The 115,343-nt window shown below is 40.1% G+C and carries 100 protein-coding genes, 2 tRNA genes, 1 pseudogene and 1 riboswitch (2 of these 104 cut by a window edge); of the genes and pseudogenes, 46 read left to right on the top strand and 57 right to left on the bottom strand.

Annotation, left to right across the window (positions count from 1 at the left end):
• From MMY79_RS17620 to MMY79_RS17550, 15 genes are all read right to left on the bottom strand, one after another.
• Window positions 1-268 carry the 5' portion of a Na+/H+ antiporter subunit G gene (locus tag MMY79_RS17620; RefSeq protein WP_005301841.1) on the bottom strand. The gene continues 137 nt to the left of window position 1, outside the view, so the window shows 268 of its 405 coding nt (coding positions 1-268); the start codon lies at window positions 266-268; its stop codon lies off the left edge, out of view.
• A gap of 12 nt (window positions 269-280) precedes the next feature.
• Window positions 281-556 (bottom strand): monovalent cation/H+ antiporter subunit F, encoded by a 276-nt coding sequence (locus tag MMY79_RS17615; RefSeq protein WP_004795001.1) that lies wholly within the window; start codon window positions 554-556, stop codon window positions 281-283.
• Window positions 553-1,080, bottom strand: coding sequence for a Na+/H+ antiporter subunit E (locus MMY79_RS17610; protein WP_174758948.1), 528 nt, complete (start codon window positions 1,078-1,080; stop codon window positions 553-555). Before MMY79_RS17610 ends, MMY79_RS17615 begins: the two co-directional genes overlap by 4 nt.
• Before the next feature lie 2 nt (window positions 1,081-1,082).
• Window positions 1,083-2,894 (bottom strand): monovalent cation/H+ antiporter subunit D, encoded by a 1,812-nt coding sequence (locus tag MMY79_RS17605; protein ID WP_252610614.1) that lies wholly within the window; start codon window positions 2,892-2,894, stop codon window positions 1,083-1,085.
• Complete coding sequence (locus MMY79_RS17600) at window positions 2,894-3,262, bottom strand: Na+/H+ antiporter subunit C (RefSeq protein ID WP_003654595.1); 369 nt, start codon at window positions 3,260-3,262, stop codon at window positions 2,894-2,896. Before MMY79_RS17600 ends, MMY79_RS17605 begins: the two co-directional genes overlap by 1 nt.
• On the bottom strand, window positions 3,259-6,111 hold the full coding sequence (locus MMY79_RS17595) for a monovalent cation/H+ antiporter subunit A (protein WP_252610612.1): 2,853 nt from the start codon (window positions 6,109-6,111) through the stop codon (window positions 3,259-3,261). Before MMY79_RS17595 ends, MMY79_RS17600 begins: the two co-directional genes overlap by 4 nt.
• 316 nt (window positions 6,112-6,427) lie before the next feature.
• The gene (locus MMY79_RS17590) at window positions 6,428-7,819 is read right to left on the bottom strand and encodes an AAA family ATPase (RefSeq protein WP_252610610.1); all 1,392 of its coding nucleotides are present in this window, start codon (window positions 7,817-7,819) and stop codon (window positions 6,428-6,430) included.
• A gap of 23 nt (window positions 7,820-7,842) precedes the next feature.
• Window positions 7,843-9,345, bottom strand: a complete 1,503-nt coding sequence (locus MMY79_RS17585) for a UvrD-helicase domain-containing protein (protein ID WP_005301860.1) — start codon at window positions 9,343-9,345, stop codon at window positions 7,843-7,845.
• A 9-nt stretch (window positions 9,346-9,354) separates the two neighbouring features.
• The gene (gene hisIE / locus MMY79_RS17580) at window positions 9,355-10,128 is read right to left on the bottom strand and encodes a bifunctional phosphoribosyl-AMP cyclohydrolase/phosphoribosyl-ATP diphosphatase HisIE (RefSeq protein ID WP_252610608.1); all 774 of its coding nucleotides are present in this window, start codon (window positions 10,126-10,128) and stop codon (window positions 9,355-9,357) included.
• A gap of 174 nt (window positions 10,129-10,302) precedes the next feature.
• The gene (locus MMY79_RS17575; RefSeq protein WP_252610606.1) at window positions 10,303-10,689 is read right to left on the bottom strand and encodes a VOC family protein; all 387 of its coding nucleotides are present in this window, start codon (window positions 10,687-10,689) and stop codon (window positions 10,303-10,305) included.
• Between the two features lie 26 nt (window positions 10,690-10,715).
• Window positions 10,716-12,029, bottom strand: a complete 1,314-nt coding sequence (locus MMY79_RS17570; RefSeq protein WP_252610604.1) for an NAD(P)/FAD-dependent oxidoreductase — start codon at window positions 12,027-12,029, stop codon at window positions 10,716-10,718.
• A 124-nt stretch (window positions 12,030-12,153) separates the two neighbouring features.
• Window positions 12,154-13,773: an AarF/UbiB family protein gene (locus tag MMY79_RS17565; RefSeq protein WP_004794982.1), complete on the bottom strand. Its 1,620-nt coding sequence runs from the start codon at window positions 13,771-13,773 to the stop codon at window positions 12,154-12,156.
• A 12-nt stretch (window positions 13,774-13,785) separates the two neighbouring features.
• Window positions 13,786-14,454: a hypothetical protein gene (locus MMY79_RS17560; RefSeq protein ID WP_252610602.1), complete on the bottom strand. Its 669-nt coding sequence runs from the start codon at window positions 14,452-14,454 to the stop codon at window positions 13,786-13,788.
• Between the two features lie 11 nt (window positions 14,455-14,465).
• Window positions 14,466-15,413, bottom strand: a complete 948-nt coding sequence (gene ubiE, locus MMY79_RS17555; RefSeq protein ID WP_016139421.1) for a bifunctional demethylmenaquinone methyltransferase/2-methoxy-6-polyprenyl-1,4-benzoquinol methylase UbiE — start codon at window positions 15,411-15,413, stop codon at window positions 14,466-14,468.
• A 147-nt stretch (window positions 15,414-15,560) separates the two neighbouring features.
• Window positions 15,561-16,268, bottom strand: a complete 708-nt coding sequence (locus tag MMY79_RS17550) for a hypothetical protein (RefSeq protein WP_252610601.1) — start codon at window positions 16,266-16,268, stop codon at window positions 15,561-15,563.
• 209 nt (window positions 16,269-16,477) lie between these two features.
• On the opposite strand from MMY79_RS17550, the gene MMY79_RS17545 reads away from it, so the two are divergent.
• Window positions 16,478-17,896, top strand: a complete 1,419-nt coding sequence (locus tag MMY79_RS17545; protein ID WP_252610598.1) for a phosphate--AMP phosphotransferase — start codon at window positions 16,478-16,480, stop codon at window positions 17,894-17,896.
• A 22-nt stretch (window positions 17,897-17,918) separates the two neighbouring features.
• Here the strand turns inward: MMY79_RS17545 and MMY79_RS17540 are convergent, their stop codons facing one another.
• Window positions 17,919-18,425, bottom strand: coding sequence for a hypothetical protein (locus MMY79_RS17540; RefSeq protein ID WP_252610596.1), 507 nt, complete (start codon window positions 18,423-18,425; stop codon window positions 17,919-17,921).
• Between the two features lie 169 nt (window positions 18,426-18,594).
• On the opposite strand from MMY79_RS17540, the gene MMY79_RS17535 reads away from it, so the two are divergent.
• The 3 genes from MMY79_RS17535 to recD all read left to right on the top strand — a co-directional run bounded on the left by MMY79_RS17535 (window position 18,595) and on the right by recD (window position 27,792).
• On the top strand, window positions 18,595-22,230 hold the full coding sequence (locus MMY79_RS17535) for an exodeoxyribonuclease V subunit gamma (protein ID WP_252610594.1): 3,636 nt from the start codon (window positions 18,595-18,597) through the stop codon (window positions 22,228-22,230).
• A 3-nt stretch (window positions 22,231-22,233) separates the two neighbouring features.
• Window positions 22,234-25,932: a UvrD-helicase domain-containing protein gene (locus tag MMY79_RS17530; protein ID WP_252610591.1), complete on the top strand. Its 3,699-nt coding sequence runs from the start codon at window positions 22,234-22,236 to the stop codon at window positions 25,930-25,932.
• A gap of 108 nt (window positions 25,933-26,040) precedes the next feature.
• Window positions 26,041-27,792 carry an exodeoxyribonuclease V subunit alpha gene (gene recD, locus MMY79_RS17525; protein WP_252610589.1) on the top strand — a complete coding sequence of 584 codons (1,752 nt, stop codon included), beginning with the start codon at window positions 26,041-26,043 and terminating at the stop codon, window positions 27,790-27,792.
• Window positions 27,793-28,492: 700 nt separating this feature from the next.
• Here the strand turns inward: recD and MMY79_RS17520 are convergent.
• Complete coding sequence (locus tag MMY79_RS17520; protein ID WP_252610587.1) at window positions 28,493-29,791, bottom strand: serine hydrolase domain-containing protein; 1,299 nt, start codon at window positions 29,789-29,791, stop codon at window positions 28,493-28,495.
• A gap of 210 nt (window positions 29,792-30,001) precedes the next feature.
• Between MMY79_RS17520 and rpsO the strand changes: the two genes are divergently transcribed.
• The 3 genes from rpsO to MMY79_RS17505 all read left to right on the top strand — a co-directional run bounded on the left by rpsO (window position 30,002) and on the right by MMY79_RS17505 (window position 33,914).
• The gene (rpsO, locus tag MMY79_RS17515) at window positions 30,002-30,271 is read left to right on the top strand and encodes a 30S ribosomal protein S15 (protein WP_002114951.1); all 270 of its coding nucleotides are present in this window, start codon (window positions 30,002-30,004) and stop codon (window positions 30,269-30,271) included.
• 258 nt (window positions 30,272-30,529) lie between these two features.
• Window positions 30,530-32,617, top strand: a complete 2,088-nt coding sequence (gene pnp, locus MMY79_RS17510; RefSeq protein ID WP_252613563.1) for a polyribonucleotide nucleotidyltransferase — start codon at window positions 30,530-30,532, stop codon at window positions 32,615-32,617.
• A gap of 85 nt (window positions 32,618-32,702) precedes the next feature.
• Window positions 32,703-33,914 (top strand): magnesium transporter CorA family protein, encoded by a 1,212-nt coding sequence (locus MMY79_RS17505; RefSeq protein WP_252610585.1) that lies wholly within the window; start codon window positions 32,703-32,705, stop codon window positions 33,912-33,914.
• Window positions 33,915-34,139: 225 nt separating this feature from the next.
• Here MMY79_RS17505 and MMY79_RS17500 read toward each other — a convergent pair whose 3' ends face one another.
• From MMY79_RS17500 to MMY79_RS17475, 6 genes are all read right to left on the bottom strand, one after another.
• Window positions 34,140-34,469, bottom strand: coding sequence for a chaperone modulator CbpM (locus tag MMY79_RS17500; protein WP_016139411.1), 330 nt, complete (start codon window positions 34,467-34,469; stop codon window positions 34,140-34,142).
• Window positions 34,470-34,480: 11 nt separating this feature from the next.
• Window positions 34,481-35,437, bottom strand: a complete 957-nt coding sequence (locus MMY79_RS17495) for a DnaJ C-terminal domain-containing protein (RefSeq protein WP_252610583.1) — start codon at window positions 35,435-35,437, stop codon at window positions 34,481-34,483.
• A gap of 147 nt (window positions 35,438-35,584) precedes the next feature.
• The gene (locus MMY79_RS17490) at window positions 35,585-36,196 is read right to left on the bottom strand and encodes a LysE family translocator (RefSeq protein WP_004794957.1); all 612 of its coding nucleotides are present in this window, start codon (window positions 36,194-36,196) and stop codon (window positions 35,585-35,587) included.
• A 137-nt stretch (window positions 36,197-36,333) separates the two neighbouring features.
• Window positions 36,334-37,209, bottom strand: coding sequence for an Hsp33 family molecular chaperone HslO (locus MMY79_RS17485; RefSeq protein WP_252610581.1), 876 nt, complete (start codon window positions 37,207-37,209; stop codon window positions 36,334-36,336).
• A gap of 166 nt (window positions 37,210-37,375) precedes the next feature.
• Complete coding sequence (locus tag MMY79_RS17480) at window positions 37,376-39,220, bottom strand: monovalent cation:proton antiporter-2 (CPA2) family protein (protein ID WP_252610579.1); 1,845 nt, start codon at window positions 39,218-39,220, stop codon at window positions 37,376-37,378.
• Between the two features lie 76 nt (window positions 39,221-39,296).
• The gene (locus MMY79_RS17475) at window positions 39,297-41,525 is read right to left on the bottom strand and encodes a primosomal protein N' (RefSeq protein ID WP_252610577.1); all 2,229 of its coding nucleotides are present in this window, start codon (window positions 41,523-41,525) and stop codon (window positions 39,297-39,299) included.
• A gap of 148 nt (window positions 41,526-41,673) precedes the next feature.
• Between MMY79_RS17475 and gspF the strand changes: the two genes are divergently transcribed.
• The 3 genes from gspF to MMY79_RS17460 all read left to right on the top strand — a co-directional run bounded on the left by gspF (window position 41,674) and on the right by MMY79_RS17460 (window position 44,033).
• Window positions 41,674-42,879 (top strand): type II secretion system inner membrane protein GspF, encoded by a 1,206-nt coding sequence (gene gspF / locus MMY79_RS17470; protein ID WP_252610575.1) that lies wholly within the window; start codon window positions 41,674-41,676, stop codon window positions 42,877-42,879.
• Between the two features lie 23 nt (window positions 42,880-42,902).
• The gene (gene gspG / locus MMY79_RS17465) at window positions 42,903-43,418 is read left to right on the top strand and encodes a type II secretion system major pseudopilin GspG (protein WP_252613561.1); all 516 of its coding nucleotides are present in this window, start codon (window positions 42,903-42,905) and stop codon (window positions 43,416-43,418) included.
• A 270-nt stretch (window positions 43,419-43,688) separates the two neighbouring features.
• A complete protein-coding gene (locus MMY79_RS17460) occupies window positions 43,689-44,033 on the top strand; it encodes a hypothetical protein (RefSeq protein WP_252610572.1) in 345 nt (114 codons plus the stop codon).
• A 64-nt stretch (window positions 44,034-44,097) separates the two neighbouring features.
• Here MMY79_RS17460 and MMY79_RS17455 read toward each other — a convergent pair whose 3' ends face one another.
• A complete protein-coding gene (locus MMY79_RS17455; protein WP_252610570.1) occupies window positions 44,098-44,358 on the bottom strand; it encodes a DUF2798 domain-containing protein in 261 nt (86 codons plus the stop codon).
• A gap of 243 nt (window positions 44,359-44,601) precedes the next feature.
• Between MMY79_RS17455 and MMY79_RS17450 the strand changes: the two genes are divergently transcribed.
• Window positions 44,602-44,940 (top strand): tRNA-binding protein, encoded by a 339-nt coding sequence (locus tag MMY79_RS17450; protein ID WP_174746156.1) that lies wholly within the window; start codon window positions 44,602-44,604, stop codon window positions 44,938-44,940.
• Window position 44,941: 1 nt separating this feature from the next.
• Here MMY79_RS17450 and lnt read toward each other — a convergent pair whose 3' ends face one another.
• Window positions 44,942-46,501 (bottom strand): apolipoprotein N-acyltransferase, encoded by a 1,560-nt coding sequence (gene lnt / locus MMY79_RS17445; RefSeq protein ID WP_252610568.1) that lies wholly within the window; start codon window positions 46,499-46,501, stop codon window positions 44,942-44,944.
• Window positions 46,498-47,337: a CBS domain-containing protein gene (locus MMY79_RS17440; RefSeq protein ID WP_004794939.1), complete on the bottom strand. Its 840-nt coding sequence runs from the start codon at window positions 47,335-47,337 to the stop codon at window positions 46,498-46,500. The genes lnt and MMY79_RS17440 overlap by 4 nt, the downstream gene beginning before the upstream one ends.
• Before the next feature lie 185 nt (window positions 47,338-47,522).
• Here MMY79_RS17440 and tusA point away from each other — a divergent pair, with 185 nt between their 5' ends.
• Window positions 47,523-47,780, top strand: coding sequence for a sulfurtransferase TusA (gene tusA / locus MMY79_RS17435; protein WP_252610566.1), 258 nt, complete (start codon window positions 47,523-47,525; stop codon window positions 47,778-47,780).
• Between the two features lie 132 nt (window positions 47,781-47,912).
• Window positions 47,913-48,293, top strand: coding sequence for a hypothetical protein (locus MMY79_RS17430; protein WP_252610564.1), 381 nt, complete (start codon window positions 47,913-47,915; stop codon window positions 48,291-48,293).
• 101 nt (window positions 48,294-48,394) lie between these two features.
• Here the strand turns inward: MMY79_RS17430 and MMY79_RS17425 are convergent, their stop codons facing one another.
• Window positions 48,395-50,107, bottom strand: a complete 1,713-nt coding sequence (locus MMY79_RS17425) for an electron transfer flavoprotein-ubiquinone oxidoreductase (RefSeq protein ID WP_252610562.1) — start codon at window positions 50,105-50,107, stop codon at window positions 48,395-48,397.
• A 186-nt stretch (window positions 50,108-50,293) separates the two neighbouring features.
• Here MMY79_RS17425 and MMY79_RS17420 point away from each other — a divergent pair, with 186 nt between their 5' ends.
• The 5 genes from MMY79_RS17420 (at window position 50,294) to MMY79_RS17400 (ending at window position 54,699) form a co-directional block, all read left to right on the top strand.
• On the top strand, window positions 50,294-50,905 hold the full coding sequence (locus MMY79_RS17420) for a DUF1285 domain-containing protein (protein WP_252610560.1): 612 nt from the start codon (window positions 50,294-50,296) through the stop codon (window positions 50,903-50,905).
• Between the two features lie 46 nt (window positions 50,906-50,951).
• Window positions 50,952-51,818 (top strand): glutamate racemase, encoded by an 867-nt coding sequence (gene murI / locus MMY79_RS17415; protein WP_252610558.1) that lies wholly within the window; start codon window positions 50,952-50,954, stop codon window positions 51,816-51,818.
• A gap of 118 nt (window positions 51,819-51,936) precedes the next feature.
• Window positions 51,937-52,941 (top strand): DUF4062 domain-containing protein, encoded by a 1,005-nt coding sequence (locus tag MMY79_RS17410; RefSeq protein WP_252610556.1) that lies wholly within the window; start codon window positions 51,937-51,939, stop codon window positions 52,939-52,941.
• A gap of 73 nt (window positions 52,942-53,014) precedes the next feature.
• A complete protein-coding gene (gene hemH, locus MMY79_RS17405) occupies window positions 53,015-54,031 on the top strand; it encodes a ferrochelatase (protein WP_252610553.1) in 1,017 nt (338 codons plus the stop codon).
• 23 nt (window positions 54,032-54,054) lie between these two features.
• Window positions 54,055-54,699 (top strand): MBL fold metallo-hydrolase, encoded by a 645-nt coding sequence (locus MMY79_RS17400; protein WP_252610551.1) that lies wholly within the window; start codon window positions 54,055-54,057, stop codon window positions 54,697-54,699.
• On the opposite strand, the gene MMY79_RS17395 is transcribed toward MMY79_RS17400, so the two are convergent.
• On the bottom strand, window positions 54,696-54,890 hold the full coding sequence (locus MMY79_RS17395) for a DNA gyrase inhibitor YacG (RefSeq protein ID WP_004794921.1): 195 nt from the start codon (window positions 54,888-54,890) through the stop codon (window positions 54,696-54,698). The genes MMY79_RS17400 and MMY79_RS17395 overlap by 4 nt on opposite strands.
• An 87-nt stretch (window positions 54,891-54,977) precedes the next feature.
• Between MMY79_RS17395 and MMY79_RS17390 the strand changes: the two genes are divergently transcribed.
• From MMY79_RS17390 to MMY79_RS17370, 5 genes and pseudogenes are all read left to right on the top strand, one after another.
• Entirely contained in the window at window positions 54,978-55,616 is a 639-nt protein-coding gene (locus MMY79_RS17390) for a tRNA (guanine-N(7)-)-methyltransferase (protein WP_252610550.1), read from the top strand.
• The gene (locus tag MMY79_RS17385) at window positions 55,606-56,802 is read left to right on the top strand and encodes a TIGR03862 family flavoprotein (RefSeq protein WP_252610547.1); all 1,197 of its coding nucleotides are present in this window, start codon (window positions 55,606-55,608) and stop codon (window positions 56,800-56,802) included. The genes MMY79_RS17390 and MMY79_RS17385 overlap by 11 nt, the downstream gene beginning before the upstream one ends.
• A 77-nt stretch (window positions 56,803-56,879) precedes the next feature.
• Window positions 56,880-57,290 (top strand): GFA family protein, encoded by a 411-nt coding sequence (locus tag MMY79_RS17380; protein WP_252610545.1) that lies wholly within the window; start codon window positions 56,880-56,882, stop codon window positions 57,288-57,290.
• A 45-nt stretch (window positions 57,291-57,335) separates the two neighbouring features.
• Window positions 57,336-57,402: riboswitch (Fluoride riboswitch) on the top strand.
• Window positions 57,403-57,526: 124 nt separating this feature from the next.
• Window positions 57,527-57,907, top strand: a complete 381-nt coding sequence (crcB, locus tag MMY79_RS17375) for a fluoride efflux transporter CrcB (RefSeq protein WP_252610543.1) — start codon at window positions 57,527-57,529, stop codon at window positions 57,905-57,907.
• 164 nt (window positions 57,908-58,071) lie between these two features.
• A pseudogene (locus tag MMY79_RS17370) lies at window positions 58,072-58,198 on the top strand (hypothetical protein).
• 161 nt (window positions 58,199-58,359) lie between these two features.
• On the opposite strand, the gene MMY79_RS17365 reads toward MMY79_RS17370, so the two are convergent.
• From MMY79_RS17365 to MMY79_RS17355, 3 genes are all read right to left on the bottom strand, one after another.
• A complete protein-coding gene (locus MMY79_RS17365) occupies window positions 58,360-58,692 on the bottom strand; it encodes a HopJ type III effector protein (RefSeq protein ID WP_252610541.1) in 333 nt (110 codons plus the stop codon).
• Window positions 58,693-58,944: 252 nt separating this feature from the next.
• Window positions 58,945-59,199, bottom strand: a complete 255-nt coding sequence (locus tag MMY79_RS17360; RefSeq protein ID WP_252610539.1) for a type B 50S ribosomal protein L31 — start codon at window positions 59,197-59,199, stop codon at window positions 58,945-58,947.
• Window positions 59,200-59,298: 99 nt separating this feature from the next.
• A complete protein-coding gene (locus MMY79_RS17355) occupies window positions 59,299-60,597 on the bottom strand; it encodes an AarF/ABC1/UbiB kinase family protein (protein ID WP_252610538.1) in 1,299 nt (432 codons plus the stop codon).
• Window positions 60,598-60,853: 256 nt separating this feature from the next.
• Here MMY79_RS17355 and MMY79_RS17350 point away from each other — a divergent pair, with 256 nt between their 5' ends.
• Both MMY79_RS17350 and MMY79_RS17345 read left to right on the top strand, forming a co-directional pair.
• Window positions 60,854-62,101 (top strand): SfnB family sulfur acquisition oxidoreductase, encoded by a 1,248-nt coding sequence (locus MMY79_RS17350; protein WP_151747387.1) that lies wholly within the window; start codon window positions 60,854-60,856, stop codon window positions 62,099-62,101.
• Between the two features lie 32 nt (window positions 62,102-62,133).
• Complete coding sequence (locus MMY79_RS17345) at window positions 62,134-63,384, top strand: acyl-CoA dehydrogenase family protein (RefSeq protein WP_005301987.1); 1,251 nt, start codon at window positions 62,134-62,136, stop codon at window positions 63,382-63,384.
• 33 nt (window positions 63,385-63,417) lie between these two features.
• On the opposite strand, the gene abeM is transcribed toward MMY79_RS17345, so the two are convergent.
• Window positions 63,418-64,764 (bottom strand): multidrug efflux MATE transporter AbeM, encoded by a 1,347-nt coding sequence (gene abeM / locus MMY79_RS17340; RefSeq protein ID WP_252610537.1) that lies wholly within the window; start codon window positions 64,762-64,764, stop codon window positions 63,418-63,420.
• A 32-nt stretch (window positions 64,765-64,796) separates the two neighbouring features.
• Window positions 64,797-65,258 carry a DMT family transporter gene (locus MMY79_RS17335; RefSeq protein ID WP_004794898.1) on the bottom strand — a complete coding sequence of 154 codons (462 nt, stop codon included), beginning with the start codon at window positions 65,256-65,258 and terminating at the stop codon, window positions 64,797-64,799.
• Window positions 65,259-65,374: 116 nt separating this feature from the next.
• On the opposite strand from MMY79_RS17335, the gene hemW reads away from it, so the two are divergent.
• Window positions 65,375-66,529: a radical SAM family heme chaperone HemW gene (gene hemW / locus MMY79_RS17330; RefSeq protein WP_252610536.1), complete on the top strand. Its 1,155-nt coding sequence runs from the start codon at window positions 65,375-65,377 to the stop codon at window positions 66,527-66,529.
• A 44-nt stretch (window positions 66,530-66,573) separates the two neighbouring features.
• Here hemW and MMY79_RS17325 read toward each other — a convergent pair whose 3' ends face one another.
• Window positions 66,574-67,329 (bottom strand): SDR family oxidoreductase, encoded by a 756-nt coding sequence (locus MMY79_RS17325; RefSeq protein ID WP_252610535.1) that lies wholly within the window; start codon window positions 67,327-67,329, stop codon window positions 66,574-66,576.
• Window positions 67,330-67,441: 112 nt separating this feature from the next.
• Here MMY79_RS17325 and MMY79_RS17320 point away from each other — a divergent pair, with 112 nt between their 5' ends.
• Window positions 67,442-68,338 (top strand): LysR family transcriptional regulator, encoded by an 897-nt coding sequence (locus MMY79_RS17320; RefSeq protein WP_252610534.1) that lies wholly within the window; start codon window positions 67,442-67,444, stop codon window positions 68,336-68,338.
• Between the two features lie 63 nt (window positions 68,339-68,401).
• Here the strand turns inward: MMY79_RS17320 and MMY79_RS17315 are convergent.
• The 4 genes from MMY79_RS17315 to MMY79_RS17300 all read right to left on the bottom strand — a co-directional run bounded on the left by MMY79_RS17315 (window position 68,402) and on the right by MMY79_RS17300 (window position 74,060).
• Window positions 68,402-68,477: transfer RNA gene (locus MMY79_RS17315), tRNA-Lys, on the bottom strand.
• 21 nt (window positions 68,478-68,498) lie between these two features.
• Window positions 68,499-68,574: transfer RNA gene (locus tag MMY79_RS17310), tRNA-Lys, on the bottom strand.
• 120 nt (window positions 68,575-68,694) lie between these two features.
• Window positions 68,695-70,536, bottom strand: a complete 1,842-nt coding sequence (locus MMY79_RS17305; protein ID WP_252610532.1) for a long-chain-acyl-CoA synthetase — start codon at window positions 70,534-70,536, stop codon at window positions 68,695-68,697.
• Window positions 70,537-70,727: 191 nt separating this feature from the next.
• Window positions 70,728-74,060: an Rne/Rng family ribonuclease gene (locus MMY79_RS17300; protein WP_252610530.1), complete on the bottom strand. Its 3,333-nt coding sequence runs from the start codon at window positions 74,058-74,060 to the stop codon at window positions 70,728-70,730.
• Window positions 74,061-74,781: 721 nt separating this feature from the next.
• Here MMY79_RS17300 and MMY79_RS17295 point away from each other — a divergent pair.
• The 4 genes from MMY79_RS17295 to MMY79_RS17280 all read left to right on the top strand — a co-directional run bounded on the left by MMY79_RS17295 (window position 74,782) and on the right by MMY79_RS17280 (window position 77,799).
• Entirely contained in the window at window positions 74,782-75,714 is a 933-nt protein-coding gene (locus tag MMY79_RS17295) for an RluA family pseudouridine synthase (protein ID WP_252610528.1), read from the top strand.
• Window positions 75,711-76,385, top strand: coding sequence for an HAD-IA family hydrolase (locus MMY79_RS17290; RefSeq protein WP_252610526.1), 675 nt, complete (start codon window positions 75,711-75,713; stop codon window positions 76,383-76,385). Before MMY79_RS17295 ends, MMY79_RS17290 begins: the two co-directional genes overlap by 4 nt.
• 66 nt (window positions 76,386-76,451) lie before the next feature.
• Entirely contained in the window at window positions 76,452-77,144 is a 693-nt protein-coding gene (locus MMY79_RS17285) for a YafY family protein (RefSeq protein WP_252610524.1), read from the top strand.
• A gap of 49 nt (window positions 77,145-77,193) precedes the next feature.
• Window positions 77,194-77,799, top strand: a complete 606-nt coding sequence (locus MMY79_RS17280) for a glutathione S-transferase family protein (protein ID WP_252610521.1) — start codon at window positions 77,194-77,196, stop codon at window positions 77,797-77,799.
• A gap of 59 nt (window positions 77,800-77,858) precedes the next feature.
• Here the strand turns inward: MMY79_RS17280 and MMY79_RS17275 are convergent, their stop codons facing one another.
• Both MMY79_RS17275 and hcaR read right to left on the bottom strand, forming a co-directional pair.
• Complete coding sequence (locus MMY79_RS17275) at window positions 77,859-78,536, bottom strand: DUF1345 domain-containing protein (RefSeq protein WP_252610519.1); 678 nt, start codon at window positions 78,534-78,536, stop codon at window positions 77,859-77,861.
• A 265-nt stretch (window positions 78,537-78,801) separates the two neighbouring features.
• Window positions 78,802-79,707, bottom strand: a complete 906-nt coding sequence (gene hcaR / locus MMY79_RS17270; protein ID WP_252610518.1) for a DNA-binding transcriptional regulator HcaR — start codon at window positions 79,705-79,707, stop codon at window positions 78,802-78,804.
• A 658-nt stretch (window positions 79,708-80,365) separates the two neighbouring features.
• Here hcaR and MMY79_RS17265 point away from each other — a divergent pair.
• The gene (locus MMY79_RS17265; RefSeq protein WP_252610517.1) at window positions 80,366-81,418 is read left to right on the top strand and encodes an MBL fold metallo-hydrolase; all 1,053 of its coding nucleotides are present in this window, start codon (window positions 80,366-80,368) and stop codon (window positions 81,416-81,418) included.
• A gap of 71 nt (window positions 81,419-81,489) precedes the next feature.
• Here the strand turns inward: MMY79_RS17265 and katG are convergent, their stop codons facing one another.
• From katG to MMY79_RS17250, 3 genes are all read right to left on the bottom strand, one after another.
• Window positions 81,490-83,643 (bottom strand): catalase/peroxidase HPI, encoded by a 2,154-nt coding sequence (katG, locus tag MMY79_RS17260; RefSeq protein ID WP_252610516.1) that lies wholly within the window; start codon window positions 83,641-83,643, stop codon window positions 81,490-81,492.
• Between the two features lie 516 nt (window positions 83,644-84,159).
• On the bottom strand, window positions 84,160-86,454 hold the full coding sequence (gene ptsP, locus MMY79_RS17255; RefSeq protein WP_252610515.1) for a phosphoenolpyruvate--protein phosphotransferase: 2,295 nt from the start codon (window positions 86,452-86,454) through the stop codon (window positions 84,160-84,162).
• Between the two features lie 85 nt (window positions 86,455-86,539).
• The gene (locus MMY79_RS17250) at window positions 86,540-87,025 is read right to left on the bottom strand and encodes an RNA pyrophosphohydrolase (RefSeq protein WP_004794866.1); all 486 of its coding nucleotides are present in this window, start codon (window positions 87,023-87,025) and stop codon (window positions 86,540-86,542) included.
• Between the two features lie 182 nt (window positions 87,026-87,207).
• On the opposite strand from MMY79_RS17250, the gene MMY79_RS17245 reads away from it, so the two are divergent.
• Window positions 87,208-87,867, top strand: coding sequence for an HAD family hydrolase (locus tag MMY79_RS17245; protein WP_252610514.1), 660 nt, complete (start codon window positions 87,208-87,210; stop codon window positions 87,865-87,867).
• Between the two features lie 84 nt (window positions 87,868-87,951).
• Window positions 87,952-88,188, top strand: coding sequence for a hypothetical protein (locus MMY79_RS17240; protein WP_252610513.1), 237 nt, complete (start codon window positions 87,952-87,954; stop codon window positions 88,186-88,188).
• Window positions 88,189-88,193: 5 nt separating this feature from the next.
• Here the strand turns inward: MMY79_RS17240 and MMY79_RS17235 are convergent, their stop codons facing one another.
• On the bottom strand, window positions 88,194-89,054 hold the full coding sequence (locus MMY79_RS17235) for a LysR family transcriptional regulator (RefSeq protein ID WP_049837940.1): 861 nt from the start codon (window positions 89,052-89,054) through the stop codon (window positions 88,194-88,196).
• Window positions 89,055-89,169: 115 nt separating this feature from the next.
• Window positions 89,170-89,424: a DUF2061 domain-containing protein gene (locus tag MMY79_RS17230; protein WP_252610512.1), complete on the bottom strand. Its 255-nt coding sequence runs from the start codon at window positions 89,422-89,424 to the stop codon at window positions 89,170-89,172.
• A gap of 237 nt (window positions 89,425-89,661) precedes the next feature.
• On the opposite strand from MMY79_RS17230, the gene leuC reads away from it, so the two are divergent.
• The 4 genes from leuC to leuB all read left to right on the top strand — a co-directional run bounded on the left by leuC (window position 89,662) and on the right by leuB (window position 93,562).
• Window positions 89,662-91,080, top strand: a complete 1,419-nt coding sequence (gene leuC, locus MMY79_RS17225) for a 3-isopropylmalate dehydratase large subunit (RefSeq protein ID WP_252610511.1) — start codon at window positions 89,662-89,664, stop codon at window positions 91,078-91,080.
• Window positions 91,081-91,098: 18 nt separating this feature from the next.
• Window positions 91,099-91,746, top strand: coding sequence for a 3-isopropylmalate dehydratase small subunit (gene leuD, locus MMY79_RS17220; RefSeq protein WP_252610509.1), 648 nt, complete (start codon window positions 91,099-91,101; stop codon window positions 91,744-91,746).
• 112 nt (window positions 91,747-91,858) lie between these two features.
• Window positions 91,859-92,443, top strand: coding sequence for a hypothetical protein (locus MMY79_RS17215; protein ID WP_005302052.1), 585 nt, complete (start codon window positions 91,859-91,861; stop codon window positions 92,441-92,443).
• 39 nt (window positions 92,444-92,482) lie between these two features.
• Entirely contained in the window at window positions 92,483-93,562 is a 1,080-nt protein-coding gene (gene leuB / locus MMY79_RS17210) for a 3-isopropylmalate dehydrogenase (RefSeq protein ID WP_252610506.1), read from the top strand.
• A 55-nt stretch (window positions 93,563-93,617) separates the two neighbouring features.
• Here the strand turns inward: leuB and MMY79_RS17205 are convergent, their stop codons facing one another.
• Entirely contained in the window at window positions 93,618-94,025 is a 408-nt protein-coding gene (locus MMY79_RS17205; RefSeq protein WP_252610504.1) for a hypothetical protein, read from the bottom strand.
• A 175-nt stretch (window positions 94,026-94,200) separates the two neighbouring features.
• Here MMY79_RS17205 and MMY79_RS17200 point away from each other — a divergent pair, with 175 nt between their 5' ends.
• Entirely contained in the window at window positions 94,201-94,572 is a 372-nt protein-coding gene (locus tag MMY79_RS17200; RefSeq protein WP_049837938.1) for a lysozyme inhibitor LprI family protein, read from the top strand.
• Between the two features lie 51 nt (window positions 94,573-94,623).
• Here MMY79_RS17200 and infA read toward each other — a convergent pair whose 3' ends face one another.
• Window positions 94,624-94,845 (bottom strand): translation initiation factor IF-1, encoded by a 222-nt coding sequence (gene infA / locus MMY79_RS17195; RefSeq protein ID WP_001284370.1) that lies wholly within the window; start codon window positions 94,843-94,845, stop codon window positions 94,624-94,626.
• A gap of 263 nt (window positions 94,846-95,108) precedes the next feature.
• Here infA and MMY79_RS17190 point away from each other — a divergent pair, with 263 nt between their 5' ends.
• The gene (locus tag MMY79_RS17190; protein WP_023274328.1) at window positions 95,109-96,119 is read left to right on the top strand and encodes an AraC family transcriptional regulator; all 1,011 of its coding nucleotides are present in this window, start codon (window positions 95,109-95,111) and stop codon (window positions 96,117-96,119) included.
• Window positions 96,120-96,412: 293 nt separating this feature from the next.
• Here the strand turns inward: MMY79_RS17190 and truA are convergent, their stop codons facing one another.
• The 5 genes from truA to asd all read right to left on the bottom strand — a co-directional run bounded on the left by truA (window position 96,413) and on the right by asd (window position 102,220).
• Window positions 96,413-97,210, bottom strand: coding sequence for a tRNA pseudouridine(38-40) synthase TruA (gene truA, locus MMY79_RS17185; protein ID WP_252610502.1), 798 nt, complete (start codon window positions 97,208-97,210; stop codon window positions 96,413-96,415).
• A 14-nt stretch (window positions 97,211-97,224) separates the two neighbouring features.
• Complete coding sequence (locus MMY79_RS17180; RefSeq protein ID WP_252610500.1) at window positions 97,225-98,196, bottom strand: asparaginase; 972 nt, start codon at window positions 98,194-98,196, stop codon at window positions 97,225-97,227.
• Window positions 98,197-98,251: 55 nt separating this feature from the next.
• Window positions 98,252-99,544 carry a hypothetical protein gene (locus MMY79_RS17175; protein ID WP_252610498.1) on the bottom strand — a complete coding sequence of 431 codons (1,293 nt, stop codon included), beginning with the start codon at window positions 99,542-99,544 and terminating at the stop codon, window positions 98,252-98,254.
• A 59-nt stretch (window positions 99,545-99,603) separates the two neighbouring features.
• The gene (locus tag MMY79_RS17170; protein ID WP_252610497.1) at window positions 99,604-100,953 is read right to left on the bottom strand and encodes a hypothetical protein; all 1,350 of its coding nucleotides are present in this window, start codon (window positions 100,951-100,953) and stop codon (window positions 99,604-99,606) included.
• A gap of 148 nt (window positions 100,954-101,101) precedes the next feature.
• Complete coding sequence (gene asd, locus MMY79_RS17165) at window positions 101,102-102,220, bottom strand: aspartate-semialdehyde dehydrogenase (RefSeq protein ID WP_004794839.1); 1,119 nt, start codon at window positions 102,218-102,220, stop codon at window positions 101,102-101,104.
• A gap of 187 nt (window positions 102,221-102,407) precedes the next feature.
• Between asd and MMY79_RS17160 the strand changes: the two genes are divergently transcribed.
• Both MMY79_RS17160 and gltP read left to right on the top strand, forming a co-directional pair.
• Window positions 102,408-103,517 carry an endonuclease/exonuclease/phosphatase family protein gene (locus MMY79_RS17160; RefSeq protein ID WP_252610494.1) on the top strand — a complete coding sequence of 370 codons (1,110 nt, stop codon included), beginning with the start codon at window positions 102,408-102,410 and terminating at the stop codon, window positions 103,515-103,517.
• Window positions 103,518-104,215: 698 nt separating this feature from the next.
• Window positions 104,216-105,502 (top strand): glutamate/aspartate:proton symporter GltP, encoded by a 1,287-nt coding sequence (gene gltP / locus MMY79_RS17155; RefSeq protein WP_252610492.1) that lies wholly within the window; start codon window positions 104,216-104,218, stop codon window positions 105,500-105,502.
• Window positions 105,503-105,552: 50 nt separating this feature from the next.
• Here gltP and MMY79_RS17150 read toward each other — a convergent pair whose 3' ends face one another.
• From MMY79_RS17150 to MMY79_RS17135, 4 genes are all read right to left on the bottom strand, one after another.
• Window positions 105,553-106,653, bottom strand: coding sequence for a glycosyltransferase family 4 protein (locus MMY79_RS17150; protein ID WP_252610490.1), 1,101 nt, complete (start codon window positions 106,651-106,653; stop codon window positions 105,553-105,555).
• Window positions 106,654-106,918: 265 nt separating this feature from the next.
• Complete coding sequence (locus MMY79_RS17145) at window positions 106,919-107,854, bottom strand: lauroyl acyltransferase (protein WP_252610488.1); 936 nt, start codon at window positions 107,852-107,854, stop codon at window positions 106,919-106,921.
• A 116-nt stretch (window positions 107,855-107,970) separates the two neighbouring features.
• A complete protein-coding gene (locus MMY79_RS17140) occupies window positions 107,971-108,603 on the bottom strand; it encodes a LysE family translocator (protein ID WP_004794830.1) in 633 nt (210 codons plus the stop codon).
• 234 nt (window positions 108,604-108,837) lie between these two features.
• The gene (locus tag MMY79_RS17135) at window positions 108,838-110,748 is read right to left on the bottom strand and encodes an ATP-binding cassette domain-containing protein (protein WP_252610485.1); all 1,911 of its coding nucleotides are present in this window, start codon (window positions 110,746-110,748) and stop codon (window positions 108,838-108,840) included.
• A gap of 32 nt (window positions 110,749-110,780) precedes the next feature.
• Between MMY79_RS17135 and MMY79_RS17130 the strand changes: the two genes are divergently transcribed.
• A complete protein-coding gene (locus MMY79_RS17130) occupies window positions 110,781-111,026 on the top strand; it encodes a SlyX family protein (RefSeq protein ID WP_003654743.1) in 246 nt (81 codons plus the stop codon).
• Window positions 111,027-111,081: 55 nt separating this feature from the next.
• Here the strand turns inward: MMY79_RS17130 and MMY79_RS17125 are convergent, their stop codons facing one another.
• Entirely contained in the window at window positions 111,082-112,092 is a 1,011-nt protein-coding gene (locus MMY79_RS17125; RefSeq protein ID WP_252610483.1) for a zinc-binding alcohol dehydrogenase family protein, read from the bottom strand.
• A gap of 99 nt (window positions 112,093-112,191) precedes the next feature.
• Between MMY79_RS17125 and MMY79_RS17120 the strand changes: the two genes are divergently transcribed.
• The 3 genes from MMY79_RS17120 to topA all read left to right on the top strand — a co-directional run.
• Window positions 112,192-112,569, top strand: a complete 378-nt coding sequence (locus MMY79_RS17120; protein ID WP_252610481.1) for a helix-turn-helix domain-containing protein — start codon at window positions 112,192-112,194, stop codon at window positions 112,567-112,569.
• A gap of 148 nt (window positions 112,570-112,717) precedes the next feature.
• Window positions 112,718-113,167, top strand: coding sequence for a hypothetical protein (locus tag MMY79_RS17115; protein ID WP_004794821.1), 450 nt, complete (start codon window positions 112,718-112,720; stop codon window positions 113,165-113,167).
• A gap of 35 nt (window positions 113,168-113,202) precedes the next feature.
• On the top strand, window positions 113,203-115,343 hold the 5' portion of the coding sequence (topA, locus tag MMY79_RS17110) for a type I DNA topoisomerase (RefSeq protein WP_252610479.1). Its footprint extends 496 nt past the window's final position; only the first 2,141 of its 2,637 coding nucleotides appear in the window; the start codon lies at window positions 113,203-113,205; the stop codon falls past the right edge of the window.

Here is a 115,343-nt window from a genome sequence, read left to right as displayed (position 1 = left end):
CTTGAGCAATTAAATTTGCTGAAACCGGTGCGGTAATAAAAGCTAAAAGTGTGATCAGTAGCTCGGCAAAACCAAAGCGGCCTTGAAAAGCAAAAAAGATCATAGACGCAATCAAAAAACTGCCTAATCCTAACGTGCTCGATTTTGTGGGTGCGTGTAAGCGCATGAATAAGTCGGGTAAGCGGACCATACCAATCGAGCCGACTAACATAAAGAAAGCGCCAAAAACCAAAAAGACCGAAACAATAATTTCCATTACGAACTGCATTTTGATCTCTCCTTAATCGATTACGTGACCAGTTGTGAAGTAACGTGCTAAGGCTGCTGTAGATACGAAACCTAGCATAGCAACCAGTAGAGCTCCTTCAAATAAAGAGGTCGTCATCCAATAAATGCCTAAAACAACAATGAGGCAAGTTGCATTTAAGAAGAGAGTATCGAGTGCTAAAAGTCGATCTACAATTGATGGGCCTATGACCAATCTGAAGAGACAAAGTAGCATAGAGATTGTAATGGCAATTGAGCTAATACCTAGAGCATAGGGTAGGATGGTCATGCACTTGCCTCCGTTTTGCTTTTTACATCAAAAATTTCCATAAGTGGAATTTCATAACGTTGTTTGATGTCTTCAATATCAGATTCGGTATTATCCGTGCTCAACGCATGAACCAGAATATCTCCACGTTCCTGATCAATACCCGCAGAAACCGTACCTGGCGTTGTGGTGATGATCATTGCCAGTAAGGTATTGACCTGTTCATGTTCCGTTTCTAGCGGTACACGATACCATTTAGGATGTAAATTTTTGGTAGGTCCTAAAACGAGCTTTGCCACTCGAAAGTTAGAAATAACAATATCCCAAAGAACCACAAAGCATAATTTAACAGCTGGTTTCCAGTGAATATGCGGTGTGCGGGTAATAAACGGTTTGACTAAACGAGGAATAATTAAACCCAACAGTACTGCCGTCAGAATGTCACTAGCATCAAGACTATGTGACAGCATCAGCCAAAATAAAATGATAAGAACGGAAACAAATGGATGTGGAAACCAGCGTTCAAGCAAATGAGATAACTGCATTGTTATGGCTCCATAGGTTTCAATTGACTTTCATCAACAATGGTAGGCGTTTGTAGTTTGTCCTGTTGCTGAATTTGTCGAAGTTTATATTCCGAAATATGTTCACCATTGAAGGTATCTTTCGAAATAATATCTGGAACGAGGTAAGCATTATGATCTTCAACCTCACCACCATATTTAGTTTCTGGTAGGTAAGCAGGGTCAAATGGTTGTACGCTGATAGCTTCACCATTTTTATCTACTTTAAGAATAGTGCTTTGGTAAAGTGCATGGTCTTGAATCTGCTGGGCCGTACTTAAAGTGTAATGTTGAATAGGCGCAGCAAAGACAACATAAGCGATTAATCCAGCAAGTAACACATAAATCACTTGATCATTACGTGGTGGTGCTCGTTCTGGTAATGCTCGATAAACAATATACGCTGGATGGATTGGATCTTCCTCTGGTGGTGTTGCTCGCCAGAACAAGATAAAACCAACTCGTGTTAAAGCAATAATACTTAATAGGCTCACAACAAGCACAACACCAATGATCCAGCCTTGATAGCTGGCTTCAACTGTCGCTTGTAAAATAAATACTTTTCCAAGAAAACCACTAAAAGGTGGTAAACCCGCGAGCATCATGGCAATCAAGAAATAAGTTAGCATAGCCGCTTTTTCTTGTTTGATTCTTGGGGCAACTTTTAAATGATCTTTAAAGTCTCCACGTTGTGAAGTTATCCAGCCACAAAATAGATAAAAAGCCGCGCCAATTAGCGTACTGTGTACTAAGTAATATAAAGCGCCAGACCATGCTTGTGTATTCGACATGGCAATTGCTGTGAGCAAGGTACCAATTGAAGAAAGAACCATAAAGCCGACAAAGCGACGTAAACGATCTGCTCCAATTGCTGCAATCACACCGTAAAGTGAAGTAATTAAACCAATTGGAAGTAACCAGCTTTTTAAGATTTCTTGACTAAGCGCATCGTCAAATACTGTTCCATTTACACGCAAAATCGAATAGATCCCGACCTTGGTCATAATGGTGAAAATTGCAGCTACAGGTGTACTTGCAACAGCATAAGTTTTTGGTAGCCAAAAACCTACGGGAAGCATCGCTGCTTTAATGCCAAACACTACAAATAAAAGTAGGGCACCTGCTACAGCTAATTTGTGTTGATCTGCTTCAAGTGTCGGAATAAGGCGTGAAACATCAGCCATGTTGAGGCTACCTACACTGCCATAAATCATGCCAAGACCGATTAAGAATAGGGCAGAGGCTAGAAGATTGATAATGACATAGTGAACGCCAAGCTGAAAACGTGGTTTGCCTTGCCCATGTAAAAGCAAAACATACGAAGCCATCAATAAGATTTCAAAAAAGACGAAAAGGTTAAATAAATCGCCTGTTAAAAATGCTCCGCAGATACCCATTAACAAGAAATGCGCCATGGCATGGAAATAGCGACCACGCGTATCCCAATTGTCGCTTGCATACCATAAAACTGGAACGACTAACGCATAGGTCAGTACCAGCATAAAAGCAGAAAGACGATCTAACACGAGCACAATACCAAACGGTGCTGACCATTCACTCAACTGGTAAGTGGTAATTTGACCTGTGCTTGCAAAGCTCAAATATACAATTGCAGTAATTAATCCAGCAATTGCGGAAACAAGGCTAATGCCACGACGCCATGGTTGTCGCCAGTCATCTTTTAAAGCACCTGCACCTGGATTGCCTAGCAGTAATAAGATAAAAGCAGTAAATGCCGGAATGAGAATGCTAAAAATCGGCGCATGTTCTTGCCAGAAAGATAAAAAATCAAACATTACGGCTCATCCTCGCGTGGGTCGTATGTTGGAGAGATGTCTTCTTTAGCATCAACATGATCACTACCTGATTCATAACGGCTACGCAGTGCCAGTTGTACAATAAAAGCGGTGGTTGCAAAACCGATCACAATGGCTGTTAACACCAGCGCTTGAGGAAGTGGATCGGTTATTTTTGTTGTTTCAGTTAAAATTGCGGGGGAGCTGATTTGTAATCGGCCCATCGCAAATAAAAATAGGTTTACAGCATAGCCAATTACAGCTAATCCAAGCACGACAGGGAAAGTACGAGCACGTAAAATCAGATAAATACCTGTGGCAACAAGTAAACCAATCGCGGAAGCTAATAAGAATTCTAAACTGATCATGATGATTCCTCCCGATGGGGTACTACAGGACCAGCCATGCTTGAGTGGCGAGAGTCTCCCAATACCGAGATGAGCAACATCGTTGCACCAACCACGGTGATATAAACCCCTAAGTCAAAACTTGCAGCCGAAGCCAAATGTAGTTTTCCTAGAATTGGTAACTCAACATACACATGCGCGCTAGTCAGGAATGGGCGTAACCAGAACCATGCAGCTACACCAGTAAGCCCAGCAATGGTTAAACCTGAACCAATCCAGACTTCGTAAAGACGGCCTGATTTTGCTTTGAGTAATTGTTCAGTTTGGTCTTGACCTAGCGCAATATATTGAATGATTAACGCCATTGAGGTGATTAGACCTGCAATAAAACCACCGCCCGGATAGTTATGGCCTCGCATAAAGATATAAACACTTACGACCAACGCCAATGGCAATACCCAAGAGGCTGTAATACGGAACATGAGCGGAGATGGATTAAAACGATAGGTGAGACCTTGGGTCATGGTTGTACCATGTACACGCATACCATCCATGAGGCAAAGTGAACCAATAGCAGCAATGCCCAGCACCGTAATTTCACCAAAGGTATCGAAACCACGGAAGTCAACTAAAATGACGTTTACAATATTTGAGCCGCCACCAAGTGGTAAAGACTGTTGAGCAAAGAACCATGAAATTGAATTATGATCACGAGTTAAAATCAGCCATGCGATCCAGCCTATCCCTAAGCCTCCAATAATCGCTAAAGCAGCATCTCTTAAACGTCTTGAGCGAAGAGATTCATACGGCGTTAGCTGTGGAAGTAAAGATAAACTCATTAATAAAAGAACAGTGGTTACAACATCCACGGTAATTTGAGTCAGTGCTAAATCTGGAGCTGACATGGTGACAAACACCATCGTTACAACCAGACCAATTGCACCACTAATAAGGACTGCTTTAATACGCTCATGATGGAACCACAGCATCATCCAGCAACCTGAGAATAAGGTCAGCCAGAGAACAATGGCAATCCATGGGGCATGAGTGAGTTCACGTGTGCCTGTGGTGAGCCCTTGATTGAGTAGCGGCATAGTTACCATGATGACGCTAAACGCAATGATCATGAACAAGTAACTTTGCAATGAGCCATTTTCAGTTTTTTGTTTGATTTTTCGGCTTGTAAGCAACAGATGTTTTAAAAATAAATCAAATAAAATGCGGCCTTGAAATTTGCCAAGACGTGGGTCAAGGTCAATTTTACGAATCATGCCATCTTTTGCCAAAGCAAAATAGAAGATTGTGCCGCCGACTAAGGCAATAATACTCATCACAAGAGGGGCATTGAAGCCATGCCAGATCGCAAGATGAGTTCCTGCAAACTCTGGTTGCATCAAGCTTGCTCTCGTTACGCTATTTACTAGTGGTTCTACCAACAAAGAAGGTAAAACGCCGACTAGGATACATAGCACAGCAAGAAGAAGAGCTGGTGCGCGCATGCCCATAGGCGGTTCATGTGCATCTTTATTTGGTACCTGTTTACCAATCGGACCGTCAAAAAATACGCCGTGCACTAAGCGAATTGAATAACTTACTGCAAAAATACCAGCAAGCGTTGCAATGATGCTGGCAAAGATAACTGCTGAACCTGAAAGATTCGCCAATAGCTCGGTAAAGAACATCTCTTTAGAAATAAAGCCATTGGTGAGCGGTACACCTGCCATAGAGGCAGCGGTAATCATGGTTAATGTGGCAGTGAAAGGAAGTAATTGCCAAATACCACTGAGTTTTCGAAGATCACGTGTACCCGTTTCATGGTCAATGATCCCTGCAATCATAAAGAGTGCAGCTTTAAATGTTGCATGGTTAATAATATGAAAAATAGCAGCAGCAACGGCTAAAGGTGAACCGATACCAAGTAAACAAACAATGAGTCCCAAATGACTAATCGTTGAATAGGCGAGCAAACCTTTTAAATCTTCTTTGAAAATGGCAAAACATGCTGCCATACAAAGTGTAAACAGGCCGATAAATGTCACGATATTGTGATAGATCGCAGCGCCTACAAAAATTGGCAGTAAGCGGGCAAGTAGAAAAATCCCCGCTTTTACCATGGTCGCAGAGTGTAGGTAAGCAGACACCGGAGTTGGTGCTGCCATTGCATTTGGTAACCAAAAATGGAATGGGAACTGAGCACTCTTTGTAAATGCACCAAGCAAAATAAGTAATAGCATTGGAACAAATAGAGTATGAGCTTGAATGGCATCTTTCATACCCATGATGTCACTAATTTCATAGGTTCCAGTGATTTGCCCTAATAAAACAAATCCACCCAATAACGCCAAACCGCCCATCCCTGTAATAGTGAGCGCCATTCGAGAGCCGCGTTGAGCCGCCTCATAATGACTCCAGTAACCCACTAATAAGAAAGATGAAATACTGGTGAGCTCCCAAAAGACTAATAAAATAATAAGATTATTAGAGAGCGAAATTCCCAGCATTGCTGCCATAAACAGCATGAGTAAAGCATAGAGTTTGCTTAAAGAGTTTTTAGGGCCAAGATAGTAATAGGCGTATATATAAATGAGGGTACCGATACCGGTAATAAGTAAAGAAAATAGTAAACCAAGAGCATCGAGTCTGAAGCTTAGATTAATTCCTAGTTGAGGTAACCAATCCCAGCTTTGTTGAATGCTTGCACCACCAAGCACAGTTTTAGCTTGAGCCAGTAATAAACCAAAACTGGTTAAACTGACTCCAATTGCCCCTAAAGCCGTTACTCCACGAGAGAATCGTTGAAGCAATGAAACAAGGGTGGTGCCTAATATTAACGGTAATAAGATAATTATCGGTAGCACACTCGTATCCATATGTGATTTAGGCCGAAACCTAAAGGTGAATTTTTAATTTCAGAATAGATAGGAATTCAAAGAGAGTTCCAAGGCTTTGTTATTCTGAAAACCCGACCAAATTAGAAAATAAAGCGAGAAACAAGTTGTATTGCGCAACTTGAAGAATAAAAACGCAAAATGAAATTTATTGTACACTAAAAAAGCAGTAAAAATCTGATGTTATTACATGTAGTAACAACATCTAGTTATTTTTGAAGCTAAAAAATCTGACTCAACCATATATTTTGTGGCCCTGCTTTTTAATTATAAAAAGAGAGCCGATTGATTATAAAATTTAAACAGAAGGGCTTTCTTCTGGTGTGTCTCCTGCATGAATCATGCGTAGCAATTCATTTTTTTGTTGTTCATTTAAACCCTGAATCTGCTGAAATAAAATATCAATCTGTGCTGGAGAGGGAGTAGGGTCTATTAAGCTTGGAAGCTGTGTTTCTATATGTGGAACCAATGACTCGTTTCTTTGGAGTAATGTATAGATGTGTTCAAGTTGTTGTTTGGTGGTATTTAAATCAAGATGGCTAATTTTACCATGCTCTAGTTTTAAACATTGATAGGCTGAGGCATGTTCTAGTAACTCTTCACGACTTCCAGTTGCAATAATTTGTAAGCGTGGAAATGCCTGATGGAGTTTGTTTAAAATTTCTGAACAATGCCGTGCATCGAGTTGCGCGTCAATTTGATCAATCAATAAGACTCCTTCACCTTCAAGGCAAGGGTTTAGGCTTAACGGATTGAGTAAACAGAGCCTGCGGGCAATATCGCCTACTAAGGCAATCCAAGTTTTTGTGGTGTTGGAAAGTTGCTGAAAAGGCAGGGTTTGACCATCATAGTTAGCCATGAGTTGAAGCCGAGGCTGATATTGCAAATATAAGTCTTTGAGCTCTGGCAAGACGATATTTAATGCATTTTTAAGAGCATAGAGATTAGGTGTGGTGAGCTGTTTCGGCTGCCCAGCTAACTCCTTTTGAAGTTCATTGAATAGTTCTGTCTGATCTTGTGGATCTGATTGCTTAGATTTAATGCGTTGTACCAGATGTGCAGCTTGAGCATTTTCGATATCACTAATTTCACGTAACCATTCAAAAAAACGCGTGAAGGTTGTAAATGGAACTGGACTAATATCATAGGCTGAAATGGCTTGAGTAATGCCGGGTAAATTTTTATTGAGCAGATTAATATCATTTACAAATCGCTCGGCTGGATAGTAAGCGACTAAGGGTAATCCTTGTAATGGATCTTTTTTGATGATTTGTTGATAAAGGGCCATAGTCTGATCAAGTTGCTGAGTTTCAACTTGGCTGATTCCAATACCACTTGAATTTAGGGTCTTAAAAAGTTTCCAGCTACACAGCGAAGAATCTACCTCTTGAGCAGAGGCACTTTCTGGTAAAGAGCCAATTTCTGGTGGAACTTGAAGGGTAACTTCGATTTTTGATTGTAGACGCGATTGAGTAATGTCTTGGTCAGGCATAACAATACCAGGGCTACGTAAATCTTTAAAACGGGCAGGGAACCAAGTTAGAGCATGGTAAGTATGTTTGAGCAACATACTTTTACCCGTTGCTTGTTCACCTAAAATTAAGGTAATCGGCTGTTTTTCATATTGAAACTGTATTTTAAGATCGTGAAAAAGAGCAATATGTTTAAATTGGATAGATTCAAGTTGCATAGGCTCACCTAATTATGAGCGCTTCAACCAACCGATTGACGAAGACTTAAAGGCGCCCTTAGTTTTAATTGTTGTATCAGATCATAAAGATGATGGATATTTAGACTTACTTTAGCACGAGTACAGGCAACGTAAAGTAATCTTAACTCTTCATCACTAATCTTGTGCTCTAAGCCATTAATTTTAAATTGATAGTCATCTTCAATATGAACGCGATTCCATTCTAGCCCTTTCGCTTTATGAGCTGTGGAGATGACATAATCAGCTTGCTCAAGTGGAGTAATCTTTGCAAGTGCTTTTTTTAGCGGGTCAGTGCCGTGATCATCAACCAGTTTAACCAATGGTTTAATGTCACTTCCTTCATTGGTTTCACAGTACTCATGTACATCATGCCATGAGTTAAACCATGCCAATTCAGGAACGTCAGTAACTCGTTTTCCTTGCTTTAAGAGACTTGCGGCGTCTACAAAACGGTTTAGTTTTTGATGATCCGCCTGCAAACTCACTTTATCGCCGTGAACTAAGCCTGCCAGTAAAAGCTCCATTGCACGAGCATTGGTGCGGCATAAAATTGCATCACGCATTTTGGTATGTGGTTTATTCACTACACTTGATTTCTGGTTTGGATTACCAAGCAAGGGAACAGTTTCATTTAAACCACCAAGCAGTGCATTGGCTACATCAGCAATTGTTTCACCAAAACGAAAAGAAGTGGTTAATCGAGATTCCGGCAAGGGCAATTGTTGCATGGCATTAATTGCACCACGCCAAGCATAGATTTGTTGATGTGCATCACCGACATAAATAACTTGAGTATTTTTTTGGCGAAGCAGAATGCCTAGCATTAGTGGATCAGCATCTTGTGCTTCATCAAACAACACATAGTCAGTAGGAATGTTTGGCTCAGACAATGCCCAAAGTTTGAGGTAAATATCATGTCCAATACCAGCTTGATGGTTTTGGTCAATCGATTCTAACCAACGTCGTTCCACAGCAGGATAAAGGTGATTTTGTAATTCGATAATATCGTCTGGATGCAACCAGTTAGGTGCCTGAATATGTCGAGGTGCCGGATATTGAGAACTCGTTGAACAGAAATAGCTGACTGCATTTGCTACAAGACTCGCTAGACGGCTTGGCATTAAGACATATTTCTCGTAACGCCCACCCATCATACGTCGTAGCGTAATAGGTTCTAGTCGATATTCTTTAGCAATAAAACTTGGACTTAGTCGCGGTAGACGTAATTTATCAGTCACACCGCGCGGCACGCTACGAAAAGCAAGCGAGTGAAAAGTACGACAGTCCACATTACGATGAAATTTGTTTTGTGCTTCGCCTGCAATGGCTTTGTTAAATGCTAGATACATACCACGCCGTTCAGGCATGGCATCGCTAATCATTTGTAGAGTGGTGGTTTTACCTGTGCCAGCATAGGCAATCACTTTAAATGACTGCCCAAGACGTGCGTTATCTATGGCAATGGCTTGCTCATAGGTGGCTTTAGGTTTTTCAATATTCGACACTGAGTGATTTTAAACCTTGTTGCGGTTAGCTTTTTCAACTAAACCAGATAAACCCTGACGACGAGCTAATTCGTCAATAATAAGTTGTGGATTAAGATCGAAATAACCCAACATCACAATAGTATGGAACCACAAATCTGCTGTTTCATAAACGAGATCGTTTAAGTGAGCTTCTGAATCCTGTGCGGCAAAATCTTTAGCAGCAATAATGGCTTCTACACTTTCTTCACCCACTTTTTCTAAGATTTTATTGATGCCTTTTTTGTAGAGGCTTGCAACATATGAAGTATCTGCTTCAGCTTGCTTACGCTCTTGCATCAATTGTCCTAAGTGAGCAAGTACATCAACTTGTTCAGTAGTGTGAGCATGATCGTGGCTTTCAGTTTTAGCTTTCTCACCATAAATTGCAGTAGGGTCTTTTAATTGTGCATCAACAATTTCCCAGCCCTGTGGTGTGAGTTTACGATAGAAACAAGACTCACGGCCTGTATGGCATGCAATACCACCGTGTTGTTCAATTTGTAGAATAATTACGTCCGCGTCACAGTCCAGACGAATTTCATAAACTGTTTGAAAATGGCCTGACTCTTCACCCTTGTGCCAAAGTTTTTGGCGAGAGCGAGAGAAATAAACAGCCTGATTTTTTTCTGCTGTGAGCGCAAGTGCTTCACGGTTCATCCACGCCACCATCAAAATACGTCCGGTTTGATGATGTTGAGCAATGGCAGGGATAAGACCTTGTTCGTTAAATTTTACTTCATCGAGCCATTGCGTGTTATTCATGAGGAATCACCAAAGAAATATGAACTATAAATTGATTTCAATCAGATGCTAAAAAATAGCTTGTATAGTGTACGGCATCAATGTCGCTTTGCGGAAAAATTCTTTGCGCTTTTTGTCTTTGTCATAGTAATGAACATCTTGTAATGCTTACCAGTCAGTATCTTATTCAAGTGGCTAAGACGTGAGAATATTTGAAATCTCAATCAAATTTTGATCTGGATCGCGAATATAAACTGAAAGAATAGGATGCATTGCACCCGTACGTTCAACGGGGCCTTCCTCAATTGTAATATTTAATTGATTAAGATGCGCAATCACTTCTGAAATAGGAGTTTCTGAAATAAAACACAGGTCGGCAGATCCGGGTGTTGGCTGTAATGCCTTAGGTTCAAACTCGTTACCTTGCTGGTGTAAATTTATTTTTTGATTTCCAAACTTTAGAGCCTTTCTATCACCTTTAAAAATGATGACTTCAAACCCTAATACGGTTTGATAGAAATTACAGGTAGTTTCAATATTTGAGACGGTTAAAACAAGATGATCAAGATGGCTAATTTTCATGTGTTACTCATTATCATTTGGTGGGGTTAATAGTCGGACAAAGATTTGCTTTTTACATTAAAAGCATGGCTTTCTTTAGGCGTTTGAGCCACTCGATCATAATCAATTTGCTGAAATGGACCAGTCTTTAAGCCTGAAATCGTGATTGCCATTTCCTTTCGAAAATAGGGGATTTGATACATCCAAGGGAAAACAAGATCTCTTAGACCTCCAACCCACCCATGGTCAGATTGATAAAGTGGTGTTAATAGTCGACTGAGAAATTGATAAAACTGAGTAGATGAACGGCGAAGTTGATGATAGTGCTGCCAGAGCAGGGGCCAGTCAATCTTTTGATTCTTTTGGGCATGTTGCAATGATTGAGAAAAAGCCCAAGCATCCAATAATGCCATATTTGCGCCTTGCCCCAACTGTGGACTCATCGCGTGAGCGGCATCGCCAATCACTCCAATTCGGCCTTGACCAAATTGAGTCATAACTACATCACGGTAGTTTGCAGATAGCCATTTAGGCTGAGTTTGACTGTCGTATAAAATCTCTTTTAGCCATTCTGCAACTTTGGGCCAACGCTCTGACACTTGCTTTAACCAAGTTTGTTTAGCTTGTTCATCTTGCAGAAAGCTTTGTAATTGCGGGGTGGGTAAGCTCCAGAAGATACTCGAAAGGCGTTGTTGCGGGTTTGTTGGAATTGCTCCTGTAGGAAGAATTCCCATCATGATTTTCGAGCGATCATAAAATTGATGCAGAATTTCAGAATCCAGTACTTGGCACTCAGGTACGATACTCCACGCTGCACCCCAAGGGTAGGCTTGATCAACCTTTACCCATGCTTTGGGGCGTAATTGGCTACGAGCCCCATTCGCAATAAGGACAGAGTCAAACCGAGCATCAAACTTTTGATTTTGATGAGTTCCGAATAGTCGAACTTCATCATTATGTTCTTCAAAACTCTCAACAGAATGGTTCATACACCAAGTAATTTGGCTCGAATACTCACTAAGCTTTTGGGTCAGTACATGACATAAAGTGGCTCGGTGTATACCTAAACCATAGAGATTTGTGGATGCTTCATGATAGTGGCTATTGACTAAAAGACGCTTGTTGGGAAGTTGCCCCTCTAAGCCTGTTACTTTTGCTCCTAATGGCAGCGCTTTATCGAGCATACCTAAATGTTCAAATACTGCTAAACCTGCTGGTTGTAGTAATAAGCCCGCACCTACTGGAGATAACTCATCAACTTGTTCAAAAATAGTAACGTTATTGCCTTCACGGGCGAGCAAAATCGCAGTGGCTAAACCTGCGGTACCAGCACCGATAATCGCAAAATGAGGTGTTTTCATTGTTTGTTCTTTTGATGCATTTATAGATTAAATTTAGCAATCAACGAATAGCTGATCTATAATTTTTTTGAAAATTAAAGTTTTCACATAAAAAAATCCCTTGCGCGGGCAAGGGATTTTAAACTTATTTCAATATACGCCAAAGCGCTAATAAACTGCTTAGCACAATTAAAATAATAGAAACAAACCAAGGACTAATAATCGCGATGGTGAGTAAAATCAGCATGCTACTACCAAACATCCAACTGCGGCGTTGTTGATGTTCCATTTGCAAACGAAGTTGCTGCATTTCGCGTAACTGACGGTCTTGCCAAGCAGACTGATTTTTTAAACCATTTAAACTATCAACAATTAAGCTTGGGAAATCTTGAGCACCTAAAAGCAGGTCAGGTAGTTGCTGTCCTAACTCTTTTATATTTTTGACTGGGTTCATATTGGCTTTGACCCATTCAGTCAAAATTGGTTTTGCCAATTTCCAAATGTCGAGCTGCGGATAAAGATCGGTCCCTAAGCCTTCGACATGCACTAAAGTCTTTAGCAACAACATGAGTTGTGGTGGAATCTCTAAATGGAAGCGACGGGCAATATCCATCACTTGAATCAAGATGCCAGCAAAATCAAGTTGATCCATTGGTTTAGACACCATTGGCCCAACCGTGCGACGCATTTCACGCGATAGCGCATCTTGGTCTGTACCCGGTGGAATCCAGCCAGCTTGATGCACAATTTGAATGAGTTGCATAAAGTTGCTGTTCATTACAGCAAGCAACATGCGGGCAATGGTCATCTGGTCATGCTTAGATAACTCACCCATAATTGCACAGTCGAGTGCAATAAAGCGTGGATTGCTTGGGTTAATTGTTTCTACAAAGACATTGCCGGGGTGCATGTCGGCATGGAAAAAGTTATCGCGGAATACTTGTGTGAAGAAAATGGTTAAACCTTTTTCAGCAAGTTGTGCGCGGTCCATACCTAGACGGTCAAAGGTTGCCGTATCTGAAATAGGTACACCTGTAATGCGCTCTGCCACCATGACATCTTTGGTGTCCATGTAGACTTCAGGCACGTACATCATGGTTGAGCCAGTAAAATAATGGCGCATACGACGGGTATTGTCTGCTTCGATACTCAAGTCCAGCTCATTTAAAATAATCTGGCGGTAGTCTTGAATAATTTCAGAGAGATGTAAGGCACGAGCAGCTTCAAGGCGACTTTCTAATGTGTTGCCTAACCATGCCAAAATCTCAAAGTCTTGCAAAATTTGGTTGCGAATGTCGGGGCGAGTCACTTTTACAACAACTTCTCGACCGTCGTGCAAAGCAGCAGTATGAACTTGCGCAATTGAAGCAGCAGCTAATGGCTGGTCATCAAATCGTGCAAACAAGGTATTTACGTCAGCTTTTAATGATTCTTGAATACGTTGTTTGGCAACATTGCTATCAAAAGGTTTTACTTGATCTTGAAGTAAGACCAATTGAGCGAGTATTTCAGGTGGAATCAAATCACGTCGAGTTGACAGTAATTGTCCAAGCTTAATTGCAAGCGGCCCCATCTCTTCTAAAGCTTCTTTGAGCTTTAAAGGATTTTTACGTTCGCGACTAGACCATGCAGCTGGGTGCATTTTAATAACACTTAATGCACGTTGAGCTTTAACTGGTAATTCATCCGCAGGGAACAACGTATCGAGTCTATAGTGCGCTGCAATACGCCAAAGTTCGAGTAAACGTGAAACGTGCGGAATCATATACAGTCTTACCTAGTCTTGAGAGGGTTGTAGTTGTGTGTTGAGTTGCTGCAATCTTGCTTCTAGACGGTCAATGTCTTGATTAAGCTTGCGAGTTGCTTGAGTTAAATCGTCCATTTCCCAACGAGGGGCAAATAGACCACTATCTTCTTTTAATGCGTCTTCTGCAAAAAATAGATGACTTTGAAGAGAGCGTTTTAAATGTTTAGGTGCAAGTTGAATCTTGCCAATTTCGTGGGCGAGTTGAGGGCCTACCCATCTTGATAAATGTGCAGCTAAATCTGGTTCAGCTTGCTGCATAATCTTTTGAATATCCTGTAGCAGGTGGTAATCACCTTGCAATGGAATATTGCCAATATGATCTGGATCGCTGACCAATAATTTAATCAGTTCGATAACATCTTTAACATGCAAAGTTGCTGTTGCTTCAGAAATTTTGAATTGCGCATCAAAAGGGCGTTGTTCAAAAATAGAAGGCTTTTCACTGTGCCCTGTTGCAGTAGGTTCAAGACGTACTTTTTCTTGGTCAAAGAATACATCGACAGAAAGCTGCGGGCTATCAATCACAACACGCAACATTTTGCCCTGTAACTGATTAAGCTGAATGCGTGTAACCGCATCCAGATCGATCAGATGATGAATGATACGTTCGACTGCACCGAGTGCCAGAATCGACCACATATCGTTATCCCTTACAGTTTAAAGCCACGGTGAACAGCAACGATACCAGCAGTAAGGTTGTGATAGTCACAGTTCTGGAAGCCAGCATTTTCCATCATACCTTTTAAGGTGCGTTGGTCTGGATGCATACGAATTGATTCAGCCAAATATTTATAACTTTCTGAGTCATTCGCAACCAATTTACCCATAATCGGTAAAGCAGTGAATGAATAGAGGTCATAAAGTTTTGAGAATGGCTCAAATACAGGCTTAGAAAATTCGAGAATAAGTAAACGACCACCTGGCTTCAACACACGGAACATAGACGCAAGCGCTGCATCTTTATCCGTCACGTTACGTAAACCAAAGCTAATGGTGAGTAAGTCAAAGCTATTGTCTGCAAAAGGCTCTAATGTTTCTGCATTGGCAAGTACGAAGTCAACATTGGTACAGCCTGCATCAATGAGGCGGTCGCGACCAACATTAAGCATAGATTCGTTAATGTCTGAAAGAACGACATGGCCTTGAGGACCAACTTCACGGCTAAATACTTTTGCTAAGTCGCCTGTACCACCAGCAATATCTAACACGTGTTGACCACGGCGTACGCCAGACATGTTAATTGCGAAGCGTTTCCATAGGCGGTGAATACCAAATGACATAAGGTCATTCATCAAGTCATATTTGCTTGCAACCGAGTGGAATACTTCAGCAACTTTTTGAGCTTTATCTTCAGTTTTAACAGTCGAGAAACCAAAGTGTGTGGTTTCTCCCACGTTACCAGTATTACTAGCACCACGTGGTAAATTATATTTTGGTACAGAACCGTTAACCGGTGTATCAGTTAAGGTTTGCTGTAAAGTTTGTTGTTGCCCTTGAGGGGTACCTTGCGGTAAAGGTGAGCTTAGGAATGGGCTAACTTTGTCTGAACTTTGTGCCTGCTCAGTTGGAGATGTTGGCTTTTGGTTTTCGTTAGACATATTGTCTCTCCTAGACTCAAACTCAAGTGAAACGGAATAAGTTCTGCATGATGACAGATTTTGTCTATTTTTACAGGCATCATCATGCAAATATAATGAATAAAATCTCAACTTCGTAAGGTTGATTTTTTCTCTGTGCCGACCTTATCACACTCTAAACGGATTCGGATGCCCAGAATGTACATTTTCAATAATCTGGCGTTCTTTTTCAGTAAAAGTCTTGATAAAGTTCTCGGCTGATTTTAACGGCTTCATCGCACTAAAACCATCTTGAATAAAATCATACATCAATTCAAAGTGATATTTTTGGGCAATGCCTTTACACATTTTAAAAGCCGTAAACATCATAAATGAACGCATATATTTATCGAGAGCCGTACCCAAATCATCAAGAAGGGCAAGTTGTTGATAACGAGCTTCTGCCTGATCAAGTTTAGTTAGCGTTAAGCGCATAATCTCATCGGTTAACACTGTATCTGCTGGATAGTCCTCAAGAAGCTGTATCGCTACTTGTTCATCAAGTTGAGTGGCAAGTACAGCCAAACTTACCGATTTAGTTCCGGTTTTAATAGCATTCTCAGGCAAGACTTTTTCGGCTTTATGGGCATATTTTAATAGGCGTTCAATTTGTGCTGCAAGGGCATCAAACTCTGGACCACCATATAAACGATTTAAAAAGTACTGTGCCATGAGTTTATGTTCAGGCAAATTAAAAAAGTCGTGATGCGTATCTTTCATCCGTTCTTTTAACCATGTTTGTACATCTTCCAAACGTTGAGCAAGCACTGGATTATCGTGATAATTAAATGTTTTATATTGTTGTAAAAGTTCGTCAAAAGCAGCGAGTTTAGACATGTAAGACTCTAATATTGGGCTATTTGCAAAAAATCATAAGAGGCATTGTAACCTTGTACTATGGCGAGAAGATGTAAAAAAAATGATTCATGCGTCAATTTCTAGATGAAATTTGGTCGCAATGACATAATTTGTATAGCAATTCATCATTTAACCGCATAAGTTAAAGATCATCGAAATTAAACAATAAAATATTAGAGCCGTGGATTATGAGTGAACAACAACCAAAATTTGAAATTCGAGATGAAGAACAGCTTTCTGTCGATTTGATTGAAGCACAATATGCTTTAAAAGAAAGTCGTGGAAAGCCCAATGCTAAAAGCACGCTGATTTTAATGAGTGGTATTGAATTGGCAGGGAAAGGGGAAGCAGTTAAGCAGCTTCGTGAGTGGTTAGACCCTAGATATTTGCGAGTAAAAGCAGATGCACCCCGTGTGCTGACAGATACAGAAGCATTTTGGCAATCTTATTCGGAGTTTATTCCTACCGAAGGTCAAATCGTGGTGATGTTTGGCAATTGGTATAGCGATTTGCTCGTCACAGCAACGCATGTGTCTGAACCTTTAGATGAAGCGCGATTTGATGAATATGTTGAAAATATGCGGGCATTTGAGCAAGATTTGAAAAATAACTATGTCGATGTGGTTAAAGTCTGGTTCGATCTTTCATGGAAATCACTACAAAAACGTTTAGACAAAATTGATCCGTCAGAGCAACACTGGCATAAGCTTCACGGCTTAGACTGGCGTAATAAAAAACAATATGACACTTTGCAAAAGTTACGCCGTCGCTTTACCGACGATTGGTACATTATTGATGGCGAAGATGAAAAGCAGCGTGATCAGTTTTTTGCTCAGTATCTTTTACAACACATGCGCCAACTTCCTGATCATGAAACCGAAGTCAAAGGGAAATGGCAGCAGTCAAAAATTCCAGAGAGTTTATTAAAACCTTCTAATGAACCCCTTGAAAAAGCCGAATATAAAAAAGAGCTCGATAAACTAAGCAAAAAAATTGCTGATGCCATGCGTTTCGATAAACGTAATGTCGTCATTGCTTTTGAGGGAATGGATGCTGCTGGTAAAGGGGGTGCAATTAAGCGAATTGTTAAAAACCTAGACCCGCGTGAATATGATATTCACTGTATTGGAGCACCAGAACGCTTTGAAGCACGACACCCTTACTTATGGCGCTTTTGGAACCGTATTAATGAAGCCGAGAAAATCACGATCTTTGATCGGACATGGTATGGGCGTGTACTTGTTGAACGTGTTGAAGGTTTTGCTTCACCTTTAGAGTGGCAGCGTGCCTATGACGAAATTAATCGTTTTGAAAAAGATTTATTTGATAGTCAAACGATTGTAGTAAAAATTTGGCTTGCGATTAGCAAAGATGAGCAAGAACAGCGCTTTAAGGCCAGAGAAGAGACACCGCATAAACGTTTTAAAATTACCGCGGAAGATTGGCGTAATCGTGATAAGTGGGACGATTATTTAAAAGCGGCAGCAGATATGTTTGAGCGAACCAGTACTGATTACGCCCCTTGGTATATTGTTGCAACTGATGATAAATATACGGCACGTCTAGAAGTATTAAGGGCGGTTTTAAAACAGCTGAGAGCAGATTAAGCTCTCAGCCATAAGACATAGATTAATTTACAATAGTGGTACGGCTTTTTTGCTGAATACGTTTTGCAAGATTGTAACTGTCAGTAAGATGAGTTTCTGCTATTTTTTTCATCATGAAATAGCCTAAACTAGCTGCTACAATTTGTCCGCCCAGCGGTATAAATTTAGTCACTTGTTTCGTTACGATTTTGCCAAAAAAACCATTAAATGTTTTTTTAACGGTAGTACGTGCCACCACAAAGCCTGAAAATTCAAAACCACGTTTACGTAACTCATCCCAGTGAATTGTTTTAGTTTTTGGGTCGTAAACACTTACGTGTTCAGGTGCTAAAGTAAAACGGGAATTGATATCTGGGATCAGGTGCGACAAAATTCCCAAATCTATAACCACGTCAAAAAAAGGAATCGGTACAATCGCCGCTCCTGCTGAGACGTAAGCTCTTTTTTTGATGAGATCATGGCACTCATCGCGAATTTGTTCCAGATTTAGGCTAGGATCAATATAGTCAGGAATCTTGTCAATTTTCATAATGTCTACCTGTATAAATTTCTTGATGGCGTCATTCAAACCAAGTGTAAGTGACACCTGAAGTTAAATTATGCTGTGTTTAAACCAACGTGACATAGTCAGATTCAGTTGTATAGTAATGAATGTTTATGATTTTGTGCATAAATTATGCAAGTAGGAAATGAAATAAATGGGGATTCATGTTATTCAAAGTCAACGTATTGATGTGTTGTTGCAAGGTGTATTGGCGTCTACATCTCAAGCTTCAACGCATCCATTACAGGTTTTGAAAACCCAGCATTTTATTGTTCCAAGTCCTGCGGTTGAACAGTGGCTGATACAAAAACTTGCAGAACAGCAGGGCATAAGTGCCAATTACCAGTTTCACCAACGAGTACGTGGCTTTCAGTGGTATGCCTACCAGCAAGTTTTAACTGCGCATAAAGATCAAGTCCGAAAAGCGAACATCCCACGTTTGATTTTTAAATGGCGGGTTCATCAGGCTTTGTATGAATTTATACAACCTGACACAATCGGTATAGACAATTCACATCCTCTACATTCTATTGTTCAGCGCATTTATGACAGCGCAGATCGACTCGAACACGGCATCGATAAACAATTAAAAAAACAAAAAATGCTGTATTGGGTCGCTGAGCAGGTTGCTGATTTATTTAGCAACTATATGATTTATCGTGGACAGTGCCAGCGTGGTTGTGAAAATAGTTGTACCTGTCCAGAAAACTGGTTAGCTGCTTGGGGGCAAGGCCGAGCGCTCGATATTGAAAAATATATTGTGCGAAAAGACGAAGAAGTGACTGCTTTTGCATTGCACCAAACTCAAGAGTTGGAGCGTTGGCAGCGTTGGTTGTGGCAGCAACATTTTCATGATGACTTTGTGCAGATGCAGCAAATTGATGCGTTGTTCTGGCAAGAGTTAGATCATCCGGACCGCAGTAAGCGCGCTATTTCAAGATTACCTAATCAGGTGGTGATTTTTACTTTATTAGATTTACCACCAAGCCAGTTACAGTTCTTGCGCCGTTTAGGCCAATATATTGATGTATTGATTTTGCACTATAACCCTTCACAAGAATATTGGGCTGATAGTGTCGATCCATTGTGGAAGCAGCGTTATGACCTAGGAGTAAAAGAGCGTTTTATTGCAAAAAATCCAAAGGCTACAGATGCTGAAATTAGTGATTTTTTTAATAAATTTACACTCAATTTTAATGCTGAAGCGCGTGAGTCCAGACATCCGCTTTTAACCAGATTGGGTAAACAAGCCCGCGACCACTTTTCGCTATTATCCAATTTGTCTACGGGCGAAGAAGGTAAGTGGGTTGATGCTTTTGTGGATGATTTCCCTGAAAGTTTACTCGGTAAAGTTCAGTCAGATATTTTACATTTAGTGGAACCCCAAGCTAAACAATATGAGCTTGCCTCAGATGATGACTCTATTCAAATTCATGTTTGCCATTCGACTTTACGTCAACTTGAAGTATTAAAAGAGCAATTGATTGGTTGGTTGGCTAAACCGCATGAGCAGCCGCGCCGTCCAAATGATATTTTAGTTTTAGTTCCTAATTTGGCCGATATAGAGCCTCTAATTCGAAGTGTATTTCCTGCTATGGCCACAGAGCAAGGTGTGCATTTGCCTGTGAAAATCGCAGGTGTTGCATCACTTGATGCACTGAATGCATGGCGCGCCGTGATTGGGCGTATTCAGTTGATGCAGGGGCGTTTTAGCTTTGATGATTTTGCTGACTGGTTAAGTTTGTATGCGACTCAGCAACGTTACGAACTTGAATATGTTCAGGTTGAGCGAATTTTAAATTTACTCGCCGATGCAGGCTTTAAACGAGGGCTTGATGCAGAGCATCTCAAGCGCAGTTTGTGTGAAGGGGATGACGATTATCGATATAGCTTTAAATTTGCTTTAGAGCGATTGGCCCTTGGCATTGCCGTGCCTGTGCATGCGACATTTAATCAGGTGTTGAGTTATGCCAAAGTTCAACCGAGTGATTTTGAGCTGGTTGGTACACTCATTCAGATTTATCAAGATTTGAATGAGCGCCGTGATTGGTTAACGCTGCATGAACAGGGGAAAGTCTACACGGTTGAATATTGGCTACAGGTGTTGGGCAAAGATATTGTTGAATTTGAGCAGGTCGGTGTGGCTGCTTTAAAAGCCGTTCGGGAAATTGTTAAAAAACAAGAACGAATGTTAACGCTCGCAAGTTATTACGCAGAGACAGAAACAGGAACTTTGCGCAAAATTACCTTACCTCTGCCTTACATTATTGAAGAAATTCAACGGACATTAGAAAGCCAAAGTGCACAAGCTGAACCGACAGGACAGATTACCTTTGCCCAAATTGGACATATTCGGCCGTTACCCTATCGCTTAATGGTCATGCTAAATCTTGATGCAGGGCAATTTCCAAACCGTGATACCCATGTTCCATTTGATTTAATGGATGCACTGCGTCAGCAGTTAGGTGACCGCTCTCGTCTTGAAGATGATCAAGGTGCTTTTTTAGATGCTTTATTATTAGCCCAAGACAATTTATGGCTGTTTTATAACGGGTTTGATGTGAACGATGGTGAGGTGCGAGAACCTTCCAGCATTCTTCAAGAGTTCCGTGAACACCTTGCCTTGATTGTGAAAGCTGAAGACGATGTACCTGAGAACGTAGATGTGGAAGGGATTGAGATTCCATCACAGTTAATACAACTCTATCACCTACATGATTTACAGCCCTTCGACCGGAAAGGTTTTACTGTAGAAAAAAGTGTGATCCGTTACCAAGATCACTGGTTTAAGGTTGCTTCACAAATTCAGCAAGTCTCAGGAAACCGTCAACCTTGGGCGAATACGACCTATCCGCTGCAAGCCCCTGATATGCTGGTTTTAGAGAGCCAGCAGTGGATACAAGATGTGACGTTCCCTGCACGGTTATATTTGAAAACTTTAGGAGTAGAAAACTTAGGAAGTGTCGGAGTGCTCGACCAAAATGAACCTTTATTGTTAGATGGTTTAGGGCGCTATGCGATTCGACATTTTTTACAACAATTTGAACAGCACGCACAACCTGAAGTATTAATTGATCAGTTGCCTGTAGGCAAAGTCAAATACAGCGCATGGCAACAAGGTGTGTTTGAGCAAGAATGTTTGCTTGAACGCCTTCATCAATATGCACCATCAGTGACACAAACGACTCAGCGTGTTTGGCGCATTGCTAAGCAGCTTCACATGAATATTACTGTTCCAAAGTCTGAAACTCAGGATTGGGTGAGTATGGAGCCTTCAAGTGCCCGAGCAAAAAGACGCGCGAAAGTCTGGTTGGAACACTTACTTTGGTTAGCTTATTTGAATGAGGGAAGTGCAGGAGCTGAAAAACGTCGTATTGTGGTTTTTAGCGATCAAACAGTGATTTGTAGTGGTGTTAGTTCTGAGCAAGCTCGGCAATATTTACAGCCATGGTTTAAAATCTGGCGTCATGCACAGCAACAACCATTGGTTCTACCAGCAGCCTTATTATTAAAGCCATTAGAAAAAGCCAAAGCATATCAGTGGGAAACAACAAATCAGGCAGAAAAAGCAAAACTGGATGAGAAGAGCTACACTGAGCTGTTAAAATACTGGAATGAAACAGGGTCATTTACCACAATGGATATGACTCAAAATGAAGCTTGCAAGTTGCATCGAGACTGGAGCTTTATTTTACAAGAACAAGATGCGCAAGCTTTGCTTCAACATGCTTGTGATGAGTTTGCGTATGATCTGTATCATCCGGTTTTTCAATTTCAACATTCGGAGTAAGACATGAACTCAAGAGTACAGGTGTCTTATCAACCTATTATTGATATTGAATTTAGTGGCTTACACTTAATTGAGGCTTCGGCAGGTACAGGAAAAACCTATACCTTATCAAGTTTGATGGTCCGTATCTTTCTTGAAAAGTATTTGCCTAGACAAGTGATTGCGACCACGTTTACCCGTGCTGCCGCTGCTGAGTTAAAAAGCCGTATTCGTGCCCGTTTGGTCGAAACGTATCGTTACTTAGAGACCAAGCGCAGTTTTACAGAACACGAATTGCTTACGCAGGCCGAGCAAGAACCTGACTTATTACTCCAACATATTTTAAAAAGCTTTGCGACGCGTATTGCCTATGCGTGTGAACGTTTAAAACTGGTCATCGATCAGTTAGACGAGTTATTTGTCGGGACACTCGATAGCTTTAGCCAAAAACTGTTACGTGAGTTTGCTTTTGAGAGTGGCAAAATTGAACGTGCTCAAATTACCGATGATGCCAAAACTTATAGCCGACAACTGATTCATGATGTTTTGCGTGAATGGATACAGGCTCAACCTCAGACTGTGATTGATGCCTTATATCTGGCAGGTGAACTTAAAAGTGTCGATAGTTTTGTCAAACTGGTCGAAGACTCACTTAATTTTAGTTCGGCTCATTTTAAGCTTCCTGAAAAGCCAACGATTCAGTTTGAACAACTTGCTCAGCTCAAACAGTTGGCAACAGAAATTGACTTAAGCCTTTTAGAGAACTATTACCAGCTTGATGGCGAACACTATAAGCATGTGAGCGGCACAATCTTTCGTAATGGGGCGTTTAACAAATTATTTAGCGAGTGTTTACCGCAGCTTTTGCAAGTTCTAACGCAAAGCGACAGTATTTTAGTTTTTGATGGGTCTTTGACAGCACAGCGTGAACTTGTTTTTAAGTTTTTAGGTCAACTTGCTGATCAAAAAGTTTTTAAGAAATGTCCTGCTGAAATTTCAGATGGATTCTATCAGCATCCTACAGTTCAGCAGATACAACAATTATTTGGTGTGCTGAAAAACTACGCTGAGCAGTTCGACCAGCTTCATATTTTTTTAAAAGCTTATTTGTGTGTAGAAGTTAAAAAACGTTTGCCGCAGGTTTTACAAAATAAAGGTGAAACTACTTTTTCTCAGCAAATTCGCACACTTTCTGAAGCTTTAAAAGGTGAACAGGGACAGCGTTTCGCAGTGTTTGTGCAGGCGCGTTATCCCTTAATTTTGGTTGATGAATTTCAGGACACTAACCAAGATCAAGACGACATGCTGGCGAGCATTTGGCGCCATCCAGAGCGCTACCAAAAAGGTTGCATGATTATGGTAGGGGACCGTAAACAGGCGATTTATGGTTTTCGTGGTGGGGATATGCTCACCTTTTTAAATGCCTATAAAGATATTCAAACCAAACATGGTCGTGAATATAAGTTAATTCATAACCATCGTTCCGTTGCTGATCTGGTTGAAGTGGTTGATGCCTTATTTCAACGACAAATGGATTTTGGTGAAGAGGTTCAATATGACCCAATTCGAGCGGGAACTCGACCTCATCCTGTACTGATTGAGCACAACAATCATAATCCTCATCCTTTACGCTGGCTCATGCTCAAAGATAAAGAAACAGAGGCTCAGCAAGTTGCTTGGAAGATTCGAGATCTACTCAACCAGTCACATGCTGGAGAGCTATATTTTCAAAAAGATGCTCAGACTCAAACTCTAAACGAAGATGATATTGCGGTATTGTCCCGTAACCATGATGGACTTGATAAAGTTCAATATGAGCTAGAGCGTTTAGGAATTCGGGTTAAGAGGCCCTCAAAAAGAAGTGTTTTCGATTGCACAGTTGCGCAAGACGTTGGTGCTTTGCTGACTGCCATACTTCATCCTTACGATGAGGCAAAAGTGAAGCGAGCTTTAATTAGCCGTCTATTTGCTATGGATTTAAAACAACTCTTGCAGCTTGAGCAGACAGCCGAAGGATTAAGCCAGTTTATGACTGGTTTTGATACCATTAGAGAGTTGTGGTCCGCTCAAGGCTTTTTAGTTGCATGGCAACAATGCTTAATCCAGTTTGATATATGGCAAAATTTGGTCGCTGCCCAAAGTAAAGATAATGAACGGGTTGTGGTGAACTTGCGTCATTTGACTGAAATTTTGAGTCAGCACAGCGAGAAATACTCAGGTGCACAAAACCTCTATCATTGGTATCTCAAACAGTTAGGTTCTCCTCTCGATCGTGATTGGGAGTTAGAGCGTAAATTGTCGAGTGAAGCTGGTGTTCAGCTCATGACAATTCACCAATCAAAAGGACTGGAATTTAAGATTGTTTTCTTATTAAGTGCAGATAAGCCCTTTCGAGAAAACAACAAAACTCTCAATTTTTCGACCCAAGATGTAGTCCAACCAGACTCAAGTCAGACCTTAACTCAACGTGTAGTTGCAATTGCTGATAAGACTTATTTGAATGAAGTTGAACTTAAACAGCACGAAGAACGAGCGCTTGCTGAACAGAATCGTCTTTGGTATGTCTCTTTAACGCGAGCAAGCCACCGCGTCTATGCACTTTTACAAGATAGTGATGGTAAATCAGTATCAGGCCTCGCGTTTTGGAAAAATAGGACTGAGCCTTTTCAGCACCGTTGCTGTACAGATGAAATGGTTTTGGAGCAAATCCCACAGGCAATTCATTTAGCCAAACAAACAAGTATTATTGAAATACAAGCACAACGATTTCCTGAACAACGTTTTTATTCACGTGGTAAAACCAGTTTCAGTTATTTGGCACAGCATTTAAAACATAAGGCTGGCACAGATTTATTGGCCAGTCAGAGCAATGATGTTGTATTAGCAGAAGATGAATTGGACTTAATTAACACTGCTGAAGCAATCAGTGCTCAGCCGATTGACTGGATCAAGAGTAATTTTCCTCGAGGAACGCTTGCCGGTAATTTCTTGCATGAAATATTTGAGCATATCGATTTTCAATGTTTAGATGACTGGGTAAGTGAAATACGTCGTCGTTTTAAAAATGACTATAGTAGTCTTTGGCAAGATTTACTTAATAAATATATAGAGAGCTTCCCAGAGGAAGAAGATGCCGAAAATCTGCTATACCAGTCAGTTGCTGAGTGGTTGAAAGATATTTTGCGAACACCGCTTTATCAAGGTTTCCGACTAAATCAGCTTCAACAAGAGCAGTATTTGTCAGAGTTTCCTTTTTATTTGGCATTGTCAGATCGGGTTTTAGCAATGACACGTATTCAGCAACTCTTTGCTGAGTATGGTTTGAATATGCCTGAATTACTTGAAGCACGTTCAGCACGTTATCTCAATGGCTCTATCGATTTGGTTTATTTTGATGGGCAGCGTTACCACATTGCCGATTATAAAAGTAATTATTTAGGTGATGATCTTGCAGATTATTGTAGCGATAGCATTGCTCAAAGTATGTCTTTAGCAAGTTATTGGCTACAGGCAGGTTTATATCTCGTTGCATTACATCGGTATTTGCAAGTCAAAATGCAGGATTATCAGATTGAGCAACACTTAGGTGGGGCAACTTATCTTTATTTACGTGGCATGAATGGTGAAGCTGGGCAGGGGTATTATTACTGGCAACCTAGCATTGAGTTTATTCTACGTCTTGATGCCATTTTAGGGTATTTTGCTGAGGATAAAATTGCATGAAAAATGCTGATAAAGTATGTAATTTCAATATTAACAAATATTTGGCATGTGGATAAACCTGTCTACAACCATGTGGACAAGCGTGTGGAAAACTAGGTGGATAAGTGTGTGGACAATATAAATAGCTCTGAACAAGCCGATTTAAGCTGGTTAACAACGTGGAGTAACTTCTTAAATCAGGCTCCATTTACTGAGCAATCGCAAGGGCCAGAAGCCACTTCTTACTTGCAGCAGCTTATTGAAGCGAGCTTACAAGGCGATAGCTGTATTGATATCAGTTCTGAGCAAATTGCAGCACTTGGTCAGCTTGCTATATCTGCCGATCAAGCAACCTCAAATGTTGCCCCATGCGTCTACGATGAGCAGGGGTTGGCATTATACCGATATTGGCACCTAGAGCAACGACTTGCAGAACAAATTTGTCGATTAAAGCAACAATTAATTCAACCTGTATCTTGTGATGACTACTTAGACCTACTCACAGACCCGCATCAACAGGCAGCTTTACAAATGGTTGCTCGGCAGAGCCTGAGTATTATTACGGGTGGGCCGGGGACAGGGAAGACTTATACGCTTGCACGTATTATTGCTGTGCTGAGCCAAGCAATTCCGCATATTCGTGTGGCGATGGCTGCTCCAACGGGTAAAGCGGCACAGCGCATGCAAGAAGCATTACAAAACTCATTTAACGACCATAAACTGCTTGAGTCTGGATTAATGAGTGAAGAGCTCAGAAATCAGGGTACGCAAACGATTCATCGTTTGTTGGGAATGGGACATAGCCAAACACCGCGGTTTAATCAAAAACAACAACTTCCTTATGACGTGATTGTTGTGGATGAGGCTTCTATGCTGGATTTAAATCTAGCCACTCTTCTATTTGAAGCGGTGCCAGAGTCTTGTCGAATTATTTTATTAGGAGATGCAAATCAGCTCGCTTCCGTCGATGTCGGAGCAGTTCTTGCTGACTTGCAACAAATACAGGTGTTGGCTGACAACAGAGTACAATTACAAACCAGTCGCCGTTTTGCTGAAGGGGCGTTGATTGGGCAGGTTGCTAAATTTATTCAAGCACAAACCTATCAACAAGATCATGTAGCGGTTTTGCAGCAGTTTGAAATTGATATTGTTGAGGTTTCTGAATTAAAGCCTGTAGTTTTACAAAATGACATGCCAGATGTGGTTCAGCTTGAGTATTTGCCAGAAGGGAATCACGCAGAAGTCGAAATTTATTATCAGAAGCTCATGCTCGGTTTCCAAGGATATATAAAAAGCCTAAAAAATTATTTAAAAGAAGAACGCTCAATTGAACAGGTCCAAAATGTAGTAAAAGCATTTGATGACTATCGTATTTTAACGGCGGTCCGTCATGGCCCATTTGGGTTGCAGCAGTTAAATCAATATGCGCAGCGTTGGATACAACAACAGCTTTCAATAGTGACAGCAGGGGGATGGTATGTCGGTCGTCCAGTAATGATGACTTATAACGATTATCAGCTCGGTATTTCAAATGGTGACATTGGTTTGTGTTTTGAACATAGAACTCAGCCTCAGCAGTTTGAAGTATATTTTCCAAGTTTGAATAAATGGGTAGCTGCAAATCGATTACCTAAAAGTATCCAAAGTGCATTCGCTTTAACGATTCATAAGTCACAAGGTTCTGAATTTACACATACTGCCGTTGTTTTAGATCAGGCTGCAAAGAATTTATTAAGCCAAGAGCTTATTTACACTGCGATTACACGCGCTAAAAAAGTAGTGAGTCTTTTGGTTCATCCAGAAGCTTTACTACAGTCATTTACAGTGCGTACGACACGGAAAAGTGGTTTGGTTCAGAAAGTTAATCGGTTAGTTCGTTAAGGCAAACTTAATATTTTTACCCTTGTAAGAAAAAGCTTACATAGATTCGAGATATTTGCTGCTAGAGTACACCCAACGTTTTTGAGATTATAAACACACAACGAGCTTGGCAAGGAATGTCGGGCAAAATCGCACAATAATAATAGCTTAAGTCGAGAGACTGCGAACTTACAATGATGTAGGTGTATAAAGAGGAAACTTACAGCCGCTAAGCCTTGTAGTTTTGGGAGAGACTACAGGGCTTTTTTATATTCTCGATTTTATTTACTTCTAAACAATTCTCAGAAAAGTTCAGGTTTAAGCCTATATTTAGTGTGGTTTCTCTTCAAAAATTATATCAATAAAATCAATATATTTATCTATAATATGATTTTTAGGCAGCCATTTTTCCTGTGAATTGTTAAGTTATCTGTTATACAGAACTGTACGGTAAGGTGTAAAAGCCGTTATATATTAAATATTAGACAGACCTGTACGTTTTTGCTTACATGATGATAAGAAAAATACTACTTTTCTTCATAATTGGATGTGTCACAATACATCACATAAGGAAATAGAAACAAAGACACTGGAAGTGAGTTAAAACAACAAGAAAGATGTGACTAGCATCTCACTAACGATAATAAAAACAGAAATAACACGATAAACAAAAACTACAGCGCAAAAAACCCAAGCAGAAATGCTTGGGTTTTTTATTTGTTTACACTAAGTCAGTTTCATGAGAGTCGCTACCAAACAAAGATCGGCGTTGATCTCTAGGAATACGTGGACATTGAGTTGAAATTTGATAAAGCACGTTGGCTAAAGCAGGAAGGTGTGTTCCCACGACAGATTTTCCTGTTGTTAATAGTGAAACGCTAATATCTCTTTCAGGGTCGGCCCAACATAAAATATTGGAGAACCCTAAATGGCCAAAAGCTTGCCCCGTCATTGGGCCAAATAAACCAACTGGATTGCTGCCTAACATTGGACCTAATGCATAGCGCATTGGAATTAATAAAGTACGATCAATGTTAACGCCTGTGGTTGGTAGAGTTGCTCTAAAAATCGTTTTCTCACTGAAGATTTGCTGACCGCCATAGCTTCCCCCACTTAAAAGCATTTCAAAGAAACGTCCAGCTTGTTCTGCACTGGTATAGATATTGCCAGCAGGGCAAATTGTGTCCATAAAGCGGTTGTCGTTAGTCACATCAACTGCAAGTTGCAACCCTCCACCTAATACATGGTTGAGGTAGTGATCGGTGCCAAGGCGAGGGTGTAGACCCGTTGCACAATTTAAGGCAACCTCTGAGCGGTACTCTGGCTTTAAACCATAATTGAAATAAGGCATTCCCATCGGTTTTTCGATAGTTTGATGTACAAATTCACGTAAATCTTGTCCCGTCACACGTTCAATTACTTCTCCTAAAATATAACCCGCCGTCACAGCATGATAGGCAAGATGGTTACCAGCAGGAGATACAGGTTTGGCAGCATATAAACGTTTTAAAATTTCATCTTTATCAAATAATAGTTCGGGTGTGACATCGCCATCAATATAGGGAATACCGCCACGATGTGCTAATAAATGAAAGATAGTCGCACGGCGCTTGCCGTTAACACCATATTCGGGAATATAGTAGCTCACAGGATCAAGCAAATTTATTTCGCCTTTTTCATCTAATAGATGAATTAACATAGCAGTAATCATCTTCGATGCTGAAAACAAACAAACGGGCGTATCTGGGGTCGCAATTAAGGCATTCTCTTGTAGTCCTGCCGGAGAGTTCCCTTGAGCATATCCAATGCTTCTGTTTAGCAAAATTTTACCTTGTCTACGTAAGCAGAAGGTAATCAGTGGATAATTTCCAGTTTTATATAGTGCTTCTATACTGTTCCAGATTTTGTGAATCTGATGTTCAGTCATTCCACCCTGTTCAGCAGCAACTTCATCTTGATGACGAATAACTTGCTCAATATTGTCCGGTACTGGACAAGTGTTGGTTGAAAAAATTTTCACACGTCCCTCGCGCTTCTTTCTTTTTATTCAAAGGTAGTGTGCAGGGTTAACTTGCTCGTGTCAGTGTCTAAAATGACAAGTTACTGAAAACAATTTTGCAATCCACCTATAGATACCTTAAAATAGACAACTTGCTGTAGTGATGCACGGCAGTCAGTTGCCTCAACTGATTAATATCGTTAACTTTTTTAAGCATCTCGGAGAAATCGAATGGCTTTAACTAATGCAGACCGCGCAGAGATCATTGCTAAATTTGCTCGCGCTGAAAATGACACTGGTTCACCAGAAGTACAAGTAGCTTTATTGACTGCTCAAATCAATGATTTACAAGGTCACTTTAAAGCTCACAAACACGACCATCACAGCCGTCGTGGTTTGATCCGTATGGTTAACCAACGTCGTAAATTGCTCGACTACTTAAATGGTAAAGACCACGGTCGTTACACTGCTTTGATCGGTGCTTTAGGTTTACGTCGTTAATTCGATTTTCACTTTGTTTTCGCTATTTCGCATGTCGCAATGCTTTATCGCTGAAAAGAGAGTTTCACTTAATTTTAGGTTAAGTGATGTTTAGAAGGGGCGCTTGTGCGCTCCTTCTTTGCGTTTAATATTATTTAAAATTTTTGGCCTAGTGTGATGGCTTCTAAGCTTTGTCATTTATCTACCAATAGTTGTAGTCTGAATGCCAAACCTTAGGGGTCTCACTAGAATAAAATTAGGAAAATACAATACATGTCAATGTTTAATATCGTTCGTAAAGAATTCCAATTCGGTCAACATCAAGTCGTTTTAGAAACGGGTCGCGTTGCACGTCAAGCAAATACAGTTTTAGTTACAATGGGCGGCGTAACTGTTTTAGTTGCAGTTGTTGCTCAACCTAAAGCAAAAGCGGGTCAAGACTTCTTCCCGTTAACAGTTAACTATCAAGAAAAACAATATGCTGCGGGTCGTATCCCTGGTGGTTACGGTAAGCGTGAAGGCCGTGCTTCTGAAGCTGAAACTTTAATTTCACGTCTTATTGACCGTCCAATTCGTCCATTGTTCCCAGAAGGTTACTTCAACGAAATCCAAGTAACAGCAACGGTTGTTTCTTCTGACAAAACTATGGATGCTGATATTGCAGCAATGCTTGGTACATCAGCAGCATTGTCTATTGCTGGTACTCCTTTCCGTGGTCCAATTGGTGGCGCACGTGTTGGTTTAATCAACGGTGAATATGTTCTTAACCCGAACTTTGAACAGTTGAAAGAAAGTGATCTTGATCTTGTGGTTGCGGGTACTGAATCTGCGGTACTGATGGTTGAATCTGAAGCTAAAGAGCTTTCAGAAGACCAAATGTTAGGTGCTGTACTTTTCGGTCATGACGAAATGCAAATTGCTGTTCAAGCAATTAAAGAATTTGCTGCTGCTGCCGGTGCAGTTGAATCAACTTGGGTTGCTCCAAGCAAAAATGAAGCTCTTCTTGAGCAATTAAAAGCAGCTTTCGAAGCTAAAATTTCTGAAGCATATACGATTGCGGTTAAACAAGATCGTTATGCAGCACTTGATGCACTTTATGCAGAAGCTGTAGCTAAGTTCGTTCCTGAAAATGACGAAACTGGTATTGCTGACGAAGTAAACGAATTATTTGAAGACCTTAAATACCGTACAGTACGTGACAACATCTTGTCAGGTAAACCACGTATTGATGGCCGTGATACTAAAACTGTTCGTGGTATCGACGTTCAAGTTGGTGTATTAGACCGCGCTCACGGTTCTGCATTATTTACACGTGGTGAAACTCAAGCGTTGGTAACAACAACTTTGGGTAATACTCGTGATGCATTAATGGTTGATACATTGTCAGGTACTAAAACTGACAACTTCATGTTGCACTACAACTTCCCTGCATACTCTGTAGGTGAAACTGGTCGTGAATCTGGTCCTAAACGTCGTGAAATTGGTCATGGTCGTTTGGCGCGTCGTGGTGTTCAAGCAGTTCTTCCTGCTGCTGACCGCTTCCCGTATGTGATTCGTATTGTATCTGACATTACTGAATCTAACGGTTCATCTTCAATGGCTTCTGTATGTGGTGCGTCATTATCACTTATGGATGCGGGTGTTCCACTTAAAGCACCAGTTGCTGGTATCGCAATGGGCTTAGTGAAAGAAGGTGAGCGTTTTGCAGTACTTTCTGACATCTTAGGTGATGAAGATCACTTAGGTGACATGGACTTTAAAGTAGCAGGTTCTGAAAACGGTATTACTGCACTTCAAATGGACATCAAGATTGAAGGTATTACTGAAGAAATTATGGAAGTTGCATTAAACCAAGCATTTGCTGGTCGTATGCACATCCTTAATGAAATGAATAAAGTAATTTCACGTGCTCGTTCGGAAATCAGTGCTCATGCACCGACATTTGAAGTGATTAACATCAATCCAGACAAAATCCGTGATGTTATTGGTAAAGGTGGCGCAACGATTCGTGCCATTACAGAAGAAACCAAGGCTGCGATTGATATCGAAGACAATGGTACAGTTCGCGTATTTGGTGAAACTAAAGCTGCTGCTCGTGCTGCAATTGCAAAAATTCAAGCACTTACTGCTGAAGTTGAACCAGGTAAGATCTATGACGGTAAAGTAATCCGTATTGTAGAATTCGGTGCGTTTGTAAATATCATGCCGGGTACGGATGGTCTTCTTCACATTTCGCAAATTTCAAATGAACGTATTGCGAACGTAACTGATGTTCTTAAAGAAGGTCAGGAAGTTAAAGTACAAGTTGCTGATGTTGATAATCGTGGTCGTATTAAATTGACTATGAAAGACATTGAACAAGCATAATTGTTCTAGTGACATGAAAAAGTCCGCTTGATGCGGACTTTTTTTATGGCATGATGCAAGTAATACAAAAACAGATCGTTGTGGTATGCAGGTTTATTACTTTTATCGCCATCAAAGCGACGGCTATGTTTTTTTAAGCCGCGAACAGCATAGTGAACATGTTCTGGAGTTTTTCTGGATTGATAGTGTCAGAACGGATGTGGTTAACCATAACGAAGAATGGCAACAAGAGATTCAAAAGCTTTCAGGTGTGGTTATTAATGAGTTTCATATGCGGGATATTGCCAATATTGAACATCCCTGTGCATTTGATACGCTTGAAGAATATGACTTATTAATTTTTAAGAAATTGGTCACACCTGACGATGAAATTAAACATGCAGAATCACAAGATAGTGTTTTTGGTTTAGCGACGACACCCATTAGTTTTATTTTGACGCCTGATGTGCTGATTAGTGTGCGCGAGCAGGGGAATAAGTCGATTGAAAACTATATTCAACGTCTCGAAAATATTTTATGTAAAACGTTAGAAGAACAAAACAAAACCCGTAAATTACCGAATTCTCCCGTCGATTTATCATTACGTCTGTTAAATAGTATGGTTGATGGTTACCTTGATATCCGCTCGCCATTGACGAGAAGAGTCGAGCATTGGCAACAGCAATTGTTACAGGGTAATCGCCGTTTTAAACAGTGGCACCAACTATTCCATGAAAATATGGCCTTTCAACAGGTCGAAAATTTATGCGAAGAACAAATCGAAACCCTTCAAGAATTTCGGGATGAAATTGTAGAAAATTACCATCATGTCGTTGGTGGTCACATCCGTAATTCTCAAGATATTTTACTGGTTCGTTTAAATGATTTAATGAGTCATGTTGAACGTATTCAGAAACATACTTTGCGGTTACGCAGCGCAATTCAGTCGGCTATTGATTTACATTTTTCTGCTATTGCGAACCAAACCAATGAAAACATGCGGATTCTCGCAATTATCACGGCAGTCTTTGCACCGCTTACCCTTTTAACGGGCATTTATGGAATGAATTTTGAGTTTATTCCTGGTCTTAAATCACCCGTTGGTTTCTGGATTATGCTGGGTGCTATGCTCATTAGTACGATTTTTCTGTTGTACTATTTTTATCGACAGCATTTGGTTGGACGTGGTGAAAAAAGTGTCATTGATTTGTTAGCTCAGCAGCATCGTCAAGATCGGATGAATTTATTTTGGTTTTTGGAATATGAACCGATTAAACAGACTGTGAAGGAATTAGAGAAAATTACTCGGTTAAAATAATTTTTTATTGAATTTTTTTCCAAAATTTTCTCGAGCTAAGCGTCATCCACAACCTGCCCATAATTTAGAAATTATTGTTTTTGCAAAATAATGATTTAAATGAGGATAGTGAACAGGTTTTGTGGATGACAATGGTTTTGGTTACTTTTGCCAAAACAAAAGTAACGTAATTAGCTGATGGAATAGACAATGAGTGCCAGTAGGACTCCGTCGTGACTATCTAATCTAATGAAAATGCTTCAACTGTTTTCTAAGTTGTTGTACTTCATCAATCAAATCTAACATCACCGCAACTGCTGCCAAACTTGCGTCAAAGTCACGTTGCAGACGATAAGCTTTACGAGCACGGGCAACATCTTCACCCATAAATTGATGTGCTTCAGGTGTATTGTCGACTGATAAAATGTCATATTCAATTAACTGAATAATCCAGTCAGGGCTTTGACCACAAGCTTGAGCAAATTGTTGTAGATCAAATGTAGATTGTTCATCAACGACCTCCGCACTAAAGGTATGGCCGTCATATACAATTTCTCGATAATGAATGGTTGTCATGATCTTGCTCCCTAATGAGATGAACGAGGTTCGAATGAAGCGAAGGCTTCAGCCAGTTGCTGATAGGCTTGTTTTTCTTTTTCAGAATGTGCTGGTGGGAATACAATATTTAAAATTAAGTAGAGATGGCCTGGCGTTTTATTTGGTATCCCTTTGTCTTTTAAGCGTAGCTGTTGTCCTTGTTTTGCGTTGTGAGGCAAATTGACGTTTAAAGGTCCAGCCGGGGTTTTTACTTCAATACCTTGACCTAAGGCTGCTTCCCACGGTGCTACATCTACAGTCAAATAGACATCACTGCCTTCAACATGAACGCGGTCTGTGTCTTTATACTGAATTTCAATATAAAGATCGCCGTTGGCACCGCCATTGATACCACTTTGCCCTTGTCCTGTTAAGCGGATTTGCTGACCTTCTTTCATACCTTTTGGTATTTTGACTTGTAAGGTTTTGCGTTGAACTTCAGGCTCGCCATAAGCATTCACAGTCGGAATTTGTAGGGTAATCTGTTGCGTTGATCCCTGATAGGCAATATCAAGATCGACCTCTATGCTGGCATGCTGGTCTTCACCACGATAACTACGCTGTTGTCTTTGGTATTGCTGCTGACCACCACCAAATCCTGCACCAAAGCGACCAAATAAATCTTCAAAACTACTAAAGTCTGCTTGCTCACCACCTGTAAAACCTTGGCGATAAAACTGTGCTCCATCAAAACCGCCTTGTGCAGCGCCCTGACCAAAGTTATTAAAACCTTGAGGGTGATCTAACATCTGGTCATATTCAGCTTTTTTTTCGGCATTGCTTAACGTGTCATAGGCAACATTAATTGCCTGCATCTTTTCTTCTGCATCTTTTTCTTTGCTGATGTCAGGATGATATTTACGAGCTAATTTTCGATAAGCTTTTTTAATTTCATCAGCAGAGGCTTTGCGTGTAACCCCTAATTCTTCATAATAATTTTTTGCCATAATGTTTTATCACGATGGTGTGGTTTATTTCATTATGAAACGATTTTTAGAGTTTTCAATAAGCTGGATTGTATAAGAGTTGTTCTATTCAAAAATGAAATTGATAGGAAGAGGTATAGGTAAATGGGGCCTATACCTCATCATGATTTAGATGAAACTTTGATATAAGCCGTAAAGGGCAATAAGTAAAAGTAATAAACCGCATAGGCCTAATATTTTTGGATATAAATGACTGTTAGAAAGGCGGCGGAAGAATATATAAACCAGAGATAAAGTAAGGAAGTCTAAAACAATCCATGTCAGGGTCAGTATGGTTAGACTTAAATTTAATTGAGGTGTAATAGAGACAAATTGCGGAAAGAAAGCCGAGAAAAAAATAATATCTTTCGGGTTTGAAATACCGACAAGGAAGCCTTTTTTAAAGCCTCCATTTTGTGCTGAAACTGTCTGTATTGCTTCTGGGTGAGGTGCCTGAATGACTTCTTTGAGAATGCTGAAACCTAAATAACCAATATATAGACAGCCTAAAATACGAATGATATTAAGATAACTATCGTTAACACTCAGTACTCCTTTTAAAACGAGTACTGAAATAAAAATTAAGACAAGAGATGCTAAATTTGTCCCAAAAATGGTTTCAAGGGCTTTTTTATACCCTCCTTTAAGTCCAGCGCTTGCAACTAAAATCATGACAGGACCTGGGGTCGCAATCATGATAACTACACTAAAAATAAAGAGAAAATAATCAAAATAATTCATGGCGTTTTGAGCATCTTATTTATTAGGCTATAAAGTAGCCTTATATTATCCTATCTAAAATAAGATATTGAAAATTATCATCAAAAGTACAGACAAATAAAAAGGCGGTATATCCGCCTTTTTATAAATTTTCACGATTAACTTAAATGTTCACCAAATAATGCTAAAGCTTCTTCAGCAGTAAAGGTGTATTGAGTATTACAGAACTGGCAATCCATACGAATCGGGTTCTGTTCCTCTAGCGTTTCATGCACAGCGTCTACACCAATTTGAATCAGCGCATGTGCACAGCGTTCTTTTGAACATGTACAGCCAAATTTTAGTGCTTCAATTTCTGGTAAACGAACTTCTTCTTCGTTATATAAACGATATAAGATTTCGTTTGCATCTAAATTGGTGAGCTCTTCAGCTTTTAATGTTTCAGTCAACATGGTCAAGCGTGGCCATAAATCTTCATCGACTAATTTTTGCTCTTCTTCATTGTGGCGTGGCAAAAGCTGAATGAGTAAACCACCAGAGCGTTTGGTCGTACTTGCTAACACAATGCGAGTTGGAATTTGTGCAGACAAATCGTAATACTGCATCAGGCAACCTGCTAAGGTGACTTGGTCAAGCGGCACGATCCCTTGATAACGCTCGCCAAATTCCGGTTCAATATTAATAAATAAAACTGGATTAACCAAAGCGCCGAGAACTGTGCTGCTATCTGCTGCTTCAATGAAGCGTGGATCCGTTTCGTAATCCGCTAGAGCACGAACTTCACCTAAATGATTACATTCAGCCATTGCCCACTTAAAGGTGCCGCTAGCCTGGATTTGCAAGCTGATACGGCCTTTGATTTTTAGTGTACTTGCAAGTAATGCAGTCGCACTCAACATTTCACCTAGCAGAATTTTAACTGCAGGCATATAGTCACGTTGAGCTAAGATAGTTTGTAGTGCCTCTTCTAGATGAACTACTTCCCCACGAACCGGAAAGTTCTCAATATAAAAGCGTTGGCGTAAATCAGACATAATATTCTCCAGGGCCCTAAGCAGAGTATAACTATTTCGTTTTAATCAAGCTTAGGAAATGCAGCGAAGCCGCAAGCCGGACAGGGGCAGCGTATTGATGCCCATTGTCCAATTATTTAGGCAATGTGAATAAGTCCTTAATATAGCCATTTTTTGAAATCTCAAGTTATTCTAGATGATCTCGTGTAATGTCGATGCGATTTGGTTGTAAATGACGCTTTAAATTCACATCGTGTTTTGATGTGGCCTGTTGCTGAGCATCACTTTCAAACAAATGCTCAAGTTCGGCTAAGGCATTACGATGTGTTTCAAAGATCTTCTGTTCATCAGTATAAATACTTTGCTGCTGTATGAGCAATTTCTCATCATAATCTCGAAAGATTTCGATATTGTTATAGGCTTGTTCATCAGAGATACCGAGTTCTCGCAAGGCACGATAAGCCATACCTAATGAGGATAAATACGTCTCACGCCAAATGTATTCCACGCCTAAATCTCTTAAAAGATGTACATGGTGACGGTCCCGAGCACGAGCCAACAGCTTTAAGTTTGGATAATTTAATCTGAGATGGCGAGCGACATTCATTGAATCTTCAACATCATCAATCGCTAAAATAAATACTTTGGCTTTTTCAATACCTGCAGAACGCAGTAAATCTGGTTGGGTCACATCACCATAATAAAGTTTACCGCCGTATCGTCGCACAAAGTCCACTTGATGAAGATTGTTGTCGATTGCGGTAAAGCCCAAATGTTGCAGGCGGGCAATACGCGCAATAATTTGTCCAAATCGACCAAAACCGGCAATGATAATTGGGTTATCTTGCTGAGGAATTTCATCGTACTCAGGTGGACGTTCTTTATTAAACAGAGGAATGACCTGAGTTGCCATAATCCAGTAAATCACTGGGGTAAGTACCATCGACAAGGTCACAATAAGGGTCACTGGCTCTAGTAGAGCTTGAGTTAAAATTTTCTCACTTTTTGCAAGACTCAAAATTACAAAAGCAAATTCTCCGCCTTGTGCTAAGCAAGTACCCAAAAGCAAACTATTGTTCCAACTGTATTTTTTATAGCGTGCAATGGCAGTCAATATTAGTGTTTTGATGAGTAATAAGCCGACTGCTCCACCAATAATAAGCCAAGGCATTTCAATGAGTAGGGACAGTTGGGTAGTCATACCCACGGTCATAAAGAATAAGCCAAGTAGTAGACCTTTAAACGGTGCAATACTCGCTTCAACTTCGTGACGAAATTCTGAATCTGCTAATAATACACCTGTGAGGAACGCGCCTAATGTAGTGCTAATTCCTAAGGTATCCATAAGCAAGACAACAGCAAGAATAATAAATAATCCTACTGCTGTAATAAGCTCAGTCGCGCCACTTTTGGCAACAAAACGGAAGAATGGACGCATCACATAGCGACTAAACAAAAACAAGCCCGTAAAGGTTGCAATAATAGCTGCAAAATAAGCGATCCCGTGATGGGTTGATTCTGTTCCTGCCAATAATGGAATGATGGCAAGTAAGGGAATCGCCGCTATATCTTGAAAGAGCAAAATTGAAAAAGACTGCTGACCATAAGTCGTGTTGAGTTGCTGCTTTTCAGTCAGAAGTTGTAATACAAAAGCGGTAGAAGACAGCGCAAGGGCAAAACCAATGACAAAGCTAACAGAAAGCTGCTGCTTAAAGAGTAATAGTATGATTAGCATAAGTACGCCACCGCTAATGAGGACTTGCAGACTTCCCATTACAAAAATAGAGTCACGCATTTCCCACAACCGCTGTGGCCTTAGTTCTAAACCAATCAGGAACATCAATAAAATGACACCGAATTCGGCAAGTTCCATAATTGCTTCAGGGTCATGTGCAATATTTAAAACACTAGGACCTAGAAGTATTCCTGTAAATAAATAACCTAAAACTGTTGCTATCCCTAGGCGTTTGCCAAGAGGGACTAAAATCAGAGAAGCTCCAAGAAAGATTGTTGCTTGCAGTAGGAATGACATTCATTGCCTCGAATGTATTAGTCTCTTTTAAGTGTAAAGCCAAAAAGGCTTCTTCACACCATGATATTCAAATCATCTAATTAAATTCTTGCGGATCGACATCAATTGATAGCCTGAGTTGATGCTGTCTTGGGGCATGAACCAATTGAGACCACCATTGTCTTAAGTAAAAGTGTAGGCGAGCACGGTCAGCAGATAAAATCACCATGTGGGCACGGTAGCGTCCTGCTTTACGTTCCATCGGCGCTGGAATAGGTCCCCAAATATCAACAATCTCACCAGCGACTTGACGAAGTTGCTCGGCAGCTTCATTTAAAAATTGTAAGGTATAGTCACGATCTTTGGATTCTGCACGTATTAGTACTGCATAGCGATAAGGCGGCAGCAAAGCAACTTTACGTTCTGCAAGAGTCTGTTTGGCTACTGCCCGATAATCTTTTTCGATGAGCGTGGTGAGTAATGGATGGTCAGGTCTTAATGTTTGTAAATATACATGGCCTTTGTGTTCACCACGACCTGCACGACCAGCGACTTGTACAATCAGCTGCGCCGTACGTTCTGGCGCACGGATGTCTACGCTGAGTAAACCTGCATCAATATCTAAAATGGCAACCAATGTGACATGTGGAAAATGATGGCCTTTTGCCAACATTTGAGTGCCGAGCAAAATTGTTGGTTTGTTTTGATGAATACGGTCGTAGATTTTTTGCCAGCTCCCGACACGACTGGTACTGTCACGATCGACCCGAATGACATCATACTCTGGAAATAGTTCTTGTAAGTGTTCTTCGACCTTAGCGGTTCCTGCCCCTAAGGTTTTTAAGCTTTTTTGCTGACATTCAGGACAATGATCGGGTAAGCGATGAATGGTTCCACAGTGGTGGCAATGTAGATAAGAATAAGGTTGGGTGTGCAAAGTAAAATGTGCATCACAATGTGGACAATTTGCTTGCCATCCACAGCTTTCACAAACCAGTACAGGTGCATAGCCACGACGGTTTAAAAAGATTAAAACCTGTTCTTTCCTAGCTAATGTATGTTTGATTTGTTCAATAAGGGGCTGACTGATTCCATGCTGTTTTTTGACAATTTTAAGGTCAATCAAATGCATTTTAGGCAAAAGTGCATGGCCAGCACGTTTGTTGAGTTGCAGGGACGTTAATTTGCCAGTTTCGACCAAATAATAACTATCAATACTTGGTGTTGCTGATCCTAAAATCACAGGGCAGTTTTGCAAGTGACCGCGGTATAGTGCGACATCACGCGCATGGTAACGGAAACCTTCTTGCTGTTTATAAGACAGATCATGTTCTTCATCTAAAATGATCAATCCCAAACGTGGCAGTGGCGTATAGATGGCAGATCGTGTCCCTAAAATAATAGACGCTTTTCCGGTTTGTGCCTGTTGCCATGCTTGCAAGCGTTTAGAGTCATTTAAGCCAGAGTGCAATAAAGCAATATCACAGTTAAAACGAGACTTAAAACGGGAAATAGTTTGAGGGGTTAAACCAATTTCAGGCACTAACACCAGTACTTGTTTACCTTGCTTTAGCACCTCATGCATGATGTGCAAATAAACTTCTGTTTTACCGCTACCTGTTAAACCATCGAGCAAAAATGCTTGGTATTGATGCTGGGCTTTAATGACATGTTGAGTCGCTTGCTTTTGATCTTCATTTAGCGTGAGCGGCATTTGTGCCAATTGAACAGGTGTAGGGCTAAAGTCATGTGGTTCGAGCGTACAGTCTACCAGCCCTTTCTTTTGAAGTGCTTTAAGCGTTGCAGTTTCTACACCACTTAAATTCAGAATATTTTCTGTTGTTCCCGAAGGATGTAATTTTAAAATCTGATAAGCATCTTGTTGCTTCACCGAGCGTTTAAGCAGAGTTTCGACATCGTCACAGGGAGTAATTTTCCATAGATGGAATAAAACATCCATCGGTTTACCCTGACGCAATAAAGCCGGAAGAGCTGTTTGCATGACCTCACCAATTGGAAATTGGTAATATTGTGCGGACCATGTCAATAAACTTAAAACTTGTTCATCTAAAATAGGTTCTTCATCTAAAAGTTCAGAAATGGCTTTAAGTTGAAATTTACCCGTAAATGGCTCATGTGGATTTACTTTTTCAGTAATGATGCCAATCAGGTTTTGGCGTCCAAATGAAATGGCGACGCGTGAGCCTACGTGAGCCCGTTCATATTGTGCTTCGGTGAGTGTATAGTCAAAAGTGTCGTACAGATGCACAGGTACGGCTACACGCACACGATAAACAACTGAATCAGGCTTTGGCGTTATGGTCATAGAGGCTCATTTCGTCAATTTTAAAAAACGGCATAGCGTCGTGAAGAGGACTTGGGTATTCTACACAGGCTATAGAACGAATATGAATGATTGCGTAGCATAGATGCAACAGCAGCGACTATTATTTTTGGAAAATTAGAACATTACCATGCCTGCATATCAATTTACTGCCATTGATGCTTCAGGGAAGCAGCAAAAAGGAGTGCTTGAGGGAGACTCAGCACGCCAGATTCGCCAACAATTACGTGATAAAGCATGGACACCAATTAGTGTTGACCCTGTTGAACAAAAAGATAAACATCAGAGTCAGGGGTTATTCCAAAAAAAGTTCAGTGCTTATGATTTAGCACTCATGACCAGACAACTTTCTGTTTTGGTTGCAGCAGCAATTCCTCTAGAAGAAGCATTACGTGCGGTGAGCAGGCAAAGTGAAAAACCGCATGTGCAAAATCTTTTATTATCTGTCCGTTCTCGTGTTTTAGAAGGGCATTCACTCGCACAAGGGATGCAGCAATCTGGACGGTTTCCTGACCTCTATATTGCAACGGTCGCAGCAGGTGAGCGTTCGGGGCATTTAGATCTGATTTTAGATCAGCTCTCGGATTACACTGAAAACCGTTCTGCCATGCAAAAGAAGGTTCAGGGCGCTATGATTTACCCAATCATTTTAATGCTGATGTCCTTTGGTATTGTGATGGGCTTAATGACTTACGTTGTGCCAGAGATTGTAAAAACATTTGATCAAAGCAAAGATGCTCTACCGTGGATTACAGTTGCTTTAATGAAAGCCAGCGATTTTATTCGGCATGCTTGGGTATTTATTATTATTTTTGCAGTTGTGGGAGTAGTCGCATTCGTACGATTTTTAAAAACGACTGCTGGGCACTATGCTTTTGATCGATTAACACTCAAATTGCCATTATTCGGTAAACTGTCACGTGGTATTAATTCTGCACGATTTGCCAGTACTTTATCTATTTTGACGCGTTCAGGTGTACCTTTGGTCGATGCCTTAAAAATTGGTGCGGCAGTGACTAGTAATTGGGTCATACGCGATTCAATTGCCCATGCAGCTGAGCGTGTGACAGAAGGTGGCAACTTGGGTACACAACTTGAGCGCAGTGGTTATTTTCCACCAATGATGGTACAAATGATTCGAAGTGGTGAGGCATCAGGCGAACTGGACCGGATGTTAGAACGTGCATCGACCATGCAAGACCGTGAGGTTACAACATTTATTTCAACCTTACTGGCATTACTTGAACCGCTTATGCTGGTTCTAATGGCAAGCATTGTACTGGTTATTGTAATCGCGGTTATGCTGCCAATCGTAAATATGAACAATATGATTTAATAACTTTGATATTAGAGATAATGATGAAGATGGTCATGAAACAAAAAGAGCACGTTAAGGATGCTCAAAAAACCTCAAGCGTAGCTTTCGGACTTGCGGCACGTTCGAGCGGTACTCGAATGAAACGCGCCTCAGGCTTTACCCTCATTGAAGTTATGGTCGTGATTGTAATTTTAGGCGTGTTAGCAGCGTTAATCGTACCAAATGTTATGGGGCGTAGTGAAAAAGCTAAAATTGATACCACCCAAATTACATTAAAAGGTGTGGCAGGTGCTTTAGATCAGTACAAGCTTGATAATGGACACTTCCCAACTATGCAAGAAGGTGGACTAGATGCTTTGGTTAATCAACCTGCGACAGCAAAAAACTGGATGCCAGGTGGTTATGTAAAAGGTGGTTATCCGAAAGATAGTTGGAAAAATGATGTTCAATATGTCATTCCAGGGGCAGATGGTCGAGCTTTTGATTTGTACTCATTTGGGGCAGATGGTAAAGATGGCGGTGAAGGTAATGATGCAGATATTTATTATCAGCCTTAATTGAAAATATAATAGAGATTATCAATTCAGTTAAAAAGATAAACTGATAAATTTGAATTGATAATCTCTCTCAATCAGAAAAATATAATAAACAACTGAAAAATATAAATTAAAGTTAATAATTATATTTGAGATTTATAATAAGAATTATTCCCATATTTAATAGTTACAAGAAAGTTAAAATGTAGAGAAAAATAAGCTATATATTTAAATGAAAGCTTTGCATAATAAATAAAAAGCACTTTATTCAATTAAAAAGGAGAGATTAAAATGAAGGCATTTCTCATATTAGCTGAACTGACTCAGTTCCATTGGGTAATGCTCAAATCTGTCCTATTGATTTTGGGTTTATTGCCAATTGCCGAAGTTTCATTAAAGTTATGGTTGAGTACAGAGGGAAGTAGCCAAATTATGATTGGTTTCTTCGCATTAAGTATTGTGAGTGCATGGTTGATGGTGAGCTTTTTTACCGCATTAAAAGCGAGTATTTGGCAAGCTAAACAAATATCTACTAAATATGAGCAATTACTTTTTAAAGCTTATCGTTATGTGCCAATGGTGTTTTTATCGAGTTTAGTTGCTTATTTATCTTTGCAATTATCGATCGCTTTTTAATGATCTTTTAAAACCAAATTTTTTAAATAAAACGTATACTAAACATCTACGTTTTATTTTTTAGTTAAGCAGGTTGTACCACTATTGCTGTAATTTTACGGACAATAGGCAAAATGAAAAGTAGCGTGGGAAAAGCGATTAACCAAGAAATTGCCCATGCAGACATCCAGATATAAATGGAAAATTCTTCTAATCCCAAACTTCGTAATGTACTGATCATCGAAACCACAAAAGTCATAATGATGGACAGAAGAAAAGGCAAAACGATAGAGGTGTAGCGATTTGGAAGTTTTTTAAAACTAAACAAAGATTTTGAGTTTTGCATTTTTGACTCCGTAAACCAACAAACGCCAGTGCCATTCAAAAATATAAAAATATTTTGAACAAATAGCTCCAAGCATTGTTGGAGGTATGTTGGCACGTTGATTGACGTAAACGTTTACGGCTTTTTGATGAGCAGATTTAATTTAACATGAATTTTGAAATCTGGAAATAAAAAGAGGGTGTTTCTTTTTTTGTACATATTATATGCTTCAAATCAGATATTTAAGAACATGAGAAAAAGTAAATGGAACAAATTGAGTGGAATGATTTTTTAAAAGTAGAGCTTCGCGTTGGTAAAATTATTGAAGCTGAAGTTTTCGAAAAGGCGCGTAAACCTGCCTATATTTTGCATGTAGATTTTGGTGAAGAATTGGGTGTGCGTAAATCAAGTGCACAGATTACCAAGCTCTATCAACCACAAGATTTGGTGGGTAAGTTAGTTGTTGCTGTAGTGAATTTCCCTAAAAAACAAATTGGGCCTATTCAGTCCGAATGCTTAGTGACAGGGTTTCATAATGCAGAGGGTGAAGTAGCACTTTGTATCCCAGAGTTTGAAGTACCTCTGGGTACAAAGTTATTGTAAATTAGCGGCGGGATTTAAAAGAAATGTCAACTTTACGTGGACGATATACCCAACCTAAAATCAGCAGTAATACTGCAAATCCTAACACTGGATAATCACCTAAACGGTTATAAAGGGTTTGTCCTTGCATTGCAGGTAAATCGCCTCTCAAGACAAACTCTTTATCGAGCGGTGCTTGTTCAGTGATATGACCATTTTGATCAATAAACGCTGTTACACCGGTGTTGGTTGCACGAATAAACCAGCGACCATTTTCTTTAGCTCGCATCTGCACCATTTGTAAATGTTGCCATGGTCCAGCAGTACCCGTAAACCAAGCGTCATTAGATACAGTCACCAAAAAGTCGCTGTCTTCTGCATTGCGTCGGGTAAGGTTTGGATAAGCCACTTCATAACAAATCGCAGCAGCAAGCGCATGCCCTTTGATCATGAGTGGTTTCTGGTTACTCTCGCCACGTGAAAAACCACTCATGCTAATATCATTTTGCATGGCTGGTAATACCCAAGAGAGTAAGCCTGATAATGGAATATATTCACCAAAAGGTACGAGGCGCTGCTTTTTATAGAGGCCGCTTGAATCGCTACCAGACGCCATAATGCTGTTGTAATACAGCGGGCTACCGACTTCATGAGATTTGGTAACATCCCAGTAAGGAACACCAGTTACCCATGCAGTGTGGTTCTTTTTAGCTTGTGCATCCATTGCATCCAAAAACGGTTCAATGTCAGTTTGGAAGAGTGGAATTGATGATTCAGGCCATACAATTAAGTCACGGCCCCATTCAGATTGAGTCAGACCAGCATAAATTTCTAATGTTCTAACTTGATATTCAGTTAACCATTTTAAATCTTGTGGAATGTTACCTTGAATCAGCGAAACGCTAAGTGGTTTAGCAGCTTTAGGTTTTACAAACTGTATATATGATGCTCCCCATGCGCCTAAAACTAATAGGGCAGATGGGATCACCCAGAAAATACGCTTGCGCAGAACTTCAACTAAAGCACATGCTAATACAATGACGACGAAGGAAATTGCATAAATACCGAATAGAGGTGCGTAACCATCGAGTAAACGTTCAGTAAAAGCGTAACCCACAAACAGCCATGGGAAACCTGTAAATACCCAAGTTTTTGCCCACTCGAAAACAATCCAGAGTGGTGCAAAAGTCAGTGGTGTTTCAGGAAAGAAACGTCGGTAAACCCAAGTCTGAAGTGCGGTAAATAAGCCCATAAGCAGGGCCATAACAGCAATCATACACACGCTTAGAAAAGCATTGGTGTCGCCATATACATGGATGGAAGTGTAGAGCCAAAAAGCGCCTACAAACCATAAGCCGAAGCCATAGCTCCAACCAATAACAAATGCTTGTTTAGCCGAACGTTTATGTAGTGATGCATAGAGTAGGGCTGGAGATAAAATTGCCAACCACCACCAATAATAAGGTGCCAGTGAAAAACTGAACACGGCACCTGAAAATAAAGCAATGAGTAAAGGAAAAATTAAAGGAAGCTGTTTTTGTGGTTGCGATGAATCTAACAGCTTTTCAAAGTATGCTCTCATTGACGTACAGCTCGAATCAGATGAATAGTGCGGGCATCTGCTTCAACGATTGTAAATAACCAATTTCCAAGCTCAACAGTTTGACCTTGTAAATCACTTACCAGACCAATCTCTTGAAGTAATAAACCGCCGACAGTTTCTACTTCATCGTCAGAAAAATCAGCATCTAAAACAGTATTGAAATGTTCGATTGGTGTAAGTGCTTGCACCATCCATGCATTTGCTACTGTATGGTCATTGTCAGGAACGATGTACTGAGCATCTTCATCAGCAGTGTCATGTTCATCTTCAATTTCGCCAACGATTTCTTCAAGAATATCTTCGAGCGTAACAAGACCGGCCGTTGAGCCATATTCGTCAATCACAATAGCAATATGAGTCTGTGTATGTTTCAACATGCGTAGAACCTGATCGGAACGCGCACTTTCTGGAACAAATAAGGGTTGACGCATAAGAACTCGAATATCAACTTTGGTATTCGGTTCAGTTAGAAACGGCAGTAAATCTTTTGCGAGCAAAATCCCGACAACATTATCAGGCTGATCAGAAGAGAAGACTGGAAAGCGTGAGTGAGCAGACTCGACCAATACATCAAGAATATCAAGTAACTGATCATCTTCTTGCAAACTGATCATTGCTGTTCGTGGTGTCATGACTTCACGAATTTTTGTAGCTGGAAGGTCAAGAACACCTTCAAGCATGGCAACAGTATCTGGTTCTAAAAAGCGACGTGAATTTTGGACTAATTTTAATAATTCATCACGGGTTTCTGGTGCTGTGCCTAACCATTTTCGTAAGCCGCGCATTCCCCACGACGGACTTGGTTCCTCTTGCATGATCTTTCCTAAAGACTCAATCTATCAAATGAATACTTTGAATCATACCTAAGAAAAGATGCTTATGCATCTATAAAACAAGCTAAAAGACAAAACGTATATTGTTATGTAAAAGCCAGTTACAGTTAACAGCTCAGTAATTTGTTTATGCTAAAATGTGAAAATTCTATTTGTTCGAGTTTGTTATGTCAGAGCAACCCATTTCACCTACTGTACAACTCAATACGCGTGGTTTACGTTGTCCGGAACCTGTCATGATGTTGCATCAAGCCATCCGCAAATCTAAATCTGGGGATGTGGTTGAAGTCTTCGCAACAGATAATTCGACCTCGTGGGATATTCCTAAATTTTGTATGCATTTAGGCCATGAGTTGTTGTTGCAAGAAGAATGCTTAGATGAAAATGGTCATAAAGAATTTCATTACTTAGTGAAGAAAGGGTAATAGAATAATAAGGCTTCTAATAACGACGATTAGAAGCCATTAATAATTCAAATTTAATTTGAAATGATAATTTTTTACAAATAAGAATCATTATATAATCTATAAAATGATGTGTATAAATGACGTATAAAAATGATTAAATATTTTGTGAAACGAAGCTTATTTATTTTTATTTGGTTTTTCTGTATTGCTGGTTTATTACAAATAGAAACCTCTTGGTTATCTGAAACTGTTGCTGTCATTATTTTGGTTACTGTTGTTATTTTTGGCTCAATTTTGTTGGGTTATAGAAATACATATTTTGCTCCCGAACCAAAAATAAAGATGAGTTTGATTTTACATGCAAGTTTTATGGGGCTTATGTTAGTTATTGATTTATTGTTTGGTAAGTCAGTTTGGTACTTCGATTTAGCACGAAACTTTGGTTTTCTTGGCCTGTTTTTATTAGGCTCATTTATTTTCTATAAAAAGAACCTCAATTTAAACGTAGCCAAAATACCACCTTTTCAATAAGCAAATTCCACTAAAAAGCCCCGAATAATCGAGGCTTTTTTATTACATGTTTGGATATGAGACATGGCTAGCAAAGCAACGCTTTGCCGTGTCGCAAGGAATTACATATTAGGGTAATTCGGACCACCGCCGCCTTCTGGCGTTACCCATGTGATGTTTTGAGATGGGTCTTTAATGTCACAGGTCTTACAGTGAACACAGTTCGCTGCGTTAATCTGGAAGCGTTTAGAACCATCATTATCTTCCATGATTTCGTAAACACCAGCAGGGCAGTAGCGCTGTGCAGGCTCATCCCATTTCGGTAAGTTTACGTTCACTGGAATTGACGGATCAGTAAGCTTCAAGTGAGCTGGCTGATTTTCCTCATGAACCGTGTTAGAGATAAACACAGAAGATAAACGGTCAAATGTAAGCTTGCCATCCGGTTTTGGATAGTTTGGCTTGAAGCTAGTTGCATCAACGGTTTTCAATACAGCGAAGTCTTGCTTCAAGTCATGTAAAGTGAATGGCACTTTAAAGACATTCTGGTCGATAAAGTTAAATGCACCACCCATCCACTGACCAAATTTATGCATTGCTGGGCCAAAGTTACGAGAGTTATAAAGCTCTTCTTTTAACCAGCTGTTGTTGAATTTGTTAGTGTATGAGGTTAATTCTTTAGTGAATAAATCTTCGCCTTCGGTAACGCGTGCAATGGCAAGGTCACCGCCTTTTTCTACACCAGCAGCAATCGCCTCAAATACAGCTTCACCACATAACATGCCTGATTTCATGGCAGTGTGTGAGCCTTTGATTTTTGCAAAGTTTAAGAAACCTGCATCATCACCAATCAAGCAGCCGCCCGGGAAAGTCAATTTAGGCAATGAGTTGAAACCGCCTTTCACTACAGCACGTGCACCGTAAGAAATACGCTTACCACCTTCTAAATACTGTTTAATCAGTGGGTGAGTTTTCCAGCGCTGCATTTCCATAAATGGATACATGTGTGGGTTTTCATAAGACAAGTCCACAATCATACCCAAAGTCACTTGGTTGTTTTCAGCGTGGTATAACCACCAACCACCGGAAGAAGCTGTTTCAGCCAATGGCCAGCCAGCGCCGTGCATGACTAAGCCCGGCTTATGTTTTGCTGGGTCAATTTCCCAAAGCTCTTTAATCCCGATACCGTAGTGCTGTGGATCAACATTTTTATCGAGGTTGTATTTTGCAATTAGGAGTTTGCCTAAATGACCACGGCAACCTTCAGCAAAGAGAGTGTATTTAGCGTGAAGTTCATAGCCCGGAGTAAAGTTATGCGTTGGTTCGCCATCTTTACCAATACCCATGTCACCAGTTTGAATACCTTTTACAGTACCGTCTTCATGGTAAAGTACTTCAGATGCAGCAAAGCCAGGGAAGATCGAAACTTCTAATTCTTCAGCTTTTTGACCTAACCAGCGTACAACGTTACCTAAAGAGATCACATAGTTACCATCGTTGTGCATGGTTTTAGGAACCATCCAGTGAGGTACTTCTTTTGAGGTGGTGTCTGAAAGTAAGAAGAATGTTTTGTCTTCAGTGACAGGGACATTAAGAGGCGCGCCTTCATCTTTCCAGTTCGGGAAAAGTTCATTGATGGCACGTGGCTCAAGCACAGCACCAGACAAGATATGCGCACCTACTTCAGAGCCTTTTTCAACTACACAAACAGAAAGATCGGGTAAGTTATTTTCAATCGCTAATTGACGGATCTTAATCGCAGCAGACAGACCGGCAGGTCCTGCACCTACGATGACAACGTCAAACTCCATCGATTCACGTTCGATGTGTTCCATGTAGGACTCCTCAATACTTAAAGGTGGCAACCGTCATATTCAGAAATTCGGTGCTGCCGTGAGTGTTTTAATCCATAGGCGCAAATATGCTATTGTGCCTTTTATCGTTTTGGCTAGTATAGTTTTAAACCATGATCTAGCCAATTGGCTGAGTCGTCATATTTTTTCGTCAGCAAGGCATAAACTATGGTAAATCAAAATAATTCCCCATCGGATATGGGAAAAATACCGTTATCTGATGATAAAAACTTAATGAACATTGCACAATACTTAAAAGGTGTACAGCAAAGTCACAAAAGGTCAATTCCACCTTTAGAGCAGTGGCATCCAAAGCATTGCGGCAAAATGGATTTGACGGTTAAAGCCAATGGAGAATGGTGGCACGAAGGTCAATTAATTAAGCGCCAAGCTCTATTAGATCTATTTACCAAAGTCCTATGGAAAGAAGAAGGGAAATTCTACCTGAAAACCCCCGTAGAACAAATTGAAATTGAGGTTGAAGATGAACCTTTATTAGTCAATCAGGTCGATCAAGTTGAAATTTCAGGTGATCAATTTTTACAACTGACCACGACCAATCAAGATGTGATTTTGGTTGATGCTGAACATCCAATTTTTATGCGTGAATATGCAGGGGAGTTACGTCCTTACGTACATGTCCGATTTGGAATTAATGCGCTTATTCAACGCCAGTCTTTTTATCACTTAGTGAACTATGGAACACTCATCGAAAAAGAGAATGGTGAAACCGTTTTAGAGTTAAAAAGTGGTAATTTGTTCTTGCAATTAGGCACTTGAGGTTTAAGCTTTAGGAAGTGAAATTTTCTGACACTTCAGTACAGCTATGACCGCCATACAACCTCTGTTTACCAATCTAGAACCTATGCCTAAAGCATCAGCAGATGCCCCAATTGGTATTTTTGATTCAGGAATTGGCGGAATGTCGGTCGCAGCAGAAATAGCTAGACATTTGCCGAATGAACGTATTGTGTATTATGCCGACACAGCCTACGTTCCTTATGGCCCTCGTTCTGATGAAGAAATTAGAGAGCTCACAGCTCGCGCCGTTGATTGGTTATACCGCCAAGGTTGTAAAATTGCGGTGGTTGCCTGTAATACCGCTTCAGCATTTAGCCTTGATCATTTGCGTGAGCATTATGGTGAACACTTTCCAATTGTTGGTTTAGTTCCCGCATTAAAACCTGCCGTATTACAGACACGTTCTAAAGTGGTTGCCGTGTTGGCAACACCTGCTACTTTTCGTGGGCAACTTATTAAAGATGTTGTCGAGAAGTTTGCTGTTCCAGCAGGAGTTAAAGTCATGACTTTAACCAGTCTTGAACTTGTGCCTTGTGTGGAAGCGGGGCAGCAAATGGGTGAGGTGTGTTTAAACGCATTAAAAGAGGTTTTACAGCCTGCCGCTGAGCAAGGTGCAGACTATTTAGTGCTCGGTTGTACGCATTATCCTTTCTTAAATGAAGCAATTCATCATCTTTTTGATAACCAATTCACACTGGTTGACTCAGGGTTAGCAGTTGCCCGACAAACAGCCCGTATTTTAATAAAAAATGCGTTATTATGTGACCAAATAGGTCAGAATGTTGCACGTATTGAATGTTATGTCAGCGGTAATAATGCCGAGGCACTGCAACCTGTTTTAGAACATATGATTCCACAAGAGTTAACTTGGACACTTCATAATCTGAACTGATCTTTTTGATATCATTTAGAAAATAGTGTTTTTTTATATTTATTATTTTATTTGGGGCGGTTCATGATCTTGGCTGATTTTAAGTCACATACAGATCATGAGGCGAAAGGGTATTGTTATGCTCGATACACGCTATCAGATTTTTATTTCAACGTCTGGCCGCGATATGCAGCCAGAGCGAATGGTTTTGTCTCAAACCTTGGTGGGAATGGGTTTCTTTGCTTGGGGGCTAGAACATCGAACACCTTTAACGACCACACTTGCACGTCGACAAATTGATGAATGTGATTATGTAATCTTACTTCTAGGAAGTCAGTATGGAGAGCAATCGATTTCTGGTGTGAGTTATCTGTCTTTAGAATATGAATACGCGTTAAGTCAGGCTAAACCTATTATTGTATTCATGCATGAACAGCCTGAAAGCCGTGAAATAGATTTACAAGAAACACATCCACAACTTAAAGATAAATTTCTCGTATTTAGAAAAAAGTTATTACACGAAGCAAAGCATATTTTTTACTTTAAGACTCCACGTGAATTGGAGTTGGCTGTCCGTTTAAATATCCCTTTAATGGTTGAGCAACATATGGGGCAAGGTTGGGTTCCTGCTCATCAAGCTCAGCAGTTGGAAGACGAAATTAGACTATTAAGAAGTAAAATTTTGCAGTTAGAACAGCGAGTAACCGAGCCATCAGTGCAGTTAAACGAAGTTGCACCGCAAGATATTTTTGCATTTGAATATCAGATTCAAGCATTTCAGGATGGCAACTTCAAAGAGCTGAAACGACAGAGACAAATGACATGGTCTCAGTTGTTAAGCGTGCTGGCAAAGCGCTTTGAAACAGCTGTGCCAGAAGAGAATTTTGGAATTTGTCTGAATGAATATTTAAATCAGGCAGGCTTAGAAGATGCCCGTCAGGAATTACCTCGTGCACATGCGGTGGCCTGTGCACAGATTAATCACAAGGCACTATTTCGAATTAAAAATCAAATGCAATCACAAGGCTGGATTGTTCCAACGCAAACTGAACAATCATATGGCCTATGGAAACTAACCACTAAAGCTCAAAAGATATTGCTTAGCTATAAATGGAATCATCGAGGCGTTCGATTAAAAGCTTAGAGCGATTCAATTTATATATGACACTGAAAACTGTTACATTAGTGTCATAAGATGAACTGAAAGGCATTTACTCATGTCGTTTGAACAAAAACCGAAAGTTACTGTCATTTTAGCGAATTTAGGCACACCAGATGAGGCGACTGCGCCTGCGGTGCGCCGTTTTTTAAAACAGTTTTTATCTGATCCACGCGTGATTGAAATACCAAAATTCATTTGGTGGATTATTTTAAATCTGTTTGTTTTACCTTTTCGCCCGAAAAGAGTGGCGCATGCCTATGCTTCGGTATGGTCAACAGACTCGCCAATGCGCGAAATTGTGTTTGAACAAACCAAACGTGTGCAGGCTTATTTAGAGCAAGAAAATAAACAGTTTGATTTAACTGTTTTAACCGCAATGACTTACGGTAATCCGGGTATTGATGCAGTTTTAGAAAAATTGGCGGCTAACCCACAAGAACATGTCATCTTATTGCCTTTGTTTCCTCAATATTCTGCAACGTCTACAGCGCCGTTATATGATGCATTTGCCAAGTGGATTCCAGCTCAGCGGAACTTGCCAGGTCTGACCATTATTAAAGACTATTATCAGCATCCTATGTTTATTCAAGCCTTGGCAGAAAGCGTTTTAGCCTACCAAGAGCAGCATGGTAAAGCTGAAAAGCTGTTGATGTCATTTCACGGTATTCCACAGCCGTATGCAGACAAAGGCGACCCTTATGCAGATCGTTGTCGCATTACAGCAAAGCTAGTCGCTGAAGCCTTACATTTAAAAGATGATGAATGGGCAATTAGCTTCCAATCACGTTTTGGAAAACAAGAATGGGTCAAGCCTTATACAGACCAGCTTTTACAAGATTGGGCGAAGCAAGGCGTTAAATCTGTTCAGGTATTAAGCCCAGCTTTTTCTGCCGATTGTTTAGAAACACTTGAAGAGTTAGCTATTCAAAACGCAGAGTTGTTTCAAGAAGCAGGTGGTGGTAGCTATGCTTATATTCCAGCTTTAAATAGCGATCAGGCTCATATTGATTTGCTTGCAGGTTTAGTTCAGGCTAATCTTGATGCCCTTACCCATACCTTAGCCCACCGTTAATTGCGTTTTAGCCAGAGGTTTTTATGCTGCAAGTCAAAATTGTTCCTGTTACTGCATTTGCTCAAAATTGTTCCCTTGTTTGGGACAGTGAAACGAAAGAAGCAGTTTTGATTGATGCGGGTGGTGATGCTGCTGTTTTGAAAAAAGAAGTAGAAGCATTAGGTTTAAAAGTGAGGGCTCTATGGCTAACTCATGGGCATTTAGATCATGCAGGAGCAGTAGGTGAGCTTGCCAAAGAATGGAGCGTTCCGGTTATTGGCCCACACAAAGAGGACCAGTTCTGGCTAGATATGATTCAGGAAGTATCAGCACGTTATGGCTTTCCAATTCCACAACCTGTCAAAGTCGATCAATGGCTTGAAGGCGGCGAAGTACTAAAACTTGGCGAAGATGAGTTTGAAGTACGCTTTGCACCGGGGCACACGCCAGGACATGTGGTTTTTTATAATAAAAACCATGGCTTACTTTGGACAGGCGATGTTCTGTTTAAAGGTTCGATTGGACGAACAGACTTCCCACGTGGTAACCATGAGCAGTTGATTGAATCGATTAAACGTGAATGTTTTAGTTTGCCAGATGATACTCAGTTTATTTCTGGACATGGTCCAATGAGTACCATTGGCTATGAAAAGCAATTTAACCCTTTTGTCGCCGGTAAAGCAGGTTAATCCTCATAATCATCTTCATTTTGACTACCCTTGTTTTGCTGAGGAGCATCTTGGGTAGGCAGTCTATATTCATCGTTTGCCCAAGCGCCTAAATCAATTAATTTACAACGTTCAGAACAAAACGGACGAAATTCATTACCTTCCCAAACGCTTGGTTCACCACAACGTGGGCAGGGGAATGTACGTGGCATAAAGCGATATCCTCAAAGTGAAGAGAAATAGATTAGGCAAAAGTCAGGTGACTTGTTAGACTTGTGCCGATTTTTATTTAGTTTGATGTGATTATGCCGATTCGTCAATTTCAAGCACAACGTATGCAAGCGCCTCGCGATTTTACCCCAATTGAAAATACCCCAATTTGTGTAGAAATTGGAGCGGGCAAGGGTAAACATGCTTTGCTATTTAGTGGGCAACAGCCACAGCACACGTTGTATGCAATTGAACGAACCCGAGAAAAATACTTAGCAATGCAAAAACAGCATGGTTTGGAACCAAGAGATAACTTGATGCCTGTACATGCAGATGCTTTACCTTGGGTAGTGCATGCTTTACATCCTGCTCAAGTTGAACATTTCTTTATTCTCTACCCAAATCCAGAACCACATAATCCAGCACAGCGCTGGTTAAATATGCCATTTTTCGAGTTCTTAATCTCGCGTCTGCAAACAGGTGGAACCATTACTCTGGCAAGTAACATTCCTGAATATATTGAAGAGGCAGAGCATCAGTTATTAAATGTATGGAAGCTGCCTTACCAAAAAGAAAAAATTGCTCAAACGTCTGCACGTACACATTTTGAGATTAAGTATTTAGAGCGCAGTGAGCTTTGCCAGCAGCTCATTATGACCAAGCCTGAGGGTTATAAAACTCGATTTGATGAATTCGCGCCATTGCAAGGGCAAACACATGGCGAATAAGCGGGTTGCCATTATTGGGGCAGGCCCAGCAGGTCTTATGGCTGCTGAGGTGCTCAGCCAATACGCTTATGATATTGATGTCTATGAACAAAAGCCCTCTGCTGCGCGTAAGTTTCTAATGGCAGGTAAAACGGGCTTAAACATCTCGCACGCCGAACTTTTAGCACAGTTTATTGAACGTTATGACCATGTAGAATGGCTCAAACCGTGGGTTGAAAAATGGGATGCAGTCTGGATTCAAAGCTGGATGAAAAGTCTGGGGATTGAATCCTACGTTGGTACTTCAGGTCGCATTTTTCCTGTCGAAATGAAAGCGGCACCTTTACTGCGTGCTTGGCTAAAACGCTTAGCAGAGCAGCAAGTTAAATTCTTTTATCGTCATCGTTGTATTGATTTGAAAGGTACGGCAGTGACTTTACAAAATCAGAATGCTGAAACTTTTACCCAGCAATATGATGCGGTTGTATTGGCCTGCGGTGCGGTGTCTTGGTCACAATTAGGTAGTGATGGTGCATGGCAGCAATGGGTTGATCAATCTAATGTTGAGCCTTTCCAACCAAGTAATGCAGGTGTATTGCACGCGTGGTCTACTTTTATGGAAAGCTGTTTTGGTGAACCTTTAAAACGTATCAATGCGTGGGTTGAACCTAGCCAGATTACACATGGAGATATTGTAATTACTCACTATGGTTTAGAGAGTGGCGTTATCTATAAACTCGGACGAGCTTTACGAGAACAACAAAAACAAGGGAAGAGCTTAAATTTGTTTTTGGATTTGTTGCCTGATGTTGAGCTATCAGTGCTAGTTAAGAAATTAGAAAGTGGTAAAAAACAATCGCTCACTAATATCTGGCGTAAAGCAGGTTTAGACACAGCTAAAATTAACTTAATTAGAGAAGTCGTTGATAAAGCGTTATGGAGCCAACCAGATGTTATGGCTCAGCAAATTAAAGCACTTCAAATCAAGTTAGAGGGCTTTAGACCCATCGAAGAAGCGATTAGCTGTGCTGGTGGTATTAAGCAAAAAGCATTAACTGAAAACTTGAGCCTCAAACAAATCTCAGGTGTGTTTTGCTGTGGTGAAATGCTGGATTGGGATGCCCCTACGGGCGGATACTTACTTACTGCATGCTTTGCCACAGGGCGAGCGGCTGGTGAAGGTGTGCATTCATTCTTAGAAAAATAACAACTAATTTGGTGCTATGTTTGATATGTGAAAAGTGTTATTTTTGAGCAATCAATAATAATAGGATTTACGAAAACATGTCTCAAGCATCGCCAGTCTATCAGGGAAGTTGTTTATGTCAGGGTATTCGCTATGAAATTAAAGGCGGTATCGGAGATATTATTCAATGCCATTGCCAACGCTGCCGAAAAGCGAACGGAACAGCATTTGCAACTAATGCTCCTATCAATAGCGCAGATTTTAAAATCACCCAAGGTGAAAACTTAGTCAAAAAATTTGCTGTGGAAGGTGTGTACCGCTGGTTCTGTAGTGAATGTGGTTCACCTTTGATTAGTTCGCGTGATGGACAGCCTGAATTATACCGTTTAAGAATAGGGACACTTGATACCCCATTAAACCAAAAGCCGACAATGCATATTTTTGCAGCTTCTAAGGCAGAGTGGGACTGTATTCAGGGTGATTTACCACAATTTGCTGAACGACCATGATTTGAAAAAGTATATTTAAATCAAATTCAAAATGATCTAATATACTTAAAACGGGGAGATGGCATTCCTCCTCTGAAAAACCGCCGTATTGGCTAATGATGCCTACGTTACCCTCATGTATTTATATCGCTGGGTACGTAGGTTATTGCGTACTCTGCTTATTTTTGGAGTACGCCATGTTATATTTTCCTTCATTATTTTTTGCTCTTTTAGCGTCTATCTAAAGGGGTAGTCTTATGTATTACTCTCTACTTTCAATTGCTTTAGGTTCAGTTCTAGGGGCATGGTTGCGTTGGTTTCTAGGCTTAAAACTCAACCCGATCTACCCACAAATTCCACTTGGCACTGTCACTGTTAATTTAGTCGGTGGTTTTATTATTGGTTTTGCAATTGCCTACTTTGCTCAAAGTGATTTAAGCCCGAACTATAAGCTCTTTGTGATTACGGGTTTTTGTGGTGCTTTAACTACGTTTTCAACGTTCTCAATTGAGATTGTGACTTTATTACAAAGTGGCAAATTGGGAATGGCGATATTGGGGATTTCTATCCATTTAATTGGATCATTAATTTTTACGTGCTTGGGGTTGGCGACTTATTATTGGGTGGCAGGCAACTGATATTCCGATGTTTAAGGATAGGGATATACTGCACGGCCTCTGTTTTACATACTCTCCAAGACCATTTGTATAGGCATACCTTACTTTTGAAAGATCAAAAGTAAGCAAAAATCTTTTGTTTCGCTGATGCTACATCCATGTAGCACAGCAAAACAGCGGCATCCATGCCGCTTGTCACGATAGTAAATGATGAATTAAAAACTTCTGATTTATTTCTGGGATTTGATACGCGTTAAAGTCATCAACAGCCTGACTGAAATCAGCTATATCTTGTTTTTGCAAGATACTTGATAAGTGTAAACAGTGAACAGGTTCTGTTGATGAAAATGGTTTTGCCTACTTTTTCCAAAAGAAAAGTAGGTCGAGCCGAAGGCTAGTCTAGATATAGAACGTCACTGAAAAAATTCTGTTGTGACAATCTTCTAATTTAAGACATTACTTACTAGCACTTATTATTTTTCAGTTAAAGCTTGACCTTCAAACTTCACACCATTCCAACCATTTTGCATAAACTGACGAATATTTTGATGATCAGTGCCCTCAGGAGTAGCCAATACAGATGCGTAGTGTTCTGCAAATAAACTCAAAGTTTGTGCTTGGTCTAAACCTTGTAACTTGGCAAAAGAGAAAACTTTTGCACTGCCTTGATTTTCAGTCGCAGCATTAAGCTGTGCACCATTTTGAAAAGCCGTTGGAGTATGTTGGTAACGTGCTTCAATATGAGCTAAAACGTCTGAAAATTTTGCTGTGCCTGCTTGTAATTGTGCAAGTAACTCTTGTGCCATTATCTTAAACTTCCTATTAAATGAGGGTTCAAGGATAGCATCGAATAACAACTTTGAAAGCTCGGCGAATGCAAAAAATTGATGAGTTGCGGGAAAAATAAGAAGAGTTTTTATATAAGTTGTGGATAAGTTCTCTTTTATACACAACATAAAAAGATCGAAAAAATACACATAAAAAAAAGAAGCCTAAGTGGAGGAGATAGTCTTAGGCTTCCAATGATTTAAGTGTATTGCTCAAATCTTAACGTAAGATTAACTCTTACGATTAAAGCGAGCGAAGCGTTTATTAAAGGTTGCAACACGGCCTTCGTTACTTGCTTGACGTACTTCACCTGTGTAGAAAGGGTGAGATGCACTTGAAATATCAAGGGTTACATAAGGATAGACTTGTCCTTGATATTCTTTGGTTTGTTTAGACTGAAGAGTACTGCCAATTAAGAAGTAAACATCTGCATTGGTGTCATGAAATAACACTTGTTGATAAGCAGGATGAATATCTTTACGCATGAGAGATTGTCCTAAATTATTTTTGATTAAAGAAATGTTATAACATAACAATTAAAAAGTCAATGTACCCCATAAAGGTTACACTGACTTAAAATTTAATTAGTTAGAAGGGGGGACTAGTTCTTCAAATAAATGACTAAGGTTGTCATGTACTTTTAAGTGAATCAGGTTCCAGTAATGTCCTGAAATGGTTCTATTAACCATAAGCGTATCTGGCGATGGTTTAAAGACATCCCAGTACTTCAAAGATTTTTTCACAAGCAACATACCATCATGGTGGGATGAGTTCTCGGCAAAATCATAGGTGGTATTAAGCGGACGTAATAACACTTCAATCCAGAGCTTATATAGATCACTCGGGAACTTACCTTTTTCAGCAAGAGAGTGTAGTTCAAGCAGTTCTGTTTCAATAAGCTCGATATTTTCATGACGAGCTGCATTTACCAATCGTTTGAAACTATACACAATTTCATTGGAAAGCGTTTTAACACTGCCATAGTCATAAATAATGACACTGCCATCTTGGCGGAAGGCAAAGTTACCCGGGTGAGGGTCACAGTGAAAACGTTTTAAAAAGAACATTTCCTGACCTAAAGCACGAATCAAACGACGTCCAATCGTGTTTCGAATTTCGATAGGCCATACACTGGCAGTTTCAATGCTGTCACCTTGTTCGAGGCTCAAGGTTAAAATACGTCTTGAAGAATAATCTTTATAAACAGTAGGGATAATAATTTTGTCATCTAACTGGCTATGAAATGTTTTAAAAACTTCAAGGTTTTGAGCCTCGATTTCATAGTTAAGTTCTGCTGAAAGACTATCTTGAATTTCTGCAAAAAGCTGATCTTGTAGCTTTTTATCAATTTTAAGTACACCCATTAAACGAAGTGCTAAACGCACTTGTTTTAAGTCACTTTCACAGGCTTCATCAACACCAGGGTATTGAACTTTCACTACAACTTGTTCGCCACTAGGCAGAGTAGCTTTGTGGACTTGGCCAATTGAAGCAGCTGCAAAAGGTTCTTGATCAAAAGATTTAAAGGCAACATTGAGCGGTTTTCCAAGCTCACGTTCAACTTGTTGTTGAATAGCAGCAAAAGGCATCGCTGGGGCTTGGCGTTGTAACTTTGAAATTGCTTTAGCGACTTCGGGTGGGAAAATATCTTTATATTGAGATGCAATTTGGCCGACCTTCATGACGGCACCTTTCATTTCACCTAAGGTGTCGGCAATTTGCAAACCAATATCCTGAAATAACTTGGTTTTTGAAGCCAGCTTTTGCTCTTCGTCTGCGGTCAAGTTTCGAATCGAGTTAGAAACGGTTTTCGTTGCAATGCTCGCGGTCATTCCTGCAAGTTTCATAAATCGTTTGCCGGGTGAACTTGCATTCTTTGCCATATCTTCGATACCTCATTGACTACAACATAATATTGCCTAGTTTTGATCATAGGTGACAAAGCTTAAAAAGCCTATATGAAATTGTTTATCTCATGTAAGAAAATTTTCGAAAAACAAAATGTTATTTTTATAGTAAAAAATGTGAAAAGCTTGTGAAAATCCATTTCATAAACAAAGCTTTAATATCTATAAAGTGTCTGTTTTTTTGGTGCTAATGTGAATAGCAGGTTAAATAAAAATAGAGATAACAAAAGTTATGACAAGTTTAAGTTCAGCCCATGGGCGGTCTCAGGCGGTTCCTTTATCTGTGTTTGAGCAGTCAAAAGATGCGCATATTATTCGTTCTGATGAAGAAGCAATTGAGGTTGCTAAACAACTTGCGCAAGAGTTCGCACACGAAGCATCCGATCGAGACAAGGAGCGCCGTTTACCTCTAAATGAAATTCAACAGTTTTCACAAAGCGGCTTATGGGCCATTACGGTTCCTAAGCAATTTGGTGGTGCACAAGTCAAATATCGAACCTTGGCTGAGGTCATCAAGACAATTGCGAGTGTTGATCCATCTCTTGCACAGCTTCCCCAAAATCACTTGGCTTTTATTGAGCATTTACGTCTTGATGCAGGTCCAGAACAACAACAGTTCTTCTTTAATTTAGTATTGAGAGGAATTCGTTTTGGCAATGCATTTTCGGAAAAACATAGCAAAACGGTGGCTGACCTCACTACCACATTAAAAAAGACCGAGCACGGTTATGAAATTAATGGGAAGAAGTTTTTTGCAACAGGCGCATTGCTGGCACATTGGGTTCCAATTGTCGCTGTGAATGAACAAGGGCAGCCTTATGCGGCGCTAGTTCCTCGGGAAACTTCAGGAGTGAATATTATTAATGACTGGTCTGGTTTCGGGCAAAGAACCACAGCCAGTGGGACCGTTGAACTTAATCAAGTTCCAGTACGTGAAGAATATCTAATTCCGATTTATCAGGCTTTCGAACGTCCTACACCAGCAGGTGCAATTTCACAATTTATTCAAGCTGCTGTTGATGCTGGTATTGCACGTGGTGCGATTGAAGAAACAATTCACTATGTCAAAAATCATAGTCGTGCATGGGTCGATTCAGGTTTGGAAAAAGCCAGTGATGACCCCTATACGATTGCAAATATTGGTGATTTAAAAATAAAACTGCGTGCAGCAGAAGCAGTATTAGATTTAGCAGGAGATGCGATTGATCAAGCGATTGCCGACACAACAGAAGAACATGTAAATCAAGCGACATTGCTAGTTGCTGAAGCAAAAGTACTCACTACAGAAGTTGCGATTTTAGCAGCGAATAAGCTTTTTGAGTTGTCTGGAACACGTTCTACTTTGTCAGAGCTTAATCTGGACCGCCATTGGCGTAATGCGCGTACTCACACCTTGCATGATCCAGTGCGTTGGAAATATCACATTGTCGGTAATTACTACCTCAATGGCATCCATCCACCTCGTCATGCATGGAGCTAAAGTGAAGAAAAAATAAGATTAGGAGAATAAAGATGACAATTACGCAAATTGAATTAGAAGAGCTATCGGTAGGCGCCGATTATGAAAAGGTAGCAAGTAGATTTCGTCCAGTTTTTGAAAAAATTGCCCAAGGTGCAATTCAACGGGAAAAAGAACGAATCTTACCTTTTGAACCGATTCAGTGGTTAAAAGAACTCAAATTAGGTGCAGTACGGGTACCCGTTAAATATGGTGGAGATGGGGTATCATTGCCACAACTTTTTCAGCTTCTAGCAGAATTGGCGCAAGCAGATTCGAATATTGTGCAAGCGTTGCGTGGACACTTTGCTTTTGTTGAAGACCGCTTAGTTGCCCATAAAGAGCATTCGCAGGAAGTCTGGTTTCAGCGTTTTGTACAAGGTGATTTAGTTGGAAACGCATGGACCGAAGTTGGAAATGTACAGATTGGTGATGTCGTTACACGAGTAACCAAAGATGCTTCGGGCAACTTGGTGGTGAATGGTGAAAAGTACTATTCAACAGGAAGTATCTTTGCTGACTGGATCGATTTATTTGCTTACGATGAAGTGAATGACCGTCATGTGATTGCTGCTATTTATCGCCATGAAACTGGGGTAAGTGTGATTGATGATTGGGATGGCTTTGGTCAAAAGACAACGGGCAGTGGTACTTTAAAAGTGCATCAGGTGCATTTACCAGCTTCGCACCTTATTCCATTCGACCAGCGTTTTAAATATCAAACTGCTTTTTATCAGGTTGTCCACCTTGCAACGCTAACAGGGATTGCGCATGCTGCGGTCGAAACTTTTAGCCAAGAAATACGTGAGCGAAAGCGTATTTTTAGTCATGGTAATGGGGACCTTGTTCGTCACGACCCACAAGTTTTACAGGTGGTGGGTAAAGCCTCGGCTCAAGCCTATGGAAGTCTAGCAATTACGATTAAAACAGCAGAAGCCTTACAGAAGGCTTATGAAAGTCACTTTAGTGAGTTAGAGGTGAAAGAACATCAGTTTAATGTAGATGCAGAACTTGAGTCGGCACAAGGGCAGGTGGTGATTTCTAATTTGGTATTGGATTTAACCAGCCAGTTATTTAACGCTTTAGGTGCATCGGCAAGTAGTCAGGTCAAACAACTTGACCGTTTCTGGCGTAATGCACGAACAGTCTCTTCTCATAATCCACTCATTTATAAAGAAAAGGTGATTGGCGATTGGGAAGTGAACCGTACCGATTTACCCTTTGTCTGGCAAATTGGAGCAAGCCCGCGAGCAAAGTCTGCATAATGAAAAAAAGCCGATGAAACATCGGCTTTTTTATTAGGTCTGGCTTAAACGTTTGGTATTTAAATAAAGCCGTGAGAGTAATAAAACACAAGCAATGCTTAAACCAATAATTAAACCTAGCCAAACACCAGCAACGCCCCAATGGGTATAACGTGCTAAATAAAGCCCAATAGGGAAAGCAATTACCCAATATGCCATGAGCGTAATCCACATGGGTGCTTGAGTATCTTGCATACCTCTTAAACAGCCTGCGGCACTTACTTGTAATGCATCCATCAACTGATATGCCATTGCAAACCAAAGTAAATACATTGCAACAGGAGCTACGTTTAAGTCTTGAGTATAAATCGAGATAATTTGTTCACGGCCTAGAGCAATAAAAGTCATGGTTAATATGGCAAAAAATATTGCTGTGCTGAGACCAATCTTTTGTACTTGATACATTGCAGCCCAGTTCTTTTCACCATAATAAGTACCGACACGGATAGTTAAGGCAATGGCTAGTGAAAGCGGAATCATAAACAGCACAGAGGTAACGGAAATTGCGACTTGGTGTGCAGCAATAAACACTTCACCAAGTGGGCTAAGGACCAATGCACCTGTACTAAAAATACTAATCTCAAAGAACACAGCTAAACCGATTGGTAGACCAAGCTGTAAAATTCTTTTAACTAAAGCCATATTAATTTTATCAAATCGGCTAAAAATAGATGTGTTTTGATAAGCTGAGGCTTTATAAATATAGCCAGCTAAAGTAATTAGCATGAGCCACTGTAAAATGGATGTTGCAAAACCACAGCCCGCGCTACCCAAAGCAGGTATTGGCCCTAATCCATGCATAAAAACCATGTTAAGAGGAATCAACACAACTAAGGCTAATATGCTAATAGCTGTGACAGGGCGTGGATGGCCTAATGCTTCTGAATAGCCACGTAGCGCTGCATACATGGTCACAGCTGGCATACCTAAACCAATTGCATGCAAGAACAAGCTTGCTTTAGGTCGTAAGCTCTCTGGTACGCCGAACACATGCAAGAAAAACGGCATAAGCTGCAAAATGAGCATTGCCAGTACACCTAAAATGACAGCAACCCACAATGACTGACGAACAACGACAGGGATCTGCTCTGTATTTCTTGCGCCTTTTGCTTCGGCTACCAAGGGTGTAGTTGCAATCATAATGCCGCTGAACAGGAGCATGATTGGAACCCACAAACCGACCCCTACAGCAATTGCTGCTAAATCGGTTGCAGATAAATGCCCAGCCATAATAGTGTCAATTAACCCGAATCCTGCTTGAGCAAACTGGGTAATTAAAATCGGTAGCATTAAGTGGAAGAGTTGTTTTAATTCAGACCGAAAAGATGTGACATTCGACACAAAAGGTACTCTTTTTAAATATAAAAATGAAGCTAACGCTGCAAAGTGAGTACCACACCGACAAAGATGATGACTCCACCAAGAAACCGTTGCCATGTAACAGGTGTCTTTTCTGTGCCCAACCAACCAAAATGATCAAGTAACATAGAAATAACGATTTGCCCAAAAACGACTAGCCCTGTAAAGGTTAAAAAACCAAGCTTAGGTGCAGTATAAATGCTCATGCTGATTGCATAAACCCCAAGAAATCCTCCAGTCCAAAGAAGCCATGGAATATTTGATATTTCACTTAAAGAGGGCTTCTCGGCACTTTGAAAGAAAACCATAATCGCTAAAACAATAGTACCTATGAAAAATGATAATAAAGCTGCTTGTAAGGGTGAGTGTAGTTGCTCGCGCAGTTGAGCATTAATTGCGGTCTGAAAAGCCATGGCAACACCGATTCCCATAGCTAAGGGTAAGATCAGGAAAAGTTGACTAGAGAATTTCATCATTTTTATCAGTATTTAATAATGTTTAAATTTAGTCTAAAGCAATTAAGGTATGTTTTCATAAGCCCATTGATGCAGTCATGTTAAAATAGAAATATTGTGTAAATTGGACCTGCTCCTTGGCCGTATTAAACCCTGCTTCTGTTCCTTTATCTTTATATATCCATATGCCTTGGTGTGTGCGTAAATGTCCATATTGTGACTTTAACTCGCATGCTGTACCAGATGGAGCACTTTCGTCAGAACTTGAGCAAACCTATTTAAAAGCGTTGGTCGCCGACTTTGAAACTCAACTAGAAATGGCACAGGGACGCCCAATTCATAGTGTGTTTATTGGTGGTGGAACCCCTTCACTGATTTCGGCACAGGGTTATGTATGGTTATTTGCAGAACTTAAGTCATTGCTTAAATTTGAAGATGGCTGCGAAATTACCTTAGAGGCAAATCCGGGAACGGTAGAGCATGACCCATTTGCAGGGTATTTAGAGGCTGGCATTAATCGCTTATCGATAGGTGTTCAGAGCTTTGATACTGATCATTTGCAAAAGCTTGGCCGTATTCATTCTGCAAACAATGCAATTGAAGCGATTCAACAAGCAAAGCAGGCTGGCTTTAAGCGAGTGAATGTAGACTTAATGCATGGTTTGCCTGAGCAAACGCTAGAGCAGGCGCTCTATGATCTCAAGCTTGCTGTAGAAAGTGGCGCAACTCATATTAGTTGGTATCAACTTACCATTGAACCGAATACCGTTTTCTTCCGTACTCAACCCGTTTTACCGCAAGATGAAATGCTTGAAGACATTCAAGAGCAGGGTGAGGCATATCTTAAGGCAAATGGTTTTATAAATTATGAAGTTTCGGCATGGCGTAAAGAGCTGCCTTCAGCACATAATTTGAATTATTGGGAATTTGGTGATTATCTTGCGATTGGGGCAGGTGCACATGGCAAAGTGACACGGCCCGATGGTGTGTATCGTTTCCAGAAGACTCGTTTGCCAAAAGACTATTTAGCTAAGGTTCCTGCTGAACACTTGCAAATGAAAAAGATTGAGGCAGAAGAGCTACCTTTTGAGTTTATGATGAATGCTTTACGTCTAAATGATGGGGTAAAAGCTGAGTTATATGAACAGCGAACAGGCTTAAGCTTAGATCATTTAAACGAGGTACTCACTTCACTGAGAGCTAGAAAGCTTCTGGTAGAGGATAGTTCTCGTTTGGCTTGTACAGAGCAAGGGCATATTTTCTTGAACTCCGTGCTTGAAGAGTTTTTATAATAAAGCAAAGAAAAAGCCGCATTATCAAATGCGGCTTTTTGATTTTAGCGAGTGGTGTAGCCACCATTTGCAAAAATTGTCTGACCTGTAATCCACCAACCATCGGTCACCAAAAAGCGAACTAGAGATTCGATATCTTCAATTTTGGTAAGCCCACCTAAAGCTGAAGCTGATTTGTGGTAAGCCACTGCCTCGGCAGATTCTTGTCCATAAAAGAATGGTGTATCCATTGGGCCAGGTGCAACAGCAGTCACAGAAATCTGGCGATCACCAAACTCTTTGGATGCAGCGCGAGTGTAATGCTCAACAGGTGCTTTTAAGCCTTCATAGGTTGAATACAGCCCAGTGTAAGCTGCAAGAAGAGATGTAACGATTGAACAGATCTTTCCGCCGTCATTTAAATGACGACCCGCCGATTGAATAAAGAAATAGGCAATTTTTGAGTTGATATCGCTCATGCTATCAAACTCTTGTTCTGTGGTGTCTAAAAACGATTTCTTTAAAACCTTCCCAACTGTATTAATAGCAATATCAATTCCACCAAAATGTTGTTTAGTGTCTAAGAAGAGCTTTTCAATATTATCAATATCCTTTAGATCTGCCTGAATTAAAACAGCGTCTACACCGAATGCTGTTACATCTGAGAGTGTCTGTTCTGCATCTGCTTGAGTTTCAACGCTATTGTAGTGAATTGCAATTTTTGCACCTTGTTCTGCAAATTTACGGCTAATAAGTCCACCTAAGTTTTTTGCACCGCCTGTAATCAGTACAACTTTATCTTTAAGAGTATGAATTGCCATGATGATTGTTCCTATGATGACTTGTTTTAATGTGTTTTTAGTCTAGATTGGCGGTAATTTTTGATCAATTATGCTAGTTTGGTTTAACTATTCAGGAAATACGAACAATTAAATGGATCGGTTGCAGCAATTTTTTATTTTTACAGAAGTCGCTAAACGGCAAAGCTTTAGTGAAGTGGCAAATCAGCTTGATTTACCTCGCTCGACAGTGACGAGTGCAATTCAGCAACTGGAAACTCACTATGGTGTTCGGTTATTTCATCGAACTACGCGCAAAGTAAGCCTCACTCAAGATGGACAAAGAATATTGCCCGAATGTCAAAACCTATTATTTGACTATGAGCAGCTTGAACAACTCATACAAATGCAAAAGCAGCATTACCGTGGCACGCTAAAAATTTCAATGCCCAGCCGAGTTGTGCATCAAGTGATTATTCCTGAACTTCCCGATTTTTATAGTCGTTATCCAGATATCCATTTACAACTGAATAGCTCAGATGACATCACTGACTTGATCGAGAAGGGAATCGATTGTGTTGTTCGGGTGGGGCAGCTAGAGAATAGTAGCTTGATCGCGAAGTTCGTTGGCAATTTGATTATGGTGAACTGTGCAAGTCCTCATTATTTGGAACAGTACGGTGTTCCTGAACAATTAGAAGATCTATCTCAGCACAAACTCATTAACTATGCGGGCGCTGTAGGAGAAAAGCAGGGTATATTTTTATATCAAAATGGAACAGTGATGATTGATAGTGCTTTAAGTGTAAATAATACAGAAGCCTATGTTGCAGCGGCTTGTGCTGGCTTAGGGATTATTCAACTTCCATACTACGATGTTCAGGATAAAATAGAGCAAGGAACCTTGGTTGAAGTGCTAAGTGCACATACTGCTCAATCTTTGCCACTCAATATTTTATATCCGAACCGAAGCTATATTCCTAAACGTTTAGAAATCTTTATGAATTGGGTTAAAGATATTTTATATAAGAAATGCATCGTCATCTTTTAGTCATGAAACTAAAATAAGATAACAATAAAAAAAGCCTCTCGCAGTGAGAGGCTTTTTAGAATTTGGTGGGTCGTCCGCGATTCGAACGCGGGACCAACGGATTAAAAGTCCGCTGCTCTACCAGCTGAGCTAACGACCCAAATAGGTCAAAACAGATAAGTGGTGGGTCGTCCGCGACTCGAACGCGGGACCAACGGATTAAAAGTCCGCTGCTCTACCAACTGAGCTAACGACCCGTATCGTTTTGATGTCGCGTATTTTAGCAAGTTATTCAACTAACACAAGAGGTAAATCAAAAACATTTGCATGATTGCCTATAAAAAGCACGATTTCCTCTTGTTTAGCTAAAAAATGAACTAAAAACGGTATTTATATGCCTGAATGTTGTCAAAAATTTCAGTTGTGACGTCACAATAACTGTTCGCACCAGGTAATAAAGCGAGTAAACGTTCAGAAGTTTTGCTTGGATTAAACGAGTCTTCCTTCAATTTATTCTTTTGATATTTAAAAGTACCAGTTGTTTCAACTTTAGCTTGCACACGTAAAAACACGGGTACGGCATAAGCAGGTAGGCATTTTTTAAATATAGTGACCATTTCGGTTAAATCAGACTCATTTAACTCAGCACCATCAGCAAGTGTGATTGCTGCCATACCAGCACGACCATTGGTATTTGGGATTTCTACCCCATAGACCACTGCTTCAGCGATTTTGTCATACTCACAAACCATGTTCTCAACTTCAGTAGTAGATACATTTTCGCCTTTCCAGCGGAAGGTATCACCTAAGCGGTCAACAAACTGGGCATGACGGAAACCAATATTACGAACAAGGTCACCTGTGTTGAAATATGAATCACCTTTTTTAAAGACATCTTTCATAATCACAGATTTATTCTTTTCTGGGTCTGTATAGCCGTCAAAAGGGGAGCGACTGGTAATTTTACCGACCAGCAAACCAATTTCACCTGCTTTAACTTTTTTACACCAGCCCTTTTTATCGCGGACAGGTTCATTTTTCTCTTTATCAAACTCAATAATGGCATATGGCGTAGGAGAGAAACCTACGGTGTTGTCAAAGTTAAAAATATTACTAAACCCGACATTGCCTTCACTTGAGGCATAAAGCTCAAGAACTTCTTGCACACCAAAACGTTGTTTGAACTTATCCCAGATGTTTGGACGCATGCCGTTACCGATCATTTTGGTTACGCGGTGGGCACGGTCAATTTCTGTTGTAGGGGCATCCATTAAATAGCGGCAAAGCTCTCCTACATAGCCAATTGCAGAGGCATTGAATTTCTGAACATCTTTCCAGAACGCACTGGTTGAATATTTACGTCGAATTGCAAGGGTCGAACTTCCAGCAATCACACCACACCAGCAAACTACTACACCAGTTGCATGGTAAAGCGGTAAAGTTACATACATCACATCATCTGGGCCAAGGTTTAAAATGTGACCATAGGTGCCATATGCGAGCGTCCAGCGACTGTGTTTGAAAATAACAGCCTTCGGTAAGCCTGTAGTGCCAGAGGTATAAATATAAAACAGGCCATCATTCCCATGAACAGACTGCGTAGTCGATGGGTTAAATTTTGGAAATTGATCAATTTCTATTGCAAGATTGGCATAACCTTGAGGTGCTGTTCCCGCATCTTGACGTGTAGCCTGATCTGCGAACCAATGGAAACGGTCTTTGGGAACATTGAGGTCCTGACGAATTTCATCAATGACTGCTCGAACTTCTTCACCTGCAATTACGGCAATTGGTTTTACAAGATTGATACTATGAGCGAGGACCTTACCTACTTGAGAGGTATTAACAAGCGCAATAGTTACCCCAATTTTAGCTAAGCCTACAATCGTAGCGATAAGCTCAGAACGGTTCTCAACCATTACGGCGATTACGTCACCTTTACGTGCGCCGAGAGAGAGATAGTAATGAGAAATCTGGTTAGCCCATTCGTTTAAAACTTCATATGAGTAACTTTGATCTTCAAATAATAATGCAATACCTTGCGGATTTCGCTTAACAGCTTTTTCAAAAGCCACACCTAATCCTGTTGGTGTATTTGCTGTTCTTAAGTAAGCCTGTTTAAGACCATTCAGGATATGGGGTACCTTGGGGATGAAGCTAGGAAGTCTTGTTGCAACATCACCAAGCGTAATGATATCGGTCTGTGTTGTCTGGCTCATATCAATCCTATTTATTTTTCGATCAATCCAAAAAAGGTTGCGTTGGCAAAAGTACAGTATTTTTCATGGTTCACCATGCTTTTAAAACTTTTCTTCTAGTGCAATCAACCTAATTGTTTAAAAATAACAAAAAAAACCTAGTCATCGAAATGACTAGGTTTGTTTAAATTAGCTGCAATTGAGCAAATGATTTACTCAGCTACAGGATTTGCTTTCTTTGGTGGACGACCACGAGGACGGCGAGGAGGGCGATTTGGTTTGTCCAGATCTGCCTTAGAATCATCTGATTCAACCTCTGAAGTAGCTTCTGCTGGTGCTACTGCTTGTTCTGTAGCTGCTTTTGCTCTTGTCGATGCTTTCGGTTGTTTCACAACAGGAGCTTCAACTACAGTTGTTTCACTTTGCGCTACTTCAGCAACCTGATCAAGCTCAAGCGGTTGTTGTTTTGACTCAACAGGTGCTTGTGTTTCAGCAACCGGAGCAACCACAGCTTCTTCAACAGCTGGAGCTACAGGAGCAGCCTCTTCTGGTGCAGAGTGTTGTTGTTTAACTTGCTCAAAAGCTTGTTCAGCAGCAAGTTTTGCTAAACGACGACGCTCACGTGGATCATTAGCAACACGTGGTGTTTGCTCTTTTTGTGGCGTCAATGCAAGTACAGGCGCAGGCTCTACTTCTTGTGACGGTTTGTTGCTTGGAAGCTCTGCATCACGAGTAACAGGCTTCTTGTCTTCAGCATCAGACACGACTTCAGTTGCTAGAGTACTTGTGTACTGATCTGCAAACTTCTGCAATGCACGATTGAATGTTGGAACTAAACCAAACTGTTCAATCAATACTGTGCAATCTTCACCATAAACATGACGAATCAAGCTACCAATCGTATATTGCGCCAAAGTTGGAATTTGCGATGGGGCAATAGAAGGTACCGCAGCTTTAGCACGTTTTGCGTTGCGTTGTTCACGGCGACGCATACGAGGGTCATTACTCGCACGTTGGATTTGCGGTTGAGTTTTGTTGTCTGCAGGAGGAGTCGTAGTTGCTTCTACTTCAGCAGTTACGGTCTCTTCTACAACAGCAACAGGTGCTGGAGCTGACTCTTGAGCGACTTCAACAACAGGTGCTGTTTCAGTACGTTCAACATGTTGCTCAGGAGTTAAAGCAATAATCTCGCTTTGTGCCTGATCAACATTGATCACTAAGGCTGTATTCATGACTTCATGCTTTGGAGCATCAATCAAATTAACCTTAATTTGTTTCTCATCAACAACTGCTGGTGCCGCCGGCGCATTTTGATTTTCATTCAATACGCTTGGATCGCGGTGGCGATTTGGACGGTTCGGACGTTGTTGGTTATTACGGTCACGACGCGGCACAGCATTTTCAGTTTGTTGTCCATCATTTTGATGTTGTGGATGTGACTGATCAGGGTGCTGACGTTTTTGTTGACGTTTTAACTCACGTTGTTCTTGACGTGATAACTGTACAACTTCTTCATGAACCTGTTGTGGCTGTTGCTGCTGCAGTTGTTGTGGTTCTTGAGCATGATGATGTTGTTCACGTTGCTCTTTGTGCTTACGTTTTTTGTTGTTTGGACGTTGTTGTACTTTATCGTCTTTTTCAACATTTTCACGAACGTCCTGTTTAGCCGGAGATTGTGAAATGTAAGCATTATTAGATGGTGCTGGAACAGTTTCAGCAACTGGCGGTACTACAACTTGTCCAAACTGGCCACGGCTTACAGCGCCAGTATTAACCATTTGTTCAATTGTCGCAGCAGCATTTTGTGCTGAACGAGATTGGTCAATAGTTTTAGCTTGTTTTTGAACAAAAAGGTTCTCTAACCATGCAAGAGGGCTTGCTGCTTTTTGAGTGCTTGGCTGAGCAGCAGAAGGTTGAGCTGCTTGATTTGCTTTCTTTTGACCAGCTGCGTTATTTGCAGCAGGAGCTGCATGAGCATGGCCATGATCTGCTTCTTCTAAATGCCATTCAGAAGATTCATAACCTAACTCTTTCTCGCTTGAACGAGTTGCTTCAGTACGCTCATAGCTAGATGGTGCAAATCCATCTGGATTGTACTGAATTTCATAGTGAGGTGTTTCTAAGTGCGGGTGAGGTAAAATAGTCACACGAACACTAGAAGTTTGTTCTAAATAAACAAGGCTATGGCGTTTTTCATTAAGTAAGAACGCTGCAATTTCAACAGGAACTTCTACTTGGACTTCACCATGACGTTCACGAAGTGCGATTTCTTCTACTTTACGCATAATTGAAAGCGAAAGTGAACGTAAGTCACGAACCATACCCGTGCCATGACAGCGTGGGCATACATATCCAGTTGCTTCTTCAAGTGATGGACGTAAGCGCTGACGGCTCATTTCCATTAAGCCAAAACGAGAGAGTTGGCCAAACTGGATACGTGCACGGTCGCTTTGCGTTGCTTCACGAAGTTTTGCTTCAACCATGCGTTGGTTGCGTTCTTTAGTCATGTCAATAAAGTCGATCACAACTAAACCACCAATGTCACGAAGACGAAGTTGGCGAGCAATTTCTTCTGCTGCTTCTAAGTTTGTATTAAGCGCAGTTTCTTCAACATCATGTCCACGAGTTGATTTCGCAGAGTTAATGTCGATTGAAACTAAAGCTTCAGTCTGGTCAATTACGATTGAACCACCAGAAGGAAGTTTTACTTCACGCTCGTAAGCAGTTTGAATTTGGCTTTCAATACCAAAATGAGCAAACAATGGCTCATTTAAAGTATAAGTTTTAAGTTTGTCTAATTGACGAGGCATAACTGCTTTAACAAAGTTATAAGCTTCGTTATAGGCTTGTTCACTATCAATTAAAATTTCTGCAACGTCATCACGTAAGTAATCGCGGATAGCACGAGTGACTACACCAGCTTCTTGGTGAACAAGCATTGGAGACGGACCAGAACTTGCTGTGCCTTGGATTTGTGCCCAAAGGTCAAGCAAATGCTGCAAATCTAACTGTAATTCTTCTTGAGTACGGCCAATACCTGCGGTACGCACAATAACACTCATGCCGCGAGGTAAATTTAAAGAAGCTAAAATTTCTTTTAATTCTTCACGTACAGAACCTGAAATTTGACGGCTAATACCACCGCCTTTCGGGTTGTTTGGCATAAGAACCAAATAACGTCCTGCAAGTGAAATGAATGTAGAAAGGGCAGCGCCTTTGTTACCACGTTCTTCTTTTTCAACCTGAACAAGTAATTCAGTACCTTCAGTGATGAGTTCACGAATGTTTGAAGTTTGTCGCGGGTCTGCTTGGAAATAGCTATTCGCAATTTCACGCATAGACAAGAAGCCTTGACGGCCTGCGCCATATTCAACAAACACAGCTTCTAAAGACGGTTCTACGCGGGTTACATGGCCTTTATAGATATTGGATTTTTTCTGTTCTCGGGTACGATTTTCTAAATCAAAATCGTAAAGACGATTACCAGTGATAAGTGCAACGCGGACTTCTTCTGCGTGAGTTGCATTAATCAACATACGTTTCATGGGTGTGACACCTAATAGTGACCCACACAAACATATCGCACAAACTTAAAGGTTCTGAACGAACATCGCACATGACGGATCATTTCCCAGATCTCAAAATATTTGTGGTCTGAGTCATCTGTTACCGGCTACATTTAGCCTTAACTTCGATTCTCGTCTGTGATGTAGGCAATACTGCTTCAACCTTTAAATCGGACTTCCTTAGTGCTTCACTGGCGGGTGAGCGGTGCATTGGTTAATGACTTTCACTGTCATTGAGCGCGAAGTGACTTCTTTTTGGAAGTTTGATACGGAATGTTCATCGTATCGGTGCTTTCGGCAGTTCCAATGCATCAACGCTTTAGCCTGAAGGCAACTTTAAGGAGCGATTTGTCTGATGTGTATCAGTTTACGTTCCATAACCAACTAGAGTTGGTAACATATTTTTTTGAACAAACTGAATTAAACGCAACAGTTTGTCATTTTGCCGATATAATAAGCCTTCGGCGTCGGCATAATTCTTTAGGACCTATCCGAGCTGATGGTGAAAGCATCATTTTGATTGAGGTTTCAATCAGGGAAATTCCCTATTAGATGTTCACTTACGGCGGTATCCGTGCGCTGACTATATCAAACCTTGCAGCATCTGCCTATGGGCTAAGCTTAGATTTCTTGTGAAAAAACTAAGCTAAACGGTCATTTATTAATCAAATTTAGCAAAATTTCAGGTTTAAATATTAGTATGAATTCTACACAGCAATGGCAAAGTGTCACTTGGTTTGAGGTGGATGAACATCAAGCAGGGCAGCGAATTGATAATTTCCTGTTCTCGCGTTTAAAAGGTGTACCTAAAAGTCGTATTTATCGTTTGATTCGTGAAAGTCAGGTTCGAGTAAATAAAAAACGTGTAAAAGCTGAGACTAAACTTGAGATTGGCGACCAGATTCGTGTTGCTCCAATTCGTTACGAACAAAAAGATGAAACAGCCGCTCCTGTCAGTGACAGTGTGGCACAAGGCTTATTAAGCCGTGTGGTGTATGAGGATGAAGGTCTATTAGTTGTTAACAAGCCTTCAGGCATTGCTGTCCATGGTGGTAGTGGTATGGCATATGGTCTGATTGAGGCATTACGTGCAGCGACGGGCAAAAAATATTTAGAACTTATTCATCGTATTGACCGTGATACTTCAGGTCTGGTCATGATTAGTAAAAAACGTAGCACATTAAAACAACTACAAGATATGTTGCGTGAGCACAAAATTCGTAAAACTTATGCTGCGATTGTTAAAGGTCAAGTGAGCTTAGATAAACAGCTGATTGATGCACCTTTATTGCGATATGAGTTGGCAAATGGCGAACGTCGTGTGCGTGTGACTAAAGATGGCAAACCAAGTAAAACTGAATGGGTTGTAGCAGAGCGCTTTAAAAATGCAACATTGATCCATGCATCACCTTTGTCAGGTCGTACTCATCAGATTCGTGTGCACGGTTTAAGCATTGGACACCCGCTGATTGGTGACGATAAATATGGACATACGACTGCGTACACTGGCCCTGAAGCACGCCGTCTATGTTTACATGCGATGCGTTTAGATATTCCGGGTTATCCACCGATTGAAGCACCGTTGCCAGAAGACATGACCCAGTTATTAAAGGCTTTGAGAGTGGCAAAATGAGTCTAAAAACCGAATTAGTTATTTTCGACTGGGATGGGACTTTATATAACTCTGTTGGACAGATTGTTGCTAGCTTGCAACATGCTGCAGAACAACATGAATTGCCTTTAACCGATGAAGCAGCAAAAAGTATTATTGGTTTAGGCTTGCCTGAAGTTATGCAAACCCTATTTCCAGAAGCACCTGAGTTACATGACTCAATTTTAAAAGCATATGGTGATCACTATATTGCTAACTCTACAAATGATGCATGGTTCGATGGTGTTGCTGAGCTTTTACATGATTTAAAAGCGCAAGGTTTAAAACTTGCAGTCGCGACGGGTAAAAACCGTCGTGGGCTAGATCGTGTAATCGCAAAAACACAGAGTACTCATCTTTTTGATGTGACTCGAGCGGCCAATGAAACTCGATCGAAACCAGATCCACTCATGTTGCAAGAGATATTAACAGTCACTGGTGTGAGTGTTGAACGTGCGGTAATGATTGGTGATAGTAGCTATGATCTTGAGATGGCTCAGCGGTTAAACATGCCGCGTATTGGTGTTGGCTATGGCGTGCATTCGGTTGAAGTGCTACAACAGTTCCAGCCTTTAACCATTGCCAAAGATGTTCAAGAGCTTCATCATTTCTTAAAGGGTTATGCTCAGTTACCTGCTGTAGATCTAGTTTAATTTAAAGCAGTACAAGGGGGATATAATTCCCCCTTATTCAAATTTAAAAACAATAAGAAGAGAAAAATGAGTCGTTCTATTCGTCTATTAAATCTTTTACAACAACTTCGCGAAGCGCGTTACCCAATCACCGCACAAGTTCTCGCTGAGCGTCTTGGAATTAGTGTCCGAAGTATCTATCGGGATATCGATAGTTTACGTGAACAAGGGGTAGCCATTGAGGCATCGGCAGGTATAGGTTTTCAGCTGAAAGAAGATATTGTACTGCCACCAATGACACTCAATGAAAATGAAGTCGAAGCTATTTTTTTGGCGTTGTATTGGTTGAAGAGTGTGCCAGATCAAGCGTTACAATCAGCATCTACATCAATATTGGCTAAATTGAATTCTGTTTTGCCTGAACATCGGCAATATTTGTTGCAGCAAACGACTTTAAGAGCATTTAATACATGGCTGCCTGTCGATGAAAATCAAGTCGAACAAGTACGTTTAGCTATTCGCCAGCAAGTCAAAATTTCGATGCATTATCATGATGAACAGCAACGAAGTAGTGTCCGAACCTTGTGGCCTTTTGCCTTGGGATATTTTAACGACAAAATTGTGTTGGCTGCATGGTGTGAACTCAGGCAGGATTTTAGACATTTTAGAATCGACCGTATTCAACAGCTGAGTTTAAGCCAAGAATTATATCCATCATTTAAGCAACAACTATTTCAACAGTGGTGGGCACAAGAATCGCAGACTACTGACAAAAACTGACAAAGAGGTTTTGTAGACTAGGTTCCAAGATAAACAAGGAGCCATAAAAATGAGCCTTAAACTTTATACTAACAAAGAATCACGTGGTGTTGTGATCGACTGGCTTTTAGTCGAATTAGGTGTTGAGTGTGAACGTATTGAAGTCGAATACAAGACTGAAATGAAAACACCAGAATATCTAAAAATTAACCCTTTTGGGAAAGTGCCAGTATTGGTAGATGGTGATGTCGTGATTTATGAGTTAGGTGCAATCTGTGCTTATCTGGCTGATAAATTTTTCGATAAGGGATTAGCTCCTGCACTAGATGATCCTAAACGTGGTTTGTACTATCGCTGGTTATTTGTGATGGCAGGTCCATGGGAAGCTGCTGGTGTTGATAAAGCTCTCGGAATAGATGTGTCGCCTGAGCAAAAAATGTTTGTGGGTTATGGTGATTACAACGATGCTTACAAAGCTTTAGTACTAGGGCTTAGTGAAGCAAATCCGTATGTGTGTGGCGAACAATTTACTGCTGCAGATGTAAGTGTCGGAGCAATGCTGTTATGGCAATTGAAAATGGGTGCGATTGAATCCCATCCTGCCATTACGCGTTATGTTGAAACTATCAAACTACGCGAAGGCTTAAAACAAAGCACTATGGGTTCATTGTTGTAAACCTATGCTGTTCAGAGTCACCCATTTGGGTGACTTTTTTTATTTTTTAAATACAAGTTTTAGTTAGTAATAAAGCCAGCAGCAACGTTAATACAGATCGCTAAAATGGTGGTATTAAACCCAAAAGATAACACTGCGTGAAATAAGTTTAAAAGACGCATATGTTTGGTGGTTATCGAAACATCGGCAGTTTGAGCAGAAGTCCCAATGATATAACTAAAATATAGAAAATCAGGGTAGGTGGGCTGTTTTGTTCCTGGGAAATCTAAACCACCGTTTTCTTCATTTCTAGATAAAGCCATGTAAAAATCATGAGCATAATGTAGAGCAAAAACGGTATGCATAAAAAGCCATGCAGAAACAATGGTGAGTAAAGCTAAAGCGACGTGTCCTAACTTTGCAGAATGCTCAGAAGGAAGCTGTGAGAGCTGTATTAAAATAGCAACTAGGCACATGGTTAGAGCCAATAAAACAATCAGCATAATGACCCATTTGCTTTCGTCTTGTTTTTGGGCTTGCTGCTGCATTTGTGAATGATCAGCACTTTTCATGAGCTGCCAAACATGTAGTAAATATATACTAATGGAAGTATTCCAGCTGACTAATAAAACAGTTGACCATTTCCATGAGGTTAACCATGTCAGAATAGTTGCTGTAATAAATCCCATGAATAAAGCAATAAAGAAATGAGGGCGGTTTAGTACACTACGTCCAAGATGTTGAAATACTGCAACCATTTTCCTAATCTCCTTTTACTAGCTAGAAAATATATTATTTTTTATTAAATGGTTAAAATAATATCCAGTTTTATATGGTTTTTATTCCGAGATTTTAAATTGTATTTAAGAGATATTTTCTTTTGCCGATTAGATAAAATAGAACAAAGTACAGGCTAAACTGTTTATAAAAAGTATAAAGTAAATAAAAAATATTATTTACTCATACCTTTTACAAAGGTGTTCTTATTAATCATAGCTTTAAAATAAAATATAGCTTTCTTGATTAAGTGTGATTTAAGTTTTTATCCAGATGAAATACTTTAGTGAGTTGGTCAATGAATTTTTGGACGCCTAAAGACTGTGAGTTTTTACGGTAATTTACGAATAAATCCAATGTTGGTAACTCGATATCGAGCGGGCGAACTACTGTATTTTTGATTCCTAAAGGTGCAACGTAGGCAGGTAAAATTGTACAACCTAATCCAGAGCCAATAGAGTTAATATTAAATAACATGCTATCTGCTTTTTGGACAATATTCAGGTCAATATTGTGAGTTTTGGCAAAGTCTAAAATAGTGTTATGTAATGTTTGTGACTGCTCGGCAGCAGGGATAATAAAGTCAACACCTTGTAAGGCATGGACAGGAATTCGGTCATACTGAGTAAGTGGATGATTCTTTGGGAGTAAAAAAATCAGAGGTTCAGTCAAAACAAATTGGCTTTGGATCTCATCGGTATCTGTATTTTCTCGAGTAAAGGTAATGTCTAACTCACCTTTTTTTAAGGATTTAAGTTGTTCAGTATTGTTTAGGTTAGATAGTTCAATGATGAGATCGGGGTGCTGTAATCGCAGATTAGGAAGAACGTAAGGGAAAATTTTCATTTCTGCAATGGGGACAAAACCAATACGTAACAGTTGCTGCTTAGCCTTAGAAACCTGTCGTGCCAGAGCAACTGCTTTTTCAGCTTGAGCAAGGGTGAGACGAGCATGTTCTAAAAAGACGACACCTTCTTCGGTTAACTCAACTTTACGTTTAGTGCGATTTAAAAGTCGTACTCCAACATCTTCTTCTAAATCTTTAATCTGTTGGCTAAGGGAGGGTTGTGCTGTAAAAAGTTTAAGAGCGGCTTTACTAAAATTTAATTCTTCAGCAACGGTAATGAAATATCGGAGATGGCGTAGTTCCATAAGACTAATCCAAAAAATGTCTTACTATGATTTGTGTGAAGTATAAAGCATAAAGGGATATAGCGTGAAGGTACTTTAGGTATTTATAAAATAAATGGAATTTTAATTTTCATTAAACATTTAATATATAAATATAAGTTCTAGTAATTCATAAAATATATTAATTATTAGAGATTAAATACATTATTTTTACTTAATCAAAGAAATATTTAAATGTTTTAAATATTAATGTTGGAGATTCTCATATTATGCAAAAATGAAGAAGAGTACATTAATATTATAAAATATAAATTCTGTCAGAATGAATCAGCTGTAAGTGTTACTAAAAATTTTGTTCTAGTAAGCTGTCAAAATATTTTTAGTTAGAAAAGTAAGACCTCCCAAGGCAACATTGAGTAACTCTCTGGCCATTTCACGTGACTAATGATTGTTATGTTATGCAAGTGCTCTTAATAAGAATGGTAATTATCGACGCATAAACCCAACACATCTATGTATTTTTTATGGCAATCTAATTCAACTTATGTTGGCTACGACTACAATAAAAGGGATATTTATATGATAAATAAGTGTAAGTGCCATAGCTTAATTTGTTTTAATTGTTAAGATAGAAACCTGAACACATCCATTCTGCCGATGCTAAAACATAGAAAAGCCCATGAAAGACAAGCCGACATTAACATATCAATTGCCGACTCAGTCCTGTTGGACGCATACATGGATAAAACCTCCTTTTTATCATCCCGAGTCAGGGCGTGAATCTGATACACGTTTTTATAACCAACAGCCTAAATCGCCGGCTAGAGGCTCAAAAGAGCTATTACGTTGGTTAGTTACGCGTGAGTCTTTTACATGGAACGTTGATATTCAAAATGAATACGATACCCGTGTAAATACAGCTGTGGCATTGCCCCAAAATCGTCCTCAGGCGGATTTAGATGATTGGCAAGTTTGGTTTGTTGGGCATGCAACGGTATTGATTCAGATCGGGCCTTATAACTTTATTACCGATCCTGTATGGTGTGATTATGCAAGCCCTTCACAGGGTCGTGGACCTCGCCGTGTGTGTCCAGCAGGTTTTGCATTAGAACAATTGCCGACGATTCATGGTGTTCTACTCAGCCATAATCATTATGATCACATGGATTTGGCTACGCTTGAGTGGCTGCATAAGAAATTTGCAATGCCGATTTACACTGGACTCGGGAATGGCTTTTATTTACCCAAAGAGTTTCATGTGATCGAGATGGATTGGTGGCAAGAAATTCCATATCACGAATTAAGAATAATCTATACACCTGCACAGCATGGCTCCGGTCGCGGTCTACGCGACCAGAATAAAGCGCTCTGGGGCGGCTTTTCGGTTGTAGCTAAAACAGGCCATTGTTTTTTTGCTGGTGATACGGGTTATGCGGGGCATTTTAAGCAAATCCATACGCGTTATGGCGCACCACGTGTTGCATTGCTTCCAATCGGAGCTTATGAACCTCGCAAGTTAATGAGTTATGTTCATATGAACCCTCAAGATGCTGTGCATGCGCATTTAGATTTACAAGCTCATCGTTCTCTTGCGATTCATTATCGAACTTTCCAGTTGACCGACGAAGACCGAGAAGATCCTGAACATGCATTGGGACAGGCGATTAAAGCTTCATCGAAACTTGCGAATCCTTTTTATTGCATTCGAGAAGGACATAAATTGACTGTGTAAAAGTACATCACTTTATATTTAAGAAAAAAAGCCAGTTCAATTTGAACTGGCTTTTATGATTTTGACTTAAATTAAGCTAAGTCAAAACGATCTAGGTTCATGACTTTAGTCCATGCCGCTACAAAGTCTTGAACAAATTTTTCTTTACCATCTGCTTGAGCATAAACCTCTACTAGTGCACGCAATATTGAGTTTGAACCGAACACTAAATCATTGCGTGTTGCAGTAAATTTTACGGTGCCTGTTTTGCGGTCTTTGCCTTCAAATACTTCGCTTGTTGAATCAACAGGTGCCCATACAGTAGACATGTCGAGTAAGTTCGTAAAGAAGTCTGTGCTGAGGACACCAACCTGCTGAGAGAATACGCCGTGTTGCGAACCATCCCAGTTAGTTCCCAGTACGCGTAGACCACCAATCAATGCGGTTAACTCAGGTGCAGTCAAAGTCAGTTGTTGTGCTTTATCAATTAATAATGCTTCAGTTGCTGCGCTGACTCCGTCTTTTTTCCAGTTTCTAAAACCATCAGCAAGGCCGAGGAGCAATTGGAACGATTCGACATCAGTTTGACTTTGTAATGCATCAACACGACCAGAGGCAAATGGAACGCTAATGTTGAAACCTGCCGCTTGAGCAGCTTGCTCTACACCAATGTTACCTGCTAGCACAATTAGATCAGCTAATGACAGTTGAGTTGAGGCTTTAATTTCTTCAATTTTACTTAAAGTCGTAACTGCTTTTTGGTTTACCTCCCAATCACGTTGTGGAGATAAAGCAATACGTGCGCCGTTTGCTCCACCACGCTTGTCTCCACCACGGAAAGTTGACGCTGAAGCCCAACCCAGAGAAACCAACTCGCCAGCCGATAGCCCTAGCGCAACAATTTTTGCTTTTGCATCAGCAATGCTGGTAGCTGATGGTACAACACTAGCAACAGGTAATGGATCTTGCCAAATTAAATCTTCAGCTGGAACTTCAGGACCTAAATAACGTGCTTTTGGACCCATATCGCGGTGAGTTAATTTGAACCATGCACGGGCAAAAGCATTGGCAAAGGCTTGTGGGTCGTTATGGAAGCGACGAGAGATTTTTTCAAACTCAGGATCAAAACGTAAGGTCAAATCTGTAGTAAGCATTGTTGGTTTACGTTTAATTGATGGATCGAATGGATCTGGGATGATCGCCTCGGCATCGGCTGCTACCCATTGAATTGCACCAGCAGGTGAACGTTCTTGTACCCACTCGTATTTGAATAAGTTTTCAAAGAAGTAATTGCTCCATTGTGTTGGCGTTTGTGACCAAATGACTTCTAAGCCAGAAGTGATTGCGTCTTTACCAACACCTGTACCAAAGCTATTTGACCAACCCAAGCCCATCTGTTCAATTGGCCCGCCTTCAGGATCAGCCTGAACATGGTCAGCAGAGGCAGCACCGTGGGTTTTACCTAAAGTATGACCACCTGCAATCAATGCAACAATTTCTTCGTCATCCATTGCCATGTTGCCAAAAGTCGCACGAATAAACGGTGCAGCCGATTTTGGATCACCACTGGCTTGTGGGCCTTCAGGATTTACATAAATTAGACCCATTTCGGTTGCAGCGAGATTGCTGCCTTCCAATGCTTCAGAGTTTCGGTGAGCTAACCATTCTTTTTCATCGCCCCAGTTTACATCGTTGTCTGGTTCCCACACATCTTCACGACCTGCACCAAAACCAAAGGTACGGAAGCCAGAAGACTCAAGCGCAATATTACCGGCAAGAATAAATAAATCTGCCCACGATATTTTTTGACCATATTTTTGTTTAACGGGCCACAGCAGGCGGCGTGCTTTATCTAAGCTCGCATTGTCAGGCCAACTATTTAATGGTGCAAAACGTTGCTGACCGCGACCAGCACCACCACGACCATCGCCCATACGATATGTGCCGGCAGCATGCCATGCTAAACGAATAAATAAGCCTGTATAATTTCCCCAATCGGCTGGCCACCAATCTTGAGAATCGGTTAATACATTTTTGATATCAGCTTTGAGTGTGTAGTAGTCGAGTTTTTGAAATTCTTGACGATAATTAAAATCTTTACCGAGTGGATTAGAACGTTCTGAATGTTGATTCAGCAAGTCAACGCGTAGTTGTTTTGGCCACCAATGTAAACTAGGCGTACCACCACCGATCGTTACTTGCGGTTTTGTATGACCTGAAAAAGGGCATTTTGATTCGTCTGACATGGTTATATTCTCTCTGGGTAATAATTATTGAGCTCTTGATAAAGTAGTAGGGCTCATTTTCCTGGACTTCTGGTTTAAAAACTCATGTTTATCAAATAAAGAAATGGGTGAGCAAATGATGAGAGAAACCGTTTAAAAATTCTTTTCACTCAGATGTCGCCTCATTATTTTTTATTTAATAATGCATCAGATTCCTTTAATTGTTATTCCTCCAATTTACTGTATGAAGGTTAAAAAACAAGAGGAAAAATAAGATGAAACTTGTAAATAACGATGCATAGAATTACCTCTTCAATTGCTGGAACAACTTAAGATCTTTTAATAACGCTCTTTAACTATAGTAGAAGTAGAAGTTTTATTTTTCAAATGGATTAAATTATCAGTATTAATTTAAAAAACCGATTAAGGTTTGGTTTAAAAAAGTAAGGTATATGTAAGAGTGAAAAGAAATTTATATTTAGTTTTATTAAGGTATTTGAAAGAAAAAGGAGAGCATTGCTCTCCTTTTTTTAAATATTAAACATTTACGATTCGATTTGATTTGACCATGTCGGCTAGGCCGTGAGTTTTAAAATAATACTCAAGCCAGCTTTTCACAATGAGCGGATTATTCATTTTCATAACATCATCAAGTAATTTTTGTGCGTCTGTCATAGGTACATGACAAATTGCTTTTCGTACTCGCAAAATGTTACTCGAACTCATCGAAAGCGTATTAAAGCCCATCGCCATGAGTAAAATTGCCGATAATGGATCACCGGCCATTTCACCACAAATACTGATTGGTTTTTTGTGATCATGGCATTCTTTAACCAGGCGAGTTAAAGCACGTAAAATAGAAGGGTGGAAATGCGAGTAAACGTTTGCCACATGTGGATTATTACGATCAACCGCAAGTAAATATTGGGTTAAGTCGTTTGAACCTACAGAGAAGAAATCGACGAGTTCAGCAAACTCATCAATTTGTAGCAATACGCTTGGCACCTCAACCATAATTCCAATTTTAGGCTTGGTAATTTTAACTTGCTCTTCTTCTTGCACCGCAATCCAGTCACGCTCAAGTAAATAAAGTACTTCTTCGACTTCACTTACTGTAGTCACCATTGGCAATAAAATATGCAAATTATTTAAACCAATACTGGCTTTAAGCATGGCGCGAATTTGAGATGAAAAAATCTCTGGATGATCGAGTGTGAAACGAATACCACGCCATCCTAATGCCGAGTTTTCTTCTTCAATACTGAAGTAAGGCAAGTCTTTATCGGCACCAATATCCAGAGTCCGCATTACCACAGGTTTATTGGCGAAGTGGCTTAACTGTTGACGATAGATTGCACGTTGTTCTTCTTCACCAGGGAAACGTTCCCGTAACATGAATGGAATTTCACTTCGATATAGACCAACACCTTGCGCGCCACGTTGTACTCCGCGGACGACATCAATCATGAGGCCCGTGTTCACATAAAGCTGAACAGACACCCCATCTGGCGTAATTGCTTCTTTGGTCTCGTATTGTTTGAGATCTTTTGCGATTTGTTCATCTTCTTTTTGAATTTCTTTATAACGTTGGCGTAAACGACGTGGAGGATTGACAAAAACGCGGCCTTGATAAGCATCCACAATCATTTCTGCATCATCAAGTGTATTAACAGGCAGTTCGGTTACACCAACTACGGTTGGAATACCTAATGCACGGGCCACAATCACCATATGTGAGTTGGCTGCACCTTCTGAAGTTACAATTGCTGCAATATTGTCTACCGGCAGCTCTACGAGTGCCGCAGTACTGATTTCTTCACCAATTAAAATACTGTCTGGGCTCAGCTCACGGTGGCTAGAGTCTTCTTCTTGCAAAAAGGCTAAAATACGTCGGCCTAAATCTTTAAGATCAGAAACTCGCTCACGAAGATAGTCATCTTCCATTTGCGCAAATAGGGCCGAGTGCTTTTCTATTACGCGGCGTACTGCACCTTGTGCCCAATGCCCGTCACGAATAAGTTCCTTAATTTCGGCTGGCAATGCATTTTCATCTAGCATTCTTAAGAAAACACTAAATAAAGCGCGTTCTTCAGCCATTAAAGAATCATGCATTTTTTCATCTAAAGAACGAATCTCTAAACGAACTGATGAAATGGCTTGATCTAGAAGTCGAAGTTCATGACTAATATCTTCCGCTTCGCGGTCAGGTACTGAAGCTAAATCGGCAGGTGGATATAAAATAATAGCGCGACCTAAAGCAACACCGCCCGCACCTGAAGCACCTTGAAAGGTTTTATAGGCAGGGCCATTGCTTGGTTTACGAAATACGTCAATATTTCCAACTGCGTGAGCGTGGGCAATAACACCAGAAAGCTGAGCACACAGAGTAACTAAAAATGACTCCGCAGCTTCACTAAAATCTTGAGGAAGTTTGTTTTGTACAACCAAAACACCCATAACCTTACGACGATACATGACAGGTACGCCAAGGAATGAGTTGTAAATTTCTTCACCTGTTTCAGGTAAATACATGAAACGCTCATGTTTTGGTGCATTGTCAAGGTTAACAATTTCTTCACGCTGCCCGACCAGACCGACTAAGCCTTCACCGAGTTGCAGCGAAACATGACCTACAGATTCTGGGTTTAAGCCTTTAGAGGCCATCAATACATAGCGCTGATTGCGTTCATCGAGTAAATAAATAGAGCAAACATCCACTTTCATGGCTTCAGCAACCTGATTGACCATGGTGTCTAATGATTCATGCAAACTGACGGACGCATTAACCTCTTGGACAATGCGCCGTAAAGTGTCGAGTTGCATGTTTGACATGGATGTATACTCCAGTATTTTTTTAGACTATGAATGTATTTATAACAGCACTTTTAATAAAAATCATTTGCTAGATAAATGATTTTTAGGGTAATTGTTGCATCGGCAACTGTGTACACAACTCCACCATGGCTTTGCGATAAACATCACGCTTGAAGTTCACCACTTGTCCAAGGGGATACCAATAGCTAACCCACTGCCATTCATCGAATTCGGGCGGGTCGGAGAGGTTTAACTGAATATTTTTTGCATGCGCAGTTAATTTCAGTAAAAACCATTTTTGTTTCTGTCCGATACATACGGGGTCAGAGTCTGACCGAATGTACCGATGTGGCAAACGATAACGCAGCCATCCTTTGGTTTGCGCAATGATCTGGACATGTTCGGGCAATAAGCCGATTTCTTCTCTCAGTTCTCGAAAAAGTGCCTGTTCAGGAGTTTCTCCAAACTGAATGCCTCCTTGTGGAAATTGCCAAGCATTGTGACCAATGCGCTTTGCCCATAAAACCTGTCCATCATCGTTTGCCAAAATGATCCCGACATTCGGTCGGAAACCTTCTGAATCGATCATTTGGCTACCTAAATATTGTCTATATCGTTGACTTTAATCGCGGGGACAAACACTTTTTTATGTCCAGCTCGAAAAGATCAAAGTAAAATGTTTAAATTGCTACGATCTTAACGAATTTCTATCGACTAGCGGAGATAGATTTACATTTTTTTTCTTAAATTTCAGTTTAAACGAGAATTTTCATGAAACTGGCGTTGTTTGATTTAGACCATACCTTGTTAAATACCGATTCAGACCACTCGTGGGGTGAATTTTTAGTCAATGAAGGTTTGGTTGATCCGGTTCATCATCGTCAGATGAATGATAAATTTTATGAAGATTACAAAGCAGGGCAACTTGACCCATATGCTTATAACGAATTTGTCTTTGGATTTTTAACAAAGCACGACAATAATTACTTAACTGAACTTCACCAGTTGTTTATGCAAAAAGTGATTCGCCCACAAATGCGTCCTAAAGGTTTTGATGCAATCAAAAAACATCAGGACTTAGGACATACGATTGTGGGTATTACGGCAACAAGTGATTTTATTACTGCGCCGATTTTCCGTGAATTTGGAATTACAGAAATTTTGGCAACCAATGCTGAAGTTGCTGATGGAAAATATACGGGTAAAGTTGCTGGTTTGGCATGTTACCAAAAAGGCAAACTTGCACGTCTAGATGGTTGGTTGGAAGGTCGTAGCGTGTCTGAGTCTTGGGCTTATTCAGATTCAATCAACGATCGCTTTTTACTTGAATATGCAACGCATGCGATTGCAGTAAATCCTGATGATCGCCTTGAAAAATTGGCTCAAGAAAATAATTGGGATATTCAGGACTGGTCACTAAGCTCATCATAATTTGAGCCATCGTAAATCTAATAGGATGCCAGTTCAAAATTGGTGGCATCCTTTAGTTAAACTAAAACTATGAAAAGAACAATAATGACTAAAAATAACCGTATTAAAATTAAACGAGGCTATGGTTTTTTTCATGAGTTAATAGATCAGCTACTCACCGTTCTTTTGGGCGAACTATTAATTTATATTATTGCTTTACTGTTTGTGAGTGCATTTGGCGGAATTATTTTCGCTGCTATATGTTTCAGTTGGGGCGTTCTGTTTTTACTACTACCTTTCGCTGTTTTAATTTATATCTTTTTTAAAAAATATAGTCGTTAATTCAATTATTCCTGCATCATTTTAATCAATTCTTGCATAGCTCTAGATTGAGTACGTGCAGGATGCCACACCATGCCTAATTGACGATTCATTTCGACATCTAAATCAAGTTGCTGCATATCTTGGTTTAGCAGAGTTTTTGGTAAAACTGACCAACCTAAACCAATAGACACCAACATGCGAATTGACTCAAGAGGGTTATTACTCATGGTGATTTTTGGTTTCAGTCCTTGCTTTTCAAATTCGGCTAAAGTGATTTGAGCAGTGTAGGTTTGTGCCGCGGGTAATAAGCTTGGATATTCAATTAAATCTTGTAAGGTCAGATGCTCTTTTTGTGCAAGTGGGTGAAATGGAGCAGCAACAAACACTAACGGATCATTCCAGATTGTAATGTAGTTAAGACGCTCATCGCCTGAAGGGGGAAGCGTTAAAAATGCTAACTCTAAATCACCAGCAAGTACTTGTTCATGGGCTTGCTCTGAATCAACAAAATGCACATCTAAAGTGACTTGAGGAAATTGCTGAACAAAATGTTTAAGTGGAGAAGGTAAATGATGTAAACCAATATGGTGACTCGTACCGACTTTTAAACGGCCCTGCACCTGAGTTTGTTCATGGCTAAGCGTATGGTGAATATCACCCAGCTCATTTAACCAGTTTTTAACTTTTGGTAATAATGAATGTGCAGCATGAGTTGCCTGTACACCTCGGCCTGCGGACTCAAATAGTTTTACACCAAAATACTCTTCTAGACTGTGAATTCGTTTGGTAACAGCAGGTTGAGTAATAAATAATTGATCTGCTGCCACAGAGATAGACCCTGTTTCCATAACTTTTACAAAAGCTTCAAAGGCTGCAAGATTCATAATACAACTCAACTTGGAATAGAAAAATCGAGGGGCTAAAGTTGCCGAGCCAAAATCGTATCATGCTTGCAGCAAAACCAGTGAGAAAGTTGTGAATTACCGCACTAATCTTAGCCTAAGCTGTTGTTTCTTCTTCTGCTAAGGCAGATATGCGGCGATCTTTAGCTGCCCATACTTTTTCATGGAAGAAAAAAGCAAATGCTTGTACGGTTGGTTCGAGCATGCTTAGGGTTAAAGCCATCCAGATATTACCTGTTACAAAGTATGCAACTATCATTGCTACGCTAATATGCATAATGTAATAGCTGAAGGTTTTCTTTAATGTGCGTTGATTATTTACAACAAATTTTTGAATATTAGCCATGATCATTCTCTTTAGCCACTTTAGATATTTTTAGTATAGAGATGAGAGTATAAGATTAAAAATTGATTATGCAAATGATAATCATTAACAAAAGCGATTTATTGAATTTGAGGTATCTCAAAGGAATTATAATTTATTCCAAAAAGTTTTCTAATTTATAAAAATGATAAATTAGATTTATGTGAAACTCTGGCTATAATCGAAGAAAGATTAGAATTACCCAGTCCAATGGAGCAAGACGACATGGCAGGCAAAACTTTATATGACAAATTGTGGGATGACCACGTTGTTTCACAGCGTGATGATGGCTCATGTTTACTTTATATTGACCGTCATTTATTGCATGAAGTGACTAGTCCACAAGCATTTGAAGGTTTGCAACTTGCAGGTCGTCAACCATGGCGTTTAAGTGCAAACGTTGCTACACCGGACCATAACGTTCCAACGTCTAAAAAAGAACGTGACCAAGGCATTGCAGGTATTGAAGATGATACGTCTCGTATTCAAGTTCAAACCTTAGATGACAACTGTAAAGCCTTTAATATTGTTGAATTCAGCATTAATGATATCCGTCAGGGGATCGTGCACGTAGTTGGGCCTGAACAGGGCTTAACTTTGCCGGGCATGACTGTTGTATGTGGTGATTCACATACAGCTACTCACGGTGCTTTCGGTTGCTTGGCACATGGTATTGGAACATCTGAAGTTGAACATGTGTTAGCAACACAATGTTTGATCCAGAAAAAATCTAAAAACATGTTAGTGCGTGTAGATGGCGTATTAGGCAAAGGCGTAACACCAAAAGATGTTGTGTTGGCAATCATTGCTAAAATTGGTACTGCTGGTGGTACAGGCTATGCAATCGAGTTCGGTGGTCAAGTTTTCCGTGATATGTCGATTGAAGGACGTATGACGGTATGTAACATGGCGATTGAAGCTGGCGCTCGTGTTGGTATGGTTGCTGTTGATGACAAAACTGTTGACTACGTGAAAGGCCGTAGCTATGCACCAAAAGGTGAGCAATGGGAACAAGCAGTTGTTTACTGGGACACTTTGCATTCAGATGAAGATGCAGTTTTTGATGCAGTCGTTGAATTAAATGGCGCAGAGATCGAGCCACAAGTGTCTTGGGGAACTTCACCTGAAATGGTTATTCCTGTCACAGAAGCTGTACCAACTTTAGAACAAGCAAAAGATGACGTTCAACGTAATGACTGGACGCGTGCTTATCAATATATGGGCTTAAATGCAGGTCAAGCATTAGCTGATATTCAACTTGACCGTGTCTTTATTGGTTCTTGCACTAACTCTCGTATTGAAGATATTCGTGCTGCGGCTGAGGTGGTTAAGGGTCGTAAAGTAGCCTCTAGCATTAAGCAAGCTATGATTGTTCCAGGGTCTGGTTTGGTGAAACAACAGGCAGAAAAAGAAGGCTTGGATAAAATCTTCTTGGAAGCTGGTTTTGAATGGCGTGAACCAGGTTGTTCCATGTGTTTAGCAATGAATGCAGATAAATTACAACCGGGTGAACATTGCGCATCGACGTCTAACCGTAACTTTGAAGGCCGTCAAGGCAATGGTGGTCGCACTCACTTGGTGAGCCCCGCAATGGCGGCAGCGGCTGCAATCGCAGGTCACTTTGTTGATGTTCGTTCATTTTAATTCGGTCTGGAGCAAACCATGAAAGCTTATACAGTTGAACAAGGTATCGTTGCACCATTAGATCGTGCCAATGTTGATACAGATTTAATTATTCCAAAACAGTTTTTGAAATCAATCAAACGTACTGGTTTTGGCGATAACTTATTTGATGAACTTCGTTATTTAGATGAAGGCTATCCGGGACAAGATAACTCGGTACGTCCAAAAAATCCGGATTTCGTTTTGAACCAACCACGTTATCAAGACGCAAATGTTTTAATTGCTCGTACTAACTTTGGTTGTGGTTCAAGCCGTGAGCATGCGCCTTGGGCATTAAATGAATACGGTTTCCGTACTGTTATTGCGCCAAGCTTTGCTGATATTTTCTTTAATAACTGTTTCAAAAATGGCATGTTACCTGTCATTTTGTCAGAAGAAATTGTTGATCAGTTATTTAAAGAATGTGCTGCTAATGAAGGATATCAATTAACAATTGATTTAGCTGCTCAGGAAGTTCGCACTCCAACAGGTGAAGCTTTTAAATTTGAAGTTGACCCATTTCGCAAGCATTGCTTGTTAAATGGCTTGGATGATATTGGTTTAACTCTTCAAAATGCCGATGCAATTCGTGCTTATGAAGAAAAAACTAAACAAGTTCGTCCTTGGGTATTCCAAGAGTTAAATTAACCTTTTGGTACATTTTAAACATAGCCATGGCGTAGTGTTCAAACTCTTGCTAACATGCTAAAGCATAAAAACACCTTAAAATTATGCACTAGATGAGGATTGGGCTTGAACAATGAAGAGGAACGTTACTCATAGCTTTTTGTTGAGCCTGTGCGCAATAACACTCAGTGCTTGTCAGAGCACGTACAATGTAGTGGATACTGTCCGTATTAAGCAGGCTGAACAAGAAAATTTGGGGCAGAATGCAGCAATATATTGTTCGGGCGCGAAGAGTTGTGAATTTGAACGACTAAATGATATTACTGTAGTGGATGCGCAAACACGACGAATTAGTAATCAGGCAATTCATCAAGGAATTGTACGGTTGCATGGTTCAGTGCTTGGTCAAACCAACAGTTTATATTTATCTGTGCCCGCTAAACAATATGAAGTGGTGATCCGTTTTTATCCGATTTCTCCAGATCGGGCAGAAACATTCCATGTGATTCACCAGTTTAATGCCAACCATCGCTATACATTTAAAATGTACCGAGACAAATCTAACCGTTCAGGTAGTTTGCTCAATGTTTCTGTACCAGATCCATTATGTGTCGATTTAGATCAGGATGGGCGTGTAATTCGCCGTTTTTGTCGACCATTTGATGTAACAACAGGACTAGGCGAGTTCCTTGAACAGAAAAAACTAACACCGCGGTAATCATAACGCTGCTTGTTTTTGAAAAAATGGAAAAAGTTCATGTCTAAACAGATTTTAATTTTAGCTGGTGATGGTATTGGTCCTGAAATTGTTGGGGCAGCAGAAAAAGTATTAAATACAGTAAATGAAAAATTTAATTTATCGTTGACTTGGGAACATGGCCTATTGGGCGGCGCTGCAATTGATGCGCATGGTGAACCGTATCCAGCTGTAACGAGTGAACAAGCAAAAAAAGCTGATGCAATTTTATTAGGTGCGGTAGGCGGACCAAAATGGGATGCAATTGAGCGTTCTATTCGTCCTGAACGTGGTCTTTTAAAAATTCGTAGTGAACTTAACTTGTTTGCTAACTTGCGCCCAGCGATTTTATACCCGCAATTGGCAGATGCTTCTAGCTTAAAACCTGAAATTGTTGCTGGCTTAGATATTTTAATTGTTCGTGAATTGACTGGCGGCATTTATTTCGGTCAGCCACGTGGTATCCGTGAACTCGAAAATGGTGAAAAACAAGGCTATAACACGGACGTTTATTCTGAAAGTGAAATTAAGCGCATTGCCAAAGTTGCTTTTGAGCTTGCAGGTTTACGTGGTGGTAAAGTTTGTTCGGTCGATAAAGCGAACGTTTTAGAAGTTACAGAACTTTGGAAGCAAACAGTTACTGATTTACAGCAAGCAAGTTATTCAAACATTCAGCTTTCACATATGTATGTGGATAATGCTGCAATGCAGCTTGTACGTGCGCCTAAACAGTTTGACGTGATCGTAACGGGTAACTTATTTGGTGATATTTTATCTGATGAAGCAGCAATGCTTACAGGTTCAATCGGTATGTTGCCATCTGCATCGTTAGATGAAAATGGCAAAGGTATGTATGAGCCTTGTCATGGTTCTGCACCTGACATCGCGGGTCAAAATGTGGCTAACCCATTAGCAACGATTCTTTCTGTTGCAATGATGCTTCGCTATACATTCCGTGAAGAAGCTGCTGCAAAAGCAATTGAAGATGCTGTAGGTCAAGTACTTGATCAAGGCTTGCGTACAGCAGATATTATGTCTGATGGTATGACAAAAGTTGGTACAGCCGAGATGGGTGAAGCAGTTGTAGCCGTGCTTGCTTAAAACTTACTTCGCTAAAAAACGCAGCTCAACGCTGCGTTTTTTTTGTGCCTATGTTTTAGCAGGCTTTGCCTTCATATTGAATAGACTCGGCAATATCATTTTTAAGCTGAAAAATAACTTTACAGTTGAAATTCAAATCGTAAGAGTTGCTGCTCAAATTTCCAGATTGTATAGCGACAGAATTACCTCTCATGTCGACATTAGTCACCATCGGGATTGGAATGTTTAATGGCCGTAAAATCGTATAGATGAGTTGATTGGATGTTTTTTGAGGAGTATTTGCAACTTGAAAACCAAGACTGCGTAGATTGATATCTTGCTGAATGGTGTTCGATGATTTGCCTAGAAAACCCTTTAAATATTCTTGTAAATCTATAGATTGGCGGGGGTGGCTAGTACAACCGCTCACATTCATTATGATTAAACAAAGTAGGCCAATTTGACATCGGGTATCTATATTCATTTTTATCTCAATAAAAAAATTATATTTATTATTAAAGAACAATAGGTTGGATTTGAATGCTTGTAAAGTAAAAAAGGAAGATTATGATAAATAGAAGGTAAATTTGTCTTACGATTTATCATTACATTCAAACCGTTTTAATAATAATTTCATAGAAAACTTAAGGAAGAAAAGTATGAGAAAAATAGTTTTTGCTTTTTTATGTAGCTTTGGAATGACTGCGGTCTATGCAGATAACTGTGATAGTGCCCGAAATACTTACGATGATATTTACTGTACAAATAAAATTTATGCGAGCGCTGATGCAGATCTGAATAAGAACTATCAAGCACTGCGAGTTAAGTTAAATACCACGCAGAAAAATATTCTTAAGAAGTCTCAGCTCGCGTGGATACGTCAACGTGATGCAGATTGTACAGATTCAAATAGGAATAGCGTAGACGTGCAATGTCGTTTACAGACAACGCAAGAAAGAAACCATTGGCTGCAAGAAAGATTGCGTGAATGCCAAACGGTAGGATGTAAAACCAGTCGCTTAAGTGAATAAACAACGCAATAAAAAAGCCACATCATAAAGTGGCTTTTTTGCATTCACTAATTAGCGAGCACGGTACGTAATACGACCTTTAGTGAGGTCATATGGAGTCATTTCGACTTTTACACTGTCGCCAGTAAGAATACGAATATAGTGTTTACGCATTTTACCAGAAATGTGTGCAATAACTTCGTGACCGTTTTCAAGACGTACACGGAACATCGTATTAGGAAGCGTTTCGGTGACAACGCCTTCGAACTCAATGAGTTCCTCTTTATTGGCCATAGCCTACCTGATGATCAAATTGGAAAGGCGCAAATTATAGTCAATTTATTTAAAAAAAACAAGATAGACATACTTCTGCTCAAGCATCTGGTTAAAGTATGACTAATAAAAAAAGATGTAATTTTTTTCACAAAAGAAGTGTAATTCTGTTGTCAGTTTGGTCAATCAACGCTAATCTAAAATCATAGTTATTAGGGACTGTTAATTGCGTAAAGGTCAACAGCCCTAAATATCAATGAAGTATCTACATGGAAGGGCACTGCGTGGGTCAGCTAACAGATGCATCAGTTGTATTACGCTTTGGCTATCAAGCGATTCGTCGTGCGGGTTTGCCAACAGAAGAAATATTAACCAAAGCGGGAGTTGCTTTAAATCAGGTCGATACCAATGCACGTACACCGTTAAGTGCACAGTACGCCTTTTGGACTGCTGCTCAGGAAGTCAGTAAAGATCCAGATATCGGTTTGCATCTAGGCGAGCATTTGCCTTTGTACCGTGGTCAGGTCATTGAACATCTATTCATTAGTAGTGAAACTTTTGGTGAAGGTCTAAAACGGGCCTTGGCTTATCAGCGACTCATTAGTGATGCTTTTGATGCAAAACTAGTCATTGAGGAAGGACGTTGTTATTTAACCAATGGCGAACAGATCGGTGCTGATAATCTTGTTAATCGACATTTTTCTGAATGTGCAATTTCGGGCATCCTTAGATTTTTTAAATTTATTACCGAAGGGCAGTTTCATCCCATCTTCATCGATTTTAATTTTAGCGAAGGTGCTTCTGAGGATGAATATTTCCGAGTATATGGTTGTCCGGTCAGTTTAGGTCAAAAAGAGACACGTTTATATTTTGATCCAGCTATTCTAGATTTTCAGCTTTGGCAAGCGGAGCCTGAGTTATTGCAGTTGCATGAGCAGCTTGCGATTGAAAAATTACAGGAATTGGCTCGTTATGATTTAGTGGGTGAAGTTCGTCGCGCAATTGGTTCAACGTTAGAAAGCGGAGAAACAACCTTAGAAACGGTTGCAGCTCAGTTGAATATTACTCCACGCCGCTTACGTACTCAGCTAAGTGAAGCCAATACTAGTTTTCAGCAAATCTTGTCAGATTATCGCTGTCGATTAGCTAAAAAACTTTTGGCAAATACTAACGAGAGTGTTGAACGTATTGTGTATTTAACAGGTTTTTCTGAGCCAAGTACGTTCTACCGCGCATTTAAGCGTTGGACGAATGAGACACCAGTTGAATATCGTAAGCGTAAACAACACCGTTAATTTATTCTATGTCATGATGGAGTCGTGCCATAGAGGCTTTAATAACTGGATTGGCCTTCAGCTAGAGTTACTTTTCTTTCGGGATGAAGAGCGTAAGCTCTGCAAGAACAAAAGCTTATGACACGGTAAAGAGTAATAATTCTTACCGTGTCATAAGGTGAAAAAATTCTCGAACTACGCACTTCGTTTGTCTTGCACTGCGGTTAAAGTACACTTTAACCTTGTTCAGGTTGCGTATGACTTTGTCGCGTATCCTATTTAATACTTAATTTGGATACTGAGTTTTAAATGTTTTAATCTGGTAAATTAAGCCAATGTGGACCAAGCGGCGGCTGTGGCAAATCAAACTGCTCAGGATAATTACACTGAATAAAATAAAGACCGTCGGGTGGGGCTGTTACTCCTGCCGCCTTACGATCTTGTGCTGCAAACATTGTATCGATATGATCAACTTCATACATACCTTGACCAATTTCGAGTAAACATCCAACAATATTGCGAACCATATGGTGTAAAAAACCATCTGCTTCAATATCTAAAACCAAATAGCGCCCATGTTCAAATAAACGGCAATGTTTTACATGTCGAACAGGCTGATTTGATTGACAGGCTGCTGCGCGGAAGCTTTCAAAGTTATGAGTGCCTTCAAATTTACTTGCTGCTTCAATCATCTTTTTCACTTCTAACTTTTGGTAAACGTGAGTAACCTGTTTATACAAGAGTGCAGGGCGGTGAGGCGTGTTATATATAATATAGCGGTAACGTCGAGCAGTCGCTTTAAATCGGGCATGAAAACTTTCATCCATCAGCTTAATCCACTGAATGGAAATATCTTTAGGTAGCTGGCTATTTGCCCCTCTTAACCACCCCGTTTCTGGACGAATGGCGTGCGTGTCGAAGTGTGCCACCATATTTGTCGCATGTACTCCTGCATCGGTACGACCAGCACCATGGAGCGCTATAGTCTCATTTGCGACTTTGCTAAGCACACGTTCAATGGTTTCTTGTACGCTGGCAACGCCTGGCTGTTGTGTTTGCCAACCTCGATATTGAACTCCGCTAAATTCAATACCGACTGCATAACGTTGCATAGCTTTACCTCTATTTAATGCAAATTTTCGTTCCAATGGCTGAGCCACTGTTCTGGGGTTGAGTATTTTAAATAGATTTTAAGTGCTTTTGCATAGAGATCTGCATGACTATGTGCATCACTAATGACAATTTTTGCAGTTTTGGCCCATGCACTAATTGCATAACGTTGATCAATACCACCAAACGTCACCTGAGTTGTAAGAATCGGAACGCAGCCATACGTATAGAGATCATCTAATGTTGTGAGTAGCTCTTGATTAACGGCTATGTTTCCAGTGCCAAAACCTTGCAATACTAAAAATTGAGGTGGGGCTGGTAGTAAGTTTCGTAATTGTTGAACGAGTTGAGCGGTTGCGATAGGTTGCATCATCCAATTCAAAATTTGAAAAGATGCTGCACGCTCGATTTGTGCATCTTGCACAATCAGCCCATTTTGCTGAGGGGTAAATTCAGATTCAGCTTTAAGGCCGGAAAAAGCGTCAAGTTCAGTCGTATGTGTCTTTAACACAGTTTGAGCATGAAATACTTGATGATGAAAAGCAAGGTAAGTCCCTACAGGTAATTTAATCGCCTGTTCTAATGCAAGATATAAATTATCAATTGCATCAGTAAACTCACGTGTGTCATCTCCTTGAACATTAAGAAGAGGATATTGACTGCCAGTAATAACCACATGGCAACTTTGTCCTAGAAAACGAGCTAGAGTCGCAGAAGCATAACTAAGAGTATCTGTACCATGAATAACGACGAAGTGCTGATAACCTTCGAGCTGGAGCTGTTGCATGCGTTGAATAAGACGTAGCCAATCGGGCGCTGTACAAGCGCTGCTATCTACAATATTTGGGGCAGCAAAACAGTCAACCGTTAAGTGAGGTGGTATAACTTTTTTAAGTTGAGGCAAGAATTGGTCATATGGCATAGGAGCTAAAGGTTCACCTACACAGCCAAAAGTACCACCCATATAAAATAAGGCTATTTTTTTCATCTTTTTCAGGCACAAAAGCAGTCATCTTTGACTGCTTATGGTAAATCGATCAGCTCTAAGAAGCTATGCGATTTAGTAGATTTTTCGCGCGTTGTTGTTGCTCTATGTTGAATTTTTGCTCATTACTTGCCAACAAGGCATGTGCTGCTGGATAAGCCCCTAACTTGATGTACTGCTCTGCAAGTTGTAAGTCGAGTTCATTTTCATCTAACTGTTTTAATTCTGGAAATGCGTCTAGAAGTGGATCCTCTATTTGAGTTTGAGTCGCCTCTTCATTTACTGCCTCGATATGGTTTTGAGTTTCAATCTCTGGTGCTGTAACTAACGCAGGCTCATCTAACGAAAACTCAAGAGGGGCGATAGAAGTTGCTTCTAAAGGTGCTTGTTCTACGAGTGTAAGCTCATCTAGTGATGGAGCTTGTTCAACAGATTTTGTCTCTGAACTTGAAGGATTTAAGTCAAGGTTAAAATCTAATGCATTGAGGCTATTTTCTTGATTTGCTTTTACCTCTACTACTTGAGTTTTTTCCTCAGTTTCATGCAGTGGGGCCAAGTCAAAAGAAAACTCTAAATCAGCTAGCTCATCTGTTTCTTGAGATGACGATATTTCTGGTACTTGCTGAGATGCTAATACTTCTGGTTCATGTACAGGTTGGCTGGTATTTTCTGTAGCCGCAGTTTTTTCGAATGAAAAGTTAAATTCTAAAGGTTTAACTTCAACAGCAGGTTCTTGTTTTACAGGTGTATAATCTTTTTGCAAGTCATCAAAAGAAGCTTCAGAAGAACTTGTTGCTAACTGGTCAAACTGCGCTGTAGTGTCTGGTGTATTTTTTGGTTCTTCGTATGTTTGAGCTTGAGGAAAATCGATAGCATCAGGTTGTCTTGATGACTCATATTCTTTTTGTCTGGTTTCTGCTTGAGTTGCTATTTCATTGAGTGCCAAGCTACGAATATGGCTAATCAGTTGTGTTATGGCAAATTCATCTTTCTGGGCAATATGAACCTCAAGTAACAATAAATAAAGCGCATGCTGAGTATTGTCTTTTTTTAACGCTTGATTGACTTGAGCTTCAGCAGCTGAATATTGCTTTTCTTGAATGAGCTGTTGGATTTTTTGACGTACAGCTTCTGGAACAGGAGTGCTTTGTGGAATAGGTGGAAGAGTTTCTTCTACCATATTTACTTTGTTTTTTTCACGCGAGTTTTTACTCGATTTAGAATTTGCTTTTTTATTGGTTTTTTTATTTACCGTTTTAGGAGAGGTGGTCTCTTGTTTCTGGCTATTCTCGCGTTTTTTAAAAATAACAGCGACCACGAGTAATATGATGAATGGAATCACATATAACATTACTTTCCCCTTAAAAAATAAATATTTGCAATATAAAGCGAGCTAACTCTGGTTTTAACTTAATGTTTTTGCTTGTGAGTTTGTTGCTGTGCTTTTAACTGCTGTTGTAACTCTGCCAAACGAGCATTCAAAAGTTGAATACGTTGGTCTTTTAACCGTAAAGTTTGATTTAGTTTGGTTACATTCCTTTGTAATGTAACGTTTTTTTCTCTTTTTGTCATAACTTTTACTGCTAACTCAGTATTGTTTTGACTTTGTTGTGTGCTCTTTTTAGCACTTCCATGTGTAGAATTTTGGCTGTTTTCAGCCACGATACTCATTTCTGCTTGTTGCAGGCGGTATTTAGCTTGGCCAGAAGGTGATTTTGCAGTATGCGTTATTTCTGTTTTAGATTTATTTTGCTGAGTTTTAGCGACAGGAGTATGACTAAGTTTTAGAGAAATTCCCTGACGTAAACGGTTTACATCACCTTGAATAAAAGCATGTTGGTTTTGTTGTTGGATATCATGCATGACCTTTGCAACAGGCTGTTTGGTTTTCGCTGCAATACGATTAGCAATGCTCCATAAAGACTCATTATGCTGTACTACATATTTACCTGAAGTTACTGGTCCTTTAAATGGACTTAGGGTTTGTTTCTTTGCAGTATTTTGACTGAGATTTTTGGATGGAACAGGCTTCTTTTGTCCTGCTAAATTTTTAACTGTTGTTTTTGGCGAAGTGTGGGCATTTGACTTAGTGATAGTAGGATTAGTTGGTGCCTGATTGGGCCCAGTGCTTGTTACAACTTGTTGAGTTGCCTGAGCTGAAGCGTTTTCACTAAGTGAGGGTGTTGAATTCGTATTTACCGCTGGTGTAGAGCCAGAACTGATATTAAGGTTTTGTTCACTATTTGAGTTTGTTGCGGTTGGGGCCGAAGTTGATGAAACATATTGGGTGCTTTCTGGCAGATTTAATGCAATATCTTTCTCATTAACAACAAATTGAGGGGATAGAGTGCTTTCATTATTTTCAGTCTTTTTTATCGGAGAAGGTTTAATTACAGTTTTAATATGTTGCAAACGCGTTGCAGAACCTTCACTGATTTTTACAACAATATTGAGCTCAGGATCATTAACAGGTCGGGATGAGGTAATCACAATAACCCCAGAACCTTGACCATTTTGGCGTGTATAAAAATTAAGATTTCCCGGAGGCTGATGAGTTACACCCAAAGCGCTTAAATCTTCAGGAGTCGCTAAACTCACTTGTAATGTAGCGTTGGGGTCAGCTTGTTGGAAATTCATTTCTGCATATAACAAATCCCCAGGTGCCGACTGAATTTGTATAGGGTCTAATGTAATCGCATAAAGAGAAGGCGAAGACATAATGGTGAAAATGGCAATTTTTAATTTGTTATAAACAGTCATCTCAATCCATGACCTAATAAGTCGTAAAGTCGTTCAAAATTATACAATAATGAAATGTAAATAAATTGTAAAATTTTTACAAACCAGTTACGGAAAAGCCGATCTAATGTGATCGGCTTTTCGTTTTGACTGAATAATTCAGACCAAATTATGAGCTTTTGTATTCTACTAAGATGCGTAACATGCGACGTAAAGGCTCAGCAGCACCCCAAAGTAACTGATCACCTACTGTGAATGCGCCTAAATATTCTTTACCCATATTAAGTTTGCGCAAACGGCCAACAGGTACAGTTAAGGTACCAGTTACAGCAACAGGTGTAAGGTCAGTCATAGACGCTTCACGAGTGTTTGGTACAACTTTTGCCCATTGGTTTGAAGTACGAATCATATCTTCGATTTCATCAAGTGGGACATCTTTTTTCAATTTGATTGTCAATGCTTGAGAGTGGCAACGCATCGCGCCAATACGGACACAGTGGCCATCGATTGGAACAATTTGTGAATTACCCAAAATCTTGTTGGTTTCAACTTGACCTTTCCACTCTTCTTTTGACTGACCACTTTCAAGTTGCTTATCAATGTAAGGAATCAACGATCCAGCTAATGGCACACCGAAGTTAGCAGATGGGAAACCTTCGCCACGTTGTAACTCGGCAACTTGACGATCAATATCCAAAATTGCAGATTTAGGATCATCTAACAATGTTTTAGTATTGTTATATAAGTAACCCATACCAGTAATTAGCTCACGCATGTTTTGTGCGCCAGCGCCTGATGCTGCTTGATAAGTCATAGCAGTCATCCACTCCACCAAATTGTTTTGGAAAAGTGAACCTACACCCATCAACATAAGCGATACTGTACAGTTACCACCTACGAAAGTTTTGGTGCCGTTAACCAAGCCGTCTTTAATAACGTTAAGGTTTACTGGGTCAAGAACGATGATTGCATCATCTGACATACGTAAAGTAGAGGCTGCATCAATCCAGTAGCCATCCCAACCAGTTGCTTTTAACTGTGGGAAAACTTCAGACGTATAGTCACCACCTTGACAGGTAATAATGACATCCATTTGCTTCAGACTATTAATGTCTGTAGCTTCCATAAGTGCTGGGGCAGTCTTACCACCAAATGAAGGAGCTTCACCACCTGCATTACTGGTAGAGAAATAAAATGGCTCAATATGAGCGAAATCATTCTCTTCAACCATACGTTGCATAAGGACGGAACCGACCATCCCGCGCCAACCGACCAGACCTACTTTCATGTCATTTTGCCTCGGTGCGTTAAAATTATTAGGGGGAGTTGAGTGTATCAAAAGTGTCCACAACTGCAAGCGTTACAGAAACAAAACACCATGTTTATTGAGTAGAATATCTTGTTTATGTTACATACAAAATTGATAAAGATGACAAAAACATTAAAAACCAAATCATCTTAAAAGAGAAAATTCAATGATTTATATCGAAGTTCTAGCTGGTCTGGTGATTTGGTTAAGTTTCTGGTCACTTATTCCTCGTGATGAGTGGTGGTTTCGTGGCGCCGACTTTCCTCGTTTGCAGATTCTATTTGTTGGTCTGTTAGCTTTTATTGGTATGCTATTTTGGCCTACCGAATGGAATCTATGGCGCGAGATAGTCCTTGCTGTGCTTATAGCGGCCATCGCGTATCAGCTTAAAATGGTTTTGCCTTATACCTTACTCTGGAAAAAGCAGGTTAAACAGGTAAAACCATCTCAGTTAGACCAGCAAAAGCAAATTTCATTAATTGTATCGAATATTCTAACCCCAAATGAAAAATATCATTTACTTCTTGAACAGATTAGGACATTAAAACCAGATTTGTTGCTTACACTGGAAAGTGATAAGACTTGGGAAAATGCTTTAAAAGAAATTGAAGAAGACTATCCTTATCGTGTTCCTGTGCCTTTAGATAACCTATATGGCATGCATTTATATAGCAGATTACCTCTATCTAATACTGAAGTTAAATTTATTTTGAGTGATGAAATTCCTTCTATTCATACCACTGTGACTTTACGATCTAGTATGCCAGTTCAACTGTATTGTTTGCATCCAAAACCACCGAGTCCAACCGAGGCGAAAGATTCGACTTTACGTGATGCAGAGCTTTTAATTGTTGGAGATCAGATTAAAGACTTAGATGAAAGCTGTATTGTGATGGGGGATTTAAACGATGTAGCGTGGTCACGTACTACGCGGTTGTTCCAGCGGATTAGTGGGTTACTTGATCCACGAGTTGGGCGACATTTCATTAATACGTTTCATGCAGATTACCCATTGCTACGTTGGTCTTTAGATCATATTTTTCATAGTACCGATTTTGGTTTAGTTAAAATGCAGCGTTTACCACATATTGGATCTGATCATTTTCCTGTATATGTCGTTTTACAGACTGGGCGAATATTTGAACATATTCAAGAGGAATTGGAACAAACTCAAACCGATGAAGAAGAGGCTCAAAGCGCCATACAAGAAGGGATTGCCAAGGCTGAAAAAGAAGAAAAAATTGTGACTGATAAAATTGCGCAGCCTTATAAATGAAAAGAATATAAAAATTGATGTAAGCAATATCGTACAAAGATTTGAGTCTAGGGCGAATAGGCAGAGGGTGATAAAAACCTTATTCTACATTCATCGGCACACGGAAACGGGAATGGACAATCCCACGTAAGGATACACAAAGCTGATATGGAATAGCATCACGGATCAGATGTTGGAAAGGAAACTATAAAAATAACGATTAACCTGAAAGCACAACCTCATTTACCCGAGTTTTGCAGGACGCAGAACTCGGGTTAATATTTTATATATACCATATTTAATTTGCCGTAAAAAAGAAATATTTTTAAGCTAATCTTAATTTTAAAATCTATCTAATTATAGGTGAGCGCCTATTAAGTTCTGGTCTATATCTGAGCAATTTTCAATGAAAATAGATACAATTTTTTTTTAAGATAAGTTTTTGTTTTTATAGATTATTGATGAGTAAATATGGGCTTTCATCTATTTAGATATAAATTGGGGTTGTTTAATTGGTAAATCTCAATAGAATGTGCCGATCGTTGACATGTTGGATCGTCAACAGGCATTGTTGTTTATCTCGTCAGATCGGCGAGTTGTGATTTGTTTGTGCATTTAAATTTCTGTTTGGAAATTACTGTACATATTGAGGTTTCACTCTTAGTTAGTGGTCTTCTCCCTCTCATATTTGATACTTTGCGGTGCATAAGGATTGTCTTATGAAGAATTTTAAATTTAGCCTTGCTTGGCAAATTTTAATTGCTTTAGTCCTAGGGATAGCTGTAGGGGCTGTTTTACATAATCAGCCTGAAATAAAAGATAGTATTGTGAATAATGTTCTTACGCCAATGGGTAAGATCTTTATTAGCCTGATTAAAATGATTGTTATTCCAATCGTTTTCTCTACCTTAATTTTAGGTATTGCAGGTGTTGGCAGTACGAAAAGTTTAGGGCGTCTTGGTTTTAAAACCATTCTCTACTTTGAAATTATTACCACGGTTGCCATTTTAGTTGGTTTGGTTGCGGCAAATATCTTCCATCCTGGTTCAGGCATTGATATGTCTCAACTGGTTCAAACCGATATTTCTCAATATAAGAGTACAGCTCAAGAAGTTGGTTCTCAATCGCATGGTTTGGTACAGACAGTTTTGTCAATGATTCCAACCAATATTATTAACTCGATGGCACATGGCGAAATGTTGCCAGTGATTTTCTTCGCCGTGTTATTTGGTATTGGTTTATCTTCATTGCCAGAGAAGACCAAAGATCCATTGTTAAGCGTATTTCATGCTGTGTCAGAAACAATGTTCCGTGTGACACACATCATTATGAAATATGCACCATTTGGTGTGTTTGGTTTGATTGCGGTAACTGTTGCGAACTTCGGTTTCGCATCATTAATTCCATTAGCTAAATTAGTGGTATTAGTTTACGCAGCTATCTTATTCTTTGCTTTTGTGGTTTTAGGAATCACTGCAAAAATGTTCGGTATCAATATCCTTATTCTAATGAAAATATTGAAAGATGAACTGATCTTAGCTTACTCAACAGCGAGCTCGGAAACTGTTCTACCGCGTATTATGCAAAAAATGGAAGACTACGGTGCACCAAAAGCAATTTCTAGTTTTGTAATTCCAACGGGTTATTCATTTAACCTTGACGGTTCAACACTTTACCAAAGTATTGCAGCTATCTTTATTGCACAGCTTTATGGTATTGACATGTCAATTGGTCAACAAATTCTTTTAGTTGTAACCTTAATGATTACTTCTAAAGGTATTGCTGGTGTTCCTGGTGTATCATTCGTGGTGTTATTAGCTACGTTACATACAGTTGGTATTCCACTTGAAGGCTTAGCATTTATTGCTGGTGTTGACCGTATCATGGATATGGCACGTACCGCATTGAACGTTGTAGGTAATGCACTTGCAGTACTTGTGATTAGTAAATGGGAAAAACAATACGACAGCGAGAAAGCAGCAGCTTATGAGGCAACTTATAAATAATCTGCCTTGTTGTAGTAAAAACCCGCGTTGATCGCGGGTTTTTTATGGGGTTATTTCAGTACAGATTCATATAGAGCCAGTGTCTGATCACACATGTCTTTCAAGCTAAACAGGGTAACAGGGGCAACGACTTGAGGCTGTTCAATATGCTGTTCCACTATTTCCAGTAAAGCCTTTTCATTTCCTACTTCAACAAGACCTTGTGGATAGACATTCGATAAAATCTCGGCTACGCCTCCACGATTCCAGCCAATGACTGGCGTACCTACTGAAAGCGCTTCTAATGCTGTTCTACCGAATGTTTCTGCTTGATTGGATAGAGAGAGCACAATGTCACTAAAAGCGAGCCATTCGCGTATATCTGAGCGATGTCCTACAAAGGTAATTTTATCTGCGAGTCCTTTGCTTTGAATGGTACTCTGCAACTCGCTTAGATAGGCCTGTTTTTTTGCATCGGCACCACCAACAACTACAGCATGTAGCTGAGGATATTGTTTACCTAGTTTTTGCATCAGTTCAATTAAACTTTCATGTCCTTTTAAACGTGTAATACGGCCAGGTAAGCAAAGTAAAAACTTATTTTCGAGTTCAGGAAAGTCATTAAAAACTTGATTAAACCATTGTGCTGATGGCTGATAATTATGTGGAAACGCGGCTGGGTCAATTCCTCGATAAATCCGAACAATATCTTGGGGAGGGCAGTTTTTATAATGGTCAGTGATGTATTTAACTACGCTGTCAGAAACAGCAATCACTTTTTCAGCCTGCGTCATAATCGCACTATAACGATTGACTGAATAAAAGCCATGCACTGTGCTAATGAGGTGAGGGCGTTTGTTCGCAGGTATTTTCCTTAAAGCAAAATGAGTCAGCCAAGCAGGTACACGTGAGCGTACATGAACAATATCTGGTTGATGCTGTTCAATCAGCTGACGTAGAGGGCGGATTTGCCACAAGCTTGAAAGCGACTTTTTATGAATGGGTAGCGTTAAGTGAGTAGAACCTTCAGCTTCGAGCTGTGAGACTAAGCGCCCGCCGTTTGAAACAACTAAAGACTGATGACCTTGTGCAACGAGCGCACGTGCAATTTCTAGTGTGCCGCGTTCTACGCCACCGCTATTGAGTTCTGGGAGAAGTTGCATCACTTTCATTATTTTTTGCCTTATACATTCATAAAAGATGGACCATCCACAGATACATCATTTCAAACTAAATCATTATCCGGAATTTACTATCGTGATAGCGACATGGATGTCGCTGTTTCGCTGTGTTACAAGGAGGTAACATCAGCGGAACAAAGGATTTTTGCTTACTTTTTATCCTTGAAAAGTAAGGTCTGCCTATTCGATAGTATTTGAATTTCACTTTAAATTGAGGCTGTGCTTACTATCAATTTAAAATTATCACAGCTTTATCTTAATAGATCTCTTCATATCCCTCAGGACGTGTCTTAAATCGACGGTGGAACCACATATATTGAGTCGGTGCGATGCGAAGTTGATTTTCAATAATTTTATTGACGCGTGTTGCATCATCGACTTCGTCTTCACTTGGCATATTGTCGACCGCAGGTTCAATCAGAACATGATATTTCGGGTTCTTGATATCTCCATGGCGATAGAAATATAAAGGCACGGCGACTGCTTTTGAGATTTTTAATAAGCGGCGGTGTGCAGTGACTGTGGCAGCAGGTACGCCAAAAAACGGTGCCATAACACCTTGTTTAAGTCCAAAGTCTTGATCTGGGCTATACCAAATTGCATCACCATCTTTAAGGTGACGAATTAAACCACGCATATCATCATGGTCGATTTGTGCTTTATAAATTGTGCCACGGCAACGATAAATGAGCATATCGAGCAATGGGTTATTTTGAGGTCGATAGACAACATCCGGTTCAAAATATTGCGCACAAACATAGCCGCCTGCATCAAGAAGCGTGCTGTGAGTACCCAGTAATAAAACACCTTTGCCCTGAGCTTGGGCATTGGTAATGTGCTCCAAACCGTCAATCGTGACTCGGTTTTTAAACCAGCGTGGGTTGTACCATGCATTTAAGGTTTCAAATACCCCAAGCATCATATCGACGAAAACTTGTTGAGCTTGTTGTTGAACTTTATCGGCAGACCATTCTGGAAAGCAGACTTCTAAATTGCGAATAGTGGTTTTACGGCGTGATTTTAGATATTTCCAAGCCAGATGAGCTACGCCATGTGCCAGACGCCATTGTATGGCCCAAGGTAAAATAGCCAAAAGCATTAAAAAGACAATAGCAATCCAAACACCCCAATATTTAGGCAATAAAAAGGACCATTGAAATTCACCGGGCGTATAAGGCTGCTTTTGGCTCATAACGATATAAAGAGTTCAGAAAGTTAAAACTGGCAAAAGTGTATCACGAACTGAATTTATCGTCGTAATACACTGTTCAATTGAGTGTTAAGAGAGTGCGAAATAAGAAGGTTGAGTTATCGACGATTTTCTAAAAGAATTTTAACAGCGAGTCCGGCCAATACAGTTCCCATCAGCCAACGTTGTATATTTGCCCAAAGAGGTTTTTGTTGTAGAAAAAGAGCAATGCTACCCGCAGAAAGTACAATAAGCGCATTTACTGAAACGCTGACAAAAATTTGAATTGTACCGAGTTGAATTGATTGCCACAAAATACTGCCTTGTTGTGGGTGAATAAATTGTGGCAGTAAAGATAAATACATAATCGCAATTTTAGGATTCAGCAAGTTGGTCGCGAAACCCATTAAAAAGAGTTTAGCTGGCGAATCTACTGATAAATCTTTTACATTAAAAATTGGAGCGGCATTTGGACGTAGTGCTTTCCATGCAAGCCAGAGTAGGTAAATTGCACCAGCAATACGAATAGTGTCATAAGCATAAGGAACAGCAACAATTAATGCGGTAATACCAAAAGATGCGCAAAGCATATAAAAGATAAAGCCTACAGCTACGCCGCCTAAAGAGATAAATCCAGCAGTTTTCCCTTGGCAAATTGAGCGGGAAATAAGGTAAATCATATTGGGACCAGGAGTGAGTACCATCGCCAAACAAATTAGTCCAAATGCTAAAATTTGAGAAAGCTCCAGCATGCCAAAACACTCCAATATTATTATGCTGTTAGATATAACATAATTATTTTTATAAGTCCTATATTCAAGCACAAGGCTATTTTAAAATACTAAAAATAGCGAAGATATAATCCATTCTAGGAATGTGATTTATAAGCTTTAAGTTTTTAAAAACTTATATTCACAATATAAAAAAAGAGCCTGCTTAATTTAAGAAGGCTCTTTTTTAGGGTCTTTTTAGGAAAGTAAAACTAATTAGTTTCCTTTGCTCATTTGTTCAAGCACGTCCCAACGTTCCAATTTTTCAAGCAGTAATTCTTCAATTTCTGCTAGGCGTTGGCTTGCTTGGGTCGCAGCATCTGCATCTTTAACAAACCATGAACCATCTGCAAGTTTCTCAGAAAGTTCTGCTTGTTCCTTTTCTAAGTTTTCAATTTCAGCGGGTAATTGTTCAAGTTCACGCTGATCTTTATAACTCAGTTTGACCTTTTTAACGGTACTTTGGGCAGCAGCTTTTTCCGCTTCAGCTTTTGCCTGAGCTTTTTTAACATCAGATTTTTGATCGACTACTTTGTCATCTGGACGTTGTTGCAAATAGTCTTGGTAGCCACCGATGTATTCTGCAATATTACCTTTGCCATCAAATACCCACGTAGATGTTACTACGTTATCCATAAATGCACGGTCATGGCTAATGAGGAGCAAGGTCCCTTTGTAATCAGATAACATTTCTTCAAGTAGCTCTAGAGTCACCATATCCAAGTCATTGGTTGGCTCATCCATTACAATTAGATTCGATGGTTTAAGCAGCAATTTAGCCAGTAAGATTCGATTTCGTTCACCACCAGAAAGCGCTTTTACCGGAGTACGGGCACGTTCAGGTGAAAATAAGAAGTCTTGTAAATAGCTGTAGATGTGACGACGGTTACCATTTACATCAACGAAGTCAGAACCTTCTGAAACGTTTGCCATGACTGTTTTTTCAAGGTCTAAGGCATTACGTAACTGGTCAAAATAGGCAACTTCTAACTGTGTACCTGTTTTAACTGAACCGCCATGTTCGAGTTCACCTAAAATGGCTTTAATTAATGTAGTTTTACCAACGCCATTATCACCTACCAAGCCAATACGATCACCACGCATAACAAGAGTAGAGAAATCTTTGATCAGTAAATTGTCATCGTAAGCGACGCTTAAATGTTCGATATCAAATACTAATTTACCTGAACGATTTGCGTCTTGAGTTGCCATACTCACTTTGCCTTGTTGTGAGCGGCGTGCTTTCGATTCTTCACGTAAAGCTTTTAAAGCACGAACACGGCCTTCATTACGGGTACGACGTGCTTTAATACCTTGGCGAATCCAAGCTTCTTCTTCAGCTAACTTTTTATCAAATAAAGCATTCTGTTTTTCTTCTGCTTCCATTTGCTGAGCTTTGAGCTCTAAATAGCGAGAATAATTACCTTCATAACCTCGTAAAATACCGCGGTCGAGTTCCACAATTCGAGTTGCAATGCTATCTACAAAAGAACGGTCATGCGAAATAAATAGAAGCGTTAAATTATTTTGATCGAGTAAAAACTTCTCTAACCATTCAATACTTTCAACATCTAAATGGTTCGTTGGTTCGTCTAGAAGTAATACGTCTGGTTGTGTTAAAAGAGCACGTGCGAGTAAGACACGGCGTTTACGACCACCTGACAGGTCTGCTAAGTCTGCATTTGGATCAAGCCCCATTTTGCTTAAAAGAGCATTTACCTTATTTTCTAGTGCCCAACCATCTAGCTGGTCTAGCTTATGCTGAAGGTTACCCATACGGTCACAGGCTTCCATATCTCCTAACATACAAGCGTCGGTCGCTTCATGATAAGCTCTGAGTACTTCAGAAGCTTCTCCTGCGCCATCTGCCACAATGTCAGCTACTTTGCCAGAATCCATTGGAACGTCTTGGGCTAACATTGAAACAGTTAGACCATTTTGAATGGAAACTTCACCAGAATCTGGTAATAGGCTTCCCTCGATCAGTTTAAGTAAAGTAGACTTACCTTCACCATTACGCCCAATTAAACAGACTCGTTCGCCACGTTCTAGATTAAAGTTCGCGCCATCGAGTAGGGCAGGTCCGCCAAAAGCAAGTTGGACATCCCTTAGGGTAATATAGGCCATAATGTTTTCCAGAATCTCAAATGAGGATTTAAATGACTAAACCACCATATCATGATGATCAAGCGTCATTGTCCGCACCCATTGAAGATTTGCAAGTACGAATTACATTTTTGGATGATTTAGTTGAAGAATTAAATCAACAACTCGCTATTCAGACTCAAGAAATAGCTGATTTAAAAAAACAAATGCAATTTCTTTATCAACGTATGGAATCATCGGATTTATCAGAAGGTATTGCCGCTTTTGACCCATTAACCAATAAACCTCCTCACTATTAATAAAATGGCAAGTTCAATACTTGCCATTTTATTAGGAGATATCTTCAATTTTTACTTAAAAACCATGTAATACGATTTTTCCTTTTGTTGTACCACTTTCAATTTGTTGGTGAGCCAGTTTTAGGTTTTGGGCATTAATTGGACTTATAACCTCGGTTACGGTCGTCTTAATTTTTCCTTCGTTAACCAGCTTGCTGACTTCATTTAATATTTCATTTTGTTTTTCCATATCTTCTGTCTGGAACATTGAGCGTGTAAACATAAATTCCCAATGCACCGATACAGACTTCGATTTAAAAGGCTTAATATCTAACTGTGCAGGATCATCAATTAAGCCAAAATGACCTTGCGGCGCAATTAACTCTACGATATCTGATAAATGTTGATTTGTTTGAGTTGTCGAGAAAACATATAAAGGTGCATTTAAACCTAATTGCTTTATTTGTGGTGCTAAAGGCTGGCTATGATCTAACACATAGTCAGCACCGAGTTGCTTAACCCATTCTTTAGTTTCTGCTCGTGAAGCTGTCGTAATAATTGTTAGCTTAGTCAACTGTTTAAGAAGTTGAATTGTGATTGAGCCTACACCACCAGCTCCGCCAATCACTAATATTGATGTATTTTCTGCGGCAACTTTGGGTACTTGTAACCGATCAAATAGCATTTCCCATGCTGTGATAGCAGTTAAAGGAAGAGCAGCAGCTTCAGTTGCTTCTAAAGTTTTTGGTTTATGCCCCACAATGCGTTCATCAACCAACTGTAATTCACTGTTACTGCCTTGGCGATTGAGTGCACCTGCATACCAGACTGTATCTCCGACTTTAAATTGTGAGACTTGATCTCCAATTGATTCAACGATGCCTACTGCATCCCAACCAAGAGTCTTCCACTGATTATTCTCGGGGCTTACGCTATTACGAATTTTTGTATCTACCGGATTAACTGAAATTGCCTGAACACGAACAAGTAAATCATGGCCTTCTGCAACAGGAGTGTCGAGTTCAATATCAACGAGTGCTTCTGGTGACGTAATGGGACCTGCTTTTTGATATGCCACAGCTTTCATAATCATAACTCCTCTTGTTGGGAGTTTGATCATAACGTAAGCTTAAATTTAGTGACTACAGACAAATAACGCTCATAGTGTCAAAAAGGATACTGTAAAATGGCAAAAGTACGACATTCAAGTTTTGATTGCTCTCCGGGTTGTTCAGTTGAAGCAGCTATTAGTTTGATTGACGGAAAGTGGAAGTGCGTCATTCTTTGGCATTTATTTAATGAAGGCACCTTACGGTTTAATGAAATTCGAAAGCGTGTTCCGAGCATTACCCAAAGAATGCTGACAAATCAGTTACGTGAGTTAGAGCAAGACGGAATTATTCATCGGGAAGTTTACCCTCAGGTTCCGCCTAAAGTGGAGTATTGCCTGACCGAATTAGGGCAAAGTCTTGAGCAGATTTTATTTGCTTTAAAACTGTGGGGAGATACCCATCTTGACCGATTTGGAAAGTTGACACTTGTTAATGATGGTCAGAACTCTTAAATATATTTGAGCTACAACGTGGCAATTTGCACCGTGAAATACTGATATTTTGGGTCTTGCGATCTTATCGGGCATTATTTTTCTGATGTAACTTGCGTTTTCTGGTCAGCTTATGCAACTCTAATAAAAGAGATTAATAGGTTTTGCTATGGACAATATGGGAATTTGGGTTACCGTTATCATTGTTCTTTTCGTACTGGGCTCCATTTTTGGTTTAAGAGTGAGCCCTCGTGAAAAGGCACTTGGTATTATGCGTGATAAAGCCCGAAAAATAGGGTTACATCCACGTGTAATTGTTGCACCTGAATGGACACATGTTCCAATGGCTACTGAAAAACGTGCCAGCATGGTTGCTTATTATAGTGTATTGATTCCTGATGCCCGTTTATCCTTAATGCGTGCTCGTGTTATAGACGGCAAGTTAAAAGTGGTTCAGGGCGATGAGAAATTTAATGATTCTCCCATTGCATTAAAAGGGATTTATGCTATTGATATGCAGGCAAACTGTGTAGGGCTTTATTGGGATGAGGAATCAGACCTGAGAGCAACACAATTAGATGAGATGAAGGCTTATCTGTTGACCTTGGCTAAAGCCTGATTTTTAAATTTATTGGTATAGGAATAACATTTTATATGGCGAATACCTCGCGCTCTGCATCTCAAAGCACAGCATCTACTGCACCTGCTGCACCTAAACGTGCCTTAGTGATTGTGGAGTCGCCTGCCAAAGCGAAAACCATCAATAAATATTTGGGTTCGCAATTCATTGTAAAGTCTTCTGTAGGTCACGTACGTGACTTGCCAACAGGTGGCAGTAAATCAACAGAGAAAAAGCCGGCTGCCCGGACTAAACTCACCGAAGCCGAAAAAGAGCAAAAAGCTAGTCAGGCTTTAGTTAATCGTATGGGCGTTGATCCTGAACATGGTTGGGAAGCTCACTACGAAGTTCTGCCTGGTAAAGAAAATGTTGTAGCTGAACTCAAAAAACTCGCCAAAGATGCCGATGCAATCTATCTCGCAACGGACTTGGATAGAGAAGGGGAAGCTATTGCTTGGCACTTAAGAGAAGTGATTGGTGGTGATGACAGCCGTTATCATCGCGTGGTATTTAACGAAATTACCAAAAATGCCATTCAAGAAGCATTTAAACAGCCAACACGTCTAGATTTAAATCGTGTGAATGCTCAGCAAGCACGCCGTTTCTTAGACCGTGTCGTGGGCTTTATGGTTTCGCCATTACTTTGGGAAAAAATTGCCCGTGGTTTATCAGCTGGACGTGTGCAGTCAGTAGCAGTAAAACTGGTTGTAGAGCGTGAGCGAGAAATTCGTGCCTTTATTCCAGAAGAATATTGGCAAGTTTTTGCAGATACTCAGTCCAAAAAAGATGACATTCGTCTTGAAGCATTTAGACAGGCTGGTAAAACCCTTAAACTGAAAAATAAAGCTGAAACTGATGCTTTATTAGATGTTTTAAAAGGTGCTGAATATAAAGTTGCACAGCGTGAAGATAAGCCAACTAAGGTCAATCCAAGTGCACCTTACATTACTTCAACTTTGCAACAGGCTGCGAGTACACGTTTAGGCTTTTCTGTGAAGAAAACCATGATGTTGGCTCAGCGTTTATATGAAGCTGGTTTTATTACCTATATGCGTACTGACTCAACTTTCTTGAGTGATGATGCAGTAAGCATGGTACGTGCGCATATTGAAAGCCAATATGGTGAAAAATATTTACCGGCAAAGCCAAACCGCTACGGTAACAAAGCGGGTGCTCAAGAAGCCCATGAAGCGATTCGTCCGTCAAATGTTGCACTTACAGGTGATCAGCTTGCAGGTGTAGAGCGTGATGCTCAACGTCTATATGATTTGATCTGGCGTCAGTTTGTTGCGTGTCAAATGACACCAGCAGAATATTTATCTTCTACTTTGATTGTTGAAGCAGCGAATGTTGAGTTAAAGGCAAAAGGCCGTACGCTTGTATTTGAAGGCTTCACTAAAGTACGTGGCGCGAATAAGTCCGATGACGACATTATTTTACCTGCTATTAAAGTAGGCGAAATCTTAAAGTTAGAAAAGTTAGATCCAAGTCAACACTTTACTAAACCACCTGCACGTTTTACTGAAGCATCTTTAGTTAAAGAGCTTGAAAAACGTAGTATTGGTCGTCCTTCGACTTATGCCGCGATTATTTCTACCATTCAGGAACGTGGTTACGTTAAGTTAGAAAACCGTCGTCTTTTCGCCGAAAAAATGGGTGAAATTGTGACGGATCGTCTGGATGAAAGTTTTAATAACCTGATGAATTATGCCTTTACGGCAGACCTCGAAGGTCAGCTTGATAAGGTCGCAACGGGTGAACGTAACTGGAAAGAGTTACTAGACACTTTCTATGGTGATTTTAAGAAACGCCTAACCAATGCTCAGGGTGAGCAGGGAATGCGCCGTAACCAACCGGTTGAAGTACCAGCCGTACATTGTCCTGAATGTTCACGTCCAATGCAGATTCGTACCGGTACAACGGGTGTGTTCTTAGGGTGTTCTGGCTATAACTTGCCACCTAAAGAACGTTGTAAAGGTACATTAAACTTAACACCTGTTGAGTCTTTAGCTGCGCTATCTGATGATGATGGTGCTGAAACCGCGGACTTAATGTCTAAGCATCGCTGTGAGAAATGTGGCACTGCCATGGACAGCTATGTGATTGATGGTGGTCGTAAACTGCACGTATGTGGTAATAACCCTGACTGCGATGGTTTTGAGCTTGAAGAAGGTGA

The organism is Acinetobacter sp. XS-4 (assembly GCF_023920705.1).
Taxonomy (GTDB): Bacteria; Pseudomonadota; Gammaproteobacteria; order Pseudomonadales; family Moraxellaceae; genus Acinetobacter.
This window is presented reverse-complemented; position numbering and strand designations above follow the sequence as displayed.

Bases quoted from the DNA above. Each gene is read 5' to 3' on its own strand.
- MMY79_RS17560 (WP_252610602.1), bottom strand. From the start codon at position 14,454: ATGTGGTCGATTCTGGCACTCGGTGCAGTCGAACGTATCATTCATCAT.
- murI (WP_252610558.1), top strand. From the start codon at position 50,952: ATGACCGCCATACAACCTCTGTTTACCAATCTAGAACCTATGCCTAAA.
- MMY79_RS17170 (WP_252610497.1), bottom strand. From the start codon at position 100,953: ATGACTGTTTATAACAAATTAAAAATTGCCATTTTCACCATTATGTCT.
- MMY79_RS17455 (WP_252610570.1), bottom strand. From the start codon at position 44,358: ATGCAAAACTCAAAATCTTTGTTTAGTTTTAAAAAACTTCCAAATCGC.
- hemH (WP_252610553.1), top strand. From the start codon at position 53,015: ATGTCGTTTGAACAAAAACCGAAAGTTACTGTCATTTTAGCGAATTTA.
- MMY79_RS17215 (WP_005302052.1), top strand. From the start codon at position 91,859: ATGAAGAGGAACGTTACTCATAGCTTTTTGTTGAGCCTGTGCGCAATA.
- MMY79_RS17450 (WP_174746156.1), top strand. From the start codon at position 44,602: ATGGAACAAATTGAGTGGAATGATTTTTTAAAAGTAGAGCTTCGCGTT.
- leuC (WP_252610511.1), top strand. From the start codon at position 89,662: ATGGCAGGCAAAACTTTATATGACAAATTGTGGGATGACCACGTTGTT.
- leuB (WP_252610506.1), top strand. From the start codon at position 92,483: ATGTCTAAACAGATTTTAATTTTAGCTGGTGATGGTATTGGTCCTGAA.
- MMY79_RS17395 (WP_004794921.1), bottom strand. From the start codon at position 54,890: ATGCCACGTACATTCCCCTGCCCACGTTGTGGTGAACCAAGCGTTTGG.
- MMY79_RS17125 (WP_252610483.1), bottom strand. From the start codon at position 112,092: ATGAAAGCTGTGGCATATCAAAAAGCAGGTCCCATTACGTCACCAGAA.
- MMY79_RS17175 (WP_252610498.1), bottom strand. From the start codon at position 99,544: ATGTTATATGTGATTCCATTCATCATATTACTCGTGGTCGCTGTTATT.
- truA (WP_252610502.1), bottom strand. From the start codon at position 97,210: ATGCAACGTTATGCAGTCGGTATTGAATTTAGCGGAGTTCAATATCGA.
- MMY79_RS17380 (WP_252610545.1), top strand. From the start codon at position 56,880: ATGTCTCAAGCATCGCCAGTCTATCAGGGAAGTTGTTTATGTCAGGGT.
- MMY79_RS17335 (WP_004794898.1), bottom strand. From the start codon at position 65,258: ATGATGAAATTCTCTAGTCAACTTTTCCTGATCTTACCCTTAGCTATG.
- MMY79_RS17495 (WP_252610583.1), bottom strand. From the start codon at position 35,437: ATGGCAAAAAATTATTATGAAGAATTAGGGGTTACACGCAAAGCCTCT.
- MMY79_RS17545 (WP_252610598.1), top strand. From the start codon at position 16,478: ATGAGTGAACAACAACCAAAATTTGAAATTCGAGATGAAGAACAGCTT.
- MMY79_RS17350 (WP_151747387.1), top strand. From the start codon at position 60,854: ATGACAAGTTTAAGTTCAGCCCATGGGCGGTCTCAGGCGGTTCCTTTA.
- MMY79_RS17430 (WP_252610564.1), top strand. From the start codon at position 47,913: ATGATTAAATATTTTGTGAAACGAAGCTTATTTATTTTTATTTGGTTT.
- MMY79_RS17245 (WP_252610514.1), top strand. From the start codon at position 87,208: ATGAAACTGGCGTTGTTTGATTTAGACCATACCTTGTTAAATACCGAT.
- MMY79_RS17285 (WP_252610524.1), top strand. From the start codon at position 76,452: ATGAGTCGTTCTATTCGTCTATTAAATCTTTTACAACAACTTCGCGAA.
- MMY79_RS17400 (WP_252610551.1), top strand. From the start codon at position 54,055: ATGCTGCAAGTCAAAATTGTTCCTGTTACTGCATTTGCTCAAAATTGT.
- MMY79_RS17595 (WP_252610612.1), bottom strand. From the start codon at position 6,111: ATGGATACGAGTGTGCTACCGATAATTATCTTATTACCGTTAATATTA.
- MMY79_RS17180 (WP_252610500.1), bottom strand. From the start codon at position 98,196: ATGAAAAAAATAGCCTTATTTTATATGGGTGGTACTTTTGGCTGTGTA.
- MMY79_RS17550 (WP_252610601.1), bottom strand. From the start codon at position 16,268: ATGTCTAAACTCGCTGCTTTTGACGAACTTTTACAACAATATAAAACA.
- MMY79_RS17615 (WP_004795001.1), bottom strand. From the start codon at position 556: ATGACCATCCTACCCTATGCTCTAGGTATTAGCTCAATTGCCATTACA.
- MMY79_RS17490 (WP_004794957.1), bottom strand. From the start codon at position 36,196: ATGAATTATTTTGATTATTTTCTCTTTATTTTTAGTGTAGTTATCATG.
- MMY79_RS17160 (WP_252610494.1), top strand. From the start codon at position 102,408: ATGATTTATATCGAAGTTCTAGCTGGTCTGGTGATTTGGTTAAGTTTC.
- MMY79_RS17145 (WP_252610488.1), bottom strand. From the start codon at position 107,854: ATGAGCCAAAAGCAGCCTTATACGCCCGGTGAATTTCAATGGTCCTTT.
- MMY79_RS17535 (WP_252610594.1), top strand. From the start codon at position 18,595: ATGGGGATTCATGTTATTCAAAGTCAACGTATTGATGTGTTGTTGCAA.
- MMY79_RS17135 (WP_252610485.1), bottom strand. From the start codon at position 110,748: ATGGCCTATATTACCCTAAGGGATGTCCAACTTGCTTTTGGCGGACCT.
- asd (WP_004794839.1), bottom strand. From the start codon at position 102,220: ATGAAAGTAGGTCTGGTCGGTTGGCGCGGGATGGTCGGTTCCGTCCTT.
- gspG (WP_252613561.1), top strand. From the start codon at position 42,903: ATGAAGATGGTCATGAAACAAAAAGAGCACGTTAAGGATGCTCAAAAA.
- MMY79_RS17290 (WP_252610526.1), top strand. From the start codon at position 75,711: ATGAGTCTAAAAACCGAATTAGTTATTTTCGACTGGGATGGGACTTTA.
- MMY79_RS17230 (WP_252610512.1), bottom strand. From the start codon at position 89,424: ATGATCATGGCTAATATTCAAAAATTTGTTGTAAATAATCAACGCACA.
- MMY79_RS17460 (WP_252610572.1), top strand. From the start codon at position 43,689: ATGAAGGCATTTCTCATATTAGCTGAACTGACTCAGTTCCATTGGGTA.
- MMY79_RS17575 (WP_252610606.1), bottom strand. From the start codon at position 10,689: ATGAAAATTAGCCATCTTGATCATCTTGTTTTAACCGTCTCAAATATT.
- MMY79_RS17485 (WP_252610581.1), bottom strand. From the start codon at position 37,209: ATGTCTGATTTACGCCAACGCTTTTATATTGAGAACTTTCCGGTTCGT.
- MMY79_RS17600 (WP_003654595.1), bottom strand. From the start codon at position 3,262: ATGATCAGTTTAGAATTCTTATTAGCTTCCGCGATTGGTTTACTTGTT.
- MMY79_RS17500 (WP_016139411.1), bottom strand. From the start codon at position 34,469: ATGACAACCATTCATTATCGAGAAATTGTATATGACGGCCATACCTTT.
- rpsO (WP_002114951.1), top strand. From the start codon at position 30,002: ATGGCTTTAACTAATGCAGACCGCGCAGAGATCATTGCTAAATTTGCT.
- lnt (WP_252610568.1), bottom strand. From the start codon at position 46,501: ATGAGAGCATACTTTGAAAAGCTGTTAGATTCATCGCAACCACAAAAA.
- MMY79_RS17115 (WP_004794821.1), top strand. From the start codon at position 112,718: ATGGACAATATGGGAATTTGGGTTACCGTTATCATTGTTCTTTTCGTA.
- MMY79_RS17605 (WP_252610614.1), bottom strand. From the start codon at position 2,894: ATGTTTGATTTTTTATCTTTCTGGCAAGAACATGCGCCGATTTTTAGC.
- MMY79_RS17205 (WP_252610504.1), bottom strand. From the start codon at position 94,025: ATGAATATAGATACCCGATGTCAAATTGGCCTACTTTGTTTAATCATA.
- gltP (WP_252610492.1), top strand. From the start codon at position 104,216: ATGAAGAATTTTAAATTTAGCCTTGCTTGGCAAATTTTAATTGCTTTA.
- MMY79_RS17610 (WP_174758948.1), bottom strand. From the start codon at position 1,080: ATGCAGTTATCTCATTTGCTTGAACGCTGGTTTCCACATCCATTTGTT.
- MMY79_RS17440 (WP_004794939.1), bottom strand. From the start codon at position 47,337: ATGCAAGAGGAACCAAGTCCGTCGTGGGGAATGCGCGGCTTACGAAAA.
- MMY79_RS17475 (WP_252610577.1), bottom strand. From the start codon at position 41,525: ATGACCATAACGCCAAAGCCTGATTCAGTTGTTTATCGTGTGCGTGTA.
- MMY79_RS17570 (WP_252610604.1), bottom strand. From the start codon at position 12,029: ATGAAAACACCTCATTTTGCGATTATCGGTGCTGGTACCGCAGGTTTA.
- MMY79_RS17325 (WP_252610535.1), bottom strand. From the start codon at position 67,329: ATGGCAATTCATACTCTTAAAGATAAAGTTGTACTGATTACAGGCGGT.
- infA (WP_001284370.1), bottom strand. From the start codon at position 94,845: ATGGCCAATAAAGAGGAACTCATTGAGTTCGAAGGCGTTGTCACCGAA.
- MMY79_RS17250 (WP_004794866.1), bottom strand. From the start codon at position 87,025: ATGATCGATTCAGAAGGTTTCCGACCGAATGTCGGGATCATTTTGGCA.
- MMY79_RS17300 (WP_252610530.1), bottom strand. From the start codon at position 74,060: ATGAAACGTATGTTGATTAATGCAACTCACGCAGAAGAAGTCCGCGTT.
- MMY79_RS17420 (WP_252610560.1), top strand. From the start codon at position 50,294: ATGGTAAATCAAAATAATTCCCCATCGGATATGGGAAAAATACCGTTA.
- MMY79_RS17345 (WP_005301987.1), top strand. From the start codon at position 62,134: ATGACAATTACGCAAATTGAATTAGAAGAGCTATCGGTAGGCGCCGAT.
- MMY79_RS17365 (WP_252610541.1), bottom strand. From the start codon at position 58,692: ATGGCACAAGAGTTACTTGCACAATTACAAGCAGGCACAGCAAAATTT.
- MMY79_RS17130 (WP_003654743.1), top strand. From the start codon at position 110,781: ATGACTAAACCACCATATCATGATGATCAAGCGTCATTGTCCGCACCC.
- MMY79_RS17120 (WP_252610481.1), top strand. From the start codon at position 112,192: ATGGCAAAAGTACGACATTCAAGTTTTGATTGCTCTCCGGGTTGTTCA.
- MMY79_RS17590 (WP_252610610.1), bottom strand. From the start codon at position 7,819: ATGCAACTTGAATCTATCCAATTTAAACATATTGCTCTTTTTCACGAT.
- hisIE (WP_252610608.1), bottom strand. From the start codon at position 10,128: ATGAATAACACGCAATGGCTCGATGAAGTAAAATTTAACGAACAAGGT.
- MMY79_RS17200 (WP_049837938.1), top strand. From the start codon at position 94,201: ATGAGAAAAATAGTTTTTGCTTTTTTATGTAGCTTTGGAATGACTGCG.
- MMY79_RS17295 (WP_252610528.1), top strand. From the start codon at position 74,782: ATGAATTCTACACAGCAATGGCAAAGTGTCACTTGGTTTGAGGTGGAT.
- ptsP (WP_252610515.1), bottom strand. From the start codon at position 86,454: ATGTCAAACATGCAACTCGACACTTTACGGCGCATTGTCCAAGAGGTT.
- MMY79_RS17240 (WP_252610513.1), top strand. From the start codon at position 87,952: ATGACTAAAAATAACCGTATTAAAATTAAACGAGGCTATGGTTTTTTT.
- katG (WP_252610516.1), bottom strand. From the start codon at position 83,643: ATGTCAGACGAATCAAAATGCCCTTTTTCAGGTCATACAAAACCGCAA.
- MMY79_RS17565 (WP_004794982.1), bottom strand. From the start codon at position 13,773: ATGATTCCGCACGTTTCACGTTTACTCGAACTTTGGCGTATTGCAGCG.
- MMY79_RS17385 (WP_252610547.1), top strand. From the start codon at position 55,606: ATGGCGAATAAGCGGGTTGCCATTATTGGGGCAGGCCCAGCAGGTCTT.
- pnp (WP_252613563.1), top strand. From the start codon at position 30,530: ATGTTTAATATCGTTCGTAAAGAATTCCAATTCGGTCAACATCAAGTC.
- MMY79_RS17235 (WP_049837940.1), bottom strand. From the start codon at position 89,054: ATGAATCTTGCAGCCTTTGAAGCTTTTGTAAAAGTTATGGAAACAGGG.
- MMY79_RS17530 (WP_252610591.1), top strand. From the start codon at position 22,234: ATGAACTCAAGAGTACAGGTGTCTTATCAACCTATTATTGATATTGAA.
- crcB (WP_252610543.1), top strand. From the start codon at position 57,527: ATGTATTACTCTCTACTTTCAATTGCTTTAGGTTCAGTTCTAGGGGCA.
- MMY79_RS17410 (WP_252610556.1), top strand. From the start codon at position 51,937: ATGCTCGATACACGCTATCAGATTTTTATTTCAACGTCTGGCCGCGAT.
- MMY79_RS17305 (WP_252610532.1), bottom strand. From the start codon at position 70,536: ATGAGCCAGACAACACAGACCGATATCATTACGCTTGGTGATGTTGCA.
- MMY79_RS17265 (WP_252610517.1), top strand. From the start codon at position 80,366: ATGAAAGACAAGCCGACATTAACATATCAATTGCCGACTCAGTCCTGT.
- ubiE (WP_016139421.1), bottom strand. From the start codon at position 15,413: ATGTCTAACGAAAACCAAAAGCCAACATCTCCAACTGAGCAGGCACAA.
- MMY79_RS17425 (WP_252610562.1), bottom strand. From the start codon at position 50,107: ATGGAACACATCGAACGTGAATCGATGGAGTTTGACGTTGTCATCGTA.
- MMY79_RS17480 (WP_252610579.1), bottom strand. From the start codon at position 39,220: ATGTCATTCCTACTGCAAGCAACAATCTTTCTTGGAGCTTCTCTGATT.
- MMY79_RS17355 (WP_252610538.1), bottom strand. From the start codon at position 60,597: ATGGCAAAGAATGCAAGTTCACCCGGCAAACGATTTATGAAACTTGCA.
- gspF (WP_252610575.1), top strand. From the start codon at position 41,674: ATGCCTGCATATCAATTTACTGCCATTGATGCTTCAGGGAAGCAGCAA.
- MMY79_RS17505 (WP_252610585.1), top strand. From the start codon at position 32,703: ATGCAGGTTTATTACTTTTATCGCCATCAAAGCGACGGCTATGTTTTT.
- hcaR (WP_252610518.1), bottom strand. From the start codon at position 79,707: ATGGAACTACGCCATCTCCGATATTTCATTACCGTTGCTGAAGAATTA.
- MMY79_RS17540 (WP_252610596.1), bottom strand. From the start codon at position 18,425: ATGAAAATTGACAAGATTCCTGACTATATTGATCCTAGCCTAAATCTG.
- MMY79_RS17140 (WP_004794830.1), bottom strand. From the start codon at position 108,603: ATGCTGGAGCTTTCTCAAATTTTAGCATTTGGACTAATTTGTTTGGCG.
- MMY79_RS17150 (WP_252610490.1), bottom strand. From the start codon at position 106,653: ATGAAAGTGATGCAACTTCTCCCAGAACTCAATAGCGGTGGCGTAGAA.
- MMY79_RS17320 (WP_252610534.1), top strand. From the start codon at position 67,442: ATGGATCGGTTGCAGCAATTTTTTATTTTTACAGAAGTCGCTAAACGG.
- leuD (WP_252610509.1), top strand. From the start codon at position 91,099: ATGAAAGCTTATACAGTTGAACAAGGTATCGTTGCACCATTAGATCGT.
- tusA (WP_252610566.1), top strand. From the start codon at position 47,523: ATGTCAGAGCAACCCATTTCACCTACTGTACAACTCAATACGCGTGGT.
- MMY79_RS17275 (WP_252610519.1), bottom strand. From the start codon at position 78,536: ATGGTTGCAGTATTTCAACATCTTGGACGTAGTGTACTAAACCGCCCT.
- MMY79_RS17280 (WP_252610521.1), top strand. From the start codon at position 77,194: ATGAGCCTTAAACTTTATACTAACAAAGAATCACGTGGTGTTGTGATC.
- MMY79_RS17360 (WP_252610539.1), bottom strand. From the start codon at position 59,199: ATGCGTAAAGATATTCATCCTGCTTATCAACAAGTGTTATTTCATGAC.